Source organism: Methylopila sp. 73B (assembly GCF_000526315.1).
Taxonomy (GTDB): Bacteria; Pseudomonadota; Alphaproteobacteria; order Rhizobiales; family Methylopilaceae; genus Methylopila.
Genome location: NZ_JAFV01000001.1, coordinates 560448 through 671263, shown reverse-complemented (window position 1 = coordinate 671263; position 110816 = coordinate 560448). Strand labels below are relative to the sequence as shown.

General features: G+C 68.7%; 112 protein-coding genes (2 of these 112 cut by a window edge). 52 read left to right on the top strand and 60 right to left on the bottom strand.

What is annotated here, in order from left to right:
* The 14 genes from K244_RS22975 to K244_RS23440 form a co-directional block, all read right to left on the bottom strand.
* On the bottom strand, positions 1–642 hold the 5' portion of the coding sequence (locus K244_RS22975; RefSeq protein ID WP_081761413.1) for a DUF1376 domain-containing protein. Its footprint begins 216 nt before the window's first position; 642 of the gene's 858 nt are visible here — the first part of the coding sequence; the start codon lies at positions 640–642; the stop codon falls past the left edge of the window.
* Between the two features lie 3 nt (positions 643–645).
* On the bottom strand, positions 646–954 hold the full coding sequence (locus tag K244_RS0103235; RefSeq protein ID WP_020184809.1) for a hypothetical protein: 309 nt from the start codon (positions 952–954) through the stop codon (positions 646–648).
* Positions 954–1304, bottom strand: coding sequence for a DUF1064 domain-containing protein (locus K244_RS0103230; RefSeq protein ID WP_020184808.1), 351 nt, complete (start codon positions 1302–1304; stop codon positions 954–956). Before K244_RS0103230 ends, K244_RS0103235 begins: the two co-directional genes overlap by 1 nt.
* Positions 1301–1648, bottom strand: a complete 348-nt coding sequence (locus K244_RS21400; RefSeq protein ID WP_020184807.1) for an HNH endonuclease signature motif containing protein — start codon at positions 1646–1648, stop codon at positions 1301–1303. The genes K244_RS0103230 and K244_RS21400 overlap by 4 nt, the downstream gene beginning before the upstream one ends.
* The gene (locus K244_RS22520; protein ID WP_020184806.1) at positions 1645–2385 is read right to left on the bottom strand and encodes a Rha family transcriptional regulator; all 741 of its coding nucleotides are present in this window, start codon (positions 2383–2385) and stop codon (positions 1645–1647) included. Before K244_RS22520 ends, K244_RS21400 begins: the two co-directional genes overlap by 4 nt.
* Positions 2382–2612: a hypothetical protein gene (locus tag K244_RS0103215; RefSeq protein WP_020184805.1), complete on the bottom strand. Its 231-nt coding sequence runs from the start codon at positions 2610–2612 to the stop codon at positions 2382–2384. Before K244_RS0103215 ends, K244_RS22520 begins: the two co-directional genes overlap by 4 nt.
* On the bottom strand, positions 2609–3118 hold the full coding sequence (locus K244_RS0103210; RefSeq protein ID WP_020184804.1) for a hypothetical protein: 510 nt from the start codon (positions 3116–3118) through the stop codon (positions 2609–2611). The genes K244_RS0103215 and K244_RS0103210 overlap by 4 nt, the downstream gene beginning before the upstream one ends.
* On the bottom strand, positions 3118–3747 hold the full coding sequence (locus K244_RS0103205) for a lambda exonuclease family protein (RefSeq protein WP_020184803.1): 630 nt from the start codon (positions 3745–3747) through the stop codon (positions 3118–3120). Before K244_RS0103205 ends, K244_RS0103210 begins: the two co-directional genes overlap by 1 nt.
* Complete coding sequence (locus K244_RS0103200; protein WP_036306117.1) at positions 3747–4484, bottom strand: ERF family protein; 738 nt, start codon at positions 4482–4484, stop codon at positions 3747–3749. Before K244_RS0103200 ends, K244_RS0103205 begins: the two co-directional genes overlap by 1 nt.
* A 110-nt stretch (positions 4485–4594) precedes the next feature.
* Entirely contained in the window at positions 4595–4852 is a 258-nt protein-coding gene (locus K244_RS0103195) for a DUF2312 domain-containing protein (RefSeq protein ID WP_346430344.1), read from the bottom strand.
* Entirely contained in the window at positions 4849–5358 is a 510-nt protein-coding gene (locus tag K244_RS22970) for an HNH endonuclease signature motif containing protein (protein ID WP_020184800.1), read from the bottom strand. Before K244_RS22970 ends, K244_RS0103195 begins: the two co-directional genes overlap by 4 nt.
* A 209-nt stretch (positions 5359–5567) precedes the next feature.
* Positions 5568–5933 (bottom strand): hypothetical protein, encoded by a 366-nt coding sequence (locus tag K244_RS0103185; RefSeq protein WP_020184799.1) that lies wholly within the window; start codon positions 5931–5933, stop codon positions 5568–5570.
* 353 nt (positions 5934–6286) lie between these two features.
* Entirely contained in the window at positions 6287–6466 is a 180-nt protein-coding gene (locus tag K244_RS0103175; protein ID WP_020184798.1) for a hypothetical protein, read from the bottom strand.
* Between the two features lie 85 nt (positions 6467–6551).
* The gene (locus K244_RS23440; protein WP_155931552.1) at positions 6552–6920 is read right to left on the bottom strand and encodes a hypothetical protein; all 369 of its coding nucleotides are present in this window, start codon (positions 6918–6920) and stop codon (positions 6552–6554) included.
* A gap of 152 nt (positions 6921–7072) precedes the next feature.
* Here K244_RS23440 and K244_RS0103165 point away from each other — a divergent pair, with 152 nt between their 5' ends.
* On the top strand, positions 7073–7939 hold the full coding sequence (locus tag K244_RS0103165) for a S24 family peptidase (protein WP_245259729.1): 867 nt from the start codon (positions 7073–7075) through the stop codon (positions 7937–7939).
* A 36-nt stretch (positions 7940–7975) separates the two neighbouring features.
* Here the strand turns inward: K244_RS0103165 and K244_RS0103160 are convergent, their stop codons facing one another.
* Positions 7976–8176 (bottom strand): hypothetical protein, encoded by a 201-nt coding sequence (locus K244_RS0103160; RefSeq protein ID WP_020184795.1) that lies wholly within the window; start codon positions 8174–8176, stop codon positions 7976–7978.
* A 226-nt stretch (positions 8177–8402) separates the two neighbouring features.
* Positions 8403–8903: a hypothetical protein gene (locus tag K244_RS0103155; RefSeq protein WP_020184794.1), complete on the bottom strand. Its 501-nt coding sequence runs from the start codon at positions 8901–8903 to the stop codon at positions 8403–8405.
* A gap of 204 nt (positions 8904–9107) precedes the next feature.
* On the opposite strand from K244_RS0103155, the gene K244_RS0103150 reads away from it, so the two are divergent.
* From K244_RS0103150 to K244_RS0103090, 15 genes are all read left to right on the top strand, one after another.
* The gene (locus K244_RS0103150) at positions 9108–10454 is read left to right on the top strand and encodes a hypothetical protein (protein ID WP_020184793.1); all 1347 of its coding nucleotides are present in this window, start codon (positions 9108–9110) and stop codon (positions 10452–10454) included.
* Positions 10455–10514: 60 nt separating this feature from the next.
* Entirely contained in the window at positions 10515–10778 is a 264-nt protein-coding gene (locus K244_RS0103145; protein WP_197027138.1) for a hypothetical protein, read from the top strand.
* Between the two features lie 315 nt (positions 10779–11093).
* Complete coding sequence (locus tag K244_RS23435) at positions 11094–11414, top strand: hypothetical protein (RefSeq protein WP_036305437.1); 321 nt, start codon at positions 11094–11096, stop codon at positions 11412–11414.
* Complete coding sequence (locus K244_RS0103135; RefSeq protein ID WP_020184790.1) at positions 11411–11692, top strand: hypothetical protein; 282 nt, start codon at positions 11411–11413, stop codon at positions 11690–11692. Before K244_RS23435 ends, K244_RS0103135 begins: the two co-directional genes overlap by 4 nt.
* Positions 11689–12384 (top strand): DNA cytosine methyltransferase, encoded by a 696-nt coding sequence (locus K244_RS0103130; RefSeq protein WP_020184789.1) that lies wholly within the window; start codon positions 11689–11691, stop codon positions 12382–12384. The genes K244_RS0103135 and K244_RS0103130 overlap by 4 nt, the downstream gene beginning before the upstream one ends.
* Entirely contained in the window at positions 12381–12821 is a 441-nt protein-coding gene (locus tag K244_RS0103125; RefSeq protein ID WP_020184788.1) for a hypothetical protein, read from the top strand. The genes K244_RS0103130 and K244_RS0103125 overlap by 4 nt, the downstream gene beginning before the upstream one ends.
* A gap of 67 nt (positions 12822–12888) precedes the next feature.
* Positions 12889–13593: a hypothetical protein gene (locus K244_RS23430; RefSeq protein WP_155931550.1), complete on the top strand. Its 705-nt coding sequence runs from the start codon at positions 12889–12891 to the stop codon at positions 13591–13593.
* A 331-nt stretch (positions 13594–13924) separates the two neighbouring features.
* Positions 13925–14827 carry a hypothetical protein gene (locus tag K244_RS0103120; protein WP_020184787.1) on the top strand — a complete coding sequence of 301 codons (903 nt, stop codon included), beginning with the start codon at positions 13925–13927 and terminating at the stop codon, positions 14825–14827.
* 84 nt (positions 14828–14911) lie between these two features.
* Positions 14912–15367 (top strand): hypothetical protein, encoded by a 456-nt coding sequence (locus K244_RS23835; protein WP_020184786.1) that lies wholly within the window; start codon positions 14912–14914, stop codon positions 15365–15367.
* Positions 15360–15662, top strand: a complete 303-nt coding sequence (locus K244_RS0103110; RefSeq protein ID WP_020184785.1) for a hypothetical protein — start codon at positions 15360–15362, stop codon at positions 15660–15662. Before K244_RS23835 ends, K244_RS0103110 begins: the two co-directional genes overlap by 8 nt.
* On the top strand, positions 15655–15840 hold the full coding sequence (locus K244_RS23420; protein WP_155931548.1) for a hypothetical protein: 186 nt from the start codon (positions 15655–15657) through the stop codon (positions 15838–15840). Before K244_RS0103110 ends, K244_RS23420 begins: the two co-directional genes overlap by 8 nt.
* On the top strand, positions 15827–16030 hold the full coding sequence (locus tag K244_RS0103105) for a hypothetical protein (RefSeq protein ID WP_024816276.1): 204 nt from the start codon (positions 15827–15829) through the stop codon (positions 16028–16030). The genes K244_RS23420 and K244_RS0103105 overlap by 14 nt, the downstream gene beginning before the upstream one ends.
* Positions 16031–16258: 228 nt before the next feature.
* Positions 16259–17455 (top strand): site-specific integrase, encoded by a 1197-nt coding sequence (locus K244_RS0103100; RefSeq protein ID WP_020184783.1) that lies wholly within the window; start codon positions 16259–16261, stop codon positions 17453–17455.
* Positions 17456–17835: 380 nt separating this feature from the next.
* Positions 17836–18879, top strand: coding sequence for a hypothetical protein (locus tag K244_RS0103095; RefSeq protein WP_155931546.1), 1044 nt, complete (start codon positions 17836–17838; stop codon positions 18877–18879).
* Between the two features lie 108 nt (positions 18880–18987).
* A complete protein-coding gene (locus K244_RS0103090; RefSeq protein WP_155931544.1) occupies positions 18988–20118 on the top strand; it encodes a hypothetical protein in 1131 nt (376 codons plus the stop codon).
* A 125-nt stretch (positions 20119–20243) separates the two neighbouring features.
* Here the strand turns inward: K244_RS0103090 and K244_RS21385 are convergent, their stop codons facing one another.
* Positions 20244–21764: a glycosyltransferase family 61 protein gene (locus K244_RS21385; protein WP_081761412.1), complete on the bottom strand. Its 1521-nt coding sequence runs from the start codon at positions 21762–21764 to the stop codon at positions 20244–20246.
* Between the two features lie 136 nt (positions 21765–21900).
* On the opposite strand from K244_RS21385, the gene K244_RS0103080 reads away from it, so the two are divergent.
* The 3 genes from K244_RS0103080 to K244_RS0103070 all read left to right on the top strand — a co-directional run bounded on the left by K244_RS0103080 (position 21901) and on the right by K244_RS0103070 (position 25100).
* Positions 21901–22662, top strand: a complete 762-nt coding sequence (locus tag K244_RS0103080; RefSeq protein WP_020184779.1) for a DeoR/GlpR family DNA-binding transcription regulator — start codon at positions 21901–21903, stop codon at positions 22660–22662.
* Positions 22663–22749: 87 nt separating this feature from the next.
* On the top strand, positions 22750–23730 hold the full coding sequence (locus K244_RS0103075; protein WP_020184778.1) for a phosphotransferase: 981 nt from the start codon (positions 22750–22752) through the stop codon (positions 23728–23730).
* Between the two features lie 17 nt (positions 23731–23747).
* On the top strand, positions 23748–25100 hold the full coding sequence (locus K244_RS0103070) for an aspartate aminotransferase family protein (RefSeq protein ID WP_020184777.1): 1353 nt from the start codon (positions 23748–23750) through the stop codon (positions 25098–25100).
* Between the two features lie 30 nt (positions 25101–25130).
* On the opposite strand, the gene K244_RS0103065 is transcribed toward K244_RS0103070, so the two are convergent.
* A complete protein-coding gene (locus tag K244_RS0103065) occupies positions 25131–26351 on the bottom strand; it encodes an MFS transporter (protein WP_036306106.1) in 1221 nt (406 codons plus the stop codon).
* Positions 26352–26740: 389 nt separating this feature from the next.
* Here K244_RS0103065 and nadA point away from each other — a divergent pair, with 389 nt between their 5' ends.
* From nadA to nadC, 3 genes are all read left to right on the top strand, one after another.
* The gene (nadA, locus tag K244_RS0103060; RefSeq protein ID WP_020184775.1) at positions 26741–27820 is read left to right on the top strand and encodes a quinolinate synthase NadA; all 1080 of its coding nucleotides are present in this window, start codon (positions 26741–26743) and stop codon (positions 27818–27820) included.
* A gap of 160 nt (positions 27821–27980) precedes the next feature.
* Positions 27981–29576 (top strand): L-aspartate oxidase, encoded by a 1596-nt coding sequence (locus K244_RS0103055; RefSeq protein WP_020184774.1) that lies wholly within the window; start codon positions 27981–27983, stop codon positions 29574–29576.
* Entirely contained in the window at positions 29573–30442 is an 870-nt protein-coding gene (gene nadC / locus K244_RS0103050; RefSeq protein ID WP_020184773.1) for a carboxylating nicotinate-nucleotide diphosphorylase, read from the top strand. Before K244_RS0103055 ends, nadC begins: the two co-directional genes overlap by 4 nt.
* 45 nt (positions 30443–30487) lie before the next feature.
* On the opposite strand, the gene K244_RS0103045 is transcribed toward nadC, so the two are convergent.
* From K244_RS0103045 to K244_RS0103030, 4 genes are all read right to left on the bottom strand, one after another.
* Positions 30488–30889, bottom strand: a complete 402-nt coding sequence (locus K244_RS0103045) for a PIN domain-containing protein (RefSeq protein ID WP_020184772.1) — start codon at positions 30887–30889, stop codon at positions 30488–30490.
* Entirely contained in the window at positions 30879–31109 is a 231-nt protein-coding gene (locus K244_RS0103040) for an AbrB/MazE/SpoVT family DNA-binding domain-containing protein (RefSeq protein ID WP_020184771.1), read from the bottom strand. Before K244_RS0103040 ends, K244_RS0103045 begins: the two co-directional genes overlap by 11 nt.
* Positions 31110–31163: 54 nt before the next feature.
* Positions 31164–32156 carry an agmatinase gene (speB, locus tag K244_RS0103035; protein ID WP_020184770.1) on the bottom strand — a complete coding sequence of 331 codons (993 nt, stop codon included), beginning with the start codon at positions 32154–32156 and terminating at the stop codon, positions 31164–31166.
* Positions 32157–32256: 100 nt separating this feature from the next.
* The gene (locus K244_RS0103030) at positions 32257–32457 is read right to left on the bottom strand and encodes a DUF2842 domain-containing protein (RefSeq protein ID WP_020184769.1); all 201 of its coding nucleotides are present in this window, start codon (positions 32455–32457) and stop codon (positions 32257–32259) included.
* A gap of 121 nt (positions 32458–32578) precedes the next feature.
* Here K244_RS0103030 and K244_RS0103025 point away from each other — a divergent pair, with 121 nt between their 5' ends.
* On the top strand, positions 32579–33688 hold the full coding sequence (locus tag K244_RS0103025; protein ID WP_020184768.1) for a COX15/CtaA family protein: 1110 nt from the start codon (positions 32579–32581) through the stop codon (positions 33686–33688).
* 238 nt (positions 33689–33926) lie between these two features.
* Here the strand turns inward: K244_RS0103025 and K244_RS0103020 are convergent, their stop codons facing one another.
* The 4 genes from K244_RS0103020 to K244_RS0103005 form a co-directional block, all read right to left on the bottom strand.
* A complete protein-coding gene (locus K244_RS0103020) occupies positions 33927–35225 on the bottom strand; it encodes an O-acetylhomoserine aminocarboxypropyltransferase (protein ID WP_020184767.1) in 1299 nt (432 codons plus the stop codon).
* A gap of 49 nt (positions 35226–35274) precedes the next feature.
* Entirely contained in the window at positions 35275–35721 is a 447-nt protein-coding gene (locus K244_RS0103015) for a CoA-binding protein (RefSeq protein WP_020184766.1), read from the bottom strand.
* A 99-nt stretch (positions 35722–35820) separates the two neighbouring features.
* Entirely contained in the window at positions 35821–36882 is a 1062-nt protein-coding gene (locus K244_RS0103010; RefSeq protein WP_020184765.1) for an SDR family oxidoreductase, read from the bottom strand.
* 129 nt (positions 36883–37011) lie between these two features.
* Entirely contained in the window at positions 37012–37680 is a 669-nt protein-coding gene (locus K244_RS0103005) for a hypothetical protein (protein ID WP_020184764.1), read from the bottom strand.
* 196 nt (positions 37681–37876) lie between these two features.
* Between K244_RS0103005 and K244_RS0103000 the strand changes: the two genes are divergently transcribed.
* From K244_RS0103000 to rpsI, 3 genes are all read left to right on the top strand, one after another.
* Positions 37877–38290 carry a PaaI family thioesterase gene (locus K244_RS0103000; RefSeq protein ID WP_020184763.1) on the top strand — a complete coding sequence of 138 codons (414 nt, stop codon included), beginning with the start codon at positions 37877–37879 and terminating at the stop codon, positions 38288–38290.
* A 196-nt stretch (positions 38291–38486) separates the two neighbouring features.
* Positions 38487–38966, top strand: a complete 480-nt coding sequence (rplM, locus tag K244_RS0102995) for a 50S ribosomal protein L13 (RefSeq protein WP_020184762.1) — start codon at positions 38487–38489, stop codon at positions 38964–38966.
* A gap of 3 nt (positions 38967–38969) precedes the next feature.
* Positions 38970–39449, top strand: a complete 480-nt coding sequence (gene rpsI / locus K244_RS0102990) for a 30S ribosomal protein S9 (RefSeq protein WP_020184761.1) — start codon at positions 38970–38972, stop codon at positions 39447–39449.
* A gap of 99 nt (positions 39450–39548) precedes the next feature.
* Here rpsI and K244_RS0102985 read toward each other — a convergent pair whose 3' ends face one another.
* A complete protein-coding gene (locus tag K244_RS0102985; RefSeq protein WP_020184760.1) occupies positions 39549–40595 on the bottom strand; it encodes a polysaccharide deacetylase family protein in 1047 nt (348 codons plus the stop codon).
* A gap of 255 nt (positions 40596–40850) precedes the next feature.
* Here K244_RS0102985 and K244_RS0102980 point away from each other — a divergent pair, with 255 nt between their 5' ends.
* The 4 genes from K244_RS0102980 to K244_RS0102965 all read left to right on the top strand — a co-directional run bounded on the left by K244_RS0102980 (position 40851) and on the right by K244_RS0102965 (position 44735).
* On the top strand, positions 40851–41429 hold the full coding sequence (locus K244_RS0102980; protein ID WP_036305424.1) for a TadE/TadG family type IV pilus assembly protein: 579 nt from the start codon (positions 40851–40853) through the stop codon (positions 41427–41429).
* Entirely contained in the window at positions 41429–42004 is a 576-nt protein-coding gene (locus K244_RS0102975) for a TadE/TadG family type IV pilus assembly protein (protein ID WP_020184758.1), read from the top strand. Before K244_RS0102980 ends, K244_RS0102975 begins: the two co-directional genes overlap by 1 nt.
* 4 nt (positions 42005–42008) lie before the next feature.
* Positions 42009–43421, top strand: a complete 1413-nt coding sequence (locus K244_RS0102970) for a TadE/TadG family type IV pilus assembly protein (protein WP_036305421.1) — start codon at positions 42009–42011, stop codon at positions 43419–43421.
* Positions 43422–43496: 75 nt separating this feature from the next.
* A complete protein-coding gene (locus K244_RS0102965) occupies positions 43497–44735 on the top strand; it encodes a GNAT family N-acetyltransferase (protein ID WP_020184756.1) in 1239 nt (412 codons plus the stop codon).
* A gap of 343 nt (positions 44736–45078) precedes the next feature.
* Here K244_RS0102965 and K244_RS0102955 read toward each other — a convergent pair whose 3' ends face one another.
* Entirely contained in the window at positions 45079–47244 is a 2166-nt protein-coding gene (locus K244_RS0102955; protein WP_020184754.1) for an exopolysaccharide transport family protein, read from the bottom strand.
* A 166-nt stretch (positions 47245–47410) separates the two neighbouring features.
* On the opposite strand from K244_RS0102955, the gene K244_RS0102950 reads away from it, so the two are divergent.
* Positions 47411–47971: a polysaccharide biosynthesis/export family protein gene (locus tag K244_RS0102950; RefSeq protein WP_020184753.1), complete on the top strand. Its 561-nt coding sequence runs from the start codon at positions 47411–47413 to the stop codon at positions 47969–47971.
* A gap of 200 nt (positions 47972–48171) precedes the next feature.
* Here the strand turns inward: K244_RS0102950 and mfd are convergent, their stop codons facing one another.
* Positions 48172–51684 carry a transcription-repair coupling factor gene (gene mfd / locus K244_RS0102945; RefSeq protein ID WP_020184752.1) on the bottom strand — a complete coding sequence of 1171 codons (3513 nt, stop codon included), beginning with the start codon at positions 51682–51684 and terminating at the stop codon, positions 48172–48174.
* A gap of 151 nt (positions 51685–51835) precedes the next feature.
* The gene (locus K244_RS0102940) at positions 51836–52138 is read right to left on the bottom strand and encodes a succinate dehydrogenase assembly factor 2 (RefSeq protein ID WP_020184751.1); all 303 of its coding nucleotides are present in this window, start codon (positions 52136–52138) and stop codon (positions 51836–51838) included.
* A 269-nt stretch (positions 52139–52407) separates the two neighbouring features.
* Between K244_RS0102940 and recG the strand changes: the two genes are divergently transcribed.
* Entirely contained in the window at positions 52408–54510 is a 2103-nt protein-coding gene (gene recG, locus K244_RS0102935; RefSeq protein WP_020184750.1) for an ATP-dependent DNA helicase RecG, read from the top strand.
* Positions 54511–54623: 113 nt separating this feature from the next.
* Here the strand turns inward: recG and K244_RS0102930 are convergent, their stop codons facing one another.
* Entirely contained in the window at positions 54624–55379 is a 756-nt protein-coding gene (locus K244_RS0102930; RefSeq protein ID WP_020184749.1) for a DUF502 domain-containing protein, read from the bottom strand.
* Positions 55380–55469: 90 nt separating this feature from the next.
* Here K244_RS0102930 and K244_RS0102925 point away from each other — a divergent pair, with 90 nt between their 5' ends.
* Positions 55470–55883 (top strand): YbaN family protein, encoded by a 414-nt coding sequence (locus K244_RS0102925; RefSeq protein ID WP_020184748.1) that lies wholly within the window; start codon positions 55470–55472, stop codon positions 55881–55883.
* A gap of 122 nt (positions 55884–56005) precedes the next feature.
* On the opposite strand, the gene K244_RS24070 is transcribed toward K244_RS0102925, so the two are convergent.
* A complete protein-coding gene (locus K244_RS24070) occupies positions 56006–56191 on the bottom strand; it encodes a hypothetical protein (RefSeq protein WP_245259728.1) in 186 nt (61 codons plus the stop codon).
* On the opposite strand from K244_RS24070, the gene K244_RS0102920 reads away from it, so the two are divergent.
* The 10 genes from K244_RS0102920 (at position 56190) to K244_RS0102875 (ending at position 69195) form a co-directional block, all read left to right on the top strand.
* Positions 56190–58004 (top strand): EAL domain-containing protein, encoded by a 1815-nt coding sequence (locus tag K244_RS0102920; protein WP_245259727.1) that lies wholly within the window; start codon positions 56190–56192, stop codon positions 58002–58004. The genes K244_RS24070 and K244_RS0102920 overlap by 2 nt on opposite strands.
* A gap of 136 nt (positions 58005–58140) precedes the next feature.
* Complete coding sequence (locus tag K244_RS0102915; protein WP_020184746.1) at positions 58141–59310, top strand: transporter substrate-binding domain-containing protein; 1170 nt, start codon at positions 58141–58143, stop codon at positions 59308–59310.
* A gap of 4 nt (positions 59311–59314) precedes the next feature.
* A complete protein-coding gene (locus tag K244_RS0102910) occupies positions 59315–59905 on the top strand; it encodes an ANTAR domain-containing protein (protein ID WP_020184745.1) in 591 nt (196 codons plus the stop codon).
* Between the two features lie 185 nt (positions 59906–60090).
* Positions 60091–62148, top strand: a complete 2058-nt coding sequence (locus K244_RS0102905) for a hydantoinase/oxoprolinase family protein (RefSeq protein ID WP_020184744.1) — start codon at positions 60091–60093, stop codon at positions 62146–62148.
* A gap of 35 nt (positions 62149–62183) precedes the next feature.
* Positions 62184–64205: a hydantoinase B/oxoprolinase family protein gene (locus K244_RS0102900; RefSeq protein WP_197027137.1), complete on the top strand. Its 2022-nt coding sequence runs from the start codon at positions 62184–62186 to the stop codon at positions 64203–64205.
* 225 nt (positions 64206–64430) lie between these two features.
* Positions 64431–65675, top strand: coding sequence for an ABC transporter substrate-binding protein (locus K244_RS0102895; protein WP_020184742.1), 1245 nt, complete (start codon positions 64431–64433; stop codon positions 65673–65675).
* Positions 65676–65889: 214 nt separating this feature from the next.
* A complete protein-coding gene (locus tag K244_RS0102890; protein ID WP_020184741.1) occupies positions 65890–66756 on the top strand; it encodes a branched-chain amino acid ABC transporter permease in 867 nt (288 codons plus the stop codon).
* The gene (locus K244_RS0102885) at positions 66753–67805 is read left to right on the top strand and encodes a branched-chain amino acid ABC transporter permease (RefSeq protein ID WP_020184740.1); all 1053 of its coding nucleotides are present in this window, start codon (positions 66753–66755) and stop codon (positions 67803–67805) included. Before K244_RS0102890 ends, K244_RS0102885 begins: the two co-directional genes overlap by 4 nt.
* Positions 67802–68524 carry an ABC transporter ATP-binding protein gene (locus tag K244_RS0102880; protein ID WP_020184739.1) on the top strand — a complete coding sequence of 241 codons (723 nt, stop codon included), beginning with the start codon at positions 67802–67804 and terminating at the stop codon, positions 68522–68524. The genes K244_RS0102885 and K244_RS0102880 overlap by 4 nt, the downstream gene beginning before the upstream one ends.
* Positions 68521–69195, top strand: a complete 675-nt coding sequence (locus K244_RS0102875) for an ABC transporter ATP-binding protein (RefSeq protein WP_020184738.1) — start codon at positions 68521–68523, stop codon at positions 69193–69195. The genes K244_RS0102880 and K244_RS0102875 overlap by 4 nt, the downstream gene beginning before the upstream one ends.
* Before the next feature lie 23 nt (positions 69196–69218).
* On the opposite strand, the gene K244_RS0102870 is transcribed toward K244_RS0102875, so the two are convergent.
* Positions 69219–69605 carry a transposase gene (locus K244_RS0102870; protein ID WP_020184737.1) on the bottom strand — a complete coding sequence of 129 codons (387 nt, stop codon included), beginning with the start codon at positions 69603–69605 and terminating at the stop codon, positions 69219–69221.
* Between the two features lie 375 nt (positions 69606–69980).
* On the opposite strand from K244_RS0102870, the gene K244_RS0102865 reads away from it, so the two are divergent.
* From K244_RS0102865 to K244_RS0102835, 7 genes are all read left to right on the top strand, one after another.
* A complete protein-coding gene (locus K244_RS0102865) occupies positions 69981–71231 on the top strand; it encodes a transporter substrate-binding protein (RefSeq protein WP_020184736.1) in 1251 nt (416 codons plus the stop codon).
* Positions 71232–71245: 14 nt separating this feature from the next.
* Complete coding sequence (urtB, locus tag K244_RS0102860; RefSeq protein ID WP_020184735.1) at positions 71246–72856, top strand: urea ABC transporter permease subunit UrtB; 1611 nt, start codon at positions 71246–71248, stop codon at positions 72854–72856.
* A gap of 220 nt (positions 72857–73076) precedes the next feature.
* A complete protein-coding gene (gene urtC, locus K244_RS0102855; RefSeq protein WP_020184734.1) occupies positions 73077–74177 on the top strand; it encodes an urea ABC transporter permease subunit UrtC in 1101 nt (366 codons plus the stop codon).
* A gap of 10 nt (positions 74178–74187) precedes the next feature.
* On the top strand, positions 74188–74898 hold the full coding sequence (locus K244_RS0102850; protein ID WP_020184733.1) for an ATP-binding cassette domain-containing protein: 711 nt from the start codon (positions 74188–74190) through the stop codon (positions 74896–74898).
* Between the two features lie 6 nt (positions 74899–74904).
* Positions 74905–75597 (top strand): urea ABC transporter ATP-binding subunit UrtE, encoded by a 693-nt coding sequence (urtE, locus tag K244_RS0102845; protein ID WP_020184732.1) that lies wholly within the window; start codon positions 74905–74907, stop codon positions 75595–75597.
* 22 nt (positions 75598–75619) lie between these two features.
* On the top strand, positions 75620–76558 hold the full coding sequence (locus K244_RS0102840) for an acetamidase/formamidase family protein (protein ID WP_020184731.1): 939 nt from the start codon (positions 75620–75622) through the stop codon (positions 76556–76558).
* 10 nt (positions 76559–76568) lie between these two features.
* Complete coding sequence (locus K244_RS0102835) at positions 76569–77330, top strand: SDR family oxidoreductase (RefSeq protein WP_020184730.1); 762 nt, start codon at positions 76569–76571, stop codon at positions 77328–77330.
* Between the two features lie 61 nt (positions 77331–77391).
* Here K244_RS0102835 and K244_RS0102830 read toward each other — a convergent pair whose 3' ends face one another.
* From K244_RS0102830 to K244_RS21375, 14 genes are all read right to left on the bottom strand, one after another.
* Positions 77392–78765: a PepSY domain-containing protein gene (locus K244_RS0102830; protein ID WP_020184729.1), complete on the bottom strand. Its 1374-nt coding sequence runs from the start codon at positions 78763–78765 to the stop codon at positions 77392–77394.
* Between the two features lie 11 nt (positions 78766–78776).
* Entirely contained in the window at positions 78777–81002 is a 2226-nt protein-coding gene (locus K244_RS0102825; RefSeq protein ID WP_020184728.1) for a TonB-dependent siderophore receptor, read from the bottom strand.
* Positions 81003–81149: 147 nt separating this feature from the next.
* Positions 81150–81494, bottom strand: coding sequence for a hypothetical protein (locus K244_RS22515; protein ID WP_020184727.1), 345 nt, complete (start codon positions 81492–81494; stop codon positions 81150–81152).
* A gap of 154 nt (positions 81495–81648) precedes the next feature.
* Entirely contained in the window at positions 81649–82662 is a 1014-nt protein-coding gene (locus tag K244_RS0102815) for a diguanylate cyclase (protein WP_020184726.1), read from the bottom strand.
* Between the two features lie 11 nt (positions 82663–82673).
* Positions 82674–83693: a chemotaxis response regulator protein-glutamate methylesterase gene (locus K244_RS0102810; RefSeq protein WP_020184725.1), complete on the bottom strand. Its 1020-nt coding sequence runs from the start codon at positions 83691–83693 to the stop codon at positions 82674–82676.
* 43 nt (positions 83694–83736) lie between these two features.
* A complete protein-coding gene (locus K244_RS0102805; RefSeq protein WP_020184724.1) occupies positions 83737–85974 on the bottom strand; it encodes a hybrid sensor histidine kinase/response regulator in 2238 nt (745 codons plus the stop codon).
* On the bottom strand, positions 85971–86594 hold the full coding sequence (locus K244_RS0102800; protein WP_020184723.1) for a chemotaxis protein CheW: 624 nt from the start codon (positions 86592–86594) through the stop codon (positions 85971–85973). Before K244_RS0102800 ends, K244_RS0102805 begins: the two co-directional genes overlap by 4 nt.
* The gene (locus tag K244_RS0102795; protein WP_020184722.1) at positions 86591–87859 is read right to left on the bottom strand and encodes a CheR family methyltransferase; all 1269 of its coding nucleotides are present in this window, start codon (positions 87857–87859) and stop codon (positions 86591–86593) included. The genes K244_RS0102800 and K244_RS0102795 overlap by 4 nt, the downstream gene beginning before the upstream one ends.
* On the bottom strand, positions 87856–88320 hold the full coding sequence (locus K244_RS0102790; protein ID WP_020184721.1) for a chemotaxis protein CheW: 465 nt from the start codon (positions 88318–88320) through the stop codon (positions 87856–87858). Before K244_RS0102790 ends, K244_RS0102795 begins: the two co-directional genes overlap by 4 nt.
* A 15-nt stretch (positions 88321–88335) precedes the next feature.
* Positions 88336–89964, bottom strand: a complete 1629-nt coding sequence (locus tag K244_RS0102785) for a methyl-accepting chemotaxis protein (protein ID WP_020184720.1) — start codon at positions 89962–89964, stop codon at positions 88336–88338.
* 199 nt (positions 89965–90163) lie between these two features.
* Positions 90164–91987: a glutamine--fructose-6-phosphate transaminase (isomerizing) gene (glmS, locus tag K244_RS0102780; RefSeq protein WP_020184719.1), complete on the bottom strand. Its 1824-nt coding sequence runs from the start codon at positions 91985–91987 to the stop codon at positions 90164–90166.
* Between the two features lie 218 nt (positions 91988–92205).
* Positions 92206–93570, bottom strand: a complete 1365-nt coding sequence (glmU, locus tag K244_RS0102775; protein WP_036305416.1) for a bifunctional UDP-N-acetylglucosamine diphosphorylase/glucosamine-1-phosphate N-acetyltransferase GlmU — start codon at positions 93568–93570, stop codon at positions 92206–92208.
* Between the two features lie 93 nt (positions 93571–93663).
* Entirely contained in the window at positions 93664–95637 is a 1974-nt protein-coding gene (locus K244_RS0102765) for an ABC transporter ATP-binding protein/permease (RefSeq protein ID WP_020184717.1), read from the bottom strand.
* Between the two features lie 130 nt (positions 95638–95767).
* Positions 95768–97141 carry a LysM peptidoglycan-binding domain-containing protein gene (locus K244_RS21375; RefSeq protein ID WP_155931540.1) on the bottom strand — a complete coding sequence of 458 codons (1374 nt, stop codon included), beginning with the start codon at positions 97139–97141 and terminating at the stop codon, positions 95768–95770.
* Between the two features lie 214 nt (positions 97142–97355).
* On the opposite strand from K244_RS21375, the gene K244_RS0102755 reads away from it, so the two are divergent.
* Positions 97356–97961 (top strand): TIGR00730 family Rossman fold protein, encoded by a 606-nt coding sequence (locus K244_RS0102755; protein WP_020184715.1) that lies wholly within the window; start codon positions 97356–97358, stop codon positions 97959–97961.
* A 236-nt stretch (positions 97962–98197) separates the two neighbouring features.
* On the opposite strand, the gene K244_RS0102750 is transcribed toward K244_RS0102755, so the two are convergent.
* Genes K244_RS0102750 through yajC form a run of 5 tightly spaced genes read right to left on the bottom strand, consistent with a single transcriptional unit; the run spans position 98198 to position 102448 of the window.
* Positions 98198–99061, bottom strand: a complete 864-nt coding sequence (locus K244_RS0102750) for a squalene/phytoene synthase family protein (RefSeq protein WP_020184714.1) — start codon at positions 99059–99061, stop codon at positions 98198–98200.
* A 25-nt stretch (positions 99062–99086) separates the two neighbouring features.
* Positions 99087–99470, bottom strand: coding sequence for an MTH938/NDUFAF3 family protein (locus K244_RS0102745; RefSeq protein ID WP_020184713.1), 384 nt, complete (start codon positions 99468–99470; stop codon positions 99087–99089).
* A gap of 4 nt (positions 99471–99474) precedes the next feature.
* Entirely contained in the window at positions 99475–100431 is a 957-nt protein-coding gene (gene secF / locus K244_RS0102740; protein ID WP_020184712.1) for a protein translocase subunit SecF, read from the bottom strand.
* A gap of 13 nt (positions 100432–100444) precedes the next feature.
* A complete protein-coding gene (gene secD / locus K244_RS0102735) occupies positions 100445–102064 on the bottom strand; it encodes a protein translocase subunit SecD (RefSeq protein ID WP_020184711.1) in 1620 nt (539 codons plus the stop codon).
* Between the two features lie 42 nt (positions 102065–102106).
* Complete coding sequence (gene yajC, locus K244_RS0102730; RefSeq protein ID WP_020184710.1) at positions 102107–102448, bottom strand: preprotein translocase subunit YajC; 342 nt, start codon at positions 102446–102448, stop codon at positions 102107–102109.
* A gap of 293 nt (positions 102449–102741) precedes the next feature.
* Here yajC and K244_RS0102725 point away from each other — a divergent pair, with 293 nt between their 5' ends.
* Positions 102742–103605, top strand: a complete 864-nt coding sequence (locus K244_RS0102725) for an ATP-binding protein (protein ID WP_020184709.1) — start codon at positions 102742–102744, stop codon at positions 103603–103605.
* Between the two features lie 246 nt (positions 103606–103851).
* Here the strand turns inward: K244_RS0102725 and K244_RS0102720 are convergent, their stop codons facing one another.
* The 8 genes from K244_RS0102720 to K244_RS0102685 form a co-directional block, all read right to left on the bottom strand.
* Positions 103852–105393 (bottom strand): peptidoglycan DD-metalloendopeptidase family protein, encoded by a 1542-nt coding sequence (locus K244_RS0102720; protein ID WP_020184708.1) that lies wholly within the window; start codon positions 105391–105393, stop codon positions 103852–103854.
* Between the two features lie 365 nt (positions 105394–105758).
* Complete coding sequence (locus K244_RS0102715; protein ID WP_020184707.1) at positions 105759–106421, bottom strand: protein-L-isoaspartate(D-aspartate) O-methyltransferase; 663 nt, start codon at positions 106419–106421, stop codon at positions 105759–105761.
* 7 nt (positions 106422–106428) lie between these two features.
* Positions 106429–107196: a 5'/3'-nucleotidase SurE gene (gene surE, locus K244_RS0102710; RefSeq protein ID WP_020184706.1), complete on the bottom strand. Its 768-nt coding sequence runs from the start codon at positions 107194–107196 to the stop codon at positions 106429–106431.
* Between the two features lie 43 nt (positions 107197–107239).
* On the bottom strand, positions 107240–108517 hold the full coding sequence (gene serS / locus K244_RS0102705; RefSeq protein WP_020184705.1) for a serine--tRNA ligase: 1278 nt from the start codon (positions 108515–108517) through the stop codon (positions 107240–107242).
* Positions 108518–108590: 73 nt separating this feature from the next.
* A complete protein-coding gene (tatC, locus tag K244_RS0102700; protein WP_020184704.1) occupies positions 108591–109382 on the bottom strand; it encodes a twin-arginine translocase subunit TatC in 792 nt (263 codons plus the stop codon).
* A complete protein-coding gene (gene tatB, locus K244_RS22510; RefSeq protein ID WP_020184703.1) occupies positions 109379–109954 on the bottom strand; it encodes a Sec-independent protein translocase protein TatB in 576 nt (191 codons plus the stop codon). Before tatB ends, tatC begins: the two co-directional genes overlap by 4 nt.
* 105 nt (positions 109955–110059) lie before the next feature.
* A complete protein-coding gene (locus tag K244_RS0102690) occupies positions 110060–110299 on the bottom strand; it encodes a twin-arginine translocase TatA/TatE family subunit (RefSeq protein WP_020184702.1) in 240 nt (79 codons plus the stop codon).
* Positions 110300–110380: 81 nt separating this feature from the next.
* Positions 110381–110816, bottom strand: the end of a protein-coding gene (locus tag K244_RS0102685) for an ABC transporter ATP-binding protein (RefSeq protein WP_020184701.1). The gene runs 653 nt beyond the window's last position; 436 of the gene's 1089 nt are visible here — the last part of the coding sequence; its start codon lies beyond the right edge, outside the window — the gene reads right to left on this strand; the stop codon is at positions 110381–110383.

Below are 110816 nucleotides of genomic sequence, written 5' to 3'. Positions count from 1 at the left end.
GCACCAGTTCGCGAAGAAAGCCTCGTGGTTGACCTTGGCCCCGTTCGCGGCCGAGGCAGACCAGTTGCGAGCCTTGACCAACTCTCGCTCAAGCTCGCCGTCCGAGGCGCGATGCGCCTCCTTGAGCTTCGACCAGGTCTCCGGGCTGGGGCGCCAATCAGGGGCTAGACGAGATGCCCGGCCAGTTTTTGGCTTCGGCGCTCTTGCGCGCTCAACACCAACGTCAGTTGGTGTTCTCTTCTTCTCTGGTTCTGGTTCTGAAGAATGGCATGGCTCAGGCATAGCATTTGCCACACCCAATACCTTATCTTTCAACGCCTTAGCCTGGCCGCCCTTGCTCCCAGCTTCGGCGCGTTTGATCGACTTTTCTTGAGCCTTTTCGAGTTCAGACCCCAGCCGGACGTGACCGATCTCGGCCTCGTGGACCTCAAAAAAGGACAGCACGTCGCCGCGGATCTTCGCCCATCGCGAAGGCGTGCAGCTGGCGAACCTCGCAAGCTTCCGATCATCGTTTGGGAGCCGTCCGCCCGCGGACCACATGCTCATGAGGAGCAGGAGGTACGCGCCATGCTGTTCGGCGGTGAGCCCGCGCGTATCGCGGAGATAGTCGCCGACGTAGAGGGGTAAAAACGGCGCGCTCATGCGTCAGCCCTCCCCGTCGTCAAGGACGGCGTCGAACAGATCATCTTCCACGAGCTTCAGAACGGTCTTCTTGATTAGGGCTCGGACGCTAAGGTCACGCCGCTCGGCGTGGGCGCGTAGTGTCGCCCACCCGCGGTCGTCGAACGTGCGAGAAAGATTGCCACCTTCAAATTTCGGGATGGGCACCCCGCGTTTCCGCATCCGCGACATGGCCGCGCGGACATAGTCCTGGCTCGCACCGAGACGAACGGCAATGTCCTTTGGGCGCATGCCGGCGAGCGCCAGAGGCTCGATTTGGTGAACGAGCGACATCAGAACGCCTCCACGCGCCAACCGCCGCCCTGCTTCTTGGGCAGGGCCTGCGCGGCGATGAACTTGAAGGGGTAGAGGTCAGCGGCGACCTTGATCTTCACGCGAGCGTCGTCGGTCCAGAAGCCCTTGACCTCGTGCATCTCCATCGCCCCGTCCGACGCCATGACGGTGAAGTCGGGCGTGTAGAAGGTGCTGTCCGCCAGGCGCAGCTTGACGCCCTCGAACTTAAACCATGCGACGTCGCCGGCGATCTGGAGCCGCCGCAGGTGATCGGCGTAGGCCTGTTCGGTCTTGTTGAGCACCCCGGCTTTTAGGCGACCAAGCGCCAGCATTCTGTGCTGAGGGGTCATCGGTATTCCCACCCCCCGCCGATCTTCGCCTTCTTGTCGCTGTTCCGCCCATAGGCCCAGCGGTCCGAAGGCTTCTTCACCCCGAGGTGCCGGGCTTCGCGCCGCTTCGCGCGGGCTATGGCCGGGACATCCTCGGTGCGGGTCTTCTGCTCGTGGCAGCCCTTCTTGTGGACGGGAGCCATGTTCGAGAGTTCGTCGTCGCCGCCCATAGCGAGCGGGATGATGTGCTCGACCTCCCAAGCCTCACGGGCGCCGTCGATCTGTCCGAGACAGACGTGGCAGGTGCGCTTGTGGTCAAGGAAGAGCTGCACTCGCTGTGCGGTGGAGAGCTTGCGGCGCTTCATGCCCTACGAGCCTCCATTCGCTGCCGCCTGAGGACAGACGGGCGGATGAACGGCGGACGGCGCGCTGGGCGCGACTGCGCGGTGCCCTGTTCGAGAACAAGATCCGTCAACGCGACAAGATCCGCCTCTAGACGCCTGACCTCGCCAGCCGCCGAAGTAACCGCTTGGCGCTCTCGCTCTTTGGCGATAGCGCCCTCCATGGCGTTGAAGGCTTGGATGTACGCGAGCTTGAAGCGCAGCGCCTTGGACCCGGTAAAGCCCATGGCGATGAGAGCGAAGCCATCGCGAGAGATATGGTAGACGCGGCGTGCGATCCCGGAACCGTCAGCCTCCATCGCAGGCCAGAACATGCCCATGGCGCATTCTGGGGAGTCCATATTTTTCAATAGGTTATCAATGTCTCGGAGCACGTGGTCGTGCCGCTTCTCGAATGCCGACGCCACATCCTTGCTGCTGGCGACCACCTCACCATTCTTCGCCGTCAGGTTCGGCATGAACGCGATGGCGGCGCCCTTGTCTTCTACCGGACGGAGAATGCGGCGAACGTCAGCGCGGCAGTTCAGCCAGGCGCGGCGGTCTGAAGGGCTTGAAGGCACGATGTAGGTCTTGAGCGACCCGGCCTGTTCCCAGACCACTGCGAGATGCTTGCCGCGGAACTCGACCTTCGGCAGGCGGCCTGCGGCCTCGATCTCCTTGACCGCCACGGTGACGCATTCGTTGTTCAGCGGATTGCTCATTCCGCGGCCTCCGCAACAGGCAGAGCCCACTCGCGCGCAGACGCCTTGATCTCGTCGAGTTGGTTCGCGACGACGCTCTCGTGGCGGTGCAGACGGTCTGCGATTTCGTCTGAGCGCTTCCCGTCTCGCCACATGCGGCCGGCGATGATGAGGCCGCCTTCGCCAAGCGGGGCGTAGGCTGTGGGGTTGTCGCGGCGGTGGAGGGCGACGGCTTCGGTGCGGGTCATGCTGCGGCCCTCCCCACCTGCTCAGGCGTCACGCCCAGCATGCCGGCGACCACTTCCATGATCGCGGTCTTGCTGGCCTGAAACTCGGCCTTGTCCATCACGCGGCGGGATTGGCTCTTCGCCGTGCGGATGACCACGATGGGGCCGCGGGTGACGACGTAGGCGAACTCTTCGCGAGCCCGGAATGCCGAGCACACGCGCAGCGCGGCAGCTTGGGTGCCGGCGTCGACGATCTGCTCGTCGTAGAAGTTGGCCTCGATCAGCGCCCGCTTGCGGAGGTGTTCCGGCGTGGGGAAGTCGGCGGCGATGTTCTCGGGCAGGCTAAGCCACGCCTCGCGCAGCCAGCCAAACTCGTGATTGTGCGTCTTGGTCGACCGTTCCTCGTGGACCTCGAGCGGGTAGCTCTCGCCGATGACGAAGTGCTCGTCGCAAAGCTTGGCGAAACGCGGCGCCGGCGCGAACGCCTCGCCATCCCAGACGCAGTGGATCGGGGGCGGCGTCGACATCAGGCGGCCTCGCTGAGGCCGGCGCCGCCGTAGCGGCGGACCTTCTCGACAAGCTCATGAAGCTCGTCGTTGAAGGCGTCGACCGCGTCCGACATGGCCTTGATGTAGGGCTCATCGCGGTAGGCCCGCTTCACGAACAGCGGGAGCCTCGGCCAGTAGACCGCGATGTCGATCCACTCGCGCTCAGCGACCCAAAGCACGCCCTGGCACTGCGCCTTGTGGTCCGCCGGGAACTCGTCGCGGAGCAGCACATCGATCAGCAGGTGCGGGAGCTTGGTCTTGATCTCCAGGGCGCCGACGTCGCCTATCAGGCTGTCCGGGCTTGCTCCCTTCGCCCCGTTGACGATGAAGCCGACGCGCTCCGGCTCGACGTCCGCCACGAAGGAGTAGAGGTCGCGCGCTTCGGGCTCCATCTCGTGCCCACGATCGGTGTGCGAGTTGGAGAAGCCCTCCATCGGGTCGCCGGTCAGGATCTCGCCGGCCAGCTTCAGCATGTAGGTGCGACGCATCTTGCTCGCGCCGCCCTCCTTGCCCTTCGCCATGACGGTCGAGAACTCGGACGCGGTCGGCATTCCGGCGCGCGCGGCGAACCACTCCGGGCTGCCCTGCTCGCAATCGATGATCCGCATCACTTGCGTGCCTCCTTCTGACGGAGCTTCGCCATGGCGTCGTCGAACTTCGCCGCCGGCAGGTTGGGGAGGGCGTCGATGCGGTAGGCGCTGCAGAAGCGGCGAACGTCAGCGTCCGTCTTCGCCACCAGGGCGCGCAGATCCTCAAGCTGCTCATCGGAGATTAGATCCCCGACGCCCGCAGCCTTGCCGTCGTCGTCTTCGCCGCCGGTCGTGATGTTGAGCAGCGCCAGCGCGGTGTAGCGCTTGCCATAGGAGGTCGAGGAGCCGACCGCCTGAACCGGGTTCTTGCTGCCCGACGCATCGGACGGCAGAAACATCGTCGTCTCCTCCGAATGCCCCTCGCGGTGCGTCAGGACGGCCGTGACGCTGATCTTCCCATCGCCCTGTCCAGTGCGAAACGTGAGGGCGAAGCCATGGCGAGCGAGGACCGGACGGATTTTCTCGTTCACGTCCTCCCAAAGGGCATAGCGCTTGTCGTTGTGGCCCTTACCGCGCTCGGCGATGCGCGGGAGATCAGGCTGCATCTCCGCGAGGCCGGCGGAGAAAGCGCGCTTCGCGTTGTCGGCGCGAACCTGACGCTGCATCTCCAGCAGCCGCTCCATCTTGTCGATATCGACCGCCGGGTTTGATGCGGCGCGCTCGATGATGGAGAGGATCGCGGCGCTCTCGCTCGTCGTAGCGACCTCTGTGGACCGCTGCGGCTCGATCTTGCTGATTTCGTTGGCCTGGGCCATCTTCACACCCGTTCTTGCTGAACACGGCCCCGGTGAGCGCCCCAATCGCGAGCCGGGGCCACCTGCTCGCAGCGCAGTCGTCGTGCACCCGCACGCGTGAGGTCCTATCGCTAGGACTGCATCCCCAGAGCGGACAGGTAGAGGTCGAGGAGCGCGTCCATCTCGGCGCGATCGTCGGGGTTCATGCGGCGGATCGAGATCACCCGCTTGAGGACCTTCACGTCGAAGCCATTGCTGCGGGCTTCCGCATAGATTTCCTTCAGATCGTTAGCAGTCGCATCGCGCTGTTCGTTCACACGCTCAATGCGCCCGACGAATGAGGACAACTGCTCTTTCGCAACAGCATCCGGGCTAGGGTCGGTCATCATGCTGCCCTCGCAAATTCGCCAGACAACAGTCGATCGGCGGCGCGATAGGCCGCATCGGCTTCGTCAATGGTCGAGAAATAACCAAGGCTTTTGACAGTGCCGCTTCTGTAGATCCGAGCCTGGAATGGTTTTTTGCGACCCTTGTGGAAGTTTATGCCCTTCACGCCAGTCACGCTGTCAGCATGACGGCGGCAGTTCCACGCATTCTGCAGAGCACTAGCTTCGCGCAAGTTGCACAGGCGGTTGTCGGACCTATCACCGTTGATGTGGTCCAAAAATTCATCAGGCCACTTTCCGTAAACGAAAGCCCAGATTAGTCGGTGGACCATCTGCCTGTTCCCGTCGATCGTCGTGGCCAAGTAGCCGTAACGATTGAGGCTCCCTACAGCCTCGCCGGCTCTTACTCGATTAGTCGTCGAGATACGCCAGGACAGGATCCCGGTAGCTCCGTCATAAGAGAAGACATGTCGAACACGATCAATTGTGATCAGCTTGGGCGTGCTCATGCCCTCGCTCCATCAAGGATCGAGACGCGTGCGACAGACACCGCATAGCCGTCCACGAAACGGGTGACTGAGGGGATGGACGGGGCAAAATTCGGAAGGGCGGCCCTCCGCTCTGCGCGAAGCTTTTCAGCGGATCGGCGCCTCTGCTCGCGCCGACGCTCAATGACCTCTGAATCCGACAGTTTGAACAGACTGGTGCGCTTCATCGGTCATGCCTCCCCGGTGTTCGCGGTTTGCCGATCCGAGCGGCCAGCCGCCTGAACCACAGCCTCAGCCGCAGCCACAGCAGCGCCGTCAGGCCCGGCGATGGCCTTGGTGATTTCGATGTCATGGGCGAGCCGATCGAACTGGCGCTGGCGCTCTGCCCGATAGGCGGCGGCCAGCTTGTTGTAGGCGGACAGGTACAGATCTTTCGGGCGCCGATAGCGAAGCGCCCACAAGGTCGCGTAGGCGACGCCATAGCGGCGCGCGAGACGGCGCAGGGCGTTGTCAGTGTCGCCGGGACCGCGGCTTTCCCACCGCAGAAGATCATCGGCCCAAGACGCGGCCTGATCCAGGCTGGCTCCGTCAGGCATTTGCTTTTTCCGCAAACAGTTTTTGCTCATCGTCAAAACGACCTGTGCTGATCTTGGGATCAGCAGAAGGGAGCTTTGCGATGCAGGAGGTGACAGGGACTACGTGGACGAGCTTGGGAGACGCGGCGGCAAAGGTTTTGGCGAACGTGATGCTGCAGCGTCTCGTGGAAGAAAGGCGGCGGCGCTCAGACGAGCGCGCTCCGGAGGTGGCTGCGGACGGGGAGGCCGCAGCGGGGGAACAAGCAAAACGGGAAATGGCTGAGGCGCTAACCATCACGTACCCCGACGTGAGGTCGCGAAGCCGACGACGATCGTCGCGAACAGCATGAGGTTGCAGAGCCAGACGGAGGTCATCAGCGGACCTCCGCGGGAACTACGCGGTAGACTTTTCCCTGATGCTCAAACCAGCCGCGCTGGACTTTCTCTGTCGTGGGATCTTTGACGATGAACACCACGAACAACAGCAGGGCGACCCAAGCGAAGAACCACCCGGTCGCAAACCATGCGAACCGATCGAAGGGCTGGGTGCTCATGAGCGATCTCCGCTCGCGACGCCGTGCATGCACGCGGTGGGGATGGCGGCGACGATGACGCTGAAGAGGATGAGGGGGAGCGCGGTCATGCTGCCGCTCCCTCAGTCATTGCCAGCTTCATCAGGTGATAGGTCGCGGGTGCGGACCAATGCACAGGGTTCGGAGAGGCCGCGACTTCAGCCTTGAAGACGCTTTCGATCTCCGCCCATCGGGCAACCAGCCCCCGCCAAGCGGGAGACCGTCCCGACATCTCAGGAAGACGATCCCGCCATTCCGGGACAGCATCCAAAAGCTTCATGCAGCGGCTGAAGTCCCCCGGGTCAGCGGGGTTGTCGGCCCATGTACGATTGGAAGTTACGCCACACATGTGCGCCCAAATCGCCGTGGACGAGATGCCGGTTTCGCCGTTGATGATCCAGTTGAGCGCTGCCGCAGGAACCTTGCACTCGCTCATGACGCCGCCCTCTCAAACTCGGGGGCGGGCGAAGACACGAAGAAGTCTTCCGGCTTTGCACCCATCTCCATGAGAGACGCGTGATGCCTGCTCGGAACGAGCCCGCCGGTACCTGTGGGCTTCGGGAGCCTCCAGCGGACGACTGCGGACACATGCAAGCCGAGCCTGTCCGAAACGGCGCTCAGGCCGCCAAGCTTCTCAATCAGGGATTTGGCTGGTTCACATCGCATTTCCCGATTGTGCGCAATTCGCACAGAAAAGCAAGCGCCGCCTATGAGATTTTCTCAATCGACCGTTCGCTCTCGGGTATGCGTAATCCGCGCATGACCAGCGACGGCATAATCGAGTGGCTACGGCAGGGACTTGAGAAGCCTGGCAAAAGCCAGAGTGGCCTTGCTCGCCACCTTGGCGTAGCGCCGGCAGCGATTAATCGGGCGCTCAAAGGGCAGAGGGAGATCAAGGCTCGCGAGCTGGACGCGATAGCCACTTATTTAGGGGAAGCAGCGCCTCTCCCCTCTTCCGGCTCCGAACTGACGCTGTTTGAGGGCGATCTAATCCCCGTGCGCGTGGTCGGCGTTGTCGAGGCCGGCGCCTTCCGCGAGGCGAACGAGTTTGTCGAGGTCGAGCACGTCACGATCTATGAGCCGCGCGATCCCAAGTTCCCGCGAGCCCGGCTCTTCGCGCTGGACGTTGACGGCGACAGCATGAACGACCTTAAGCCGCGGCCGATCCTCGAGGGGGACCGCGTCATCTGCGTCGACTTCGACGACCTTGGCGGCCGTGTTCCGATCCAGAATGGAATGGTCGTGGTCGTGGAGCAGACCCGCGACGGCGGCCACCTGCGAGAGTGGTCGGTCAAGCAGGTGGAGTGGCACGACGACGAAACGTGGTTCTGTCCGCGCTCCACCAATCCCAAGCACAAGCCGATCAAGGTGAAGCGGGACTACGCCGCCGACGACGGGCGCGAGGTGCGCCTTATGGGCCTCGTTCGCGCCGTCCGCAGTGAGATGGCGTGGTAAGTGAAGCCCGGCGGCGACCGCCGAGCCTCGTTTTGATCAGGCCAGCGCAGGGAAGTCAGGCGGCAGGTGAGCCGCGGGCGGGACCTCAGGGCTCATGCGCCCCTTCATCACGTCGGCAATGCGGCCCTGGTTGATCACGAAGTACGCCGCGATCGGCACATAGCCATAACCCATTGAGCGGGCGAGCTTAATCCACGCCACAATGCGCGGATGCAGTTCCTTCTTCTTGCGGGCCATCTGGCCCTCCTTTCGGCGAGGAGCCGAAAGAGCGGTTGACGTTTCTCGCGAAGCAGAACATGTTCGGCTTTGTGATCACAGCACCCGCCCCACCGGCGGTTTCTATCAGCGCCGCGGCTCCCCAAGAGCTGCGGCGTTCTCGTTTGACGCGCCGAATCAGCGCGCCAAACCACATAGTGGGCGAGTCTTTTCCAGCCTGCAACCAAGTTAAGCTTTCGTTAACCCATCACTCCACGCGGAAGTCGGTCAACGCGTGTCGCGGGACCTTCCCGACGTGCAGCAACAGCTCGGGCGTCTCCCAGTCGTCCAGTTCGGGATCGCCTGCTTGAACAGTGGCGAGCGCGCCGCCGAACTTTTCGGCAATCTCCTTAGCGACCCGACGAGCCGCCTCTTCTGAGCGCACCTCGAAAGGCGCGAGCGGCTGAGACCACCTGTCCTGCCGCCGCTCGTAGCCGGCGACAACATAGCGCCTGAGCCGGGGGCGCTCCTTATCCGTTTTGCCGGGGTTGGCTTTACGATAGGCCGTGACGGCCTGGATGCTGCCGCTCGGGCATTCGCAGTCACGGCAGACGAACGACACTTTCTCGAGAAGCCCACTCTCGTTCAGATCGTTGACGGTGGTCGGCGCGCCTGGCGCGTTCCGGACATCGACGTTTTGGGTCTGTATCTTGGAGCAGTTGCCGCACATCAGGTGGAGGGTGAACCTCGCGATGATCCCTTCAGGCATGGTCGTTAACGCCTCGTTTGTTCCTTTTCTGTTCTCATGCTGAACTAGGTTGTCCGGATAGTCGAGTCTGATTCGCGGAAGCCTCATGCGAAAGTTTGTGCGTTTTTCTCATAGATAGCTGTAGACGTCACTGTGCGTTTAGCGCATAGTCTCCATCGAAGCCCAGCGGCCCAGCCGCAGACAGCGGCGGATGGAGCAAGAGCGATGGCTAAGGCCGCAACCAAGAAGAAGCCCGAAGCGAGCGCGGCAGTTGAGCCGGGCGAAGTCGTCGTCGCCTACAAGGCGTTCGAGGCCGATCTGAAGTGCCGGGATTTCCAGTTCGAGGTCGGGAAGACCTACGAGCAGGGCGGCCTGATCGAGGTTTGCCAGAATGGCTTCCACGCCTGCGAGAACCCGTTCGACGTTTTCAACTACTACCCGTTTGGATCGCGCCTCGCAGTCGTCGAGATGTCCGGCGCGATAGCGCGTCAGGACGGCTCCGACAGCGACAGCAAGCTCGCCGCGGCTAGGATCACCATCAAGGCCGAGCTGACCTACGACGCATCCTTCATCAAGAAGGCGGTCGAATGGGTGCTGGCGAAAGCCAAGGGGAACACGGCGACCGGCTACAGAGGCCACGCGGCGGCGACCGGCGACAGCGGCCACGCGGCGGCGACCGGCGACAGCGGCCACGCGGCGGCGACCGGCGACAGCGGCCACGCGGCGGCGACCGGCGACAGCGGCCACGCGGCGGCGACCGGCGACAGCGGCCACGCGGCGGCGACCGGCGACAGCGGCCACGCGGCGGCGACCGGCGACAGCGGCCACGCGGCGGCGACCGGCGACAGCGGCCACGCGGCGGCGACCGGCTACAGAGGCCACGCGGCGGCGACCGGCGACAGCGGCCACGCGGCGGCGACCGGCGACAGCGGCCACGCGGCGGCGACCGGCGACAGCGGCCACGCGGCGGCGACCGGCGACAGCGGCCACGCGGCGGCGACCGGCGACAGCGGCCACGCGGCGGCGACCGGCGACAGCGGCCACGCGGCGGCGACCGGCTACAGAGGCCACGCGGCGGCGACCGGCGACAGCGGCCACGCGGCGGCGACCGGCTACAGAGGCCACGCGGCGGCGACCGGCGACAGCGGCCACGCGGCGGCGACCGGCGACAGCGGCCACGCGGCGGCGACCGGCGACAGCGGCCACGCGGCGGCGACCGGCTACAGAGGCCACGCGGCGGCGACCGGCGACAGCGGCCACGCGGCGGCGACCGGCGACAGCGGCCACGCGGCGGCGACCGGCGACAGCGGCCACGCGGCGGCGACCGGCGACAGCGGCCACGCGGCGGTCAAAGGCCACGCCTCTGTCGCCGCGTCCCTTGGTGTCGGCGGAACCGCAAGGGCTGAAGCCGGCGGCGCGATCTCGCTCGCAGCGCATCGCTGGAACAGCAAGACCGACCGCTATGACCTCGTCTCAGTTCGGTCCTCGCTGGTTGGCGAGAACGGCGTTGAGGCGGGCAAGACCTACCGCCTGACCGAGACCGGCGAGTTCGAAGAGACCTCCTCCACCTGACCCCATCCCCACGCCGGGATGGCTCAGCCCCCGGCGTCTCCCGACAGACGGAGACGACAGATGTCATTCCGAGATCGCATGGACGCCGCTGAGGACGCTGGAGCCGAGCTCCAGACCATCGCGGAAGCCCTTCGCCACCTGAACGAGCGGATCGACGGCATCTTCCGCACCGTGCCGGAAGCGGCTGCGCTGGACAGCGAGGACTTCGACCTCCTCGACGTCGCCGGCCGTGTGTCGAAGCTCGGCTCAAAGCTCATCAGCGATGTCGACAGCGCCCGTGAGGACGCGATGGAGCGTCGCCGCCAGCCTGCCGAGGTTTGGTGATGCGCCTGACGATCCAGCTTCGCGGGCGGGCTCTGGCCTTCCGCCTCGGATGGCGCGGGCTGTCCGTCGACACCGAGTTTCGCGGCTGCAGGCCGCTTGCGGCCTGGGAGCGGTGACGATGACCCCGCTCTGCCCCTTCTGCGGTGCCTATTCGCCCCGCCAGTGCGAGCTTGAAGACGAGATGCCGGGAGCCTCGTGCCCGTGGGAAGACCAACTCTTTGGGGACGAGAACTTCCCGTCAGCGCGCATCCTTGCTCTTCGCGCGGGCATTTCAGCCGCTCTGGCTTCCCAGCAGAACAACACCACGAGGGCGTCATGAGCGCGCACACGCCTACACCTTGGGCCGTCTGTGGGTCTGATGAACACTGGATCGACATTAAGCCCGCCAGAGAGAAGCGGCGGATTTCACTGTCGATCGCCACAGTCGCAACATGCACCGTCGATGCCGAAGCTAACGCAGCCTTCATCGTCCGCGCCTGCAACGCGCATGACGATCTGGTCGCAGCGCTGAAGGCCATGGTTTCTGACGCTGTCGAGTTGGCTGAAAGCGGCGATGCCGGTTTCTGGGACGCGGAGAAAGTGCCCGCTGTCATTGCCGCTCGCGCCGCTCTCGCTCGCGCTGAGGCCTCGTCATGAGCCTCCCCGTCACCACGCCGGTTGACGGCGCCCGCGACGCCCATGTCGACGCTCAGGTCGTTGAACTGGACAGCATGATCGCACGCCGCAACCAGGCTGCATGCCTTCGCGCGGATGCGGATCGATATGCGGCCAGGCGCGAGCACGACGCCGGGCAGCGGCATGAAGCGGCAGCCCGCCTCGCCCTCGGCATGATGGGCCTAGACTTCGACGCCCTCTGTGGCGAGGAGCTTGTCCGCATCGCTCAGTCGCGCCGGATCCAGGAGGCGACGCGATGAAGGTCATCGACGTCTTTTTCTGCATCGGCTTCCACGCGATGGGGCTGCAGCGCTCAGGGTCTTTCGAGATCGTGGCGCTGTGCGAGAGCAACCCTCGGCGCCAGCAAGAGCTTGCGCGCCTTCACCCTGGCGTGCCGCTTCATGACGACATCCGCTGCCTGCCCGCCACCGACGCAGATGTCATTTTTGGCGGACCTCCTTGCCAGCGAACGAGCGTCGCCGCCGCCATCCACGGCTATCGGGACAGCGTATCTCTCTGGCCCTACATGCTGGCGGCCGGGCTCGACGCCGGCGTCGAATGGTTTGTCGTGGAGCAGCCCCCGGGCAACGCGGCGTGGGAAGCCACGGTCGCTCGACATCTTTCGAGAGCTGGCTTCCACGTCGCCCGATTTGAGTTCGGCGCTGAGGACGTTGGTGCGCCTTATCCAAGACGGCGCGTGTACCTCATTGCCTGCACCAGCCTGCCGCGACTGGAGGTCGCCTGGTCGGCGGGACCATCCGCGATTGAGCGCGCCAAGAGGGCAGCAGCTTCCCGAGGTGATTGGGACCCAAGTGCCATCCCCTCTTTCGATCTGGATGCTTGGCGCACCGAGGACGTGCATGAGCGCCGGGAGCGGATCGAAGCTCTAGGCGACAGCAACCCGCCCGCCATGGCTGAGGTCATCGGGCATATGCTCGGAGCCGCAGCATGACCGCGCCCCTTCCCGAGACGATCGCGGAGCTGCGGGAGCTGCTGGCGAAGGCAACGCCGGGGCCTTGGAACAATGACATGCACTACGACGAAATTCGCGGCGACATAGTGCCAGGCCTCGAACGGGTGCTTTGTGACGTTGTCGGAATCCCGGCGCGCATTTCAGCCAATGCCGCCCTGATCGTCGCCGCCGTCAACGCCCTGCCCTCGCTCCTCACCGAGGCAGCGCGTGGTGTGGAGAGCGAGGCGGAGATCGCGGCTCTGAAGGCCGAGAACGAGCGGCTGCGCCGTGTCCTTGAGGAAATCGCGAACGCGCAAATTCAAGACCAGCCGGTCGAAAGCGTCCTGAGCAGTACGGGGTGGGCGAAGATGCACCACATGGATCTTCGCGTTCTCGCCCGCGCCGCTCTCCTCCCGCCCGCAGGTGACCAGTCATGACCCCGCTGTCGAAGGAAGGGCGGGCGGGGCTGGTGGCGGAGATCGCCGAGGTTCTGGGGGCGGGTCGATGAAGCCGTTCTTCAGTTACTACGGGTCTAAATGGACCGGCGCAAAGCATTACGGACCGCCGCGTGCTGATCTGGTCATCGAACCGTTCGCCGGCTCCGCGAGCTATGCGACGAGATGGGACTGCAAGCACGTCAAGCTGTACGATGTGTCGCGCGACATTTGCGATCTTTGGTCGTGGCTGATCGGTTGCACTGCAGATGACATCCGCCGCATCCCAGATACGTTCGAAGATTATGCAGAAGTCCTCGCGCTCGACCGCGGCCCCCAACTGCTCACGCGGTTCTGGGTCTCAAAGGGTCGCGCCGAACCATCAAGCACGTTGTCGCCTTGGTACTTCCAATGGCGCGGTGAAAGCGATTGCCGTGTTTGGGGGCCTGCGGTCAAGCGAAGGCTAATCGAGCAGAAGCCGCTAATCGAGTGCTGGACTATTGCTCGTAAAGCATGGTGGGAAATCGAAGTCGAGCATGCGCACTGGCACATTGACCCGCCGTATAACAACGAGGCTGGTCGCCGATACCCGAACTCATCCCTGAGCTTCTCGTCTCTTGCGGCATGGTGCCGAGGACTGCCCGGCCCTGTGGACGTTTGCGAGAACGTCGGGGCGGACTGGCTTCCGTTCGAGCCGCTTTACGAAGTCGTTACATCTCGCGGTCGCAGGAGCGGGGCCGTGTCCAAAGAAGCAGTCTGGAGGAATGCGGCATGAAGTTCGTGAAACCCCTCCGCGCCCGTCTCGCAGACCTCAAGCGCCGGGAGGCGTCCGATGAGCGGTGAGGTCAAAGGATATCGTAAGGTTCTTCCTCTCGCCGGCCATAGATGCTTGGGCGCGCATCCGTGTGTTGAGGTTAGATGCGAGTGCGGGTGGGTATCCTGCCCGCATTCCGGAGAAGACGCTAGGGCAGAAGCCTACTCTGAGTGGCGCGGGCATCTTGTGTCCCACGGCGCTGAACGTGAACCTATTCAGACTTGGCTTGATCGCTCGGAAAAAGAACGAGCCAAACTCTACGCTAAAATCAAAAAGAACGCGGAGCCCTCCGATGTCTGACCCCCATGCTGCGCCCACGGGCGACCTGCGGCCGGAAGCGCTGCTTGAGCGTGTCTTCGCAGCCTATGACCGTGCCAAGTATGTCCCCGGCGATTGCCCGACCGTCCCTGTCAAGGTCGCCGCGCTGTTGGACACAATCCGGGCCGCCCGCGACGAAGCCCTCGCCTCCGCCCAGCCCGCCGCGGTCGCGGGCGACGCCTTGCGGGAGAAGCTTCTTCGCCTGATCGATTACCACGTCACGGATGATGATGATCGATCCACCCTGCGAAATGCGGTCTCGGCTGCTGTTCCGAAAGGCCTCGCCCTCGTCGCGTCGATCCTGTCGAAGCCGGCGATGGAACCTGTCGTGGGGCCGCTGCTCGACGCCCTGAAGTCCGCCACCCCCGCCCGCACCTACATCGAAGCGGATATGGCCGCAGCCCAACAAGAGATTGAGCGGCTTCAGTCTGAACTAGCCGAGATGGAAGAGCAGCGCGACGTCGCTCGCTCAGACCCGTGGCCGGAGTGGACGACGAGGATCATCGCCACGCTGGAGAGCTTTGGTGTCGAGGTCGTGGACACGAGCATCGGTGAGATCGCCGACTTCGCGGACGCGTTCGACGACTGGTTCCGCGGCGCGCTTGCGAACGAGATTGCCCGCGCTGAAGCCGCCGAAGCCGATATGGCCGCAGCGCGGGCGGAGGAGCCGAAGACCTGCATCGGCTTCGTCAACATGTACGGCGACGACCCGGACGACGCCTTTGTCAGTCCTACGATTTGCGCCAACGAAGCCGCCGCACGGCAGTACGCAGACCGCACGAGACTGAGCCGCCACCTTGGCGTCGCCATGCTCGTGCCCTGCGATCCGCCCCCGGCGGCCGCCGACGTCGCATCGGGACGGGAGGGCGGGCGATGAGCGCGGTCGAGTTCTGCCCGTTCAACGACGAGCGCTACGACGGCCCCGAGCCTTTGTGCGACGAGACCGTACCATGCCCGGTATGTGGCGCCGTCGCGGGCGGAGACGGCCACAAGCCGTGCGTCTACCGCGGCCGACCCAGACAGCTACGAAGCCATCGAGGCCCGCGCCAAAGCCGCGGAAGCGCGCGCCGCCGAACTCGAACGCGAGCGGGATGAGGCGCGGGCGGAAGCGGCCCAAGCCCAACTCGGGCTGGAGCAGAACGCCAGGACAGCTCTAGCCTATCTGGCTAGATCCGAGGCCGAAGAAGAGCGGGGCGAAGACCTCCGGCGCCGGCTATCGGCCGCGGTGGAGGCGCTGGAGCCGTTCGCTCGAACTGGCAAGCTTTTCCTAGACGATGATCCCGTTGTAGCGGCCGGCTACGGGTCTTGCCTCTACAGCCCGGCGGCGGGACCGGCATACAGCATCACAAGCGATCATGTCCGCCGCGCCGCCGCCCTCGTCGAAGCCGAGCGTACCGAGGAAAAGGCCAATGACTGAGGTGGTCGAGATCATGGCGCGGGGTGTGTGGACGCGGCACTGCCAGGATTTAGGGCTGCCGAGCCGTGCGGCGAACTTCCCCCTCGTCGAGGGTCACGCGGAGTACATGGCGAACGCCAAGGCTGCGCTCTCCGCGCTTGAGGTGGAAGGCTGGAGGGTGGTGCCGGCGGAGCCGGATGACGCAATGCGCCTTGCCAGCAAACGCTACAAGCGCGGTGCGAAGATCCCAACGGGACCCGGCTTCTACGCCGCCATGCTCGCATCCGCCCCCAAGCATGGAGGCGACAATGACTGAGAGCGTTCTGCTGATCAATCTTCGGACTGGCGAAACGATGGTCGCCGATGCTTACGCCCTGCGCGAGCGGGGGCTGCCGGAAGGGTGGCACGTCGCAGCAAGCGTTTCCATCGACGAGTGGATTAGTGCTCTGCGCGCCGCTGTTGGCAGGCATGGAGGCGACAATGGCGAAGGGTGAGCTGACGAAGGCGCCGACTGCGGAAGAGATCGAGGCGGCTCTGGAGAGCATCCGAGACTGGGCTGCTGGCGAGCCTCTGGCCAATGACGAGGAGCGGGCGAAGCATGATGATGAACTGGAGATGGTCGAGAACGTGATCGCTCGCCTCCGCGCCGCTCTCTCCGCACAGGAGGACGGACGTGGCGAGTAGGATGGCAGGCGAAGAACTTGATCTTCCTCGTGCCTTGGTCGAGCGCCTTGATGCGGCGTTCACCGAGCACTGGCTGATCTCTCACCCCCAGGCCGCCGCGCTTCTCGGCAAGAGCGAGAAAACACTGAAGGGGCTCGGCGATCAGCACCTCATCAATTACCGGCTTCGCGGCAACACCTGGCGTGTCTACGCTCGCGAAGATATCGAGGCCTACGTGGGAGCCCCGCCGTGTCCGTCTACAGACCGAAGCGCTCAGACGGCTCCTACCGCTCGGAGTTCTGGCACTACGACTTCGTCATCCGCACGCCGTCCGGGGAGCGTCGTCGCTTTCACGGCTCAACGGGCCAGAGAACGCGCACGAAAGCGGAGCGTGTCGAAAACCAGTACCGCGAGCTAGCGGCGACCGGGAAATTCCAGCACGCGCTGACGCTCGACGAAGCCGCCTTCCGCTACCATGGCGAGATCAGCCACCAGGCGAGCGCCGACGACACCGCGACATCACTGGCGCATCTCTGCCGGCTGATCGGCGGAACGACCCCGCTGATCTCGATCGATGCCAACATGATTTCCGACGCCGTCCGCCGACGCTCCGCAGAGCGCGTTTCAATCAAGACCCGCAAGGGCTCAAACGAACACGGGCTTGTCTCGCCGGCGACGGTGAACCGCCAGATCGTTCAGTGCGCCCGGCGCCTGCTGAATCGCGCCCGGCGAGTCTGGAGAGTGCCGGTCGACGTGGACATTCCTTGGAGGGATCTGCTGCTGCCGGAGCGCGAGCGGACGCGCATCCTGACTGACGCCGAGCGCGCGGCCTACATCGGAGCGTTCCGCGAGGACTTGCGGCCCATCGTGAAGGTCTACCTGCTCACCGGCGTGAGGCGCGCTGCGCTCTGCCGCCTGCCCAGATCGGCGGTCGACCGCGAGCGCGGAGGTTTCACGATCACTCTGAAGCGGGCGCGCGGCAAAGCTCCAAAGGAGCATTTCGTCCCCTTTTCGCCCGAGGTGCGCGCGATCTTCGAGGCAGAGATGCTGAAGCATGCGCTGCCGGTCGTGTTCACCTACGAGGTGCAGCAATCGCGGACCACCGGAGACCGTAAGCGGCTCAAGGGCAGCCGGGAGCCAATCGGCTACGACACCCTCACGAAGGCCCATCACGCAGCTCGGAGGGCGGCCGGCGTCCCAGAGTTCCGGTTCCACGACGCCAGACACGACGCCGCGACGCGCGCGCTCCGGGGCTCGAAGAATTTGAAGGGTGTCCAGCGGATGCTCGGACACTCCGACATAGCGTCCACCGCGCGCTACGCGAAGGTGCTGGACGAGGACCTGCGGGACGTCATGTCCTCGTTCGGGTTGTCCCGAAATTATCCCGAAGCGCCGACTGCGGGGGCGTCGGAAAAACTGCCGAAGGTCCAAGAGAATGAGGGCTGAGACCCACGTTACCTTCTAATCAAGGCAGGTGCTCCCAAAGCAGGCGCTCTACCAGGCTGAGCTACGCCCCGAAGTCTCATTTCCGTGGGGTTATGGCCCTCACGACCCTGTTCCGCAAGCGCCAATAACGGAGTGGAGAGCAAGACGACGGCGATTCAGAACCTCAAGTTGTGGGCGGCCTCGGTCACCTTGTCCGTACCGCTCAGTTGCTACGATCTCCTGTCGCCGTCTTGCTCCGCTGGACCACAATGTCCGGGAAACCCTCCCGATCATGAATATCCAAGGTGTAGAGAGCCCGCAGACCGCGCGTGTCGCCGGTTGCGCCTGCAGAGAGAACAGGGCTTACTATCTGGGCTAGAGGCGCCTGGGGGGATCACGCTTTGCAGGTCAAGAGGCTGTACCGTTTAATCAGCGCGACTGATAGGAGTGATATAACCTCCTATGCAGAAACAAGGAGAACGATCAGTGATTTTATATTTAAAGATCGTAACGATGTTGTAACCGCCATTGACCGCTGTATAAAATTTGGTCATATCGATCTCGCAAAATTGCTCTCGCAGAAAATCGATGGACTGCGGTCGAGCGACAGTATTCTGACTGCGGCCGGACTGGGGCTTAGGGAGCATGCGGTTCGCTGGAAGTTGGCGCTTGCTGCCGGGGACACCTTCGAGGCGGTCGGCCTCGCCACCACTCTCAGTCCTCAGGCCCGAAGCATCCGACAACGCGAGATCAGCCGGGCGGACATCCTCGAAGCCGGCAAGCACGCGACGAAAGCGATTCCCCGCATCATCCATCAGGTGTGGATCGGTCCCAAACCCTGCCCCGCAGGCTCTTCGGAGCGCTGGCGCGCATGGTGCTCCAAGTATGGATACGAATATCGTCTTTGGACACAGCCCGACGTCGAGTCTCTCTCGTGCTACGGATCTCATGCATACGACTTTTTCCTGAAACAACGCCGGTATGCCGGCACCGTAGACGTGATCCGCGCGGACATACTGCATGATTTCGGCGGTCTCTACGTCGACATGGACATGTTTCCCGTGGACGTTGGCGCAGACTACCACGACCTGCTTGGCATGACCGGGATGACCTGCATCCCCGCCAAGGGATACCGGCGGCTCAACATGGGGGCGATGTTCCTCACCAATTCGATCCTGGGATCGACTCCCGGCCACCCCATCATGAAGCGCTACAAGGACGCGATGTCGCCGACGGTCGCCGGCTTCGACGGAAATGTGGCCGCGTGGTGGTCGGTCGGCGGCTGCCTGCTGACGTCCGCGCTGGCGTCGTCGGTTAATGTCATCGCTCCGATCCACCTTATTGGATCAGCACCGAGGACTGACGTCGAAGCGATTTACGCGTCGATAGACAAAATCGAAGCGTCCAATTCGCTCACGTTGTTTTACAGCTGCAAGTTCTGGTGAGGGCGGACGCTCCCGCTTCATCTTGGGATGGCTGGTGGCGTGGCTCTGTCTGGCAGGCACGGAAAGCCCCAAGGTAGGACTGACTACTTTCTTGGCTCGGGGGATATCTTGGCTCAGTTGATCGCGTCAGCGGGACCGATAAGCGCGTTCCTGAACGAGGGGGGCGGCGATTACCTCCTCATCACCTTCAACGACGCCGCGGACGCGCTGAAGACCGACGGGCGGTCGTTCTGGGGCCAAGCGCTCGTCGAGAAGAACGGCGTCGCCACGATCGGCGTCGTCACCACTGAGAAGAACTGGTACGCGCCTTCGGCCATGGAGGAGGTGGCCGCCAGGCTGAAGCCGATCCTCGCGCGCTACCCTAAAGTGCTTTGTTACGGCAACAGCATGGGCGGCTATGCCGCCATCCGGTTCAGCAAGTTACTCGGGGCGACGCATGTCCTGGCGATCGTTCCGCAGGCGGGCATCGATCCGTCCGTCGTCACGCCGTTCGACCGCCGGTACACGACCCATTTCGGCAAGGGCGGCGGCGGGATGATCGAGCCGGGCCACGTCGCCGGCAAGGTCTGGATCGTTTACGATCCGCTCTATTCCCATGACAGTGGCCACGCGAAGCTGCTGAAGAAGGCCGCGCCTGACGCCAGGATGATCCGCGTCCCGCTGCGCGGCCACGGCGTCATCCACCTCACCAGGGGCTCGAGAAGCACGCTAAAGCTTTTCGACGCCGTCTTCGCGGATCGTTATCTGGATGTGGTGAGGATGTATCGACGACGGAAACGCGCGAGCTGGGTCTATTATTACACCATGGCCACAGCCATGGTGCGCCGCCGGCCGGCGGAGATCCTGCGGCTTTTGGAGGTCGACAAGAGGTTCGACGTCCCGATCGCCAACCGCACGCAGTTGATCGTGGCCGCGAACGCCAGAATCGGCCGTCGCGACGAGGCGCTGTCCGTTGCGATCGCCTATTCACGCATGCATCCCACGGATCTCAAGACTCCGCTCAAGATCCTGGACTCGATGCTCGCGCACAAGGCGCCGCAGCAGGCTTCAGCCTTCATCGACGTGTTGGACGAGTCAGGGTATCAGCATCCGGCTTTCGGGCGCACCCGTCGTCTCGTCGAACAGGGGCTCAAGCGGGCCGCCGTCGCCGTCAGGATCGCTCCGTTCGCCTTGGCCGTCGAACGGCTCTCGGCTCTCTTCGACGTGCTGAACAGCGAGCTCGCCGCCTCCCTGCTGTGACGCCCCGAGGGCGCTGGGTCGCAGCCAGTCTAACTCAGGCGGCCCACCCAGGGCCGAGCCCTTCTCGCTTTGGTCGCCGTCCGCCAAGACGACGGGGTCGCCGGGAGGGCGACGCCGCCCGGGGCTCACCCGGCGGCGCGCGGCGCGACGTCCAAGAGCTCGTCGAGCTTGGACAAGAAGCCGTCGAGATGGACGCGCCAAGGCGCCTTGGCGGTCGCCTGCGCTTCGGCCCAGGCGTGGTACTCGAGCCCGCGCGCGATGGCGAGATGGGCGTAGGTCAGCCGCAGCGTGTCGGCGCCGTCGCAGATCGGCAGGAGTTCGATCACCTTGGCGCCCGGCTGAGCGACTACGATGTGCGCGAGCCCGGAGCCGTGCGCGCCCACGATCACCTTCGCCCGGCTCATCGCCGCGATCTGCTCCGCCAGCGGCGTCTCGGACAGCACGCAGATCTGGAAGCCGCGGGCGGTCAAGGCGGCCTCCACGGCGGCCTCGTTCTCCATCTTGCGCCGACTGGCGTCGCTGCGGGAGACGTAGATGCGATCGGAGGCGTCGGCCGAGGCTTCCGTCAGGGCGCGGGAGACGATGCGGTCGTAGATCGGTGCGATGCGCTTCCAGCGCGGGAAGGACCGCAGCCCCGCCTTTGCGACTAGGAGCTTTTCGACGAAGACCGGCCGGCTCCCGCGGACGACGTCCGCCACGTCGAGGCCGGCGAGCCGCAGCGTCTCGAGCTCGTAGCCCTGCCCCTTTTCGCCCAGCAGAAGCCGAGGCTTCGGGGCGCCGTCCGCGAGCAGCCAGGACAGCTTCGGCGCCTGCTCGACGAGCCAGGGGTACAGGCCCTTCGCCCGCCCGGAGACATGAAGCGCCAAGGGGATGTGCGCGACGTCGGCCTTCGAGACCTTGGGCACGGCCGCGCCTTGGCTGAGCAGGATGGAGCCGTCTTCGCTCCAGACCTGCCCGCTCCCGTCGACGAAAACGTTTTCATAGACGCCGACGCGCGGCTTGGAGGGCTTTGCCTGCCCGTCGCGAAACTTGGCGAGATCGGCTTCGAGACGCTCGACCTGAGCCGCCGGAACGCCCGGGGCGGCGTGGACCGCCGTCGTTCCCTGGGCGGTCAGGCCGGGGCTCTCGTGGTAGCCGTGCTCGTAATCGGCGGCGGGCGTCGTCTCCCCGCCCGCCTTCCGGATCGCCGCATCCACCTCCGCGAGCAAGCGCGGGTCCGTGAGCTTCTGTTTGATGGTGCGGGCCGACTGCAGGAAGCGGGGATCGGCGACCGTCACGGGATCGGCCGTCAGCACCCGCCACGCCTGTTCGGGCATGTCGGCGGCCGCGAGATCGTGCGCGATGCGCCGCCTCATCACCACGGTCATCGGCAGCCACGCCGCTGCGAGCCCGACCTCCTGGATGACCGCCGTGGACTTGAGCGCCCGCGCGGCGGAAAGGCGGAAGACGAGCAGGCGAACGTCGGCGGCAAGGTCGCGCTTCGAACTGGTGAGTTCGAGAACCTTCGTCCAGTCGCCGGCCGAAAGGCTCGCCTCGGCCTCGGCCCGCAGAAGCGCTTCCCGCGTCTCGCCGGCCGCAGTCACCGCCGGACTGGCTGAACCTCGTCCGGACCTGAGCGCGCCGAAGCGTTTGAGAAGAGCTATCATGACCGTCTTTGAATCAGAGTTTATCGTCGAATAAGGGCGTGTAAGATTTTGCGCTGCGCCGATCGACCGGACAAGTCCGCGAACCGGACCGGGATCCTACGCGACGAAGTATGTATGAGGCGATCGTATCAAGCGAATGAAACTCACCAAGGCCGCCCGGCACGAAGAGATCCTCGCGCAGATCACCCAGCAACCCAGCCTTCGGGTCGCCGATCTCGCGGGCCGGCTGCGGGTCTCCACGGAGACGATCCGACGCGATCTCGACGAATTGACCGACCAGGGGCTCGTCAACCGCACCTATGGCGGCGCGGTGCCGATGCGCGGGGCCGAGCCCTCGGTCGGCGAGCGCCACGGCCTGTTCATCGCGGAGCGCGAACGCATCGCGCGGGCGGCCTCGGCGCGCATCAAGCCGGGCGCTTTGCTCATGATCGGCTCGGGCGCGACGACCACGCACGTCGCCCGCCGCATCGCGGTGGAGCACAAGGGCCTGACCGTCGTCACCCACTCCTTCAGCGTGGCGACCGTGCTGTCGCTCAATCCGACGATCACCGTGCTCATGGCGCCCGGCAACTACCTCGCCAGCGAAGGCGCGACGGTGGGGGTTCACGCCGCGCGCTTTCTCCACGACTTCTCCGCCGACCTCGCCATCCTCGGGGCGAGCGGACTGACCTCGGAAGGCGCGACCGACGCGCGGCTGGAGCCGGCCGCGATCTTCAGCGTGCTCGCCTCGCGGGCCGCCGAGACCTTGGTGGTGGCGGACCGTTCGAAGTTCGACAAGGTCTTCCCCGCCCGCTACGCCAGCTGGCGCGAGCTCGGCGCCCTCGTCTGCGACCAGCCGCCCGAGGGACCGCTGGCGGAGATGCTCCGCCGGCACGGCGTCGACGTGACGGTGGCCTAACCTCCGGCCTGTGGTGATTCAGTCAGCGTTTGTTGCGTTCGCCACATTTCCGTGGAATGTCTGTCGGGAGGCTCCACGAGGCGACGGATGTACGACGACGACTTTCTGGCGCGGCTCACCGCGCGACTGCGGGAAGCGCTGCCGCGCTGGGGCGTCGGGCCGGACGCCGGGCTCCGGCTGCTGACCATCTCCGAGAACGCCACGTTCCTTGCCGACGACGACGGGCGGCGCATCGTCTTCCGCGTCCACCGGCCGGACTATCACACGCTCGAGGAGATCCGCTCCGAGCTCGCCTGGATCGAGGCGCTGCGCGCCGACGGCGTCGCCGCCACGCCGGAGCCGCTGCGGATGCGCGACGGCGAGCTGCTGGGCGCCTTCGAGGACGAGGGCAGCCTTCGCCACGTCGTCGCCTTCGAGCACATGAGCGGCGGCGAGCCGGAGCCGGGGGCGGACATGCCGCACTGGTACCGCACGCTCGGGTCGATCACCGCCGGGCTCCATGGCCACGTCCGCGGTTGGCGGACGCCGGCTGGCTTTCGTCGCAAGCTGTGGGACTTCGACGCCATGCTGGGCGTCCGTCCGCTGTGGGGCGACTGGCGCGACGGGTTCGGCCTCGAGCCTGAAGGCCGCGCCTTGATCGAGCGCGCCTCGGCCGTGCTGCGGCGCGAGGTCGAGGCCTACGGCGCGGCGCCCGAGCGCTTCGGCCTGATCCACGCCGACCTCCGGCCGGCGAACCTGCTGGTCGACGGCGACCGCCTCGGCGTCATCGACTTCGACGACTGCGGCTTCTCCTGGTTCATGTACGACTTCGCCGCGGCCGTGAGCTTCATGGAGCACGAGCCGTTCATTCCGGAGCTGCAGGAGGCTTGGCTCGAGGGCTACGCCGCGGTCGCGCCGGTCTCGCGCGAGGAGCGCGCGATCATGCCGACCTTCCTGCTGCTGCGGCGGATCCTGCTCACCGCCTGGGTCGCCTCGCACGCCGAGACGCCCACCGCCCAGTCCATGGGCGTCCCCTTCACCCACGGCACGCTCGAGCTCGCGGAGCGACATCTGGTCCAGCGCGGCTGAGACCCCGAGGAGACGTCATGACCACGCCCGCGAACATTCGGCCGGCCGACGCCGCGCCGGCGGCGAGCCGCCAAATCCTGGCCCTCAACGCCTTCGACGCCGCGCGCCCGTCGGCCCTCTCGCCGGAGACGGCGGCGCTGGTCGCCCGTCGCCAGCGGTCGTTCGGCCCGACCTCGGTGCTGTTCTACGATCGTCCGCTGCACGTGGTCTCGGGCGACGGCGTCTGGCTGCAGGAGGCGGACGGGACGCGCTACCTCGACGTCTACAACAACGTCCCCTCGGTCGGGCACTGCAACCCGAAGGTCGCTGAGGCGGTGGCGAAGCAGGTCGCGACGCTCAACATCCACACCCGCTATCTCTACGACATCGTTCACACCTACGCCGAACGGCTGCTCGCCACCTTCCCCGAAGGGCTCGACAAGGTCGCCTTCACCTGTACCGGCAGCGAAAGCAACGACCTCGCGCTCCGGATCGCGACGGCGGCGACGGGCAAACGCGGCTTCGTGGTGACCGAGATGGCCTACCACGGCAACACGACCGCCGTGACGGAGGTCTCGCCTTCCTCCCGTCCCGGCCAGCCGCTCGCGCCGCACGTGCGCGCCATCCCCGCGCCCTTCGGCCCGGGCGACGTGGCGGGCCGATTCGCCGCCGATCTTGACGCCGCGATCGCGGATCTGGAGGCGAGCGGGCACGGCTTCGCCGGGCTTCTGGTCGACACCATCTTCTCCAGCGACGGCGTCGCCGCCGACCCTGCGGGCTTCCTGGCGCCGGCGGTCGAGGCGACGCGCCGGGCCGGCGGCCTGTTCATCGCCGACGAGGTGCAGCCGGGCTTCGGCCGCACCGGCGCCGCGATGTGGGGTTTCCAACGTCACGGCGTCACGCCGGACGTCGTCACCATGGGCAAGCCCATGGGCAACGGCATTCCGATCGGCGGCGTGGTGGCGCGGCTCGACCTGATGCAGCGCTTCGCGGCGAGCGTGGGTTACTTCAACACCTTCGGCGGCAACCCCGTCGCCTCCGCCGCGGCGCTCGCCGTGCTGCAGGAGATCGAGGAGCGCGGGCTCATCGCGAACGCGGCGGACGTGGGGGGCTACATGCTGGCGCGGCTGAAGGCGCTGGGACAGCGCCATGGCGCGATCGGCGAGGCGCGCGGCGCGGGACTCTACCTCGGCGTCGAGTTCGTCGCCGACGGCGCCCCGGCGCCGGAGATCGCGAGCTACATCATCAACGCCCTGCGCGAGCGGCGCATCCTGATCGGCGCCGCGGGCCGCTACGGCAACGTCCTGAAGATCCGCCCTCCCCTGATCTTCGAGCGCGCCCACGCCGACATGCTGGTCGAGGCGCTGGACGACGCGCTGGCGAACCGCTGAGGGTCGCGGGCGGCGCGGTTGCGGCCGTCTTCAGGTCGCCGCCGCCAATCGCGCGACGGGAACCTCGCGGATCGGCAGGTTGATGAGCCCCGACATCACGCTGAGCGCGATCGCGATCCACCACACCACGTCGTAGCTCCCCGTACGCTCGTAGAGCAGGCCGCCGAGCCACACCCCGAAGAACGAGCCCACCTGGTGGGAGAAGAACACGAAGCCGTAGAGCATCGTGAGGTAGCGCGTGCCGAACAGGGTGGCGACGATCCCCGATGTCGGCGGGATGGTGGAGAGCCACAGCAGGCCGATCCCAGCGCCGAAGGCGAGCGATGTCGCCGGCGTCACCGGCAGCGTGATGAAGCCGACGATCAGCACGCCGCGGGCGAAGTAGATCGCGGCCAGCAGCACCCGTTTCGGCATCCGCCCCGCCAGCACGCCGGACGACAGCGAGCCTGCGATGTTGAACAGGCCGATCAGGGCGAGCGTCCAGCCTCCGATCGTGGGCGAAACGCCGTGGTCAATGAGGTACGGCGGCAGATGCGCGGTGATGAAGGCGAGATGGAAGCCGCAGGTGAAGAAACCGACGACCAACAGCCAGTAGCTCGGCGTGCGCGCGGCCTCCGCGATCGCCTCGCGGATGGTCTGGTCGAGGACCCGCGGGCCGTCTCCTGGCGCCGCCTTCGGCGCGGCGAGCGCCAGCGACAGCGGGACCACCAGCAGCATCAGCGCCGCGAAGATCAGCACCGTCGCCTGCCAGCCGTAGGCGGTGACCAGCGCCGAGGCGAAGGGCGTGAAGATGAACTGGCCGAAGGACCCTGCGGCCGTGCCGAAGCCGAAGCCGAGCGTCCGCCACTCCGGCGGCAGCAGCTTTCCGAAGGCTCCGATCACCAGCGAAAACGAGGCGCCGGACAGGCCGAAGCCGATCAGCACGCCGGCGGACAGGTGCATCCCGAGCGGATCGCTCGAGAACGGCATCAAGGCGAGGCCGGCGGCGTAGAGGAGACCGCCCAGCATCAGCACCCGCACCGCGCCGAAGCGGTCGGCGACCGCGCCGGCGAAGGGCTGGCCCACGCCCCATAGCAGGTTCTGGATCGCGAACGACATCGCGAACACGTCGCGGCCCCAGCCGTGGCTTTCCGAGATCGGCGTGAGCAGCAGTCCCGCCGCCGACCGCGGCCCGAAGGTGAGCGCCGCGATGGCGCAGCCGCAGAGGATGATGACGAGCGGCGAGCGCACGGCGCGGGCGGCGACGATCATGGCGAGCCTCCTGAACGAGAATCCCGGCGCGAGCTTAGCGGCGCGCTGCGGCGGCGGCTCATGAAACTCCATGATCCGCGGCATCTCGGGAAACGATCGGACGAGCGCCGTGCGCCTCCAACGACCCCCTCGGCCGTCATGGTCCGGCTTGACCGGACCATCCCTTTCCCGGCGAGGCGCTTCAGGTTAGAGGCGGGTCCTCCGGTCGAGGCAAAGGACGACGCGAGAAGGCGGGCCCAACGTCCATCTGCAATGTCGCGGCCTTAAAGGGTCTGGTATGCCACGTGACGTTTTCATGGCGCCGCCCTCTTTTATTCCGGCCTGCGACGCATTATCATAGTTATGCTCTAAATGAGCATATTGGAACGGTTCGATCCTGGGAGGACGCCATGTCCCCGCTCGCCGCCCTTGTCGCCGACGTCGTCCGCCCGCGCCTTAGCGTGGAGCCGCGGCGTTTTCCGCCGGTCGCCATGCCGTCGCTCGCATGGACTCCCGAGGTGGAGGCCGCGACGGCGCATCTCTACGAGCGGGTGAAGGCGGTCATCCCGCCGGTCGAATGGCCGTTCTTCGCGCCCTACGTGAAGGCGATCAACGAGCTCAAGAAGGTCCGCAACGCGGTGATCCTGGCGCACAACTACCAGACGCCGGAGATCTACAACTGCGTGGCGGACGTGGTGGGCGACAGCTTCCAGCTGGCGCGCGAGGCGACGAAGACCGACGCCGACGTCATCGTCCAGTGCGGCGTGCACTTCATGGCCGAGACCTCGAAGATCCTGAACCCGGACAAGACCGTGCTGATCCCGGACTCGCGCGCCGGCTGCTCGCTCGCGACCTCGATCACCGCGGCGGACGTGCGCGAACTGCGCCGGAAGCACCCCGGCGTGCCGGTCGCCGTGTATGTCAACACCACCGCCGAGGTGAAGGCCGAGGCCGACATCTGCCTGACCTCCGGCAACGCGGTCGCGGTGGTGGAATCCCTCGGCGTTCCGGAGGTGATGGTTCTGCCCGACCAGTACCTCGCCGCCTGGATCGCGACCCAGACCAAGGTGAAGATCATCACTTGGAACGGCGCCTGCGAGGTGCACGAGCGCTTCACGGCTGAGGAGCTGCGCGCCTACCGCGAGGCCGATCCGGACGTGACGATCCTCGCGCACCCGGAATGCCCGCCGGAGGTGCTGGCCGAGGCCGACTTCACCGGCTCGACCGCGAAGCTCGCGGACTACGTGAAGAACCGGTCGCCGAAGAAGGTGGTGCTGATCACCGAGTGCTCGATGGCGGACAACATCATGAGCTCGTCTCCGAACACCGAATTCGTGAAGCCGTGCAACCTCTGCCCGCACATGAAGCGCATCACGCTGCCGAAGATCCTCGAGAGCCTGGTGCACATGCGCGAGGAGATCGTGGTCGACCCGGTGATCGCCGACCGCGCCCGCGCGAGCGTCGAGCGCATGGTGAACCTGAAAATCTGAGCGGAGGACGGCCGTCATCCCGGCCGAGGCGGAAGCCGAGAGCCGGGATCGCGCTCAGAATGAAGAGCCCTTTCCGGATTACGATCCCGGCTCTCCGCGGCTCCGCCGCTCCGGCCGGGATGACGGCGCGACCGCGCCGCTTGCGCCGAGAGCCTCCGCCATGACCGACGCCCCCGACCCTCTTGATCCCGACGCGCTCGCGCCCCTCTCCTGGGCCGGCGTCGACGACGTCGTCATCGTCGGGGGCGGGCTCGCGGGGCTGTTCACCGCGCTGAAGCTCAGCCCCCGGCCCGTCACCATCGTCACCGCCGCCCCGCTCGGCGACGGCGCCTCCTCGGCCTGGGCTCAAGGGGGGATCGCCGCCGCGGTGGGCCTGGGCGACAGCGCGGAGTCCCACGCCGCCGACACGGTGGCGGCCGGCGCCGGAATCGTCGACGAGGCCATCGCACGGCTGATGACCAGCGAGGCGCCCGCCCGCATCGCCGACCTGCTCGCCTACGGCGTGCCGTTCGACCGCGATCTGGAAGGCAAGCTGCAACTCTCCCGCGAGGCCGCGCATTCCGAGCGCCGTATCGTGCGCGTCAACGGCGACCTCGCCGGCCGCGCCATCATGGGGGCGCTGGTCGCCGCCGTCCGGCGCACGCCGTCGATCCGGGTGCTGGAAGGCCTGGTCGCCGAGGAGCTCGTCACCGAAGGCCGCTTCGTGGTCGGCGTCACGGCCCGCGCCGCGGGCGCCGCGAAGCCGGTGCGCATCATTGGCCGCGCGGTGGTGCTGGCGTCGGGCGGCGTCGGCCACCTCTACGCCGTCACCACCAACCCGGTGGAGGCGCGCGGCGGCGGGCTCGCCATGGCGGCGGAGGCCGGCGCGACATTGGCCGACCTCGAGTTCGTGCAGTTCCATCCGACCGCGATCGCCGTCGGCCGCGACCCGGCGCCGCTTGCGACCGAAGCGCTGCGCGGCGAGGGCGCGGTGCTGGTCGACCATGCCGGCCGGCGCATCATGGAGAGCGTGCACCCCGACCTCGACCTCGCCCCACGCGACATCGTGGCCCGCGCGGTATTCGAAGCCGTGCGCAACGGAGGCGCTTTCCTCGACGCGCGCGCCAAGGTGGGCGAGCGCTTCCCGAGCCGGTTCCCGACCGTCTACGCCGCCTGCATGGCGGCGGGCGTCGACCCGGTCACGGAGCCGGTCCCCGTCGCGCCCGCCGCGCACTACCACATGGGCGGCGTGCTGGTGGACGCGAACGGCCGCTCCTCGCTCGACGGGCTCTGGGTCTGCGGCGAGACCGCCTCCACCGGCGCCCACGGCGCGAACCGCCTCGCCTCGAACTCGCTGCTGGAGGCCGTCGTCTTCGGCGCGCGCATCTCCGAGGACATTCTGGGCCTCCTCCCCGCCCCGCGCGTCGCCGCGTCCCGCGCGGCGCCGGCCGCGACGTCCGCCGATGGCGCGGCCGTCGCGGAGCTGCGCCGGACCATGGCCGACCATGTCGGCGTGGTGCGGAACGCGGTGGGCCTCGGCCGCGCGGTCGAGACCTTCGCCCGTATCCGCCGGGCCGCGAACGACCCAGACACCCGCAACATGGCGACCACCGCCCTGTTGATCGCGGTCGCCGCGGAACGCCGGCGCGAGAGCCGGGGGGGCCATTTCCGCTCCGACGCGCCCGACGCCGTCCCCGCGCTCGCCCATCGCTCCCTGCTAACGCTCGACGACGCGCTGGAGCGCGCCGAGGCGCCGCTGGCGCGGGCCGCCTCGTGAGCGCCCCGCATCCACTCGGCGGGCTGGACCCGATCGCCGTCCGCCGCGCCGTCGAAGCGACGCTCGCCGAGGACCTCGGTCGCGCAGGCGACATCACCACCGCGGCGACCATTCCAGCCTCCGCGACCGCGCGCCTCGTCATCGCCGCGCGCCAGCCCGGCCGGCTGGCCGGCCTCCAGCTGGCGCAAGCCGCCTTCGCGGCGCTAGACCCGTCGATCGCGTTTGCGGCCGAACTGACCGATGGCGCCGAACTCGCGCCCGGCATGGTCATCGCCCGCATCGAAGGCCCCGCCCGCCCTGCGCTGTCAGCGGAGCGGACCGCGCTCAACTTCCTGGGCCGGCTGTCGGGCGTCGCCACGGCGACTGCGGCCTACGCCGACCTCATCGCCCACACCAAGGCGAAGATCTGCTGCACGCGGAAGACCACGCCGGGCCTGCGTGTGTTCGAGAAGTACGCGGTGCGTTGCGGCGGCGGCGCGAACCACCGCTTCGGCCTCGACGACGCCATCCTGATCAAGGACAACCACATCGCGGTCGCCGGCTCGATCGAAGCCGCGCTCGACGGGGCCAAGGGCTACATCGGCCATCTCGTGAAGATCGAGATCGAGGTCGACACCCTCGATCAGCTCGACCGCGTCATCGCCCACGGCGGCGCAGACGTCGTGCTGCTCGACAACATGGGGCCGGACCTGCTGCGCGAAGCGGTCGCCCGCATCGGCGGCCGGATGGCGGCGGAGGCCTCCGGCAACGTCTCGCTGGAGACGGTGGCGGCGATCGCGGAGACCGGCGTCGACCTGATCTCCGTCGGCCGCATCACCCACTCCGCGCCGACGCTGGACCTCGGGCTGGACGTGGCGGTGGGCTGAGCCTGTCCGCTCATCCTAACTTGGGGCAGGTGATGCAGCTTCGGATCAGCCCCTGAAGGGATCGCGGATCGTGACGCCGTCGAGCGTCGCGCCGTCCTGCATGTCCTCCGACCACAGGGTGGCGCAGCCGGCGAGCCTCGCGGCCGCGACGATCATCGCATCGTAGACCGAGAGCTGGTGACGGCGGGCAAGCGCGACGCCCCGCTCGTGCGTTTCGACCGTGACGGGCACAACGGCGCAAACGGACCTGAGGACCGAGAGGACATCGTCCAGCTCGTCCCAGGACAGCGCCATCTTGCGGCGGGCGACGTTTGCGAACTCGTTCAGCGCCTGCACGCTCACCGTTGCGCCCTCGGCGAGGCGCGCCTTCCCGATCTCCGCCTTTCGACTGTCCTGGCCGAGGAGATAGACGAGAACGTTGGTGTCGACGAAGGCGTTAACGCTCATTCGCTTCAAGGCGATCGAAACGAAAGCCGTCGGGCAACCGTCCGCGGTACTTGTCCAGCCGGGCGAGAAGCTCCGCACGGGAGGGAGCCCGCGCCACTTCGAAGGCTCGCTCGCCGACGACCTGAATATCGATCTGGTCTCCCGCCTTCAGCTTCAGCGCCTCGACGACAGCCGCCGGGAGCCTGACGGCAAGCGCGTTCCCCCATTTTGCGACCTGCATGATCCGCCTCCAATGATATACTCTAAGAAATGTATATCATTGGAGCGCTCTCGGTCATACCCTGATCGACAAGCCCGCCCGTTTCCGCTCGGCAAGCAGCCCGAGATAGATCTGCGCCATGGAGACTCCCGCGAGCGCGGTGATCCCGGCGTGGTCGTAGGGCGGCGAGACCTCGACGATATCAAAACCCTTGAGGTCCAGCGCGCCGAGGCGGCGGAGGCACGAGATCGCCCAGGCGGAGGAGACGCCGCCCGGCACCGGCGTGCCCGTCCCCGGCGCGAAGGCGGGGTCGAGGCAGTCGATGTCGAAGCTGACGTAGACCGGCGTGTCCTCCACGTGGCCGAGGATGCGGCTCGCCACAGCCATCGGACCCATCTCGCCGGCGAGCAGGCCGTCGACGATCGCGATCCCGTAGTCCTTCGGCGCGTGGGTGCGGATGCCGATCTGGATCGAGCGCTCGGGGATGATGAGCCCGTCGCGCACGGCGCGGGTGATCATCGTGCCGTGGTCGATGCGGGAGCCGTCGTCGTCCCAGGTGTCCTGGTGGGCGTCGAACTGCACCAGCGCCACCGGCCGGCCGAGCTGCGCCACCAGCGCCTTGAGCACGGGATAGGTGAGGAAGTGGTCGCCGCCGAGCGTGACGAGGTGCGCGCCGGTGGCGAGCCGCTCCGCCGCCTGCGCTTCGATCGCGGCGGGCATCAGCTCCACCCGGCCGTAGTCCAGCGAGCAGTCGCCAGTGTCCGCCACCGCCATGTCGCCGAAGATGTCGAAGCCGAAGGGATAGGCCGGGTCGCCGACGTTGACCGTCGAGGCCTCGCGGAGCGCGCGGGGCCCGAAACGGGTTCCCGGCCGGTTGGAGACCGAGGTGTCCAGCGCGACGCCCCAGACGGCGACGTCGAAGCCCTCGGCGGAGCGCGCGTAGGGTCGCCGCAGGAACGAGGTCGCGCCGGCGTAGTTCGCCTCAGTGGACTCGCCGTAGCGGCGCGCGGGGTTCAGCGCGTCGTCGACAGGGCGGGGGCGCAGCGGATCGGCGTTCAGCTCAGCCATGGCGGACAGGTCTCCGTGCTGGTCCCGGCGCGAGAGGATCTCGATCGACGTGAGGCTTCCATAGCAGCGCGGCGCGCCGATGACGACGCGCGGCGCGCCGTCAGCCCCGCTCCATCCAGCGGATCAGCAGGCCCGCGGGAATGACCCACAGCAGCCCGAAGAACGCGAAGAACGCGAGCTGGAGCGCGGGGTGCGAACCGGCGAGCTTGAGCTGGCCCACGAACATCACGATCAGCGCGTAGATCGACACGCCGACGACCAGAACGGCCGTGCCGATCAGCTTCTTGGCGCGGGGGCGCATCGCGGGCTCCGTCGAGGGGGTGGGCGAAACGCCGTCTTGTTCGGGGCGCCTCGCGGACTTAAAGCGGTCCCCAAGCTTCCGATCAAGCTCAACCGGCGCCCGAGGAGGCCGCGAGGTCCGCATGTCCGCATCCCCCGTCCCCTCGCCCGCGCCTCCGCGCCGCTTCCTGCGCGGCTGGCTGCTGCTGACACTGGCGCTGGTCGCGCTGATGGTCGTCGTCGGCGGCGCCACGCGCCTGACGGGCTCCGGCCTCTCGATCACCGAGTGGAATCCGATCACGGGCGCGATCCCGCCGCTCGGCGAGGCGCCCTGGGCCGAGGCGTTCCAGAAGTACCGGGCAAGCTCGCAGTACAAGCTGCTGAACGAGGGCATGTCGCTCGGCGAGTTCAAGTTCATCTTCTGGTGGGAGTGGGGCCACCGGCAGCTCGGCCGCTCCATCGGCGTCGTCTTCCTGCTCGGGCTCGGCTTCGCCGCAGCCACGCGGCGCGTGAGCCTGAAGGAGGGCCTCACGCTGTTCGCCATGGGCCTGCTGCTCGGCCTGCAGGGCGCGGTCGGCTGGATCATGGTGGCGTCCGGGCTGCAGGAGGGCATGACCGCCGTCGCGCCGGTGAAACTCACCCTGCACCTCGGACTGGCGCTCGCCTTCTTCGCGACGCTGGTGCTGTTCCTCGTGCATCTCAGGCAGTTCGGCCGCGACGGCGGCCTGCTGCGGCCGGGCCTTCGCGCCGGCGCCTACGCCGTGTTGGCGCTGTCCTTCGTGCAGATCCTGCTCGGCGGACTGGTCGCGGGCTCGAAGGCCGGGTTCTCGTTCAACACCTGGCCGCTAATGGACGGCGGGTTCGCGCCCTCCGCCGCGACGTTGTTCGCGACGACGCCTTGGTGGGAGAACTTCGTCGACAACGTCGCGCTGGTGCAGCTCAACCACCGCATCGGCGCCTACGTGCTGTTCGCGGCGACGCTCGCCTACGCCCTCGCCGTCACCAACGCCAAGCTCTGCCGCAGGGCGTCGAACCGCGCGGTCGCCCTCGCCTTCCTGATGACGCTGCAGGCGGGGCTCGGCGTGCTGACGCTGATCCACGTGGTGCCGCTGGAGCTCGGCCTCGCCCACCAGTTCGGCGCGGTCGTCGTGCTGGGGCTTGCGGTCATGAACGCCGGCCTGCTGCACGAGCGCGCCGCGCGCGAACGGGCGAAGGCGCAGGCGCCGCACGGGCTGGCGCAGCCGGCGGCGTGAGTTGAGGGGTCGATCAGGCTGTCGTCCCAAGAATAAGGCGGGGGCGTCCCTCCCCCGATAGAGGGGAGGGTGGACGGGCGAAGCCCGGCCGAGTGGGGTGGGGCCAGAGAGACGCCGACGTCACGGTCGCGCTCGACGCCCAACACCCCACCCGACCTCGGCTTCGCCGAGGCCGCCCTCCCCGCGCCTGCGGCGCGAGGAGGGAGACGCGCGCCCGCCTCTGAAGCGCCCCGCCGGCTCACACCGCGGCCAGCGCCTGCTCCAGGTCGGCGATGATGTCCTCGGCGTCTTCGATGCCGACCGAGAGCCGCACCACCTCCGGCCCGGCGCCCGCCGCCGCGAGCTTCGCCTCATCGAGCTGGCGATGGGTCGTGGAGGCGGGGTGGATGATCAGCGAGCGCGTGTCGCCGACGTTCGCGAGGTGGGAGAACAGCTTGACTTTCGACACCAGCGCCACGCCCGCCCCGTAGCCGCCCGCGAGGCCGAAGGTGAACACGGCCCCGGCGCCCTTGGGCGCATATTTCTGCGCGCGGGCGTGGTGGGGGTTCGAGGCGAGGCCGGGGTAGTTCACCCAGGCGACCTTTGGATGGCTCTCGAGGTAGCTCGCGACCTTCAGCGCGTTGTCGCAATGGGCGCGCATGCGCAGCGGGAGCGTCTCGATCCCCGTCAGCAGCAGGAACGCGTTGAACGGCGACAGCGCAGGGCCCAGATCGCGCAGCGACAGCGCGCGCATGGCCACCGCGAAGGCGAAGTTGCCGAAGGTCTGGCCCAGCACCACGCCGCCGTACTCCGGCCTCGGCTCGCTCAGGAAGGGGTAGCGTCCGCTCGCGAGCCAGTCGAACGAGCCGCCGTCGACGATCAGCCCGCCGATGGAGTTGCCGTGGCCGCCGAGAAACTTGGTGGCGGAATGCACGACGATGTCCGCGCCGTGCTCGAACGGCTTTACGAGGTACGGCGTCGCCAGCGTGTTGTCGACGATCAGCGGGACGCCCGCGCGCTTCGCGATCTCCGAGATCGCCGCGATGTCGGTGACGGTGCCGCCGGGGTTTGCGATCGACTCGACGAAGATCGCCTTGGTCTTCGGGGTCACCGCGCGCTCGAAGGCCTCCAGGTCGTCCGGATCGGTCCAGGCGACGTTCCAGCCAAAGCTCTTGAACGCGTGGCCGAACTGGTTGATCGACCCGCCGTAGAGCTTCGTGGCGGCGACGAACTCGTCGCCGGGCGTCAGCAGTCCGTGGAACACGAGGAGTTGCGCCGCGTGGCCGGACGCGACGGCGAGCGCCGCCGTGCCGCCCTCGAGCGCCGCGATGCGCTCCTCCAGCACCGCGTTCGTCGGGTTGCCGATGCGGGTGTAGATGTTGCCGAAGGCCTCCAGGCCGAACAGCGCCGCCGCGTGGTCGACGTCGTCGAAGGTGAAGGACGTCGTCTGGTAGATCGGCGTCGCGCGGGCCTTGGTGGTGGGGTCGGGCTGCGCGCCGGCGTGGACGGAGAGCGTCGCGAAACCGGGCGCGCGTGGGCCAGGAGCCTCTTCAGACATAGGTTTCTCTCCCGTGGAGTGCTGACGTATTCGTCAGAAAGTCGCGCCGTCAATCGGATCCGCCGGCGCGGGCGGGTAGTCCCAGCTCCATGATGTCGATCTTCGGGCACCGGTCCTGAACGACCTTCAAGCCGGCGGCCTCGGCGCGCGCGGCGGAAGCGTCGTCGCGCACGCCGAGCTGCGTCCAGAACACCTTCGGCGGCGTCGCGAGCGCCAGCGCCTCGTCCAGCACGCCCGCGACGTGCTCGGAGGCGCGGAACACGTCGACCATGTCGATCGGCTCCTGGACCTCGGCGAGCGAGGCGTAGGTCATGAGGCCCGCGATATCCTTGCCGCCGTGGCCCGGATTGACCGGGAACACGCGGTAGCCGCGGGCGGCCAGGAAGGCGGCGACGATGTGGCTGTCGCGCGAGGGATTGGGGCTCGCCCCGATCACCGCGATGGTGCGGACGGAGCTGAGGATCTGGCGGATGGCGTCGGGTGAAGTCTGGGTCATGCCCACAGACTTAAGGCGTCCGCGCGCTCGGCGCAGCCCCCTGCCCGATGGGCGACGGCGTGGCTTACGATGGCCGGCGCGCCGCGCTGTGGGCGCCGCTTACAGAATGAGCCGGTCGCTCCTCAGCCGCTCGAACAGCGCGTAGAACGCGTCGTCGGTCGGCTGATAGAGCGCAAAACCCATGCGTCGGCTCTTGGACATGTCGGTGACGACCTCGATGGGCCGGCCGAGGTCGGCGTCGGTGTGCCAGGGCGAGGCCAGCCGGCCGAGGTCGGGCTCGGCGAGGCCGCGCCGGGCGGCGATGTCGCGCCAGACGGTCGCGTCGTCCGCCATCTGCTCCTCCAGCGGGCGCACCACGCCGTCGAACGGTTCGGCTTCGAGCTCGAACCACGCCGCGATCCGCTCCCACATCCAGCTCCAGCGGAAGACATCGCCGTTGACGACGTTGAAGTCCTGGTTCGCGGCGGCGGGCGTCTCGGTCGCCCACAGCATGTGGCGGGCGAGCAGACGCGCGTCGGTCATGTCGGTGAGGCTGCGCCATTGCGTCTCGCTTCCGGGGAACCGGAACGGACGCCCCGTCGTCTTGCAGATCGAGGCGTAAACCGCGAGCGTCGTGCCCATGTTCATGGCGTTGCCGACCGCCTTGCCGATGATCGTGTGCGGGCGGTGGACGCTCCAGGCGAACCCGTCGCGGGCCGCGGCGGCGAAGACCTCGTCCTCCTGCGCGTAATAGAAGTTCTCGACGTCGAGCCGCCCCTGGTCCTCGCGGAACGGGGTCTGCGGGAGCGTTCCTTTGCCGTAGCTCTCGAACGGCCCGAGGTAGTGCTTCAGGCCCGTGACCAGCGCCACGTGGCGCACCGATCCCGACGCACGCAGAGCGTCGAACAGGTTGCGCACCATCGCCGCGTTGACGCGGATGTTCTCCGCCTCGGTCTCCTGGCGGAGCCAGGTGGCGATGAAGACATGGGTGGGTGCGGCGCCGGCCAGCGCCTCACGCAGCGACGACGGATCGAGAAGGTCGCCGGCCAGAGCGGCGACGCCCGACTGCGTGGCGGGGCGCCGGGCGAGGCCCAGCACCGGCCATCCCGCCTGGGACAGGACCTCGGCCGTCGCGGCGCCGACGACGCCGCTCGCGCCGACCACCAGGGCTGTGTTCGTCATGATCGCTCCTCTTCAAGACGAGCGATCTAGGCTTCTCGAACGGGCGCATCCAGAGCACGGCCGCACGCGGGCGGGTGCGCGGAAGCAAAGCTGGCGTGTGCCGGAGCCAGCCCGCGACTCCCTCCTCGCTCAGTTCTCGTCTTCGCCGAACAGCGCCTTGATCTTGGCGACGTAGGGCTTCACCGCCTCGACGTTGCCCGGCAGAGGCTGGAAGCTCTCGAGCGCCGCGAACTGCTCGTCAAGGTCCTTCAGGGCCGCCTGCTTCTCGTCTTCGGAGAGCGCCGCGTCGTTCTGGATCTCGGCTTGAACCTTCTTCTTCTCCTCGGCGAGGTCGGTGTCGCCGCCTTCCGGGTCGCTTGCGCCGAAGGCGAGCAGCACCGACTGCGCCACGTCCGCCCAGTCGGAATAGGTCGCGAACTGGTGCTTCTTCAGGATCGCGTCGATCTCGGCCTTGGCCTCGGGCTTGTCGAGATAGCTCGCGAGCGCGCCGATCGGATCTTCGGCCTCGCCCACCTCGGCTTCGTCGCTCTCCGGCTGGTCGGTGCTGTTTTCCTGCGCCTTGGTCTGGGGGTTCTGCGCCGCCAGCTTCTCGCGCAGCTTGTCGAACTCCGGCCACGCGGCGAGGAAGCTCTCGACCAGCTTGCCGTTGAGCGGCACCTGCTTCGGCTCGACGTCGCCGGTCTGCTCGACGGCGGCGCTCGGCTGCTCTTGGGCCCAGGCCGGGGCCACGGAGGCGCCCAGCGTCATGCCGGCGAAAACGGCGGCCCGCAGCAGGCGGCTCGCAGCGACGATGTTCATTTCGGACGTCCTCCGGAAGACGCGGGCGCCTCCTTGGGGTCTTGCGCGCCGCGGCCCGACCGGCGAAAGCCTCGCCTGCCTGGACCTCGACGCGCCCGACATGCGGGCAGGCTTTGTCGATTCGGGACTATGACGGGACAATGGGGACGCCACCATGACGGAAATGCCACGCCCGACGTCCGATCTCGCTCCTCGCATGACAATCGCCGACATGCAGGCGTTCCTGGATGCGGAGTTTCCGCAGATCCGGCTCGGGGTGGACTACGCGATCGAGGCGGTGGGCCACGGCTCCGCGCGCATGCGGCTGATCTACGCCGAACGGCATCTTCGGCCCGGCGGCACGATCTCGGGACCTGCGATGATGGCGCTCGCGGACGTCGCGCTCTACGTCGCGCTGCTCGGCGCGATCGGGCCGGTGAAGCTCGCCGTCACCACCAACTTCTCCGTCAACTTTCTCAAGCGGCCGGACCCTCGCGACCTGATCGCGCACTGCCGCTATCTCAAGATCGGCCGCGGCCTCGCGGTGGGTGAGGCCGAACTGCGCTCCGACGGCGAGGACGAGGCGGTGGCGCATGTGGTCGCGACCTACTCCATCCCGCCGCGCGGATGACCGCCACACGACGGCTGAAACCACTCTCCCTGTACGACCACAGAGGAGGTTATATGATACCCTTTTTGTAAGTACCTGATTTTGACTGGTTTTTCCTCCTACGCGTGAGTTGATTTTTTCCACTGCGTTCGGTATCACCAGCCCGTCGCGCCAGACCCCGTCCGGCGCGCTTTCGTTTTCAATCGAGGTTCACCCCATGCGCCCCCAGCTGGCCCGCTCTTATGTGGCCAAACCGGCCGAGGTCGAGAAGAAGTGGGTCGTGATCGACGCGAAGGGCCTGGTCGTGGGCCGCCTTGCGTCCGTGATCGCGATGCGTCTTCGCGGCAAGCACAAGCCGACCTTCACCCCCCACGTGGACGACGGCGACAACGTCATCGTCATCAACGCCGCCCAGGTGGTGTTCACGGGCAAGAAGCGTCAGGACAAGCCCTACTACTGGCACACCGGCTATCCCGGCGGCATCAAGGAGCGCAAGGCGCACCAGATCCTCGACGGCCGTTTCCCGGAGCGCGTGGTGGAGAAGGCGGTCGAGCGCATGCTCCCGCGTGGTCCCCTCGGCCGCAAGCAGCTCGGCAATCTCCGCGTCTACGGCGGCGAGACCCATCCGCATGAAGCCCAGCAGCCGGCGCCGCTCGACGTCGCGGCCCTGAACAGCAAGAACAGCCGGAGCGCCTGAGTCATGGCCGAGAACATCCAGTCGCTCAGCGACCTCGGCGGCGCGCTCACTGCGTCCGCCCCCGACGCCCCGAAGTACGAGAAGAAGGTCGACCAGTTCGGCCGCGCCTACGCCACTGGCAAGCGCAAGGACGCGGTCGCCCGCGTTTGGATCCGCCCCGGTTCGGGCCGCATCGAGATCAACAAGCGCTCGCTCGAGGTCTACTTCGCCCGCCCGGTGCTGCGCATGATCCTGCAGCAGCCGCTCGACGTGGTGAACCGCAAGGGCCAGTACGACGTCACTGTCACGGTCGCCGGCGGCGGCCTCTCCGGCCAGGCCGGCGCGGTGCGCCACGGCCTGTCGAAGGCCCTCACCTACTTCGAGCCGGAGCTGCGCGGCGCCCTTAAGAAGGGCGGCTTCCTGACCCGCGACAGCCGCGTGGTCGAGCGCAAGAAGTACGGCCGCGCCAAGGCGCGTCGGAGCTTCCAGTTCTCGAAGCGCTGATCGCAGGCCTTCGGTCTCTGCAGATGGAAAAGGCGGGCTCAGGCCCGCCTTTTTTGTGCTCTCCGCCGGACGTCGCGCTGGGGCGGAGCGCCCGCCCGCTCAGCCGCGTCCCAGCGCCCGCAGGCCTAGAAACGGTGTGCCGGCGAGCAGCGCGTCGACCGCGGCGCGCGTCTGGAAATGGCCGTTCAGCGAGACCCGCGGCAGCGCCGTCGGCGTCGCGGCGTGACGCTTGAACAGGTGCCCCGGCCGCGTCGTGACGGCGGTGACGAAGCCGAGGTCGCGCGCGATGTCGTACTCCCGCGGGCCCGCCGCCGAGAGATCTCCGACGGGATAGGCGAAATGCGCCGGCGCTTCGCCGAGCTTGAGCCGGATCGCCTCGCGGCTGTCCGCCATCTCGGCGCGCGCCGCGTCCTCCGGATGCTTCGCCAGCATCGGGTGGGTGACGGTGTGGGCGCCGATCGCGACCAGGGGATTCTTCGCGACCTCCTTCAGTTCGTCCCAGCGCATGCAGAGATCGCGCGCGAAGCCGAACACGTCGACGCCCTGCTCTTCCGCCAGCCGGCGAACCTCGGACCGCAGCCGTTCCTCCGGACCTGAGCGCAGCCGCCAGTAGATCGCGTCCCACGCCGCCGCCTTCTCCTGCGCGGAGAAGGTGGACAGCACCGCCTCGCCCCGCCCGAGATCCACGACGACGCGGCGCGCGCGGACCAGCGCCTCCTCCAGCGCCAGCCACCAGATCTCGGCCTCGCCCTCGGCGAAGGCCGACGCGACATAGAGGGTGGCGGGCGCGCCATGCCGCTCAAGCACCGGCAGCGCGAAGTCGCGCACGTCGCGGTAGCCGTCGTCGAAGGTCACGTGCAGGAAGGGGCGCAGCGAGACGCCGACCGAGACCCGTCGCCACGCCTCGTCGAGCGACACGAAATCGAAGCCCAGCGTGCGCGCGCGGGCGAGCGCGTCGTCGAGGAACTCGGGCGTGACTTCGAGCAGCCGGTTGGGCGCGAAGGCGCGCTCCCGCCACGGGCGCACGTGGTGCAGCGTCAGCACGACGCCTAGCCCCCGCGCGCGCCGCGCCAGCCAGCTGTTGGCGCGGCTCGCGTGAAGCCCGGCGAACGCCGCGCGAAAGGCCGCTGTCCTCACGCCCGCCATGCGTCCCCCTCGAATCGCCCGTGCTGATCTTCGCCCAATTTGGTGAACGGCCGGTTCATACGGCGACCTCCGTCACGGCGATCGTCCGTCGATCTTGCGGCGACCGGCCAATACTCAGCGGACGAAGTACAGTTAACCACATATGAAAATACAAGTTTGGAAATAGATCAAGATTTACACGGTTGTTTTTAGCCGATGTATATATTTGTGCGCGATAACGTCCCTGCAGGTCGTTTCGCCGGGAGTTGCTCGCCCATGCACGCACGCCGTCTCAGGACATGGATCGCCGACTTCCGCCGCGACAGCCGTGGCGTGACCGCGATCGAGTTCGCGATGGTCGGCCCCGTGCTGGTGCTGTTCATCGTCGGCACCATCGAGACCGGCCTGTTGCTCACGGCGCAGCAGGTGCTAGACGACGCCACGTTCGCAGGCGCGCGAACCACGAAGACCGGGTACACGGCCACCAACTCGACGCAGGCCGCAACCATCACCGCTGCGATCAAGAAGGCCGCCGAGTCCTATCTGGACCCGAGTAAGATCGTCGTCACGAGCCTCGCCTACGAAGATCTCAGCAAGATCGGCGTGGCCGAGGACTTCGTCGACACGAACAAGAACGGCAAGTGGGACACGGGCGAAACGTTCACCGATACGAACGGCAACGGAAAGTGGGACGCCGACCGAGGCCGCGCCGGCGCGGGCCAGAGCGGCGAGATCGTCGTGTTCAAGGCGACATACTCCTGGACCGTGCGCACCCCTGTGGTCGCGCGCTGGATGAACGCGAACGCCCCCATCACCCTGACGTCGCGCACCGTCGTGAAGAACGAGCCCTACTGATGCGTTCACGCCTGCTCAGCGCTTTCGGAGCTTTCGCCAAGCGCGTCGGCCGCTCGGAAGATGGCGTGGCCGCCACGGAGGTCGCCCTCGCCGCCCCCGTTCTCCTGTTGCTGCTGCTCGGCGGGTACGACGTAGGGCGCTATGTCCTGATCCACAAGAAAGTGGCGCAGGTCGGCTTCGCCGTCTCGGACGTCACCTCGCAGTACACGGCCTTGACGAAGGACGCCATGACGCTGGTGTTCATGACCACCGGCCAGATCCTTCCGGGCTACGTTTCGGGATCCACCGGCGTCACCATCGTGACGTCCGTCTATCTCAGCGGAACTCAGCCGAAGGTCAGCTGGCAATGCTACAGCACCGCCACCAGCGCCTGGACAAGCAAAATCGGCGTCGCCGGTGGAAACGCCGCCATTTCAGCCGCACTTCTATCGGACACCAAAGATAATCTAATTATAGCAGAAGTATATTATAAATTTTCGCCAATATTCAGCACCTTTTTCAAATCGAGCTCAGACATCTATAGCCAATCCCTGTTCCGGCCGCGCCTTGGCGCGCTTACCACGAAACCATGCTGACGCCATGTCAAATCCCCCTCGCCTGTCGTTCCTCACTCGCTTCCGCCGTTCTGAAGACGGCGCGGCGATGCCGCTCATCGGGCTCTCCGCCTTCGCCATGCTCGGCGCCATGGGGCTTTCGCTCGACGCCGGCCGTGGCGTGGTCGCGCGGGCGCGGCTCGTCAACGCCCTCGACGCCGCCGGCCTTGCGGTCGGCGCCCGCGTCAGCACGTCGGACTACGACGGCGACGCGCTGAAATTTGTCCAGAGCAACTTCGCGGCCGGCTACGACAACGCGACGGTGACCTCCGTCAAGACGACCGTGTCGTCCGACAAATCGCTCGTCACGCTGACGGCGACCGCGTCGCTGCCGACGACCTTCATGCAGCTGTTCGGTACGAAGACGATGAACGTCACCGCCTACACGGAGATCACCCGTGCGGTGACCGGAATCGAACTCGCCCTCGTGCTCGACAACACGGGCTCGATGTCCGGAAGCATAGCGTCGTTGAAGTCGGCGGCAAATGACCTTGTGGACTCCATATTCGCGGGGAAATCAACGACCAACAATATATATGTTGGGCTAGTGCCCTTCTCCCAGACCGTAAATATCGGGACGTCGAATACCAGTTGGCTCAAGACCGGCGCCGTGGCCGCTCTCGACTGGGGGACGACATCCTGGGGGGGCTGCGTGGAAGAGCGCTCGAACGGATATGACCAGACCGACGATGCGCCGAAGACTGCCGCCACCCGCTTCGCACCTTATTACTCGCCAGACGATGACGCAGATCCTCACCTCAATAACTGGATCACGACCAGCAGCAACTGGAAAAACGGCCAATGGGTGACCACCAAATCTTATACCATCAACTCTTCGAAGGGCCCTAACATCAACTGTCCTTCAGAAATCACCCCGATGACCCCCGTAAAGACGACCATAAAAAGCGGCATCAGCAAGATGACCGCGGTGGGCGCGACACACATCAATATGGGCGCGGTCTGGGGCTGGCGGATGCTGTCGCCGAGCTGGCGGGGTACTTGGGCGGGAGACATGGCGACCTATAGCCTGCCGCTCGATTACGGAACGAAGCGAATGACGAAGGCCGCCGTCATTATGACCGACGGCGATAACACGCTCTACGACGGACTCTACACGGCCTACGGCTATCCAAGCGAGGGGCGCCTTGGCGTCACGTCCGCATCCGCCGGCGAGCCCAAGCTTGACGCGCGCCTCACGGCGGTCTGCGGTAAAATGAAAGCTGCCGGAATAACGGTCTTCACCGTCGCCTTCAATAATCCTGCCAGCGCCACCAAGACCTTGATGCAAAACTGCGCCACCAGCACCTCGTACTACTTCGACGCCGGCAACTCGACCTCTCTCGCCAACGCCTTCAAGACCATCGGGGACACGCTGTCCAATCTCCGCGTGAGCAAGTGATGGACCGCGGCGCGCTAGCGCGGCCTTAACTTCGACGTGCGTTCGTCGGAGCGAGAAACTGGATCGGACCCCAGCATGACCAGCGTCGACATGATTGAGGGACGCCCACTGTTTCGCAGCGCGGGCGCTGCCGCCGGCGCTGCTTTCGCGTCGATCGAGATCCACCGCGACGTCGCGGCCGTCGAGCCGCTCTGGACCGATCTGCTTGGCCGCTCCCTCGCCACGCCCTACCAGACCCCCGCGTTCCTCCGAGCGTGGAGCGATCACGCCGCGGAGCATGAGCGGACGGCGCCGCTGATCGCGGTCGCGCGCGACGGGGACGGGGCGGCGGTCGCCCTGCTGCCCTTCGGCCTGCGCCGGTCGTTCGGGGTCACGACCGCTGCGTTCCTCGGCGGCACGCACGTCAACTACAACATGCCCGTCGTCCGCCGCGACCGGCTCGCCGCCTTCGACGCCGGCGAGGTCGCGCGTCTGATCCGCGAGACCGCGCGAGCCGGCGCCGTGGACCTGTTCGTCCTGCGCAACCAGCCGATGGCGTGGAACGGCTTTCCAAACCCCTTCGCGGCGCTGCCCCGCCAGGCGGCGCCGGACGAAGGCTACAGCGGCCCTCTGGCCGAAAGCCTCGAGTTGCACCTCAAGCGCTTCGTCTCCGCCAAGACGCGCTCCGCGCAGCGTCGCAAGATGCGCCGGTTCGAAGAGCAGGGCGTGGTGCGGCTCTACCGCGCCGAAAGCGCCGACGACCGCGAACGCGTGCTCGAGGCCTACTTCCGCCAGAAGGCCCAGCGCCTCGGCGCCCGCGGCGTCGACAATCCCTTCGCCGTGCCGGGCGTCGACCGGTTCATTCGGGCAGCCGCCGGCCTGGACGGCGCCGGGCGCACCGTCGACCTCTACGGCTTCGACCTCGACGAACAGGTCATCGCCACTTTCGCGGTGATCTGCGACGCCGACCGGATGTGCGGCATGTTCAACTCGATCACGAGCGGCGATCCCGCCCGCTACAGCCCCGGCGAGCTGCTGCTGAACTTCATGGTCGAAGACGCGATCACCCGCGGCATGACCCGGTTCGACCTCGGCGTCGGCGCGGCGGCCTACAAGCAGATGTACTGCCCCGACAGCGAACCTCTGTTCGATTCGATCTTCGGCGTCAGCGCTCTGGGACGCGCGGTCGCGGCGGCGGCGGCGGCAAAGACCGCCGCCAAGGCGCGCATCAAGGCGAATCCGACCGCCTACGGTCTGGTCGAGAGGCTCCGCAAACTCCGGGCGAAGCCCGTGGCCGCGACGGAGACCTCCGAGGCCAAGGAGCCCGTCGACTGAACGCGCCGGGCCCTTTCGCGGACGTCAGGCCGCCCTGACCGTCGCAAGGACGCTGTGGACCTCGGACCGCAAGGTCTCCGCCTGGTGGGCGAGCTCGCCGGACGCCAAGAGGAGCTGGGAGGCGCCTGCGCCCCGCCTCGTCCGCCGCCCGCGCGACGTCGCCCACCCCGGACGATACGTCGTTCGCACCGCGCGAAGCTTCGGAAATCGCGACGACGATTTCGCGGGTCGTCGCGTTCTGTTGCTCGACCGCGACCGCGATCGCGCCGGCGATCTCGCTCAGGCCGTGTCCCGGCCGGCCTCGGGTTCGAAGGGCGACAGCTGCCGGTGGCCCGCAGCGCGCTCAGGCGGCGAGGCGCGACCCGTCGTCGGGGCCGATGTCGCGCTTGAGGAGAACCACGACGTCCTCGATGCCCGTCGCCTTCAGCCGGTCGTGAGCGTCGACCGTCGCGACGTCGCCGGCGCCGGTGTTGGAGACCAGGATCGCAGCCTCGCAATGCGGCGTGAAGGCGTCGGCGGCGCCGACTCCACCAGGCGTCGACAGCAGGACGAAATCGTAAGTGAGCGCGAGCGCTTCGAGCACCACGCCGAGGCGCCCCTGGGCGGCCGCGTCGAGCGACGCGTAGGCCGTCCCGCCCCGCGGCACCACGTGCACCCGCGAGCCGCGGTCGCGATGGATCGCCTGGGCGAAGGTCACCGAGCCTTCAAGCAGTTCGGCCAGGCCCGGCCCTGTGGCCTCGTCGCCGAGGCGCGGCGCGCCGCCCCCGGCGTCGACGGCGACGACGCGGCGGCCGGATTCGGACAGGATGCGCGCGAGATTGGTCGCGACGTCGTCGACGGACACGTCGGCGCGCGCGCCGGTCGCGAGGATCCGCAGCGCGCCGCTGGACGTCGGCATGGCCGCGAGCTGCCGGGCGAGCGCCGACACGAGGGCCGCGTCCGCGACCTCGATCGATTCCGCCCGCGAGGGCGTAAGGCCCGGCGGGGGCGGGGCCGCCGCCGGCGCGGCGGCCGTCTCCGTCGGCGTCTGGTAGGCCGCGCCCTGAAGCCGGCCGAACACGGGCGTCTCGCCCACCGCGGGCGGCGGCGGCGCGGCGTCCTCGTCTTCCGGGCGGCGGCCGGCCGCGCTGAACACCTCGGCGGTCGCGGCCGCGAACAGCGCCAGCACGAAGGCGCCGAGGGTCGCGAGCACGATGGTCGGAATCTTCTTGGGGAAGTAGGCCTCGCTTGGCGCCGCGGCCTTCGTGATGATGCGGGCGTCGGCCAGCAGCGCGTCGGGGTTGTCGCGCGCCGAGGTCTCGCGGTAGCGGGTCAGCATCTGCTCCAGCAGGTCGCGCTGGGTCCGCGCCTCGCGATCGAGCGCCCGAAGCTGGACGTCCTGGTCGTTCGCGGTGGCCGCGACCGACTTCTGGTCTTCGAGCCTGCCTTCGAGAGCCGCCACGCGGGCGCCGGCGGACTTGGCTTCGTTCTCGAAGGCGCGGGCAAGCTTCTCCGCCTCGGTGCGGATCGAGACGTCGAGGCCGGTGAGCTGCGCCGCGAGTTCGCGCATCCGCGGGTGCTGCGAGAGCAGCGTGCGGCCCTCGCTCGCGATCTGCGCGGCGAGCTGGGAGCGCTGCTGCACCAGCGAGCGGACGACGTCCGAGTTCGCGATGTCGAGCGCTTCCGCCGGCCGGCCCTGGCGCAGGAGGTCGCGGATGAGGTCGGCCTTCGCGCGGGCCTCGCCCTGCTGGGTGCGCGCCGAACCGAGCTGGGTGTTGATCTCGCCGAGCTGCTGGGCGGTGACGGTCGTGCCGCCGCCGCCGACGAGCAGTCCGGCCTTGGCGCGGAACGCCTCGACCTTGCCCTCGGCCTCGCTGACGCGGTCGCGCATCCGCTCGATCTCTTCGGAGAGATACTGGACGGCCTGGCGGTTCTGGTCGCGCTTCGCGCCGCGCTGGATGTCGAAATAGGCGTCCACGAAGCCGTTCGCGACGTTGGCGGCCCGGTCCGGGTTGGTGGAGACGAACTCGATCCCGATCACGCGGGCGCCGGACACCGGGTAGACGGACAGGTTCTTGGCGACCTTGTCGACCACCTGCTCGCGCACCGGCTGATCGCCGTCCACGTCGCCCAGACCGACCAGCCCGACGAGCTTCTGCAGGAACGAACCGTCGCCGGCGGAAAACTCCTTGTCCCGGCCGAGATCGAGCTTGGCCGCGACCTGGCGCACGAGATCGCGCGACTGGATCAGCTGGACCTGGGTGGCGACCGCCTGCTCGTCGGGCAGCTGGGGCGCCTGCCCGCCGCCGCCGGGCGCGAGCTGGTCGCGGTTCTCGATCAGAACCAGCGCGGTCGCCCGGTAGTAGGGGCTGGTGAGCTCAACGAACAGGAAGGCGAGCACGGCGACGACGAGCGCGGGCCCGAGGATCCAGAACCTGCGGCGCCACAGCCCACGGCCAAGCGCGCGCAGATCGATCTCTCCCCCAACGGGGCGATCGTCCTCCGCCGCGGTGCTCGTTCGGTTGGACATGTCCGTTCCCGATTCCTGATCGAAGGCGTTTGTTGCAGTCAGAAAGCCATCGTTATGGTTGCCGCATGGTTAACTCGCCGCGGGCATGTTCACCGGAAGACAACCGATTGTTAACCCTACTGGGCGTAACGAAGCGTAAACCTTCAACGCGAGGCTCGCTTAGCCGATGTCGACCCGCCTCACGCTCACCCTGTCGTTCGCCGCCGCGCTGCTCGGAGCCTGCTCCAGCCCGCGGGCGGTGCCCCCGCCGCTCGCAGCGGCCTTCGACGAACCCTACGTGCTCGCCACCGGCGACCGGTTGCGCGTCAGCGTCTTCGGCCAGCCCAACCTCTCGAACAGCTACACGGTGGAGGCCGACGGCCAGATCGCTATGCCGCTGGTCGGCCGCTACGCGGTGGTGAACAAGACGCCCGACCAGGTCCGCACCGGGCTCGAAGCCAAGCTCAAGAGCGGATTCCTGCGTGACCCCAGCGTCTCCGTCGAGATCGAGGGCTACCGGCCGTTCTACATCCTCGGCGAGGTCAACAGCGCCGGGCAGTACCCCTACGTCGTCGGAATGACGGCTGAGAACGCGGTCGCGATCGCCAGCGGCTTCTCGCCGCGGGCCGAGAAAAAGAAGGTCGAGCTCACCCGCCGCCACGGCGACCGGGTGTTCAAGGCCGAAGTGCCGCTGACCTACCCCGTGCGCCCGGGCGACACCATCACGGTGGAGGAGCGCTGGTTCTAGTTGCGGTTTGAGGGTTTGAGCCTCAGCCCTCTCTGGCTCTCAGATCAAGTGCGTGCTTCGAGACGCCTCTCTTCAACAGGCTTCTCAGCATGAGGAGGTGCGAGGAAACTTAGTTGTCCTCATGCTGAGGAGCCTCGGCGAAGCCGAGGCGTCTCGAAGCACGCACTGGGATGTCGCGTCGCTCTAAGACGCGGCCCCGCCTACGCCGCCTTCTTCCCCGCCTCGGCAATTTTCACCAAATCGCGCAGCAGCTTGGCGGCGCCCTTCAGGCGCTTCTCGACCGTCGGCCACTCCCGCTTGAACACAATCTTCATGTCCGGCCGGACCTTGGCGTTCGGGCCTTCTTCGATCGCAATGTGGCGGACAAGGCCGTCCGGGTTCGCGAACGAATTCTCACGGAAGGCCAGCACCACGCCCTTCGGCCCGGCGTCGATCTTCTCCACGTTGGCGCGGCGGCAGAGCGCCTTGATGGCGGCGATCTCGAGAAGTTGCTTCACCTCGCTCGGCAGCGGGCCGAAGCGGTCGACCAGTTCGGCCGCGAAGGAATCGAGCCCCTCGTCGGTGTCGATCTCGGCGAGGCGCCGGTAAAGCGAGAGGCGGATCGCGAGGTCGCCGACGAACTCCTCGGGGATCATGACCGGCGCGCCGAGCGTGATCTGCGGCGACCACTGGTCGGCGACGACCTCGGCCCCGCCCTCCTTCAGGCTCTCGACCGCGTCCTCCAGCATCTGCTGGTAGAGTTCGTAGCCGACCTCGCGGATGTGGCCGGACTGCTCCTCGCCCAGCAGGTTGCCCGCCCCGCGGATGTCGAGGTCGTGGCTCGCCAGCTGGAAGCCGGCCCCAAGGCCCTCCAGCGACTGCAGCACCTTGAGCCGGCGTTCCGCGTTCACCGTCGGGGCCTTGTTGGCGGGCACTGTGAACAGCGCGTAGGCGCGCGTCTTAGCGCGGCCCACGCGGCCGCGGAGCTGATAGAGCGCGGCGAGGCCGAACATGTCGGCGCGGTAGACCACCAGCGTGTTGGCGTTCGGGATGTCGAGGCCGGATTCGACGATCGCGGTCGAGAGCAACACGTCGTAGCGGCCCTCATAGAAGTCGGTCATCGCCTGCTCGAGGTCGCCCGCCGCCATCTGGCCGTTGGCCACCACGAACTTCACCTCGGGCACCTGCGATTCGAGGAAGCTGCGGGCGGCGGCGAGGTCTTCGATGTGCGGGCAGACGAAGAATGACTGGCCGCCGCGGTAGCGCTCCCGCAGCAGCGCCTCGCGCACGATCAGCGGATCGAACGGCGCCACGAAGCTGCGCACCGCGAGGCGGTCGACCGGTGGCGTCGCGATCATGGAGAGCTCGCGCACGCCGGTCAGCGCCAGTTGCAGCGTCCGCGGGATCGGCGTGGCGGAGAGCGTCAGCACGTGCACCTCGGCCCTCAGCGTCTTCATCTTCTCCTTGTGACCGACGCCGAAGTGCTGCTCCTCGTCGACGATCACGAGCCCGAGGTCCTTGAACCCTATCCCCTTGCCCAGCAGCGCGTGGGTGCCGACCACGATGTCGACGTCGCCGGAGGCGAGGCCCTTCTTGGTCTCCGTCGTTTCCTTCTGGGACACAAAGCGCGAGGCCTGACGCACCTTCAGCGGCAGCCCGCGGAAGCGCTCGGCGAAGGTCTTGAAGTGCTGGCGGGCGAGCAGCGTGGTCGGCACGATGACCGCCACCTGCCGCCCGGTCATCGCCACCACGAAGGCGGCGCGCAGCGCGACCTCGGTCTTGCCGAAGCCGACGTCGCCGCAGATCAGCCGGTCCATCGGCCGGCCGGCGGCGAGATCGTCCAGCACCGCGTCGATCGCGGCCTGCTGGTCCTCGGTCTCGTCGTAGGGGAACCGCGCGCAGAACTCGTCGTAGAGCCCCTCCGGCGGCACCGCGCGCGGCGCCTCCTTGGTCATGCGCGCCGCGGCGATCTTGATCAGCTCGCCCGCCATCTCCCGGATGCGGTTCTTCAGGCGCGCCTTGCGCGACTGCCATCCCGCGCCGCCGAGCCGGTCGAGCACGGCCTCGGTCTCCTCGGAGCCGTAGCGCGTCAGCAGCTCGATGTTCTCGACGGGGAGGAACAGCTTGTCGTTGTTGGCGTAATGCAGCTCGACGCAGTCGTGCGGCGCGCCCGCGGCCTCGATGGTCTTCAGCCCCGCGAAGCGGCCGATGCCGTGGTCGACGTGCACCACGAGGTCGCCCGCGGCGAGACCGGCCGCTTCGGTGAGATAGTCCTGGGGGCGGCGGCGCTTGGCCTTCGCCCGCACAAGCCGGTCGCCCAGAATGTCCTGCTCGGCGACGACCACGACCTCGTCGGTCTCGAAGCCCTGCTCGAGCCCCAGCACGCCGAGCGCCACGGCGTCCTTCGGCAGCGCCATCGCGTCGCGCCAGCTCGCGACGTTGCGGGTCGCCTTCAGCCCGTGGTCGCCGAGCACGGTGCCGAGCCGGTCGCGCGCGCCTTCGCTCCAGGCGGCGACGACGACCCGCTTGCCGTCCTCCTTCAGCGCGCGGATGTGGGCCGCGACGGCGTCGAAGACGTTGGCGTTTTCGTCAGCGCGCTCGGCGGCGAAGCTGCGGCCGGCGCGGGCCCCGGCGTCGAACACGCGCCCGCCCTGCCCCTCCGGCAGCGAGAACGGCGTCAGCTTCAGCGGCGCCATCTCGTCGAGGCGCGCGCGCCACTCCGCGGGGGCGAGATAGAGCGCGTCGGGCTTCAGCGGCTTGTAGGCGCCGCCGCCCTTGTCCTGCTTCGCCTGCGTGACGCGGGCGTCGTAATAGTCCGCGATCAGCGCGAGACGCTCGCCCGCTGCGTCTTCGGCCAGAGGATCCAGCACGAAGCGGGCGTCGGCCAGATGGTCGAACAGCGTCGCCATGCCGTCGTGGAACAGAGGCGACCAGTGCTCGAGCCCGGCGTAGCGCCGGCCCTCGCTGATCGCGGCGTAGAGCTGGTCGTCGCGGCCCGGCGCCCCGAAGGTCGCGGCGTAGGACTGGCGGAAGCGCCGGATGGTGTCGGAGGTGAGCTGCACCTCGGACATCGGCACGAGGTCGAGCGCGCGGAGCTGGCCGGTGGAGCGCTGCGTCTCGGGATCGAACGGCCGGATCGACTCCAGCGTGTCGCCGAAGAAGTCGAGCCGGATCGGCTCGGCGTGGCCGGCGGGAAACAGATCCACGATGCCGCCGCGGATGGCGTACTCACCGTAGTCACGGACGGTCGAAGACCTAAAAAAGCCATTGATCTCAAGCCATTCGGCGAGAGCCTTAAGGTCGACCATGTTGCCAGGCGCGGCCGAGAAGCTCTGGCGCGCGACGCTTTCCGGGGTCGCGATCCGCTGGAGCGCGGCGTTGACGGTGGTCAGCACCAATCGCGGCGCGTCGCCGCCGCGGGTCCGCGCGAGGCGCGCGAGCGTGGTGGTGCGCTGGGCGACCACCGCCGCGTTCGGCGACACCCGGTCGTAGGGCTGGCAGTCCCAGGCGGGGAACACCAGCAGCTCCACGTCCGGCGCCATGAAGGCCAGCGCCCGTTCCAGCGCCGCAAGCCGCGCCCCGTCGCGCGCCACATGCACCACGCCGGGCGCGTCGTGCCGGCTGCCCCGCGCCGCGCGGGCGAGGTCGGCCAGGATCAGCGCGTCGAACCCGTCCGGCACATTGGTGACGGTGGCGGGGGCGAGGGTCAGCAGGGCGTCGGGCTTCAGGGTCATCGTTCCGGAAACATAAGCGGGGTCTTGTCCCGGCCTTGAGCCGGGACCCATAAACGCGGGACCCTGAAAGAAAAAGCGACGACGGCGGAATCCAATCTGAAACGACAGCGTTTCTGGGTCCCGGCTCGGGGCCGGGACAAGGGAGCGGCCGTCACCCAATGTGCTCGGTCGTCGGGAAGGCCTGGTGAAACGCCAGCAGGCGGCGGTAGACGGTCGTGTCGTAGTTTTTAGGAACAGCTTCGTTGCTCGAAATCCATGCGAACAGGTCACGGTCCGGAACCTCGATCAGCTCCTCGTAGACATCGAGCTCATCGTCGGTGAGCAGGTCGATCTCGGCGTCTGCGAACCGGCCCATCAGCAGGTCCATCTCACGCGTGCCCCGCCGCCAGGAGCGGTAGAGCGCACGGCGGCGGCGCGGGTCGAGACCCTCTCCGGTGCGTGTCGTGCCTGTCATCGCGGCCTCGCGGGTTGCTGGACGATCGTTCGATATATGTCCGCGCGGCCGAGGTCCTAGCAGCCACGGCGCCGCATGTCAGCTTTGAGAACGGCCGCCGGCATCCCGGACGGCCTTAGGCCGATCCGGGATCGTCGTCAGAAGAACGCAACCGCGGAGCTTTTGCCCCCAATGACGGGACGATCCCGGCTCTGCGCTTCGCTTCGGCCGGGATGACGGCGCCGCTGTCCCTTGCCTTCCCCGCCGGGCTCGGCTTTCCCTGAAACCGCATGCGCGATTCCCGGCTCGACCCCCTGTTCGCCGACGTGACCTCGCTGCCCGGCGTCGGGCCGAAGGTGGCGAAGGCGCTGACGCGCCTGCTTGGAAGCTCGGCCGGCGGCGGAGCGCCGCGCGTGGTGGACGCCCTGTTCCATGCGCCGACCGGCGCGATCGATCGCCGGGCGCGGCCCACGATCGCGGAGCTCATCCCCGGCGAGATTGCGACCGTCGAGGTTGTGGTCGAGCGCCACCAACCGGGACGTTCCCCTCGCGCGCCCCACCGCGTGGTGGTGGCGGACGCGACCGGCGCCATGACGCTCGTGTTCTTCAAGGCGCAAGAAGCGTACATCGAGCGCTTGCTGCCCCTCGGCGAAACCCGCTGGGTGTCCGGCAATCCCGAGCTGTTCGACGGAATGGTGCAGATGGTGCACCCCGCCCATGTGCTCGACGCCGAAGGCCTCGCCAAGCTGCCGCCGGTGGAGCCCACTTACCCGCTGGTCGAGGGGCTCAACCACAACCTCGTCGCCCGCATCGCCCGCGCGGCCTTCGACAGGCTCCCGGCGCTGCCCGAGTGGCAGGACGCGGCCTTCCTCACACGCCGCGGCTTCGCAAGCCTCACCGCCAGCCTGAACGCCCTTCATCGCCCGACGACCCCCGGCGACGTCTCCGCGGACGGGCCGGCGCTGACGCGCCTCGCTTACGACGAGGTCTTCGCCAACCAGCTCGCGCTGCAGATGGTGCGCGCGCACATGAAGCGGGCGAGCGGCCGGGCCACCACCGGCGACGGCCGGATCGCGGCGACGATCACCGCCGCCCTGCCCTTCGAGCTGACCGGCGCGCAGGCCCGCGCGCTCGACGCCATTCGCGCGGACCTCGCCGCCCCCATGCGCATGCTGCGGCTGCTGCAGGGCGACGTCGGGTCGGGGAAGACGGTGGTGGCGCTGCTTGCGGCGGCGGCCGCCGTCGAGGCCGGTCGGCAGGCCGCGCTGATGGCGCCCACCGAAATCCTCGCGCGCCAGCACCTGGCGACGCTAGAGCCCCTGGCGGCCGCCGGCGGCATGACGGTGGCGCTGTTGACGGGGCGCGAGAAGGGCCGCGAGCGGGCGGCGCTGCTCGAACGCCTCGCCGCGGGCGAGATCGATCTCCTGGTCGGCACCCATGCGCTGTTCCAGGACGAGGTCGCGTTCCACGATCTCGCGCTCGCGATCGTCGACGAGCAGCACAAGTTCGGCGTCCGTCAGCGGCTGGCGCTCGCCTCCAAGGGCAACGCCGTCGACGTGCTGGTGATGACCGCGACGCCGATCCCACGGACGCTGGTGCTTACCACCTTCGGCGACATGGACCACTCCGCGCTCGACGAGAAGCCGCCGGGACGGACGCCGATCGACACGCGTCTCGTCAGCCTCGACCGGCTGGACGAGACCATCGGCGCGATTGGCCGGGCCATCGACAAGGGCGCGCGGGTCTACTGGGTGTGCCCGCTGGTCGAGCAATCCGAGACGCTGGACGTCGCCGCCGTGGAAGACCGCTTCGCGAGCCTCGCGGAGTTCTTCCCCGGCCGGGTGGGCCTCGTGCACGGCAAGATGAAGGGCGCGGAGAAGGACGCCGCCGTCGCAGCCTTCGTCGAGGGCCGCGCCTCGATCCTGGTTGCGACCACGGTGATCGAGGTCGGCGTCAACGTGCCGGAGGCGACGATCATGGTGATCGAGCACGCCGAGCGCTTCGGCCTCGCGCAGCTCCACCAGCTCCGCGGCCGCGTCGGGCGCGGCGCCGAGCGCTCGACCTGTCTGCTGCTCTGGAAGGGACCGCTCGGCGAGACCGCGAAGTCCCGCCTGGAGACGCTGCGCGACACCGACGACGGCTTCGTCATCGCGGAGAAGGATTTGGAGCTGCGCGGCGAAGGCGAGGTGCTGGGCGCGCGGCAGTCCGGCATGGCCGTGTTCCGCTTCGCCCGCATGGAGCGTCATGCGGAGCTGGTCCGCATCGCCCACGACGACGCAGGGCTGGTGCTGGCGAGGGATCCGAACCTGACGTCCGAACGCGGCGCCGCGCTGCGGCTGCTGCTCCACCTGTTCGAGCGCGACGCCGCGGTGCGGTTGCTCCGGGCGGGATGAGCTGGACGTCATCCCGGACGGCCGAAGGCCGATCCGGGATCGTCAGCCGAATGAAGCGCCCTTCCGGGCCACGATCCCGGCTCGGCGGCTGGCGCCGCCGTCCGGGATGACGCTCAGCCCGCCGCGGGCGCCGCGATCTCGGGTTTCTCCCCGCCCGGCAGGTTCGGCGCGATCATCGGCGGCTCGGGCGGCGGCGCGCCGTTCGGCTGGATGATGCCCATGGACATGATGAGCTTGAAGGCGTCGTCGGTGGAGACGTCGATCTCGGTCACCTTCGAGGCCTCCATCATGACGAGGTAGCCGGTGGTCGGATTCGGGGTGCAGGGCACAAACAGGCAGAGGTGCTCCGGACCCGGAAGCCCCTCCGCCAGCGCGCCGCGCGCGGGCTCGGTGATGAAGCACAGCGACCACATCCCCGGCCCCGGCCATTCGATCAGGCCAACGCGGCGGAAGCTCGTGCCGTCCTGCTTGAACACGGTCTCGAAGATCTGCTTCACGCCCTTGTAGAGCGAGCGCACCACCGGCATGCGGTTCAGCACCTGCTCGCCCGACTGCACCACGGTGCGCCCGACAAGATTTGCGGTCAGGAAGCCGAGGATCGTGAGCCCGAGGAACGCCGCCAGCACGCCGAAGCCGGGCACCGCCACCGGCAGGTAGCTGTCGGGGTTCCAGGCCGGCGGAATCAGCGGCTTCACCCAGCCGTCGATCAGGCCGATCAGCCAGAGCGTGATCCAGATCGTGATCGCCACCGGCCCGGCCACCACCAGTCCGGTCAAGAAGTAGGTGCGAATGCGCGCCGCCCCCTTCGGCTTCGGCGCCGGTTGCGGCTCGGCCAGTGCGGCGAGCGTCGCGTCGAGCTTTTCCTTCATGCGCTCAGGCGCTCCGTGATCCGCGCGCGCTCCGGCTTGCGGCCGGCGCTTTCGCAACGCACAAACAGTCTCATAGCATGTGGAGCGACGATGGGGCGAAACGAGGGAGGAGCGACGGCAGGAAGCCGCTCGGCGCGCGTCCTCTGGCTCGCGCTCGGATTCGCCTTGCTGGGACTTGGGGTCGCAGGGCTCATCCTCCCGGTGATGCCCGGAACGGTCTTCCTCATCCTCGCAGCGGGATGTTTCGCGCGCGGCTCGCCGCGTCTCGAAGCCTGGCTGCTGGCGCATCCCAAACTCGGCCCAACCGTAGTGGCCTGGCGCCGCGACCGCGCGATTCCCCTCAGGGCCAAGCTTTTCGCCTTCGCTGGCATGGGGCTTTCGGTCGTGCTCGTGAGCGTATCCGGCGCGCCGCCGATCGCGATCGTATCGAGTCTGGCGCTCATCGCGGCGGGAGCGATCTACATCGGCACGCGCCCGTCCCGGCCTCGCGCGGGCGAAAGGTGATTTCCCTTTCGCCACGACGACATAGTGTTCTTTCCGCGGCGTTGCGGGGCTATTAACTCGAGCGCAGGATGGTCCTGACGAATGAGTCGTGGGCCGACGGTCCCGGCTCTCGCCGTTGAGGATCATCGCATGGTCGGTGCGGGACGACCTTTATCGCGCGGCGCGAAGGGCGCCGCGACCACCCTCTCGCACTTGATCCGGTCCGACCAGCTAGCTGCCGTCAGGCGCAGCGTGCTTCTGTCGATACCCGTCAACGTGGCGTTGGGAATCGCGTCCTTTTTGGTGGCCTGGAACTCCGGCGAGGCCATGGCCGGTCTGATTTGGTTCGCTGCGTCCTGCGTTCCCAACAGCGTCCGCATGATGCTCTGCCGACTGCCGGAGACGACGGATCCGAGGGCCGTCGATCGACGCTTGCAGCTGCACTCGGCGGCCGCGCTGTTGTCCGGTCTCGTCTGGGCGTTCATCCCGACGTTGTGCGCCGGCTACACCTCGCCCCAGACGCTGTTCTACCTGATCGTCGTGTGCGGGATCACCGCGGGCGCCGTCACGCACGGTTTCGCCTACGCGCGCATCCCGATCGCCTTCATCACGCCGCCGCTTCTGTCGGCGGCGGGTTGCCTGTTCTACGCGGGCGGCTTCGATCGCGTGTGCCTCGGCGCGACCGTCGTTCTCTATCTCGCGGCCCTCATACGGGCCTGCCGGGAAGGCGAAGGCCTCATGCGAGAGACCAGCCGGCTGAAGAACGAGGCGACCTTTCTCGCGAGGTCGCTCGAAGGCGCGCACGAGGCGGCGACCGAGATCGCCGAGGAGATGACCCGTCGCGCCTCGCGCGACGCGCTGACCGGCCTGCTCAACCGCAGCGGCTTCCTGGAGGAGGCGGAACGGCGGGCGGCGATCGCGCAGTCGCCGATGAGCCTGCTGTTGCTCGATCTCGACGGCTTCAAGGCCGTCAACGACACCTACGGCCACAAGGCCGGCGACAACGTGCTCATCGAGGTCGCGCGTCGGCTGCAATTGTCGCTGCCCAACTCCTTCGCGGTGGCGCGCCTCGGCGGCGACGAGTTCGCCGTGCTGTTCGAAATGGGCCTCGTCGACGTCAACCCGACGCTGCTCGCGCACGAGCTGATCGCCGCCATCACGATCCCCTTCGCGGCCTTCGACGCGGGCCGCATCGGCGTCAGCATCGGGGTTCACGTGTCGACGGCGCCGGCGATCGACGAGATGCTGATCTCGGCCGACGCCGCGCTCTATGCGGCGAAGCTCGCCGGCCGAAACCGGTGTTACGTGTTCGACGCGGAGCTCGCGCACCATCTCGCGATGCGCCGCGACATCGAGCGCGACCTCGGAAAGGCGCTGGCGGAGGGCGGCCTCGAGGTCTGGTATCAGCCGGTGATGATCGACGGGGGCGCGCGCTTCGGCGGCTTCGAAGCGCTCGCGCGCTGGCGCCACCCGCGGCACGGCTGGATCGCGCCCCCGGACCTGATCGCCTCGGCCTCGCTCGCAGGCTTCGGCGAGCAGCTGCTGCGCTTCATCCTGAGCGACATCTGCGTCGCCATCCTCGCCATGCGCGAGATCGGCCTCAGCGACGCCCGCGTCGCGATGAACGTCTCGCCCCGCGAGATGTCGCAGATCGCCGTGGACGAACTGGTGCTGAAGGACCTGAAGGCGCGCGGCGTTCCGCCCGCGATGCTCGAGATCGAGATCACGGAGGAGACCGCCCTCGACATTCAGGCCGTGCGCGGCAAGCTCGCCGCCCTGTCGGAGGCCGGCGTCAGCGTGGCGATCGACGACTTCGGCGTGGGTTACTCCTCGCTTGGAGCGCTTCGGCGGCTGCGGGTGGACCGGGTGAAGATCGACCGCATCTTCGTCGAGGGCGTCTCCCGGTCCGCCGAGAACCGCAGTCTGGTGCTGGCGATCCTCAGCCTCGCGGGGCCGCTCGGCTTCGAGGTGGTGGCCGAAGGCATCGAGCAACAGGACGACCTCGAGACCATGCAGGACCTGGGATGCAAGGCGTTTCAGGGCTACCTCATCGCCCGTCCGATGCCGCGCAACGAAGCGCTGCGGTGGGCGAGCGCGCATACGAACGCCGCGCCCGCCCGCCGGGCGCCGCCGCGTCGCTGACGGCGAGCGCCGCTCCCGCCAACTTTCGCGTTGACGACGCGCGGCGCGGCGCCTAGCGTCGGCTCAGGAGCAAAGGGAGCTCCCGCCGGTTCTGCCCGGCGGGAGCTCCTTTTTTTTGTGCTTGAGGCGGAAGAGCATGGCGTTCGACACCACCAAGCCGTTGATCGTCGGGGCGCTGTACTCGGCGACCGGGCCAACGGCCTATCTCGAGCGCACCCAGCTCAACGCGACGCTGCTCGCGATCGAAGAGATCAACGCCGCCGGGGGGGTGGCAGGCCGCGAGGTTGTTCCCGTGACCTACGACGCCCAGTCCGACCCGGCGCGGTTCGCGAGCCTCGCCGAGCGCATGCTGGACGAGGACGGCGCCGGCCTGCTCGTCGGCTGCTACATGACCAACACGCGTCAGGCGGTGGTGCCGATCGTCGAGCGACGCGGCGCGGTGCTGGCCTACGCCGCGCCCTACGAGGGCTTCGAATACTCGCCGAACGTGATCTACGGCGGAGCGGTGCCGAACCAGCATATCCTGCTGCTGGCGCGGCACCTGATCCTCAACGCCGGCAGGAGCTTCTACCTCGTCGGCACCCGCTACACCTTCCCGGTCGAATCCAACCGGGTGATGATGACCCTGGTCGCGGAGCAGAAGGGCCAGACGCTGGCCGAGCGCTACGTGCCGCTCGACGCCTCCCGCCGGGAGCTCGACCAGATCGTCCAGGACATCAAGAAGAAGAAGCCGGACGTCGTGTTCTGCACCGTCGTCGGCGAAGCCGCCGTGCGCTTCTACGAGCTCTGCGCCGAAGCCGGCCTGACCGACACGCTGACGATCGCGAGCCTGACCGTCACCGAGGCCGAGATCGCGTCGATGCCGGCAGGCCTCGCCGTCGGCCACCTCACCGGCGCGACCTACTTCCAGTCGATCGACAGCCCCGAAAACCGCCGCTTCGTGCGGGCCTACCAGTCCCGCTTCGGAGTGCACGAGCGCCTGAACGCGATGGCCGAAACCGCCTACAGCGTGACGCGCATGACGCTCGACGCCGTCGGGCGCGCCCGGTCCGTCGAACCCGGGAACGTCCGGTCGGCGCTCGGCGAGACCAGCTTTCTTGCGCCGCAGGGCGAGATCCGGATCGACGCCGAGAACGGGCACTCCTACCTCTGGCCGCGGATCGGGCGCGTGGAGGCGGATGGCCAGTTCAAGGTGCTCGAGCAGAGCGCGCAGGCGATCAAGCCCGACCCGTACCTGATCCACCACAGCCTAGCGGACTGGGACCACGCGCCGAACCTCGTCACCGCCCGCGTAGCGGGGGGCTGACCGGATGCTGAAGGCCCTCCGCGACCTTCGAAACGTCCGCGTGGTGGTCTACCACCCGAAGGACCGCGAGCGCGACGAACTGGTCGACCAGATCCGCCGCATCGGCTGCAACGTCGAGGCCGTGTGGCCGCCGCGGGACGCGATCCCCTCGGACGCCGACATCGTGTTCATGCTGTTCCGGCAGGACGGCTTCACCCACGTCCTGCTGAAGGCGCTGGCCGAGCGCGACGCGCGGGTGACATTGGTCGCGATCGTGGAGTTCGAAAGCCCGGCGGTGATCGAGGCGGTCGCCCGCGCCGGCGCCGCCGCAATCGTGACGAAGCCGATCCGCGCCTTCGGTCTCCTGACCAGCATCGTCATCGCCCACACAATTTCCTCTAAAGAGAAAATCCTTCTTGACAGAGTTCGCAAGCTTGAGGCACGATTAGAGGGCTTCAGAAAGCTTGAAAAAGCGAAGCAAATACTGATGTCCCGGAAGGGGTTATCTGAACAAGAGGCGTATGAGACCATACGCGCTCGCGCAATGACTGCGCGAATTACAATGGATATCGTCTGCGAGACGATCATCAACGCTGAGGAATTCGTGGGTTTCTGACCCGTCCGGCGCAGAGCGCGCCGACCGGAAACGCCACGTCCACATAAGTCCGCGCGCGCCAGAGATCGTCGCCAGCGGACACCGGCCAAGGGAGCCGTCGCCAGCATCACCGCTGGCGGCGGCTTTTTTCGTTTTCACGGCCTGCGGAGCGCCCGGCGCCCGCGGCCCGCCATGAGGAGCCAGAGATGACTCAAGCGATTGACGTCGAAGACCGCAGGGTCCGCGTCGCCTGCGACGTGGGCGGCACGTTCACCGACATCTGCGTGCTGAGCGAGGCCACCGGCCTGATGCATGTGGCGAAGGTGCCGACCACCCCCGACCCGATCGACGGCGTGTTGGCCGGCATCGACGCCGGCGGCGTGAACCTGAACGACCTGCTGCTGTTCAAGCACGGCACCACGCTCGCCACCAACGCCCTGATCACCCGCCGCTTTCCGCCGGCCGTGATGGTCACCACCAAGGGCTTCCGCGACACCATCGAGATCCGCCGCGGCAACCGCGACGACCTCTGGGACACCTACAAGGAGATGGCGAAGCCCTACATCCGGCGCCGCGACCGCCTCGTGGTGACCGAGCGCACCGACTACTCCGGCGCGATCGTCGCGCCGCTCGACGAAGCGGAGGCCGCCGAGCTCGCCCGCGTGATCAAGAAGCGCGGCGTCAAGACCATCGCGGTCTGCTTCGCGAACTCCTTTATCAACCCGGCCAACGAGCAGCGGATGCGCGACATCCTGGCCGAGGCGATTCCCGACGCGACGATCTCGATCTCCAGCGACATCATGCCGGAGATCTTCGAGCACGAGCGCTTCTCGACCACGGTCGCGAACGCGGTGCTGGCGCCGGTCGTCGGCCAGTACGCCAGCCGTCTCGAGAGCCGCATGAAGGCCGGCGGCTACAAGGAGGACGTGCTGCTGCTGCACTCCGGCGGCGGCGTCATGACCGCGAAGATGGCCGAGCGCTACGCGGCGCGCCTCTCCGCCTCCGGCATCGCGGCGGGTGCGATCGCCAGCCGCTTCGTCGCCGAGCAGGCCGGGTTCAGGAACTCGATCGGCCTCGACATGGGCGGCACCTCCACCGACGTCTCGCTGTGCGACAACGGCGAGATCAACGTCACCAAGGAGTGGTTCGTCGAGTACGGCTACCCGATCTGCTTCCCCTCGATCGAGGTGCTGACGATCGGCGCCGGCGGCGGCTCGCTGGCCTGGATGGACGCCGCCAACTCGCTGCGCAACGGCCCGCAGTCGGCCGGCTCCACGCCCGGACCCGCCTGCTACGGCCGCGGCGGCGAGAACCCGACGAACTGCGACGCCAACGTCGTGCTCGGCCGCCTCAGCGACCGGCTCGCCGGCGGCAAGGTCTCGCTCGAGAAGGGTCTCGCCACGGAGGCGATCCGCAAGGGCGTCGCCGAGCCGCTCGGCATGTCGGTCGAGGAGGCCGCGCTCGCGATCCTGAAGGTCGCGAACGCCAACATGGCGGACGCCGTCCGGCTGCTCTCGATCCGGCGCGGCTACGACCCGCGCGACTTCGCGCTGGTGGCCTTCGGCGGCGCGGGGCCTCTCCACGGCGCCGCGCTCGCCAAGGATCTGGCGATCCCCGTCGTTCTGGTGCCGCCGAACCCCGGCGTCACCTCGGCGCTCGGCTGCCTACTGGTCGACATCCAGCACGACATCTCCCGGATGTACCTCGCGAAGGCCGAGGAGGTGAACGTCGCCGACCTCGAGACGACCTCCCGCGAGCTGGAGATCGAAGGTCGCGAGCGGCTCGTCACCGAGGGCGTGACGCCGGAGAACATGGTGTTCCAGCGCAAGATCGACATGCGCTACCACGGCCAGTGGCGCGCGCTGTCGATCAACATCGCCTCGCCCGTCGTTTCGCTCGACGAGTCGATCGCCTACTTCCACGAGGAGCACGGCCGCGAGCACAACTACTCGCGCCCCGGGGCACCCGTCGAGATCTACCGCGTCAGCGTGATCGCGACCGGCGTCACCTCGAAGGCGAAGTTCGCCGACTTCGACCCCGTCGACGCCGAAGCGACGCCCGTCGGGACCCGTCGCGTCCGCTTCGACGAGTTGCCGGAAACGATCGACGCGCCCGTCTACGACCGCGCGGCGCTCCAGTCCGGGATGAAGGTCGCCGGCCCCGCGGTGATCGACCAGCTCGACTCGACGGTGATCGTGCCGCCCGGCGTCACGGCGGAAGTCGACCGCTCCCTCACCCTCGTCATGCGCATCCCGCTGGCCTGACCGGCCCCGGCCCTCACATCCTAAGGAGCTGAACCATGTCCGCTAACATGGACCACGGCCTCGACCCGGTCACCTTCGAGGTCCTCAAGAACGCCTACGTCAACATCGTCGACCAAATGGCGGAGCAGATCTTCCGCACCTGCTACTCCTTCGTGATCTGGTCCCGCGACTTCTCCTCCGCGCTCTGCGACGCCAATGGCGACACGATCATGCAGGGCTCGGGCGACATCGCGGCCCACGTCGGCACGCTGCACTACACCGCCAAGGCCGTGATCAACGCCTTCAAGGGCGACATCCATCCCGGCGACGTGTTCGTCGTGAACGACGTCTACCAGGGCGGCACACACTTCAACGACACCCGCATCGTGCGGCCGATGTTCTACCGGGGCGAGCTGCTCGGCTTCGCCCAGGCGAACGGCCACTGGGCGGACGTCGGCGGGGCGACGCCGGGGTCGTTCAACGTCAACGCCATCGACCACATGGCCGAAGGGCTGCGCATCACGCCCGTCCGGGTGTGGAGCAAGGGCCAGTGCCTGCACGACGTCTGCAACCTGATCGCCTCCAACACCCGCGCGCCGGCCGACATCATCGGCGACATGGAGGCCCAGGCCGAGGCGACGAAGGTCGCCGAGCAGGAGGTCTGCCGCCTGATCGAGAAGTACGGCCTCGACGTCATCAAGACCTCCTTCGGCGCGGTGCAGGACTACGTCGAGACGCTGACCCGCCAGCGCGTGTCGGCGCTGCCGGACGGCGTCTGGGAGACCGAGGACTACATCGACCTCGACCCGGGCGTCGGCGAAGGCCTGATCCCGATCCGCGTGCGGATGACGATCAAGGACGACACCGTCCATTACGACCTGTCGAAGTCGCACCCGACCAGCATCCGCTGCTTCCTCAACGCCTGCTTCGGCGGCTCCTTCGCCGCGATCGTCGCCGGCACGAAGATGCAGTTCCCGGAGATCCCGCTGAACTCCGGCTTCTACCGGGTCGTCACCGTGGATCTCGGGCCGGAGGGGTCGGTCGTGAACGCCGCCTGGCCGACGCCGGTCGCGGGCTTCTGCTCGGGTCCGTTCGAGAAGATCATGAACTCGATCTTCGAGCTCTGGGCCGAGGTGATGCCGGAGCGGGCGATGGCCTGCACCTTCAACCTCGACTACCTGCTGATCGGCGGCCAGGACAAGCGGGACGCCTCCGGCGGCCACAAGTACTTCATGTGGTACGACTGGATGGTCGGCGGCTGGGGCGCCCGCAACGGCCGCGACGGCTGGGCGGCGACCGGCCCGGTGTTCGGCGTACAGCTCGGCACCCAGCCCTTCGAGGGCCAGGAGCGGCTCGCGCCGGTGCTCACCACTTGCCACGAACTGCGCGTCGACAGCGGCGGCCCCGGCGAATCCCGCGGCGGCATGGGCGTCGACAAGGGCGTCATCCTCACCAAGGTCGACCGCACCGTCGTCTCCTACTGCTGCGACCGCGAACGCTCCATCACCTGGGGGCTGTGGGGCGGGCTGCCCTCGATCCCGCACGGCGTGTGGGTGAACGAGGGGCTCGAGAACGAGCGCTATCTCGGCTCGATGTTTTCGAACGAGTCGCTGTCGCCGGGCGACGTCGTCAGCCGCCCGTCGGCCGGCGGCGGCGGCCTCGGCGACCCGCTGGAGCGCGAGCCGCAGCTCGTCTGCGAGGATGTGGCCGACGGCTACGTCTCGATCGAGCGGGCCGCGATCGACTACGGCGTCGTGGTCAAGGAGGTCGACGCCGACCTCGCCGAATACGTCGTCGACCGCGAGGGCACGCTCGCCAAGCGCGCCTACATCCGCGCCAACCGCGCGAAGTGGCTGGACGAGGACGCCGGGGCGATCGCCGCGAAGTACCGGGCGGGGGAGCTCGGCACGCTCGACCTCATCCGCCAGTACGGCGTGATCGTGAACTGGGGCTCGGGCGAGCTGCTCGAGAAAACCACCCAGCAGTTCCGGGCCATGCTGAAGCGCCGCGCCTCCCCGTACTGGAGCCAGCGCATGCAACCCGGCCAGGACGCCACGGTCTCCCTCAAGGTGGCCTGACGAGGCCGCCGCGGCGGCCCTGTACGACCACCGTACAGGCGCAGGCGCGCGCCAACGGCCACCTTGCATAAATTAGCATATTCAAATATCTCAAAATTGACCTTATCTGTTCGATGACGAGGGTCGGCGGCTACCGTCGACCGGAGGCAAACCATCGGCGGCGCAAGCGAAAGCGAGCGCCGCCGCACCATCCACCGACGAACGGCCTCAGGGGACCGATCCACGATGACGCATCTCAGCCGCAGGACGCTTCTCAAGACCGGCGCCGCGGGAGCGGCGCTGGGCTTCGGACCCGCCTATCTCCGTCTCGCCTCGGCCGCCGAGCCGATCCAGGTGGCCGGCATCCACGACGCCTCGGGCGGCATCGACATCTACGGCCGGCCGATGATCAACAGCCTGACCCTGGCGGTCGAGGAGATCAACGCGGCGGGCGGCGTGCTGGGCCGCCCGATCGCGCTGAAGAATTACGACCCGCAGTCGAACATGCAGCTCTACACCCAGTACGCGACTGAAGCGGCCACGAAGCAGAAGGCCTCGGTGGTGTTCGGCGGGATCATCTCCGCCTCCCGGGAAGCGATGCGCCCGACGCTCCGCCGGTTCCGCACGCCCTATTTCTACAACATGCTCTACGAGGGAGGCGTCTGCGACCGCAACGTGTTCTGCATGGGTTCGACGCCCGCGCAGACGCTTCAGAAGTTCACGCCCTTCGTGATGAAGCGCTTCAACGCGAAGACGATCTACGTGCTGGCGGCCGATTACAACTACGGCCAGATCACCACCAAGTGGATCCGCAAGTTCGCCTCCGAGAACGGCGGCGAGGTCGCGCAGGCGGACTTCTTCCCGCTCGACGTCAACGACTTCGGCCCGACGATCCGCAAGATCCAGGCGGCCAAGCCCGACATGATCATGTCCGTGCTCGTCGGCGCGGCGCACAACTCGTTCTACCGCCAGTGGGTCGCGGCCGGCATGAAGGACAAGATCCCGATGGCTTCGACCACCTTCGGCATCGGCAACGAGCAGGTCCTGACCTCGCCCGACGAGCACAACGGCATCGTGGTGTCCTACGCCTACTTCGACGGCCTCAAGACGCCGGAAAACGAAGCTTTCCTGAAGAAGTACACGGCCCGCTTCGGCGAAAAGGCGGACGCGGTGACCGAGGCCTCGGCGATGACCTACCACGCGGTCAACCTCTGGGCCGCGGCGGCCGCCGAGGCCGGCAGCGTGGACCGTGACAAGGTCATCCTCGCGCTCGAGAGCGGCCTGTCGTTCACGGGACCCGCGGGCAAGACCACGATTGATCCCAGGACCCATCACGACACGCTGGACACCTACATCGCTGAGGTGCGGGACCGCGCCTACCACGTGCTGGAGAGCTTCCCGCAGCAGCCGCCGGCCGACACCGCCGCCGTCTGTGATCTCGCGGCGAACCCGACCGAGACCAAGCAGTTCGTCATCGACGTGAAGAGCTGAGGCGAGGCTGGGGCGGCCGCGACCGTCTGCGTGCTTCGAGACGGCCCTACGGGCCTCCTCAGCATGAGGACCCTTTGGTGATGGAGAGGCCCCTCCCCTCTTCTCATGCTGAGGAGCCTCGCGAACAGCGAGGCGTCTCGAAGCACGCACGAGGGTAACGTCGCTCGCCCCTCTCACTTGCGTCGAAGCTCCCCGCTCTAGCCGAAGACACACCATGGACTATGCGCTCATCGTCCTCCTGCAGCTCGTCGTGACCATCGCCAACCTCGCGCTCATCAGCGCGGGGCTCGCGGTGATCTTCGGCATGATGCGGATCATCAACATGGCCCATGGCGAGTTCCTGATGCTCGGCGGCTACGCGGCGCTGGTCTCGCACCAGGCCGGCCTCAATCTCTGGCTCGCGATCTTCGTGGCGGCGCCAGTCACGGTCGGCCTCATCGGCGCGGTGCTGGAACGCCTCGTCATCCGGCGGCTCTACGGGCGGATGATCGACACCATGCTGGCGACCTGGGGCGTCAGCCTGGCGCTGGTCGGCGTCGTGACGGTAATCTTCGGCAACCGCGTCTCCGGCATCTCGCCGCCGCTCGGCAGCGTCCCGATCGGCGGCTACGCCATCGGCCTCTATGAACTGCTCACCACCGGCGTGACCGCGCTGCTCTTCCTCGGCGGATGGTACGTGCTGCGGCGGACCGCGGTCGGGCTGATCGCCCGCGGCGCCATGCAGAACCGCGACATGGCGGCGGAGCTCGGCGTCGACCCCGCCAAGGTCTACGCCACAACCTTCGTCACGGGCGCCGCCATCTCGGGGCTCGCGGGGGCGCTGATCGCGCCGATCACGGGCGTCGCGCCGTCCATCGGCGCGGTCTACATTGCCAAGGCCTTCATCACCGTGATCTCCGGCGGGACCGCGATCCTGACGGGCGCGCTCAGCGCCTCGGCGCTGCTGGGCTCGGTCAACACCGCCTTCTCCTTCGTCATGACGCCGGTGCTCGGCGAGGTCGCGCTGCTCGCGGCCGCCGTCCTTCTCCTGCGCGTGCTGCCGCAGGGGATCACCGGCCGCTTCTTCCGGAGGTCGCTGTGACCCTTCGCGACGCCCTCGGCTGGCTGCTCGTCGCAGCCGCCGCCCTCTACGCCCTCGTGGCCGTTCCCGCCGGGGGCGAGCTGACGACCATGATCAACGGCTCGATCTACGCGAGCTACGCGATCCTCGCGCTCTCGCTTGCGCTCATCTGGGGCTACGCCGGCATCCTCAGCTTCGGGCAGGCCGCGTTCTTCGGCCTCGCCGGCTACGTCTACGCGGTCGCCGGCCTCAACCTCGAAAGCACGCCGCTCGCGGCCGTGATCGCCGTCGCGGCGGCGGCCGGCTTCGCGGCCCTGCTCGGCTACTTCATGTTCTGGGGCCGGATCTCGGACGTCTACCTCGGCGTGATCACCCTCACCGTGTCGCTGATCCTCTACCGCTTCATCAACCAGACCGCGGGCGAGGAATGGACGATCGGCGCGGCCCCTCTCGGCGGCTTCAACGGCATCCCCTCCACCCCAATCCTCGCGCCGCCGGGCCATCCCGACGAGCCCTTCCTGCCGGAGCAGATCTACATGCTCGCCGTCGGCGCGCTGCTCGCCTGCTACGTCATCTGCAAACTTGCGATGGCGACCCGCTTCGGCCGGGCGGTGATAGCGATCCGCGAAAACGAAAGCCGCGCCGAGCTGCTCGGCTACGACACCCGCCGCTACAAGCTCGGGATCTTCACCCTCGGCGGCGCGATCGCGGGCGCCGGCGGCGTGCTGTTCGCCAACAGCGTCTTCGTCAGCCCCAACATGTTCAGCCTGCAGACTAACGGGCAGGTGATCATCTGGGTGATCGTCGGCGGGCTCGGCACCTTCGCAGGCCCCGTGATCGGCTGTTTCCTGCTGATGGCGCTTTCAACCTGGCTCGGCTCGCTCGACGCGGGGCCGGGCTTCGCCGTCCTCGACCCCAACCTGGTCATGGGCGTCGTGCTGACGCTCTGCGTGCTCGGTCTGCGGCAGGGTCTCCTGCCCACAGCGCTCACGCTCGGAGAGCGCCTGCTTGCAAAGACGCGGGGGCGCGGCGCGGCGGAGCTTGGCCAGCCGGCGGAGGAGCGGCCATGACCGGCGCTCCCCTGCTCGAGGCGGAGAGCCTCGTGATGCGCTTCGGCGGCGTGACCGCCGTCGCCGACGTTGACTTCACGCTTGGCGAAGGCGAACTGCACTGCCTCGTCGGCCCAAACGGCGCCGGTAAGAGCACCTTCTTCAAGATGCTCTGCGGCCAGCTGAAGCCCACCGCCGGCGACGTGCGGCTGCGCGGCCGCAGCATCGCGGGCCTGCCCGCCTCGCGCATCGCCCGGCTCGGCGTGGGCGTGAAGACGCAAGTGCCGAGCCTGTTCGACGGGCTGACGGCGATGGCGAGCGTCCGCGTCGCGACTGACGCCGTGCTGCCGCCGACATTGTCGAAGAGGCGCGCTGAGGAAGCGTTGGAGCGCATGGGCGTGTCCCGCCTCGCCGGCCACGTCGTCGGCCGGCTTGCGCACGGTCAGCGCCAGCTCGTCGAGCTCGCCATGGTGATCGCCCAGAAGCCGGACCTGATCCTGCTCGACGAGCCGGCGGCGGGCATGACCGGCGCCGAGGTCGACCGGCTGGGCGACCTAATCGTGGAGCTCGCGCGCTCAAGCTCGGTCATTGTGGTCGAGCACGACATGACCTTCATCCGCCGCATCGCCCGCACGGTGACGGTGTTCAACCAGGGCCGCGTGCTGGCGCAGGGGCCGGCGGCCGAGGTGCTGGCCGACGCCCGCGTGCGCGACGTCTACCTCGGAAAGGACGCGGCATGAGCCTGCTGACCGTCTCCAACCTCGCCGCCGGCTACGGCCAGATCGGCATTCTCCGCGAGGTCGCCCTCAGCGTCGACAAGGGCGAGATCCTCGGCGTGCTCGGCCACAACGGCATGGGCAAGAGCACGCTGCTCAAGGCGCTGAGCGGCGCGATCCCCGCGACCCGGGGCTCGATCGTGTTCGAGGGCGTCGACGTCGCGCGCGAGCCGCCGTTCCGCCGGGCCAGGCGCGGCCTCGGCTACGTGCCCCAGGGGCGGCAGATCTTCCCCGCGCTGACGGCGCGGGAGAACATGGAGTACGCCGCCCGCGCCGCCGCCCAGCCGCTCGAGATCGTCGACGACATGATCGAGCGGTTTCCGCGCCTGACGTCGATCCTTGACCGCGCCGGCGGTGTGCTCTCGGGCGGCGAGCAGCAGATCCTCGCGCTCGCCCGCTGCCTGTGCGGGCGGCCGTCGCTGATCTTGCTGGACGAGCCGACCGAGGGCATTCAGCCGTCGATCCGCGACGAGATCGTGGAGACGCTCCTGCGGCTTCGCAGGTCGCTGGGCCTGTCGATCCTGCTCGTCGAGCAAAACGTCAAGTTCATGGGCGATCTCGCCGATCGCGTGCTGCACATGGAGAAGGGGCGGCTTTCCGCCGCCGCGACGCCCGAGATCGCGACGACGGCCTGACCACGCGGCCAAGCGGACGGTCGTCAGCGTGCGGTCTTGGCGGAGCCGATCGCGGACACCCTGACGGTCGCGAAGCGGCCGAGCCCGAGGCCATGCATCTCACGGGCTCCCAGGTTGGCCTGCCGGGCGCCCGGCGCGGCCGGTCCGCGCGTGCGCAGGTCGGCGTCGCGGGGGCCGCCGATGATCGCGGACTTCTGCGCCAGCAACCGTCGCAGCTCCTGATTCTCCAGGCTGAGCGCCCTCAACTGCCGCACCCCCGCGGGCGCAAGGCCCGCAAACTTCTGCTTCCAGCGATAGAACGTGCGGACCGAGACGTGGGCGCTCTCGCAGACGGCCTCGAGCGGAGCGCCGTTCTCGACCTCCTGCAACAGTCCCGCGATCTCTTCGTCGGTCAAACGCGAACGGCTCATGGTCTCTAGCCTCCGTTCCGGCGTCTCAGGGCGGCGGCGATGGTCATGCGCAGCCCTTGGGCCTGCTCAACTGAGAGGCAGCATGATCCTGCAGCCCGCGCCGCGCAATCCCGGATCGCATGAGCGCGGCGCCTTTCGAGATCCATTCCCGCAGTACGCAACCTCAGAGAAATGAGACGTCGCCGGAGCGGGAGCCGCGGACGCCCAGCAGGTCCTGCCCCGCCGTCTTATGTCACTTTTGACATCGGCCGCGGGCGACCCCGCCGATGCTCAATTCCGCGGCGAAGACCGTTTTTATTTGATCTTGTCGCTGGTTGCCGGACATCGCCAAATCCACGGCGACCGGATCCATCCCGTCGTCGCGAGGCCCGTCCGATGAGCATCTTCACCCGCCGCACCTTCCTCCAGACCTCCGGCGCGGTCGCCGCGGGCGCGGCGCTGCCGCTCGGCGCCCCCGCGTTCATCCGCTCCGCCAACGCCGCCGACACCGTCAAGCTCGGCTGCCTTTTCTCCTCCTCCGGCACGATGGCGAACCTCGAGGGTCGGCTGAACTACGTGGCCAAGATGGCGGCCGCCGAGATCAACGCCGCCGGCGGCGTGAACGGCAAGACGGTCGAGGTCGTGGCGTCGGACCCCGCCTCCGACTGGCCGCTCTACGCGCAGGTCGGCCGCCAGATGCTGACGGAGACCAAGGTCGCCGCGCTGTTCGGCTGCTGGACCAGCGTGTCCCGCAAGACCGTGCTGCCGGTCGTCGAGCAGAACGACGGCCTGCTGTTCTACCCGCTCCACTTCGAGGGCGACGAGAACTCCAAGAACGTCGTCTACGTGAACTCGCCGCCGGCGAGTTCCGTGCTGCCCGCCGTCGACTACCTCATGAGCCCGGACGGCGTGGAGGCCAAGCGCTTCTTCATGATCGGCTCGGACTACGTCTGGCCGCGCACCATCAACAAGCAGCTCAAGGGCTACTGGAAGTCCAAGGGCATCGAGGAGAGCGCCTGGAAGGAGGAGTACGTCCCGTTCTCCTTCTCGAACTTCCAGACGCTGGTGAACCAGGTTCGCGCCTTCGCCGACGCTCCGGGCGGCAAGTGCGTCGTGGTGCTGACGGTGGTCGGCTCCTCGATCCCGGACTTCCTGCGCGAGTTCGCGAACCAGGGCATCACCGCGACCGACGTGCCGATCCTCGGCCTCGACATGGTGGAGGCCGACCTCGAAGGCCTCGACACCAAGAAGCTCGTCGGGCACCTCAACTGCTGGGCCTACCTCCAGCAGGCGAAGGGCGAGGCCAACGTCAAGTTCCTGTCCGGCTGGAAGGACTTCGTCGCCAAGGAGAAGGTGCCCTTCTCAGCCGACGTCGCCATCGACCCGATGGTCTCGACCTACGACGCCGTCCACCTCTGGGCGATGGCCGCCAAGAAGGCGGGCTCGTTCGACGTGCCGGAGGTGCGCAAGGCCTTCGCAGGGCTCAGCTTCGACTGCCCCTCGGGCTACAAGATCGCGATGACGGCCGAGAACAACTACGTCTCGCGCGGCGTCTTCATCGGCTCGGTCAACGAGGCGCAGGGCTTCGACGTGCTGTGGCAGTCCAAGGACACGCCGAAGCCCGTGCCGATGAGCCCGTTCGGCTGAGCGAGGCCGTCCGCATGCGCATGGGCCGGCGTCTCGGTCTGCTGCTTCTGGCGTTCGCCGCGGCGTGGGGCTCCCCCGCCCTCGCCTACGACCGGGCGCAGATCGCAGCCCAGGCGTGCTTCGGCGCGGCGGGCCTGAGCGAAGCGGCGGCGACCCTCACCGCCGGCGCCGCCTCCGCGACCTCCGAAGACGCCGCCTGGGCGGCGACGCTGACCGGCGCCCTGCTCGACAAGACGATCCGGTGCGGGGCCGGCGCCTCGACGATCGAAAGTCCCTCCGGCTCCGTCGACGCGGCCACGCTCGCCAAGGCCGCCCCGGCGGACGGCCCCGCGCCGGTGCTCAGTCTCAAGAACCGCCCCTTGGTCGAGACCGCCCGCGCCGCGGCGACCCTGTTCGCGGGCGCGACGGCCGGCGAACGGGCGGCCGCGCTGCGCGCCCTCGAACGCCGCGCCGCGAGCCTTCCACCAGACCTGTTCGAGACCGCCGCCGCCCGCGAGCCGGACGCAGGCCTGAAGGAGCAGATCCTCGGCGTCGGCCAGAGCGCGCTGCTCAATTCGCCCGACGTCGCCAAGCGGATCGCCGCGATCGAGCGCATCGCCGCCCAGCCGAGCCGGCGCGCCGAGACGCAGATCGCGGCGCTCAAAAGAGATCCGGCCTACGGGAAGGAGGCCGCGTTCGCCGCGGCGGTCGACGCCGGCCTCACTTCGATCGACCGCTGGCTGCGCGTCTCGTCGGTCGCCAACACGCTCTACAACGGGCTGTCCTTCGCCTCGATCCTGTTCATGGCGGCGGTCGGCCTCGCCATCATCTTCGGGCTCATGGGCGTCATCAACCTCGCCCAGGGCGAGTTCATCATGCTCGGCGCCTACGTCACCTACGCCGTGCAGGAGGCCTTGCGGGCCGTCGCCCCCGGCCTGCTCGAGTGGTACCTGATCCTCGCGATCCCGGTCGTGTTCCTCGTGGTCGCCGCGGTCGGGGTGGCGCTGGAGGCGACGCTTGTGCGGCGGCTCTACACCCGGCCGCTGATGACGCTGCTCGCGACCTGGGCGGTCAGCTTGCTGATCGTGAACCTCGTGCGGGTCGGCGTCGGCACGCAGAACCTGCAGTTCGTCACGCCGAGCTGGCTGGCCGGCGGCAAGCTGCTCGTCGGCGACTTCATCGTCACCTGGAACCGGCTGTTCGCGATCGTCTTCGCGGGCGTCACGCTGGTCGCCACCTGGGCCGTGCTGAAGCGCACGCGGCTCGGCCTCAACATCCGCGCCGTGACCCAAAACCGCGCCATGGCGGGCTGCATCGGCGTGCCGACGCGGCGGGTCGACATGATGGCCTTCGGCCTCGGCTCCGGGCTCGCCGGCCTCGCAGGCCTCGCGCTTTGCCCGATCTACAACGTGAACCCGCAGATGGGCTCCAACTTCGTCATCGACAGTTTCATGGTCGTGGTGCTCGGGGGCGTCGGCACGCTCGCCGGCACTGTGGTGGCGGCGCTGGGCGTCGGCCAGATCAACGTCCTGATCGAGCCGCTCTACGGCGCAGTCGCCGCCAAGGTGATCGTGCTGCTGATGATCGTCGGCTTCCTGCAATGGCGCCCCGAGGGCCTCTACGCCGTGAAGGGACGCCGCAAGTGAGGGCCGGTCGGGCGCTCCTGATCCCTCCTTGCGCGCAGCGTGGGGAGGGTGGCCTCGGCCGAAGGCCGAGGTCGGGTGGGGCCTTGTGTCAGCGTCGCGTCCGATCCGGGACGATCCCCACCCGACCTCGCTGCCGCGAGGCCACCCTCCCCTTTGCAAGGGGAGGGATAAGCAGAACCTCCCCACGGCGCCTCTCGCCCGCGCGCGTCGGAGGCCGCCCATGATGGCCCCCAAGCGAAGCCTCCTCGCGCGGGCGGCCGACGACCGGATGGTCGTCGCCGTGGCGCTGGCGCTCGCGGCGACCGCAGCGGTTGTGGTCGTGGGCGGTCTGTCCGGCTACCGCGTCAACACCATCGGCCAGCTCGCCTGCTTCGCGCTGCTCGCGCTCGCGCTCGACCTGATCTGGGGCTACGCCGGCATCCTGAGCCTGGGCCATGGCCTGTTCTTCGCGGTCGGCGGCTACGTCGTCGGCATGCACCTCCTGGAGCGCTCGGTCGCTGAGACCGGGGTCACGCCCGACATCGTGCAGTTCATGGGCTGGAAGGCGCTGCCCGGCTGGTGGGGGCCGCTCGAGAGCTTTCCCGTCGCGCTGGCCGCGGCGATGGGCGTCAGCTTCGCGGTCGCCTTCGTGTTCGGCTGGGCTTCGTTCCGCTCGCGCGTCAGCGGGGTCTACTTCGCGATCATCACGCAGGCGCTGGTCTACGTCGCCATGCTGCTGATGTTCCGCAACGACACAGGCTTCGGCGGCAACAACGGCATGACCGGCTTCCAGGTCGTGTTCGGGGTTCCAATCCAGGACCCGGCGGTGACGAAGGGCCTCGCAGTCGCCTCCGTGCTCGCCCTGCTCGCGGCGCTGGTCGGGTGCCGGCTGCTGATGATCGGCCGGTTCGGCCGCCTCCTGGTCGCGACGCGCGACGACGAGGTGCGGCTGCGCTCGCTCGGCTACGAGACGCTGCGGCTGAAGCTCAAGGTGTGGTGCCTGTCCGCGGTGCTCGCGGCGCTCGCGGGCCTGCTCTACGTGCCCCAGGTCGGCATCATCAACCCGCGGGTGCTGTCGCCGGAGCTCTCGATCGAGATCGCGGTGTGGTGCGCCATCGGCGGCCGCGGCCGGCTCGCAGGCGCGATCATCGGCGCGGTGCTGGTCAACGCGGTCAAGTTCGCGCTGTCGGCGAGCCTGCCGGAGCTCTGGCCCTTCGTGCTCGCGGCGCTCGTCATCGTCGTCGCGCTGATCTTCCCGAACGGGCTGCTCGACCTTGGCAAATGGAAGCCGACGCTGCTCTCGCGCGCCCGAGCGCTCGAACCGAGGGACGCGACGCCATGAGCATCAAGCCATGACCGTCGCGGTGCTGGTCGAGGGGCTCACCGTCGAGTTCGGGCGCTTCCGCGCGCTGAACGACCTGTCGCTCGCGATCGACTACGGCGAGGTGCGCGGCGTCGTGGGTCCGAACGGCGCGGGCAAGACCACGCTGCTCGACGTGATCTCGGGGGTGAGCCGCGCCAAGGCCGGCCGCGTGCTTTTCGACGAGACCATGGAGTTGACGCGCGCGAGCGAGGCGGAGATCGCCCGCTCCGGCGTCCGGCGCAAATTCCAGAAGCCAAGCGTGTTCGAAGCGCTGACCGTCCGCGACAACGTCGCGATCGGGCTCGGCGCCAAGCCCGGTTCCGACGGACCGGAGAAGGTGGCCCGGATGCTGGAGACGGTGGGGCTCACGGCCGAAGCCGACCGGCTCGCGGGCGAACTCGCCCATGGCCAGAAGCAGTGGCTGGAGATCGCGATGGTGGTCGTCGCCGAGCCTAAGGTGCTGATGCTGGACGAGCCGGTGGCTGGCCTCACAGACGAGGAGACCGAGCGCACCGCGGCGCTGGTGAAGGCGTTGCGGAGCCCCGAGCGCGCGATCATCGTGGTCGAGCACGACATGGACTTCGTCGAGCGGATCTCGGATCGGGTGACGGTGCTGCACGAGGGCCGCACGCTGTTCGAGGGCTCCATGGCCCGCGCGCGCGCCGACGCCGCCGTCGTCGACGTCTATCTGGGGCGCTAGAAGGCCATGAAGCTCACCGTCGCCGGCCTCGACCAGCATTACGGCAGCGCACAGGCGTTGCGGGGCGTCTCCTTCGAGGTGGAGCCGGGCCAGTGCCTCGCGGTGCTCGGGCGCAACGGCGCAGGCAAGTCGACGCTCCTCAAGTGTCTCGCCGGCGTGCTGCCGGTCACGCGGGGGCGCATCGCGCTCGACGGGCTGGACGTGACGCGCGCCGCGAACCATCGCCGCTCGCTCGCGGGCGTCGCCTATGTGCCGCAGGGCCGTGAGATCTTCGCCGAGCTCACGGTGCGGGAGAACGTCCTGGTCGCCGCCCGCGCCCACGGCAAACCGGCGCAGGCCGCCTTCGACGAGATGGTCGCGCTCTTCCCCGTGCTGGGCGAAATGGCCGAGCGGCGCGGAGGCGCCTTGTCCGGCGGCCAGCAGCAGCAACTGGCGCTCGCCCGCGCGCTGGCGACGAAGCCGAAGCTCCTCATCCTCGACGAGCCGACCGAGGGCATCCAGCCCTCGATCGTCCAGCTCATCGAGGACGTTCTGAAGCGCCTCAAGGGCGCGCTCTCGATCCTGCTGGTCGAGCAGTATCTCGATTTCGCCGCCGCCGTCGCCGACGGCTTCGTCGTGCTGTCGCGCGGCCAGGTCGTCGACGAAGGCCCCCAATCCGCGATGAGCCGCGAGCGGCTCTCCCGCTTCATGTCCGTCTGATTTTCAAGCATCCGAGGCACGCATGTCCAAGCACCACGTCATCTCGTCCGCGCCCGAAAACATGGTCTGGGGCTATCTCGACTCGGCGCTGAAGCCTGTCGTGAAGATCGCGTCCGGCGATACGGTGACGCTCACCTCGTTCCCGGCCGGCGGCAAGGAGTGCCTCCCGCCCGACGCCTCGCGCGTGCCGGCCGACTACATGGCGGCGCTCGACACGCTGACCCAGGGCGGCGGACCGCACTTCATCACCGGCCCGGTCTATGTCGAGGGCGCCGAGCCCGGCGACACGCTGCAGGTGGAGATCCTTTCGGCCAAGCCGACGATGGACTGGGGCTTCGTCGCCATCCTTCCGCTGCTCGGAACGCTGCCGGACGAATTCACCGACTACGAGACGATTCACCCGGCGATCGACACGGGGAAGAACGTCTGCACCCTGCCCTGGGGCGTGGACGTGCCGCTCGATCCGTTCTTCGGGATTCTGGGCGTCGCCCCGCCGCCGGCCTGGGGCCGCTGCGGCTCGCCCGTGCCGCGCGCCTTCGGCGGCAACATGGACAACAAGGAGCTGAAGGAGGGCACGACGCTCTACCTGCCCGTCTTCAACGAGGGCGCGCTGTTCTTCGCCGGCGACGGCCACGGCGTGCAGGGCGACGGCGAGGTCTGCATCACGGCGCTCGAGATGGGCATCGAAGGCACGTTCCGGCTCACCGTCCGGAAGGACATGGCGATCGACTTCCCCTTCGCCGAGACCGAGACGCACCTGATGTCGATCGGCCTCGACGAGGACCTGGACGACGCGGCCAAGCAGGCGGTGCGCGAGATGGTGCATCACGTCTGCCTGCGCTCGAACCTGTCCCGCAACCAGGCCTACATGCTGTGTTCGCTGGCCGGAAACCTGCGGGTGACGCAGCTCGTCGACGGCAACAAAGGCATCCACATGATGCTCCCGAAATCCGTCATCTGAGGGCGCGGCCATGGACCTGAAGCTCAAGGGGCTCAACGCCTTGGTCTCCGGCGGGACCAAGGGCATCGGCCGCGCCATCGCCGAGACGCTCGCCGCCGAAGGCGCCAACGTCTCGATCTGCGCGCGCAACGCCGCCGAGGTCGAGACCGCCGCGGCGGAGCTCGCCCGGACGGGCGTGAAGACGCTCGGCCGGGCGCTCGACGTCGCCGACGGCGCGGCGGTCGCGGCCTGGGTGGAGGCGACCGCGGCGGAATTCGGAGGGGTCGACATTGTGGTCGCGAACGTCAGCGCGCTCGCGATCGGGAACGACGAGGCGAGCTGGCAGGCGTCGTTCGCCACCGACATGATGGGAACGGTGCGGCTCGTCGACGCCGCCCTGCCCCATCTGGAGGCCAGCTCGGCCGCGGCGATCGTCACGATTTCGAGCGTCTCGGGCCGCGAGATCGACTTCGCGGCGGGTCCCTACGGGACGTTCAAGGCGGCGCTGATCCACTATACGCAAGGCGTCGCCTACCAGCTCGCGGCCAAGAACATCAGGGCGAACAGCGTCTCGCCGGGCAACACCTACTTCAAGGGCGGCGTCTGGGAGCAGATCGAAACCGGCAACCCGGAGCTGTTCGCGACCGCGCTCGCGCTGAACCCGACCGGCCGGATGGGAACGCCGCAGGAGATGGCGAACGCCGCCGTCTTCCTCGCGAGCCCCGCCGCGAGCTTCATCACCGGATCGAACCTCGTGGTCGACGGCGCGTTGACGCGCGGCGTCCAGTTCTGACGCCGAAACGAGCCGGCGGGTTAACGCCGGGGTAACCGCCGGTTCACGGCGCCGGGCGGGATCAGCCTTCCGCTCGGCGCCTTCCCGCCCAGCGGTCGATCGCCAGCGCCGCCAGCAGCGAGGCGCCCGCCAGCGGGAACGCGACGCCGAGCGCGAGCGTGATGAGCGCGACCGTCCGCGCCCGGGCGGGCGCCAGCGGACGCGGCGCGCCGAGGCCGCCCACCGGCCGGCGGCGCCACCACATCACGGGGCCGGTGATCGACAGCGCGGCCGCGCCGAGGCAGGCGAACAGCATCACGATCTGGTTCGCCCAGCCGAAGTAGTTCCCCATGTGCAACTGGACGCCGAGCTCCACCGCCTTCGCCGCCGACCCGTAGTCCTTGAAGCCGACGTCATTGAGGATGCGGCCGGAGTACTGGTCGATCTGGATCGTGCGCTGCCCCTCCGGCTGGTCGGGGTAGGTGTAGGCGGAGAACACCCCGGCCGGGCCGTTCGGCAGCGACAGCCGATATGGATGCGTCATGCCTGCCGCGGCCAGAACTTCCGCGGCGCGGTCGACGCCGATCGGCTGCGCCTCGGGGTCGGCTGGCGGGGCGTGGGCCGCGCCATGATGGGCGGCGTGGTCGCCGGAGGACGGCATCGGCGCGTTTTCGAGCGTCCAGGGCGCCTCGCCGGTCGCCTGCTTCAAGGTCTGGCCCGAGGCCGGGACGGAGCCGTGGTTGCGGTGGCTGGTGGGATAGCCCACCCCCGCCACTTCGGTCCCGGCCCTGAGCAGCGTGCCCCAGACGTTGGCCCAGGGCAGGCCCGTGAGGATCAGGAACAGGATCAGCCCTGCGGTCCAGACGCCGATCACCGCATGCAGGCTCTTCCAGAACGGTCGCCCCCGCGCGCGGAGCCGCGGCGTCAGCGCCTCCGCGACCCCGCGGACGCCGCGCGGCCACCAGAGGTAGAGCCCGGTGACGATCAGCACGACGCCCCAGCAGGCGGCGAGCTCCACCACGCCGTCTCCGAAGGTCCCCAGCATCAGCGAGCCGTGGAAGCGGTCGGCGAAGCCCACCAGCGTGCGCTCGTAGACGTAAGCGCCGAGCGGGGCGCCGGTCCCCGGATCGACAAAAGCCCGGAGCGCCGTCCCGTCGCCGGCCGTGACGAAGACCTGGGCGCTCCGGTCGGGCGCGCTCCAGGTGTCGATGCGCGTCGCCTTCCCTCCGGAAACGCTCGCTTCAGCGGCGGCGATCAAGCGGCTCAGCGGCAAGGTCTCCCCATGGGGCGCGACGATGCGCTTTTCCGCATGAAGGACGTCGTTGATCTCGTCGTTGAACAGGTAGATCGCGCCCGTCACGCTCAGGATCAGCAGGAACGGGGCGACGATGAGCCCGGCGTAAAAATGCCAGCGCCAGACGGCGCGGTAGGTCGCAGGATTCGAGAGCCAGCCCATCGTCGCCTCCCTCAGAACTTCACGCTGTAGGTGACGTCGAAGCTGCGCGGCGCGCCGACATAGACCTGGGTGGAGCTGTAGCCTGACCACTCCGCGTAGAACTTGTTGGTCAGGTTGCGGCCGCGCAGGGTGAGCGTGCCGCCGACGGGCACGTCGTAGGCGATCGAGGCGTCGAGCAGCGTGCGGCCGTCCACGCGGATGGTGTTGGCGTTGTCGGTGTAGAAGTCGCCGACATAGCGGACGCCCGCGCCGAAGGTGACCGGGACCGACGCCAGCCGGTAGGTGGTCCAGAGGTTGAACGTCTGCTCCGGGACGTTGAGCGGGCGGTTGCCCTTGCGGCTCACGGACTTAAACGTCCCGTCGGGCTGTTCGACCGACTCCCGGAGTTCGGTGAACTCCGCCTGCAGGATCGCGGCGTTGGCGTTGATTTTCCACTGGTCCGTGATCGTCACCGCGACGTCGAATTCGACGCCGCGGGAGCGCTGGCTGCCGCCCTGGATGGTGAGGCTCGAATTGGTCGGGTCACGCGTGAGGATGTTGTCCTGGTCGATCTGATAGACGGAGGCCGTCGCAACGAGCCGCTCGTTCCAGAGCGTCGTCTTCACGCCGGCTTCGACAGAACGGCCTTTTGTGAGCTTGAACTCCGCCCGAGCGGAATTCGAAAGCAGTAGGGCGCTTACAGGGGTAATGGCGGTCGTGTACTGGCCGAACAGGCTGACTTCCGGCGTCAGGTCGTACACCGTGCCAAACCGCCACGTGGTGGGCGAGTAATTGTTGCCAAACGTCGACCTCGTTCCGGCGTTCAGATCGTGGACCTTCCGGTCGAGATCGATCCACTCCCGGCGCAAGCCGCCAACCACGATCCATTCCGGCGTGATGTTCAGCGCGTTTTCGAGGAACACCGCCGTGTTGTCGACCGTGCTGTCAAAGTTCTGGCGTGTCTCAAAGCCCGACGTGTCCGGGAAGCGTCCGCGGTCGAAACTAAACGGATCGACGGGGTCGATCAGTTCGAAGGTGTCGTCGAACCGCCGCTTCGAACCGAACTCGGTCCGCATGTACTCGAAGCCGACCGTGAAGCGGTTCCGCCGTCCGCCGATCTCGCCGTCAAAATTGGCGGATGTCCGATTTGTCCAAGATTGCTGGTTGTGGCTGATGTAGGTCAAACCTCGGTTTAGCTTCTTAGTCGCGGCGTCGTACGTGTAGTCCTCCGAGTTCCGCCACAGCCGGTCGGCGCTGTAGAAGGCGAAATCGTTCTTCAACGTCCACTGGTCGGTGAGCTGGAACGCGGCGCCGGTCCGCGCCCAGATCGCGTCGGACTTCATCACGCCGTCGTCGACGTTGTAGTTTTTCTTCCAGATCGACTTGTCGAGCACGAGACCCTGGTCGCCGCTGGAGACCACGCCGCTCGGATCGCGGGCGACGCCGCGGGGAACCAGCGGGGTGCCGAAGTATGCGGTCGAGAAATCGTCGCGAAAGTAGTCGAAGGCCGCGGTGATCGTCAGGCGGTCGGTCGGCTTCAGCGTGAGGCCGGTGGTGACCTGCACGTTCTCGCTGTCGGCGTCGTTCACGTAGCCGCCGGAGCGGCCGTAGAGCACGCTCGCGCTCGCGGCGGCGTTCTCGGAGACGGCTGCGTTGAACGAGGCGCCGGCGCGGAGGGTGTCGAACGAGCCGTAGCTCAGCAGGGCGTCGGCCTTGGTCACGCCCAGTTCCGGCTTGCGGGTGACGAGGTTGATCGTGCCCGCCAGCGCCCCGGCGCCGCTCACCACCGAGGCCGGCCCCTTCAGGATCTCGATGCGGTCGAAGCTGTAGCTGTCGTAGTTGCGCGAGGCGATCAGCGGGTCGATCGAGCGGACGCCGTCGATCGAGTAGCCCACCGCGCCGCGCGAGAAGCCGCGGATGGCGGTGACGCCGGGCTCGCCCGGCAGGTTGCCGGCGACGACGCCCGGCGCCGACATGTAGGCCTCGATCAGCGAGCGGCTGCCCTGCTCCTGCAGGCGCTCCTGTGTAATGACGTTCACGGTCGCGGGCGTCTCACGCACCGTGAGGCCCAACCGGCTCGCAGCCTCCGTGCTGCGCTTGAGGATCTGGGCAGGCGACCCGTCGTCGACGGCGGAGCCTTCGCCCTGGACGCTGATTTCGTCGAGGGCGATCGTCCCGCCGTCTTCAGCGGAGGCGGCGGAGATCGAGGCCGCGCCGAGGGTGGCGAGCACGACCGCGCGATAGGCGGTCGACGACATGAGGGCGGGTCGCCGCGCGCCGAAAGGCGCCGACGCGGACAGAAAACGAGGCACGGGAAGCTCCACGCGAAGACGGGGCCGCCGACGGTCGGGTCGCGCGGCTGGGCTGACGGCTGGCAGGAGACGCGCGGCCCGGGGCCGCGCGCGTCAGGCCTTGGCCGGTGGGCCTCGCGTGCTGCGTGGAGAGCGTTCGAAGACGGCGGGCGCGGCGGCCTGAGCCTCGGCGGACGCGCGGACGATGTGGTCGTCGCTCGCGATGGGCGTCGCAGGAAACGACGGCGGCGGCGCCATGGCGGCGCCCAGCATCAGGCAGCCGGCGACGCAGCAGCCGGGAAGCGCCGCGTGGCCCTTCCCCGACCCTTCGATGGGTCCGCTATAGGATCCGCAATGGACGTCCGCCAGGGGAGCGGCGACCACGGGCTGAGACCCGAGAGCGAGACCGCCGAGCGCAGCCTGGAGGACGAGCAGATACGCGAGCAGCAGCCCGCGCAACGCATCCCCCGGTCTCCGCCTAGCCGCCACGACTTCGCCCCCTGTCAGCCGTCATCCTGCCCTACCACGAACGCGCGGCGGGGCCAAAGGCGAACGGTTTCCTGCGACGAGGCGCGGCGCCGTCGCGGAGACCAACGCCCGGCGCTGGCGCGTCTCAGGCCGCGATGTGCGGCTCCACCCTGTCCCGCCCCGCCTCCTTGGCGCGGAAAAGCGCGACGTCGGCCGCGTTGACGAGGTCGCGCGCGGATGTGCCGACGCCTGGAACCATGGCGGCGACGCCCACGCTGATTGTGACCACCCCCTCGCCATGAGAAATGCCGAGATCGCGCACGCTTCGAACCAGGCGGTCAGCCACCGCGCCGGCCCCGTCGATCGTCGCCCCGGGCAGGACAACGATGAACTCCTCGCCGCCGAAGCGCGCCGCGAGGTCGCTGGCGCGGCTCGCGCCGGTGTTGATGACCGCGGCGAGCCGCTTCAGGACCTCGTCCCCCGCCAGGTGGCCGTAGGCGTCGTTGTAGCCCTTGAAACGATCGACATCGATCATCAGCACCGCGATCGACGCCTCGCTGCGAAGCGCCCGGCGCCATTCCGCCTGCATGTATTCGTTGAAGTAACGACGGTTGCCGAGGTTGGTCAGGCCGTCGATCTGCGTCAGCCTTTGAAGCTCCAGATTGGCGTTCATCAGCTGGCGCTGGCTCTCGCGCAGCGCGCTGTAGGCCGCGTCGCGCTGGACGTGGTCGAGGTAGGCGCGGGTCTGGTGGCGAATGCGCGCGATCAGCTCGATCCGATCCGGGAGCTTGACGAGATAGTCGTTCGCGCCGGCGCGGAACGCCTCGCTCTTGGTGCTCGCCTCGTCCTTCGCGGACAGGACGATGACCGGAACCGCGTGCAACGACGGCGTCGCCCGGTACGTCCGCAGCAGATCGAGCCCGTCGATTCCCGGCATGACGAGGTCCTGCAGGATCACCGTCGGCTTCAGGTCCTGGGCGGTGCGGACCGCGTCGCGGGAGTTGGTGCAGTAGTGGAGATCCATGTCCGGCTCTTCGGCCAGCGCCCGCCGCACGGCCTCGCAGATCAGCACCTGGTCGTCCACCAGCAGCACCATCGAGAGATAGTTGTCCGCCGCCGGCGGCACGACCATCGCGATGGGATCTTGGTCCTGGGTCATACGGCGGCCTTTCAGGCTTTCAGCGCGCAGGCCGCGACCAGCCGCGGCGCGATCGCGCCAAGCGGCAGGATCTCGACGGCGGCTCCAAGCGCGGCGGCGGCTTTCGGCATGCCGTAGACCGCGCTGGTGGCCTGGTCCTGCGCAATAGTGAGATGATTCTTGTCCCGAAGTGATTTTAGCCCGCGCGCTCCGTCCCGGCCCATCCCGGTAAGCAATACGCCAAACACTTGGCCTTGCCATTTGGTTGCAACGCTTTCGAAGAACACGTCTACAGACGGCCGATATGGGTAATCACGCGGCTCCGAGACGTAGCTTAGTTCGGACGACGACTTGAATACAAGGTGGTCGCTGGTCGCGGCGACGAGCACAGCTCCCACTTTGGGACAATCGCCTTCCCGCGCTGGCCGAACCTCCAGTTTGGTGTGCAGCCCCAGCCAGTCGGCCAGCCCCGAGGCGAACTTCGCGTCGACGTGCTGGACCAGCACCAGAGCGGCAGGAAAATCTTCAGGCAATCCTCCCAAGAGGGTCGCGACGGCGGCCGGGCCGCCGGCGGAGGCGCCGATGACGACGAGCTTGCGCGCCGACCGCGCGGCGGCGGCCTCGTCGTCAGTCCGCCGCCGCGGGCGCAGAGGCTCGCCCGTCAACTTGCCGATCATCGTGATCTTCGCCAGGAGCAGCGAGACCTGCGACCCGAAGGTCTCGCCCGGCCCGACCGACGGCAGGTCGACCGCGTCGAGAGCGCCGTGGCCCATGGCCTCGAACACTCCGGGCACGTTGGCGTCGACGCTCGCGGTGACCAGCAGGATTGGGCACGGCGTCTCCGCCATGATCTGGCGCGTCGCCTCGACGCCGCCCATCTCCGGCATGGTCAGATCCATCAGCACGAGGTCCGGCCGGTCGCGCCGGCAGGCCTCCACCGCCTCGCGTCCGTTGGCCGCGGTCCAGGCGAGCTCATGGCTGGGCGCCGAGACGACGATCCGGCGGAGCAGCTCCACCGCCATCGGCAGGTCGTTGACGACGCCGATCCTCATGCCCTGTTCCCTGAGACTATGGACCCCGTTCCCCGCCGCGCGCTCACCCCGACGCCGGACCGACGAGGTCGACCACGGCGTGGATCAGCGTGTCGTCGTGGAAGCTGCCCTTCGTGAGGTAGTAGTCCGCGCCCGCGTCCAGACCGCGCCGGCGGTCCTCCTCGCGGTCCTTGTAGGAGACGATCATCACGGGCACGCTCCGCAGCCGGGCGTCGCGCTTGATCAGCGTGACGAGTTCGATGCCGTCCATGCGGGGCATGTCGATGTCGGTCACCACCAGATCGAACGGCTCGGACCGCACGACGTTCCAGCCGTCCATGCCGTCGACCGCCACCTCCACTTCGTAGCCGTGGTGGTCGAGGATCTTGCGTTCGAGCTCGCGGACCGTGAGCGAGTCGTCCACGACCAGCACGCGCTTGCGCCGCGCGCGGTCCGCCGCGGCCGACGCGCGCTGCAGCGTGCGGAGCCGGCCCGACGACGCGATCTTCTCGGCCGAGCGGAGCAGGTCGTCGACGTCGATGATCAGCACCGGCGAGCCGTCCTCGATCAGGGCGGCGGCGCTGATGTCCTTCACCTTCGCGAGCCGGGGGTCGAGCGGCCGCACGACGAGCTCCCGCTCGCCGAGGAAGCGGTCCACGATCAGGCCGTAGGAGGTCTCGCCGTCGCCGAGGACCACGACGGACAGCTCGGCCGCGTCCGGCCGCGCGTCGCCGCGGCCGAGGATCTCGTGCGCGGTGATCAGCCCGACCTGCCGCTCGCCGAACCGGAAATGCGGCCGGCCCTCCAGCAGCTCGATGTCCGCGCGGGGGAGCTTCAGCGTGCGGGTGATCCCCGCGAGCGGAAGCGCGTAGGGCTCGTCGGCGATCTCCACAAGCAGGGTCCGGATCACCGAAAGCGTCAGCGGAAGCTGCAGCTGGAACTGGGCGCCCTCGCCGGGGGTGGACGACACCGTGGTCAATCCGCGAACCTGCTTGACCATGCTCTGCACGGCGTCGAGCCCCACGCCGCGGCCGGAGACGTCGCTCACCGTCGTCTTCATCGAGAAGCCCGGCAGGAACAGGAACTCGAGCAGCTCCGCCTCGCCGAGGTCGCCGACCGTCTCTTCCGTCACCAGGCCGTTGGCCAGCACCGCGGCCCGCACCCGCTCGACGTCGACGCCCTGGCCGTCGTCGGCGACGATCACCTGGAGCAGCCCGGCGTGGTGCCGGGCCTCGAGCCGGATCACGCCCTCGCGGGGCTTGCCCGCCGCGACGCGCTCCTCCGGGGTCTCGAGGCCGTGGTCGACGGCGTTGCGCAAGAGGTGGCCGAGGGGCGCGTCGAGCTGGTCGAGGATGTCGCGGTCGATGCCGGCCCCGCCGCCGACGATCTCCAGCCGGGCCTCCTTGCCCAACGACCGCGCGAGGTCGCGCACGGCGCGCGAGAAGTGCCGCACGCCGTCCTCGAACGGCCGCATGCGGCTCGACAGGGTCTCGGTGTAGAGCCGGTTGGCGAGGTCGGTCGCGCGTCGGTCGATGGAGTCGAGCTCGGCGAGGCGCTCGATGAAGAAGTCCTCGCTCTGCGCGAGCTTGTCCTGCACCTCGGCGAGCGCGCGCGCGGCGCGGTCGTCCGGATCGATCGGCCCGAGCGCCGCCCGCAGTCCGTCCACCGCCTTGGCGAGGTCGCGGTGACGCCGTTTCTGACGCACCAGGCGATCGGCGAAGGGGCGCAGACGGCGCGCCTCCATCAGGGATTCGCCCGCAAGCCCCAGCAGCCTAGTCATCGCCTGCGCGGTGATGCGGACCATGCGGTCAGCCCCCGCCGCGCTTTGCGGAGGCTCCAAGGCGGAGAGGGCCGGCGCCATTTGCTCCTGGGGCTCGCTCGAGGGCCTCGCGTCCGCCGCGGCTCCCCTGTTCGAAGCCTGCTCCAGAGCCTGCAGAAACAGAGCGATCTGCGGCTCCGCGCCCGCCCCGCCGGCCGGCGGCTCGGAGGCGGCGACGCCAAGCACGTCGACGCCCTTCAGCAGCGCGTCGATGTGGTCGCGCGTGAGGCCCAGCCGGCCGTGCTGCGCCGCGACGAGGCATTCCTCCATGGCGTGGGCGACGCGGACCGCCGGATCGAGGTCGATGATGCGGGCGGCGCCCTTCAGCGAATGCGCGGCCCGCATGCAGCTTTCGAGATGATCGGGCGCGACGGGGTCGCGCTCGAGGGCGAGCAGCCCGGCCGTCAGCGCCTGAGACTGCGCGTCGAGTTCGGCGCGGAAGAGGTCCAGCATCGAGAACTGGCTGAGGTCCTCGCCGCTCACGACATGCTCCGATCGAGCGTCTCGAGGATCAGCGCGTCGTCCAGCCGACCGATCGCGCGGCCCTTCCACGCGATCATCCCCACGGCATAGGAGGAGACGGCCTTGCCGATCGTCGCCGGCAAGGCGACGACGTCGCGCGCGGAGTAGCGGTGCACGCCGTGGACCTCGTCCACCGGAAAGGCGACGCGGTGGCCGTCGCGTCCGATCACCACGAGCCGCGGCCCCGCCCTGGACCGCTCGCCGGCCTCCGCGGCTCCGGCGGAAATCCCCAACAGGGCGGACAGCGACACGCAGACGAGCAGCTCCCCGCGAACGTTGACGATGCCGAGCACCAGATCGTCCCGCCGGTGCGGAAGCGAGTGCGTGCGCCGCGGCTGCGCGACCTCGTGAAGGTGATCGGTCGGCAGGGCCAGCCACTCATCGCCGATGCGGAACAGCAGCGCCGCGCGGGCGTCGCTCTCGTCCTCCGCGGCGCCCTCGCCTGCGCGTTCGGCGAAATGGCGCGCCCATTCCTCGAGGTATCCCGTCGGCAGCGGGCGCTCGAGCAGCCCGCCCGCGATCTCGCCTCCGGCGGCTGCGGGAGATCCGCCCGGCCTGCCGCCCCCGCTCGCGCCGGTCATTGGTTCCTGCTCCTATCCCCGATGCGGCCGAGGCGATCGGACAGCACCTTCGCTCCCGCCGCGTCGCCCCGGCGCTCCAGCGCCAGCGCGAGGTGCGCCAGCGTCTCGCGGTGGTCCGGCGAAAGATAGAGCGCCTTGCGGTAGTTCTCGATCGCCTCGGCCATCGCCTGGCTGGCGTCGTGGGCGAGCCCAAGGAGGTAGTAGGCGTCGGCGGACGGCCCGAACGCCGCGAGGTGCGCGAGCGCCGCCCGCTTGGCTTCGTCCAGCCGCCCGGCGTCCGCCGCGCGCTGGATCGCCGTCAGGCTCAGCTCGGAGGCGTCCTTCGCCGCAGCGGGCGACGTCGGCTGGACCATCGGCTTCGGACCCGCCTCAAATGGCGCCGCCGGGGCCCGGACGCCGCCTAAGCGGACGCCCGGGGCGGCGACCGGCGCAGACGCGCGCCGCGGTCGCGGCGGGCCGGGGCGCGGCTCGGCGACCGCCGGGTCCTGCTTGTGGAAGGCGAAGGCGAGCGGGGTGCGGGCGGACACGAAGCCATGGAGGGTCGGCAGGCTCGACTCCGCGGGGCCGACCAGCAGGAGCCCGCCGGGAACCAGCATCTGCCGAAGCCGGCCGATCGAGCGCTGCTGCAGCTCGCGGTCGAAATAGATCAGGAGGTTGCGGCAGAAGATGACGTCATAGGCTTCGACCGGCGGCGTCACGGCGGGATCGAACAAGTTCCCGGCCTTGAACTTCACCTGGTTGAGCACGGCGGCGCTTGGCCGGTGGCCGCCCTCGACGGCCTCGAAATGGCGGCTGCGGAACGCGAGGTCGGTCCCGCGAAACGAGTTCCGGCCATAGACCGCGCGGGTCGCCGCGGCGATGTTCCGCGTCGAGATGTCGACGCCGTCGATCGTGAAGTCCGCCGCCGCGAAGCCCGCGTCGAACATCGCCATCGCGAGCGAATAGGGCTCCTCGCCGGTGGAGCAGGGAAGGCTGAGCATGCGCAGAGGCGATCCCGGCCGGCGGCGCGCCCGGGCGTGGCGGACCATGGCGACGAAGGCTTCGCGGTCCCGGAAGAACCAGGTTTCCGGGATGATGACTGCGTTGATCAGCTCCTGCATTTCCTGCCGCGAGCTCGAAAGCCGTTGGAGGTAGTCGAGCGGCTCGGGAAAGCCGCAGGCCGCCATGCGGGTCTTCACGGCGTACTGGACCACCGATCCGCCGACGCTCGCGACGTGCAGGCCGATCTCCTCGCGAAGCAGCCGCCCGACCTCGTCCAGGATCATGCGGGCGCTCCCGCCCGTTGGAACAGGAGGTTGCGGACCTCGTCCGCGAGCAGCGCTTCCACCCGGATCCACTGGATGAAGCCGTCCGCGTCGGAGGCGACCGGCCCGAGGTAGGCGGGCGAGCCGGCCTCGACGCCGGTCGCGACGAAATCAGCGGGGTCGCGGTGGATCGTCTTGATCACCCGCTCGGCGCAGAGCGCCAGCCGGTCATGGCCCTCCCCCCGTCCGGGATAGCGCGCCAGGATGATCCGCGTGCTCATCACGCGCTCTGACGGCCGCCCCAGCGCGAGGCGGCTGAGGTCGATCAAAGGCGTCGGCGCGCCGCGGTAGTTGATGATCCCGACCACCTCCGGAGGCGCGCCGGGCAGGCTCTTCGCCTCCATCAGCGGCAGCACCCGCTCGACCTGCTCGGCGTCGAGGACGAAGCGATCCCGGCCGATGTGGAACATCAGGAACAGCACGGCCGGCCCGGGCGCTCAGGCGCGCAGCTTGAAGCGGACGATCGAGCTGCGAAGCCCGGTCGAGACCAGATTGAGCTCGTCGATCGCGAGCGTGGACTGCTGCAGCGACTCGACCGTCTGCTGCGCCGCCTCCCCGAGCTGCGACAGCGCATCGCTGATCTGGCTCGCGCCGACGGCCTGGGCCTGCATGCCTTCGTTGGCGATTTCGAAGCGCGGCACGAGCCCCTGCACCTGCTGGATGATCTCGGACAGCTGGCCGCCGACCTGCTGCACGTCGAGCATGCCGCGCCGCACCTCCTCCGAGAACTTGTCCATGCCCATCACGCCGCCGGCCACCGCGGACTGGATGTCCTTCACGATCTGCTCGATGTCGTAGGTCGAGGCCGCGGTCTGATCCGCCAGCCTGCGGATCTCGGTCGCGACGACCGCGAAGCCCCGTCCGTGCTGGCCCGCCTTCTCGGCCTCGATCGCCGCGTTCAGCGACAGGAGATTGGTCTGGTCGGCGACCTTGGTGATGGTCGTCACGACCTGGTTGATGTTGCTCGCCTTCTCGCTCAGCGCCGCGAGTTTGGCGTTGATCGCGCCGGCCGCCTCCATGACGTGGCGCATGGTGCCCTCCATGCGCGACAGCCCGGCCTGGCCGCCGCCCGCAAGGGTCGCCGTCTGCTCGGCGACCGCCGAGACCTCGTCCATGGTCCGCACCAGCTCGTTCGAGGTGGCCGAGATCTCCTTCGCGGTCGCGCCGATCTCCGTAGTGGTCGCCGCGATCTCGCTCGCCGTGGCCTGCTGCTCCTTGGACGTGGCGGCGACCTCGGTGATCGAGGTGTTGACCTGGATGCTCGACCGCTGGACCTGGCCGATCAGCGCGGCCAGCTCGTCCGCCATGGCGTTGAAGCCGTCGGCCAGGGTGGTGAACTCGTCCCGGCGGGAGAGCGTCAACCGCTCGCTGAAGTCGCCCTCGCGCATGATCCCGACCATCCGCAGCAGCTTGCCGAGCGGAACCGTGATCGACCGGAAGAGCACGTAGCCGCAGAGGATCGACAGGACGAGCGCGACGAGGAAGCCGACGACGAGGCCGAGCTCCGCGGCGGACACCGCGGACACGATCATCCGCGTCTCATGGTCGGCTTCGCTCTGGTTGAAGCTGATGGTCGTCTCGAGCGCGGCGCGGATCTTTGCCAGCGGAGCCTCCAGCTCCCTCGCGACCAGGGCGCGAAGATCGACCTCCGTGCCGGCGGCCGACGCGCGGGCGAGCGTGGCGTCCTCGAGCTCGAAGAACCGGCCGGTGAGGTCGCGCAGGGCGTCGTAGTTGCGGCGGTCCTGGTCGCTGTCGACCGTCTCCTGATAGGCCGACATCAGGCGCTCGACGCCCGCGCGGTTCTTGAGGATGGCGTCGGCGACGCGGCTTCGCTCCGCCGGCGTCGGCTGCGACGCCAGGTCACGCAGCAGCCCTTGCGCCTCCGTCCACGCGGCCATCATGCGGAGGCTCGAGGTCAGCGCGGGAACGGTGTGCCGTTCGACCGCGGTCGCCTGTCGCTTCGTCTCCTCCAGGCCGACATAGCCGACGGCCGCCATGCAGGTGAGGACCGCCAGCACGGCCAGGAAACTCATAACGATCCGCTGGCGTATGGTCAGGTTCGTCATCGAGCGGTTCCGTCATCAAGAGGCGCGGGTCGGCGCGCGCCGCCGGGAGCGACCCTAAAGGGACGATCGGAGGCGATCCCTGAGACAGATTGGTTTCCGTTTCGTTGAGACATCGATCACGGACAAGATCGCATTTGTGCGATCCGCGGGCTCGATGCAGCCATCGCGCCCGCGCTCGACCGGTCGCGGGCGCCCCGCGTCACTCCACCGTGACGGACTTCGCGAGGTTGCGCGGCTGGTCGACGTCCGTGCCCATGAAGGTCGCGGTGTGATAGGCGAGCAGCTGGATCGGCAGGGCGTAGAGCATCGGGCTGACGAAGGCGTAGGCCTTGGGGCAGACCAGCGTCGCGAAGGTCTCGCCGGCGTGCGCCGCGCCCTCCTCGTCGGTGATCAGCACGATCTTGCCGCCGCGCGCCGCGACCTCCTGCATGTTGGAGGCGGTCTTTTCGAACAGATGGTCGAAGGGCGCGAGCACCACGACCGGCATGTTCTCGTCGACCAGCGCGATCGGCCCGTGCTTCAGCTCGCCCGCGGCGTAGCCCTCGGCGTGGATGTAGGAGATCTCCTTCAGCTTGAGCGCGCCTTCGAGCGCGATCGGGAAGCTGGTGCCGCGGCCGAGGTAGAGCACGTCCTGGGCCTTCGCGAAGGCCGGCGCGAGCCGCTCGATCTCGGGCTCCAGCCTGAGCGCCTCGACCATCAGCCGCGGCAGCTCGACGAGGGACGCCACGAGCTTGCTCTCGTCCTCCTCCGACAGCACGCCGCGGTCGCGCCCCGCCTTGACGACAAGCGCCGCCAGCACGCTGAGCTGGCAGGTGAAGGCCTTGGTGGAGGCGACGCCGACCTCGACGCCGGCGACGGTCGGGAACACCAGGTCCGCCTCGCGGGCGATGGTCGAGGTCGGCACGTTGACGACCGCGCCGATGCGCATGCCCTGCGCGCGGCAGTGCCGCAGCGTGGCCAGCGTGTCCGCCGTCTCGCCGGACTGCGAGATGAGCAGCGCCAGCCCGCCCGGCGACAGCGGCGGCTCGCGGTAGCGGAACTCCGACGCGATGTCGATGTCGACCGGAAGCCGCGCGAACTTCTCGAACCAGTAGCGCGCCACCAGCCCGGCGTAATAGGCGGTGCCGCAGGCCGAGATCGCGAGGCGGTCGAGCCTGGAGAAATCGACGTCAGCGCCCTCGGGAAGCCGGATGCGGCCGTTCGCCATGTCGACGTAGCGGGCGAGCGTGTGGCCGACGACCTCCGGCTGCTCGGCGATCTCCTTCGCCATGAAGTGCCGGTGGTTCCCCTTGTCGACCATGACCGCGGCGGCCGCGGCGCGCGTGCCGGCGCGCACCACCGTCGCGCCGCTCTCGTCGAAGATCTCGACGGCGTTGCGCGTCAGCGCCACCCAGTCGCCGTCCTCGAGATAGGTCACGCTGTCGGTGAAGGGCGCGAGCGCGATGGCGTCGGAGCCGAGGTAGTTCTCGCCCTCGCCATGGCCGATCGCGAGCGGGCTGCCGCGGCGCGCGCCGATGATCAGGTCGTCTTCGCCGGCGAAGATGAAGGCGAGCGCGAAGGCGCCGCGCAGGCGCTTGAGCGTCGCCTGCACCGCGGCGCGGGGCGCCGCGCCGTTCGCGAGTTCGCGCGAGGCGAGATGGGCGACGACCTCGGTGTCGGTCTGGCTCTGGAACACGGCGCCGTCCGCCTCCAGCTCGGCGCGCAGCTCGCGGAAGTTCTCGATGATGCCGTTGTGGACCACGGCGACGCGGTCGGTGGCGTGCGGATGCGCGTTGGCCTCGGTCGGCGCGCCGTGGGTCGCCCAGCGGGTGTGGCCGATGCCGACGCGGCCGGGAAGCGGCGTCGCCGTCAGCTTGGCCTCGAGGTTCCGGAGCTTGCCTTCCGCCCGCGCGCGCACGACCCGGCCGCCGTCCAGCGTCGCGACGCCGGCGCTGTCATAGCCGCGGTATTCGAGCCGCTTGAGGCTGTCGACCAGAAGCGGGGCGACGTCGCCCTTGCCGAGAATTCCGACGATGCCGCACATGCCGTCCGCACGCTCCTTGAAGCCGTCCCGCCGCCCGCTTCTAACAGCTTCTCGTTAGCGGCGGCTGAAGGCCGCGCGAAATCACGGCTGGTTTCGGGATGTGGCGGCGCTCGTCGTCCCGGACGGCCGCAGGCCGAGCCGGGATCGTTCTTCAGGGCGGCCCATGGGGGCGCCTTCGTCGGATGACGATCCCGGCTCTTCGGCCGGGATGACGCGCTTTACGCCCCCGCCTTCCCCTTCTTCGCCTTCTGCAGGGCCCTGAGCTTCGCCCCGCGGCCTTCCTTGGTGACCTGGCGTCCGCGGCCGATGGCGAGAGCGTCGGCCGGCACCTCCTCCACGATCACGCTGCCGGCGCCCACATAGGCGCCGTCGCCGATCGTGACGGGCGCGACCAGCGTCGAGTTCGAGCCGACGAAGGCGTCGGCCCCGATCGTGGTGCGGAACTTGGACACGCCGTCGTAGTTGCAGGTGATCGTGCCCGCCCCGAGGTTGGCGCGCGGGCCGACCTCGGCGTCGCCGACGTAAGCGAGATGGTTGAGCTTGGCGCCCTCGCCGATCGCGGCGTTCTTGACCTCGACGAAGTTGCCGACGCGGGACTTCGCCGCCAGCCGCGCGCCGGGCCGGAGCCGCGCGAAGGGGCCGACCGAGACCCCTGCCCCGACTTCGGCGCCCTCCAGATGGCTGAAGGCGTGGATGACCGCGCCGTCGGCGACCACGACGCCGGGGCCGAACACCACGTTGGGCTCCACCACCACGTCGCGGCCGAGCCGGGTGTCGTGGGCGAAGAACACGGTCTCGGGCGCGATCAGCGTGGCGCCGCCCGCCAGCGCCGCCGCGCGGAGCCGGCGTTGCAACTCGGCCTCCACGGCCGCGAGCTGGGCGCGGTCGTTGACGCCCTGCACCTCGGCCTCCGGCGCCGCCTCGACCGCGACCGCGAGGCCGGCGAGCACCGCGCCCTCCACCACGTCGGTCAGGTAGAACTCGCCCTTGGCGTTGGCGTTTCCAACGCCCTCGAGCAGCGCCAGCGCATAAGCGCCCGAGATCGCCATCAGCCCGCCGTTGGAGAGCTTGATCGCGCGCTCCTCGTCGCTCGCGTCCTTCTCCTCGCGGATGGCCACCAGGTTGCTCCCCTCGGAGATCAGGCGGCCGTAGCCGGTCGGGTCGCCGGCCTCGAAGCCGAGCACAACCACGCCCGCGCCGTGGGCGAGCGGGGCGCGCAGCCGCTTCAGCGTCTCCGCCCGCACCAGCGGCGTGTCGCCGTAGACGATGAGCACGTCGTCGAAGCCGCCCGCCAGCGCCTCGCGCGCCGCGAGCACCGCGTGCGCGGTGCCGCGCCGCTCGGTCTGCACGAACACCGGCGCGCCGGGCGCGAGCGCCGCGACCTCGGTCGCCACGTCCTCGCGGCCGGGCCCCACGACGACCGCGAGCGCATCGGAGCCGGCGGCGAGCGCGGTCGCAAGCACGTGGCCCACCAACGAGCGGCCGGCGACCTTGTGGAGCACCTTGGGGATGTCGGAGCGCATCCGCGTGCCCTCACCGGCGGCGAGGACGATCGTGAGACAGCTACGGGCGGATGCGGTCATGAAAGGGCTCGGTCGGGATTGGCGGTTTGGAATCGCTCGTCGGCGCAGCGCCGGGCAGAGTGGCGGGAAGGCCGCGACGCCGCAACCGGCGGGCTATTCCGCCGCGTCGGGCCGAAGGTCTTCGTCGAGCGCGTCCGCCGCCGGGCGGCGCGGCGCAGGCTCCTCGTCCGGCGCATCTCCGCCGCGCGACGGCCCATCCTCGCCCATCCGCGCCAGCAGCTCGCGGGCCTGGTCGGCCTCGCGCTGGCGGTTCCAGAGGCTGGCGTAAAGCCCGCCTTTCTCCAGCAGCTCCGTATGGGTCCCGCGTTCGGCGACGCGTCCCGCCTCCAGCACCAGGATCTCGTCGGCCGCGACCACGGTCGACAGCCGGTGCGCGATCACCAGCGTGGTGCGCCCGCGGGCGACGCTCTCCAGCGCGTCCTGGATCTCCATCTCGGTCGCGCTGTCGAGCGCCGAGGTGGCCTCGTCGAGGATCAGGATCGGCGGCGCCTTGAGGATCGTGCGGGCGATCGCTACGCGCTGCTTCTCGCCGCCCGAGAGCTTCAGGCCGCGCTCGCCGACTTCGGTTTCGTAGCCCTTGGGCATGGTGCGGATGAAACCGTCGATCTGGGCCAGCCGCGCCGCCTCCTCGACCTCGGCGTCGCTCGCGTCCCAGCGGCCATAGCGGACGTTGTAGCGAACCGTGTCGTTGAACAGCACGGTGTCCTGCGGAACCATGCCGATCGCGCCGCGGAGGCTCTCCTGCGTCACCCGGCGGATGTCCTGGCCGTCGATGGTGATGCGGCCGGAGCCGACGTCGTAGAAGCGGTAGAGCAGCCGCGAGATCGTGGACTTGCCCGCGCCGGAGGGCCCGACGATGGCGATGGTCTTGCCGGCCGGGGCCTCGAACGACACGCCCTTCAGGATCGGCCGCTCGGGGTCGTAGGCGAAGGACACGTTTTCGAAGCGGATCGTGCCGCCGGAGACGGCGAGCGGGCGCGCGTCCGTATCGTCCGCGATCTCAGGGTCTTCGCCGAGCACCCTGAACATCTGCTCGAGGTCGGTGACCGACTGTTTGATCTCACGGTAGATGAACCCCATGAAGTTCAGCGGCACGTAGAGCTGGATCATCATGGCATTGATCAGCGCGAAGTCGCCGACCGTGTTGCGGCCCGCGCGGATGTCGCCGACCGCCATCACCATGCACGCCGTCAGGCCCGCGGTGAAGATCAGCGCTTGGCCGGTGTTCAGCCAGGCGAGCGAGGTGTAGGCGCGGATCGAGGCCGCCTCGTAGCGGCCCATCGCCCGGTCGTAACGGGCGGCCTCGCGCTCCTCGTTGCCGAAGTACTTCACCGTCTCGTAGTTGAGCAGGCTGTCGATCGCCTTGGCGCTCGCGTCGGTGTCGTTCTCGTTCAGCGCGCGGCGGATTCCGAGGCGCCACTCGGTCGCCATGTAGGTGAAGCCGATGTAGACGACGACCATGGCGCCCACGACCGCCGCGTAGACCCAGTCGAACTGGTAGGCGAGCACGCCCAGCACCAGCGCGAGCTCGAGGATCGTCGGGATGACGGTCAGCAGCGCGGTGCGGGTCAGCGTTTCGATGGCGTTGCGGCCGCGGTCGACGATGCGGCTGATCGCGCCGGTGCGGCGGCCGAGATGAAACCGCAGCGACAGGCGGTGGATGTGCCGGAACACGAGCAGCGCAAGCCGGCGGACGGCGTGCATGACGACCGCGCCGGTGATGCCATCGCGGAGCTGCGCGAGGCCGACCATCGACACCCGGCCGAGGCCGTAGGCGACCACCATCACGATCGGCGCGCCGAGCGCGAAGGCCGCGAACCCGTCGCCGACCGGCGCGGCCTCGCCGTTCGCGATCCGCGTCAGCGCGTCGGTCGCCCACTTGAAGCCATAGGGCACGATGACCGTGACGAGCTTCGTCAGCACCAGCAGGACGACCGCGACCGCGATGCGCCGCTTCAGGTCCGGCCGGTCGCCTGGCCACATGAAGGGCTGCAGGGCGCGCATGGTCCGAAAGAAGGCGAAGCCTTCCGCGCGTACCTTCGTCCCGGCCGGATCCAGCCCGCTCATACGAAACGGCCGGAGCGCGACGGCGACCGGGAAAGAGAGGTGTTCACGAAGGTCATGCGAGGCCGGAGTTAGGGAGCGCGACGCCGAACCGCAAGCGGCGGTCCGTCTCGCGGTCAGCGGCCTCCCGCCGTCAGGGACGCGCCGGCGGCGTCTGTCCGTCAGCGGATTCGTTCGGAAGTACGAAGACTTGGCCGGGATAGATCAGGTTGGGATTGCGGATCTGGCCATCGTTCGCCTGGTAGATGACGGTGTAGCGGGCGCCGGCGCCGTAGTTCGAGCGCGAGATGCGCCACAGGCTGTCGCCGCGCTCGACCTTCACCGCGCCGATCGCGCCGACCACAGGGTTCGCCGCGTCGGATGCGGCGGGAGCCGGCGTCGCCGCCGCCGTCTGAGGGGCCGAGGGGGTCGCGGCGCCGGCGGCGCCCGCCGATGGTTGGGCTCCCGAAAGCTGGGTTGCCGAGGGCTGGCCGGCCGGGCCGGCGCTCGCGAGGGGCGCGCCGGCCGCCGGCGACCCGGCGTAGGTGAAGGTCGCTTCGGCGCGCGCGACGACCTGCGCGCTCTTCGGATCGAGCTGGTCGGCGCGGACGACGTAGGACCCCGGCGCAAGACCGCGCTCAACGCGGAGCGACCAGCGGCCGTCGCCGCCGATGGTGGCGGACGCGACCGGCGCATTGTTGAGGTAGAGCCGCAGCCGACCGTCCGCCGGACCGGAGCCCTGCGCGAAGAACCGGCCGTTCTCGGTCTCGACCGCCACGATCGCGAGCTTGCCTCCGGCCGCCGCGCGGGCGCTCTCCGGCGCGGCCGCAGGCGACGCCGCGGCCGGCGCGAAGGCGGGCTGACCGGCGGCGTCGACCGCGCCCGCCACCTTCGGATCGGCCGGCGCCCTGTCCGGGCGCTGCAGGATCTGTGACGGCGCGCCGGGCTTGTTCAGGACCACCACGACGTCCTTCGACGGCGGTTTCGGCACCGACACGGTGAGGGTCTGTTCGGAGACGATGGTCTTTCCGTCCGGCTGCGTCACCGTCAGGCCGATCTGGTAGTCGCCCGGCGCCAGCGGCGCCGGCGTCATCGTGAACTGCCCCTGCGCGTCGGCCTTGGCGCTCTCGTGCGTCTTGCCGTTCGCGGTCAGGGCCACCGCGCAGTTCGCGACGCAGCGGCCGGCCACCACCATCTCGCCCGAGGGCTCCACGCGCACCACGTCGAACGAGGGCTTGGCGGGATCGGCCGGCGCCCGGGCCGCCGGAGCGGCCGGCGACGGGGCGGCGGCGGTCCCGCCGGACGGGGCCGCGAGCGTCGGAACGTCCGGATTCTTAAGTGCGGCGGAGGGCGCGGCGGGCTGCGGCTTCAGCGCCGCGGAGGGCGCGCCCGGCGCGGGCGCGGCGTCCGGAGCGGCCGGAGCCTCGGCCTGGCGGTTCGGAGCGGTCGGGGACGAGGCGCGCTGGCAGCCATAGACGCCGACCGCCGCCGCGACCAACACGAAGCCGGCCGCAAAGCCCCGTTTCACCGCCTGATCCATCGTCCCCACATGTCCCCGAACGTTCCGCGCACGGCCCGATACATGCCGCCGGACCGTCACACAGACTTCAATCGCACTGTCCTACAACGGCTTAGGTCTGCGTGCACGACTCTTTGGTCTCGCTGATCGAGTGACGAAGCAGCGGCCCGATCCTCGCCAGATCGTCTTGACCCCGCCATGGTCCAACCCCCAAATCCAAAGCATGAACCGAATCCAGACTGTCTGCGTCTATTGCGGCTCCAGCCCCGGCGCCCGCCCCGAACACATCGAAAACGCCACGGCGCTCGGCGTCGCGCTCGCCAAGGCCGGCGTCCGGCTGGTCTACGGCGGCGGAAACATCGGCCTGATGGGCGCCGTCGCGCGCGCCACGCTCGCCAACGGCGGCCACGTCACGGGGATCATCCCGCAGTTCCTCGTCGACCGCGAGGTGATGCTGGGGGACGTCCAGGAGCTCGTGGTCACCGCCGACATGCACGAGCGGAAGCGCCTGATGTTCGAGCGCTCCGACGCCTTCGTGGCGCTGCCGGGCGGCGTCGGCACGCTCGAGGAGCTGGTCGAGCAGCTCACCTGGGCGCAGCTCGGCCGCCACGACAAGCCGATCCTGATCGCCGACCTCGACGGCTTCTGGACTCCGCTCCTGACGCTGATCGAGCACATGCAGGCCGAGGGCTTCATCCGCCAGGGCCTCGACGTGCCGTACATCGTCGCGAGCAAGATCGAGGACATCCTACCGATGCTCGAGGCCGCGGTCCCCATTCTCGAAGCGCTCGGGCCGGACGAGGACGAGGAAGCGCTGGAGAGGCTGTGAGGTTTCCAGCCCTCAACGCGACACGGACGCGCCGTCGTTCCGGCTGAAGCGCAGCGGAATTCCTGAACCCATGAGCCCGGCGGCCGAGATCGTGTGCAAGTGGCCGAACTGCGTGCTTCGAGACGGCCGCTTAGGCGGCCTCCTCAGCATGAGGAAACCTGAGCCTGCTCAAAACCTCCTCATGCTGAGGAGCGCCGAAGGCGCGTCTCGAAGCACGCAGCTCCCTCGCCACGGGGTCAGAACGGCCGCGCGCGTTTGCTCGCCCGCCACAGGCGGAGCAGCCTGAGCCAGATCGCCGGCCGCGTGCGGGGCGCGAACGGCTGGTCGGCGCGGCGGTCGAGCGCCTTGAGGTCGCCGTCCAGCAGGGCGAGCGGGAGGAACGCCGGAGCGGCCGCTGGCTCCAGCGTGTCGAAGGCCGCGCGGGCGCTCGCGAGGTGGCCGCGCGCGAGGCCGGACAGCTCCCGAAGCAAAGCTGCGAGGCCCGGACTCGCCTTCCAGGCGATCACGTCCTCCCGCCGCACGCCATGGGCCGCCATGCGGTCGGTCGGCAGCAGCAGCTGTCCGCGCGCGGCCTGCGCCGGCAGCGCCGCCAGCAGCCGCGTGAGGCCGAGCGCCACGCCGCCATGGCCGGCGACGTCGGCGCCGCCGGGGTCCTTGCCGCCGGCGAGGATCAGCGTCGCGAGGCGGAGCGGGACCGAATGGGTCTCGCCGAGCCGGGCGGTCAGTTCGTCGACCGAAGCGATGGGGTCGTCATAGAGGTCGGCGATGCGGGCCTCGGCCAGCCCGTCCAGCGCGGGACGCGGCAGCGCGCCGTGGCGGATGGCGGCCTCCAACGCCCGCATGACGGGGTCCGCCATGGCGTCGGCCCGCTCGGGCTCCGCCAGCGCGTCGCGCCGCCACTGCAGGCGGATTTCGCCCGGCATTGGGTCGGAGACCACATCGCGCACGCGGGCGAGTTCGAGATCGTAGGCGGCGAGCGCGAGCAGATGCGGCCGGGCCGCCGCCGGCGCGAACAGGCTCGCTGCGTAGCGGTCGAAGTCCAGGTCGCGGACGAGGCTTCCCACCGGGTCCTTCGACAGGTCTTGGGACGGCTCGGTCAAAGGCGGCTCTCCGGGCCCGCCCGCGTCAGGCGACGGCGATCAGCGCCGCAGCCACGCGGCGTTTCTCCGCGATCAGGATGTTCCAGGTCCGCGCCGCGGCGCCGGTCGCCATGGTCTCGACCACGAGGCCGGCGGCCCGCAGCGCCTCGCGCACCGGCTTACGCAACGGCGCGATGTCGGCGCCGGTTCCGACGAGCAGCGTGTCGATCGCGTCGGCCTCCGCAAGCACCCGCGCGAAGGCCGCCTCGTCGAGCTCGGACGCGTGGGCCACGGGCCACGCCCACATGCCGGACGGCAGCGCCAGCAGGGAGCCCCGGTGCGACAGGTCGGCGAGGCGGAAGCCGCCGCCGCCGTAGGCGTCGATCAGGTGCGCGCCCGGCAGATGGCGGCCGTCGTCGGGGGCCGCCATCGGATCAGGCGCGAACCTGCGCCGCCTTCGCCTCGGCCTCCGCCTTGGCGTCGGCGGCGGCGCGGGCGGAGGTCTTGACGCCGAGGTAGATCAGCATTGGCGTCGAGACGAAGATCGCGGAGTAGGTGCAGATCACCACGCCGAACAGCATCACGTTGGCGAAGCCCTGGATGGCCTGGCCGCCGAACAGCACCAGCGCGAGCAGCGACAGCGCCGTGGTCGTGGCGGTCATCACGGTGCGCGACATGGTGGAGTTGATCGACAGGTCGAGCAGCTCCTCGGTCGGGATGTTCTTGTACTTCCGCAGCAGCTCGCGCGTGCGGTCGAACACCACCACCGTCTCGTTCAGCGAGTAGCCGACGATGGTCAGGATCGCCGCGATCGAGGTCATGTTGAACTCCTCCCGGGTGATCAGGAAGAAGCCCACCGTGAGCACGATGTCGTGCAGCGTGCCAATGACGGCGCCGAGCGCGAGATTGAACTCGAACCGGAACCAGAGATAGACGAGCACCGAGACGATCGAGAGCACCACGCCGAGCGTGCCGGACTGCACCAGCTCGCCCGAGACGCGCGGGCCGACGGTTTCGACGCGGCGGATCTCGTAGTCGTTCTGGAACGTCGCGCGCGCCTTCGTGACGAGCGCGTCCTGCGCCGCCTGGCCGCCGGGCTGGGTGCGGAAGCGCACGGAGACCTGGCCGCCCTGGCCGAACTCCTGCACCTCGACCTCGCCCGCCTCGAACGAATGCGCGGCGGAGCGCACCGCGGCGAGGTCGGCCTGGCCGGACTTCGCCTGCATCTCCATCAGCGTGCCGCCGGTGAAGTCGATGCCGAAGTTGAGGCCGACGGTCAGGAACAGCACGACCGTGGTGACGGTGATGAAGGCCGAGAACGGGAAGCTCAGCACGCGCCAGCGGACGAAGCGGAACTTGCTGTCGTCGGGGAACAGTCGGATCAAACGCATGATCGGGCGTCCCTCAGAACGGCATCGTGGTGGGACGGGTGCGGCGGTACCACAGCGCGATCATCAGGCGCGTCATGGTGACGGCGGTGATCACGGTCGTGAGGATACCGAGCAGGAACACCACCGCGAAGCCGCGGACGGGGCCCGATCCCAGCAGGAACAGGATGATGGCCGCGATCGCCATGGTGGAGTTCGAGTCCACGATGACCGCGAAAGCGTGCTTGAAGCCGCTCTCGATCGCCGAGACCATGGTGCGGCCGGCGCGGAACTCCTCGCGGATGCGCTCGTAGATCAGCACGTTCGAATCGACCGCCGTGCCGATGGTCAGCACGATGCCCGCGATGCCGGGCAGGGTCAGCGTGGCCCCGAGCAGCGACATCAGCGCGAAGATGAACACCACGTGCACGACGAGCGCGATGTTCGCGAAGAAGCCGAACACGCCGTAGGTCGCGAACATGAACACGATCACGAAGATCGCGGCGACCCAGGTGGCGCGGGTGCCGGCGGTGATCGAGTCCTGCCCGAGGCCGGGGCCGACCGTGCGCTCCTCGACCACGTTGAGCGGGGCCGGCAGCGCGCCCGCGCGCAGCAGCACCGCGAGGTCGTTCGCGCTCTCGACGGTGAAGTTGCCGGAGATCTGACCGGAGCCGCCGGTGATCGGCTCGTTGATCCGCGGCGCGGAGATCACCTTGTCGTCGAGCACGATCGCGAAGGGCCGGCCGACGTTCTCGCGCGTCACCTGGGCGAAGGCCTGGGCGCCGCGGGTGTTGAACTTGAAGGAGACGATCGGCTGGCGGTTGTTCTGGTCGAAGCCCGGCTGGGCGTCGGTCAGGTCCTCGCCGGAGACGATGACCCGGCGCTCGACCACCACGGGGATGCCCGGATTGTCGTTGCTCGCGCCCTCGTACATCAGCTCCGAGCCCGCCGGCAGCGGACCCGACGGCGGCTGGCCGATCGGGAAGTTCGGATCGACGAGCCGGAACTCGAGCTTCGCCGTCTGGCCGAGGATGTCCTTCAGCCGCTGCGGATCCGCGAGGCCTGGCACCTGCACGAGCACGCGGTCGGCGCCCTGGCGCTGGATCGACGGCTCCACCGTGCCGAGCTGGTCGACGCGGCGCCGGATGACCTCGAGCGACTGGTCGACCGCCTGGCGGACGCGGGCCTGCAGCCCCTGCTCGGTCAGCGTCGCGGTCGCGACGTTGGCGTTGCGTTGGCCGACCTCGAGGTCGAGCTGACCCGTCCCCGGCGCGAAGGCGGAAGCGCCGATCGGCTGGGCGAGCGTGCGGAGCCGCTCCTGCGCCTTCGCCAGATCGCTGGGATCGCGCAGCGTGACGGCGACCGTCATGCCGTTGAGGTCGATCCCGGTGGTGCCGATGCGGGCCTCCCGCATCACGCGCCGCGCCTCTTCCTGGAGGCCGACCGCGCGGCTTTTCCTCAGGGCCTCGCCGTCGACTTCCAGAAGCAGTTGCGAGCCGCCCTGCAGGTCGAGGCCGAGCACGATGGTGCGGGCCGGGAACCAGCTGGGGTAGCTGTCGCGGACGGACTGCGGCAGCACGTTCGGCAACGCCAAGATGACGCCGAGCAGACAGAGGGCGCCGATGGCGGCCGTCTTCCAGGTGGAGAAATGGAGCATGCTGTCGCGCGGCCTCGCCGTCTCAAGCCTGATCGATACCGATCAAGCCGCGTCGGTCTTCACGGGTTCGCCCTTGGCGCGGACTTCGGCGATCATCGCGCGGGACAGGCGGACACGCACGTTGTCCGCGATCTCGACCTGCACCTCGGAATCGTCGGTCACCTTGATCACTTTTCCGATCAGCCCGCCGGAGGTCACGATCGTGTCGCCGCGGCGAACGTTCTTGATCATCTCCTGATGCGCCTTCACCCGCTTCTGCTGCGGACGCAGAATCAGGAAGTACATGATCACGAAGATCAGCAGGAACGGCAGGATCTGGATCAGGAAGTCCGTGCCGCCGGGAGCCCCCGAGGCGGCCTGGGCAAAAGCGGGAGTGCTGAACATCTTAGGCTCCGGTGGCGGGGTTTTGCGCCTCGCTCAGGGGAGCCGGCTTCAACCTTCGCGGAAAAGCCGGAGCGCGCGCCCCGGCGAAAGCGCGCGGACTATAGCCACGGGCCTTAACAAATCAAATCACGGCTCGGATGGGACGCGCCTGCGCCCTTCGTCGAACAGGCGGCGCCGGGGGAGCGGCCATGCCCGCGCCGTTGTGGACGCGTCTCCCGCCCCGCGATAACGACGGCCGCAGCTTTGCGCCCCGCAACCCAGAGGCAAGCTCCGTGTCCGACCCGTTCTACTCCATGCCCGCGACCGACACCCGCGACGCGCTGCTGCTGCGCATCGCCGAGGCGCTCGATCGGCTGTCGCCGCCGAAGGCGCAGACCCCGGACTTCGACGCCGCGGACGCCTTCGTGTGGAACGCAGGCGAGACCCGGCTGCAGCCGGTGCCGGCGGTCTCGCGCGTCGATCTCGTGCTGCTGAAGGGGATCGATCGCGTCCGCGACCAGCTGCTCGACAACACCCTGCGCTTCGCGCGTGGGCGGCCGGCGAACAACGCGCTGCTCTGGGGCGCGCGCGGCATGGGCAAGAGCTCGCTGGTGAAGGCCGCGCATGCGACCGTCTCCGCCACGCTGGTCGCGGAGGGCAAGCCGCCGCTGAAGCTCGTCGAGATCCACCGCGAGGACATCGAATCGCTTCCCGTCCTGATGGGCCTGCTGCGGCCGGCGCCCTATCCCTTCCTGCTGTTCTGCGACGACCTGTCGTTCGACGCCGAAGACACCTCGTACAAGTCGCTGAAGGCCGTGCTCGACGGCGGCGTCGAGGGCCGGCCGGCGAACGTGCTGCTCTACGCCACGTCGAACCGCCGCCATCTGCTCGCGCGCGAGATGATCGAGAACGAGCGCTCGACCGCGATCAACCCCGGCGAGGCGGTGGAGGAGAAGGTCTCGCTGTCGGACCGCTTCGGCCTCTGGCTCGGGTTCCACCGCTGCAGCCAGGACGAGTACCTCGCCATGGTGAAGGGCTACGTCGACCACCTCGGGCTGAACGCCGATCCGGAACAGCTCCGCCGCGAGGCGCTGGAATGGTCCACCACCCGCGGCTCCCGCTCCGGCCGCGTCGCGTGGCAGTTCGTGCAGGACCTCGCGGGGCGGCTGGGGGAGTAGCCCAACCGCTCTTCGCCCGCCCTCACCTCCTCGCCCCTCATGCTGAGGAGCGCCGCAGGCGCGTCTCGAAGCACGCACTGCCCATTGCACGCGACGGGAAAGAATTGCGTGCTTCGAGACGCTGGCCTCAAGGCCGGCTCCTCAGCATGAGGGCGTTGAAGGAAGCTCGAGACATCAGCCTTAAAAGCGCGAAACCCGGACGGCCTCTCGGCCGCCCGGGTTCGCATGTCGATCTGGAGCGCGGCGTCAGATGCCGGCGAGGTGCTGCATCGGGTCCACCGCCTGGGCGCCCTTGCGGACTTCGAAGTGCAGCTGGGGCGAGGTCACGTTGCCGGTTGAGCCGGACTTCGCGATGATCTGGCCGCGGCGGATGGTTTCGCCGCGCTTCACCTCGAGCGCGCTGTTGTGCGCGTAGGCCGTGACCCAGCCGTTCGAGTGGCGGATCAGCACGAGGTTGCCGAAGCCCTTCAGCTCGCTGCCGGCGTAGGCCACGACGCCGTCGTCGGAGGCCTTCACGTCGGTGCCTTCGGGCACCGCGAGGTTGATGCCGTCGTTGGTCGCGCCGCTCGCCTTCGAGCCGTAGCCGGAGATCACGCGGCCCCGGACCGGCCAGCGGAAGGACGGGCCGGAGGGCGCCGCCTCAGGGGTGGCGTCGACCTTGATCGAGGCGGTCTTGACCTGCTCGGACGGCTCGGGCGCGGCGCTCGGCTTGGACGGCGCGCCGGCGAAGGCGCGGGCCTGCGGGTCGGCGCCGGGGACGCTCGGCTTCAGCGCCGGAGCGGCCTGGGCCGTGCGGACCGCCGGGGGGGCGACGGGCGCGACCGGGGCGGCGACGGGGGCCGCGCCCTTGGGCTGGGCGCCCTGAACGAACTGCATCTTCGGCTCGCGGCCGTTGACGGCGGCCGGCGGAGCGACCGGCGCGACGGGCTTCACCGCCGCCATCTGCTGGCCGGCGCCCGGCACCGAGAGCTTCTGGCCGCTGCGGACCATGGTCTCCGAGGGGATGTTGTTGGCCTCGGCGAGAGCCGTGCGGCTAACGTTGTACTGGCGGGCGACCGAGGACAGCGTCTCGCCGGGAGCGACCGTGTGCACGCCGCCGCGGGCCGGAGCCTGCGCCGCCGCCATGCGGGGAGCCTCGACGGCCTGAGGGGCCGCGGCGACGCGGGGAGCCTCGATCACCGGGGCCGCGGCGCCCATGCGGGAGCCGCCGCTGGAGTAGACCGGGATCACGACGCGGGAGCCGGGGCCGACGGCGTTGGCGCTCGACAGGCCGTTCGCCTGCATGATGGCGCTCGCCGGCACGCCGTAGCGCTGCGACAGGGTGTGGACGCTCTCGCCCTGGGCGAGCGTGACGGTCGATCCGCCCTCGGCGCTCCAGTTGGAGGACGCCGCGGAGACGGACGGCGCCGGGCGGGCGATCGCCGTGCGGGAGACCGACGGGATGGAGCCGGTGCTCTGCGGCTCATAGGAGCCCGAGCGCGGCTGGTTGGCGCTCTGCTGGCCGCCGAAGCCGCGCATCGGCGCGGACTGGGCGGGGCTCGGCGCGCCAAGCGGCGCGCGCTCGATCCGGCTGGTGGGAGCCGCCCGGACCGTGCCGGTGTAGCGCGGCTCGGCCGGGGCCCGGTAGGTCGGCTCCGACGACGAGGCCGACGCGAACGGGTTGGAGAACGGGGACTCGCCGAAGCGGCTGGAGTCCGAGCTGCAGGCGGCCACGCCGCTGGCGGCGAAGGCGATGAGAGCGGCCCGCGCCAGCAGCTTGGCGCGGAGGCACGGAACGACATTACGCATGTGGGACACTCGCAACGACTTCGACCAACATGAACGTAGTAAAGAGGCGTTGAGGTAAACATACGGTTAGCTTCGAGGCGAAAAGCCACGAAGGCGCCGCAAGTCTTTTCACGAAGGGGCGAGCGGCGGCGGGCGGGTGGCGGGCGGGCGGCGACGCGAGGTTCGGCGATGCCGATCAAAGCGCGCCGTCGCGGCCCCCCTCTCCGCCTGCGGGAGAGGGTTAGGGGTGAGGGGTCGTCTGGGCCGCCCTCGTCGATGTTCAGGATGCCCCAGACGACCCCTCATCCGGCGCTTCGCGCCACCTTCTCCCGCAAGGGGAGAAGGGAAGAACGCGCGCCGGTTTCGCCCGAGCTGGCGGATCGCCCTCAGAGAGCGGCAGCTCGCCCCGGCGTCATGGGGGCCGCGCGGACGAAGCCGATGAGGCTGTCATCGACGTCGCCGTTCGCGCCCTTGCGGAAGCGCGTGAGACGCAGGCGCGCGCCCTGCCCGATCGGCGCGAGCATCACGCCGCCGGGCTTCAGCTGGTTGAGCAGCGCCGACGGCGGCGCGAGCACCGCGCCGGAGATCAGGATGCGGTCGAACGGCGCCTCGGGCGCGCGGCCCTGAAGGCCGTCGGCGGCGACGAAGGCCACGTTCGCCGCGCCCCCAAGCCGCTCGAGGCGTTTCTCCGCCGCCTCGACGAGCCCGCGCCAGCGGTCGATCGCGACGACGCGGCTCGCGAGGCTGGCGAGGATCGCCGTCTGGTAGCCTGTGCCGCAGCCGACCTCGAGCACGACGTCGGCTTCCCCGACGCCCAGCGCCTCCGTCGTCGCGGCGATCTGGAACGGCGATTCGAGCGTCTGCCCGCAGGCGATCGGGAGGGCACGGTCGGCGTAGGCGACCTCGGCGTGCTCGGCGCGCACGAACAGCGTCCGCGGGATCATTTCGATCGCGCGCAGGAGGCGCATGTCGCGGACGCCGCGCGAGCGCAGCTTGAGCACGAGCTCGGCGCGGCGGGTGCGTTCGGCCTCGTCGCGCCCCTCGGTCATCGGGCCCTCAGGCGTCGGCGAAGGCGGCGCGCAGGCCGTCGAAGGTGTCGTGGTCGGTCAGGTCGATCTTCAGCGGAGTCACCGAGATCTTGCGGTCTCGGATCGCGGCGAGGTCCGTGCCCTCCCCGGCCTCCACCGGAGCCCGGCCGAACGCGATCCAGAAATAGGGCTGCCCGCGCCCGTCCTCACGCTGCTCGATCCGCAGAAGCTCCTGGTTACGCTTGCCCTGGGACGAGACGGCGACGCCCTCGACCTCCTCCGGCGCGCAGCCGGGAAAGTTCACGTTGACCAGCCGGTCGGGGGCGAAGCCCGCCTTGATGACGCGGCGGACGACCTCGGCGCCGTGGACCCGCGCGGAGGCGTACATGTCCTCGAGGTCGCGCGTGCGGTCGTAGTTCTGCGACAGCGCGATCGACGGCACGCCGAGCAGCGTGCCCTCGATGGCGCCGGCGATGGTGCCGGAATAGGTGACGTCCTCGGCGACGTTCTGGCCGCGGTTGACGCCCGACAGGATCAGGTCCGGCCGCGCGTCGTAGAGCACGTGGCGCACGCCCATGATCACGCAGTCGCTCGGCGTTCCGCGCACGGCGAAGCGCTTCTCGCCGATCTGGCGCAGCCTGAGCGGATCGCTCAGCGAGATCGAGTGCGAGGCGCCGGACTGGTCGGTCTCGGGCGCGACCACCCAGACGTCGTCCGACAGCTGCAGCGCGATCTGCTCCAGCGCTTCGAGGCCTTCGGCGTGGACGCCGTCGTCGTTGGTGAGGAGAATTCTCATGCGCAGGCGGCTCTCCGGTCGGTGCGTGCTTCGGCGAGCGTCCTCACGCCCGCCCGATCGTCGTCAGCCCGCCCATATAGGGCTTCAGCGCGGCGGGGACGGCGATCGAGCCGTCCGCCTGCTGGTAGTTCTCCAGCACCGCGACCAGCGCGCGGCCGACCGCAACGCCGGAGCCGTTCAGCGTGTGGACGAAGCGCGGGCCCTTGGCGTCCGCCGGTCGGTAGCGCGCGTTCATGCGCCGCGCCTGAAAATCGCCGCAGACCGAGCAGCTCGAAATCTCGCGGTAGGTCTTCTGCGCCGGCAGCCAGACCTCGATGTCGTAGGTCTTGCGCGAGGCGAAGCCCATGTCGCCGGTGCAGAGCGTGATGGTGCGGAACGGGAGCTCCAGACGCTTCAGCACCTGCTCGGCGCAGGCGAGCATGCGCTCGTGCTCCTCGAGGCTCTTCTCCGGCGTCGTGACCGAGACCAGCTCAACCTTGCTGAACTGGTGCTGGCGGATCAGCCCGCGCGTGTCGCGGCCCGCGGCGCCCGCTTCCGCGCGGAAACAAGGCGTGCCGGCGGTCACGCGCAGCGGCAGCTCCTCCTCCGACAGGATCTGCTCGCGCACGAGGTTCGTGAGCGAGACCTCGGCGGTCGGGATCAGCCAGAAATCGAAGCTCGTCCGGAACTGGTCGTCGGCGAACTTCGGCAGCTGCGCGGTGCCGAACATCGCCTCGTCGCGCACCAGCAGCGGCGGCGCGATCTCGGTGTAGCCGTGCTCGGTCGTGTGCAGGTCGAGCATGAACGACATCAGCGCCCGCTCGAGCCGCGCCACCTGACCTTTGAGCACCGCGAAGCGCGCGCCGGACATGCGCGAGGCGGCTTCGAAGTCGATCAGGCCGAGCGCCTCGCCGAGGTCGTAGTGCGCCTTGGCGTCGGGGATCTCGCGCGGGGTCCCGACCCGGTGGCGCTCGACGTTCGCGCTCTCGTCCGGACCATCGGGCACCTCGTCCAGCGGGATGTTCGGGATCTCGGCGAGCGTCGCCTCGAGCTCCTGCTCTATCGCCTTCTGCTCGGCCTCCGCCGCTGGCGCGTCGAGCTTGAGCTTCGCCACCTCCTCGATCAGGGCGGCGGCGCGGGCCTCGTCCTTCTGGGCCTTGGCCTGGCCGACCTCCTTGGAGGCGGCGTTGCGGCGCTCCTGGATCGCCTGCAGGCGGCCGATGACCTCGCGCCGGCGTTCGTCGAGCGCGACGAGCCGGCCGCTCAGAGGCGTCAGCCCGCGCCGCGCGAGCCCCCGGTCGAAGCTCTCGGGATCGTCGCGGATCAGGCGGATGTCGTGCATGGAGAAACGGACCTAAGGGTTTGAAATCTCAACCAACCGGCGTCGTCGCGTCGGAGGCGAGAACGCCCCCGGCCTAGTCCGGCGAACCTTCGGCCTTCTCGGCCTCCGCGCGCTTCTTCTCGACCATTTTCACGACGACGATCGAGGCCTCGTACAAAAGGATCGTCGGCACGGCAAGCGCGACCTGGCTGATGACGTCGGGCGGCGTCAGGACCGCGGCGATCGCGAACACCACCACGATGGCGTAGCGCCGCTTGTCCTTCAGCCACTGCGAGTCGATGAAGCCGGCGCGGGCGAGCAGCGTCAGGATCACCGGCGTCTGGAAGCAGATGCCGAAGGCGAAGATCAGCGTCATGACCAGCGAGAGGTACTCGCTGGTGCGGGCGATCAGTTCGATCGAGGCGTGGCCGTCGCCGCCCGCCTGCTGCATCGACAGGAAGAACCGCATCGCGAGCGGCATCGCGGCGAAATAGACGAAGGCCGCGCCCATCAGGAACAGCACCGGCGTCGCCACCAGATACGGCAGGAAGGCGGAGCGCTCGTTCTTGTAGAGGCCGGGCGCCACGAACTTGTAGATCTGGTTCGCGACGATCGGAAACGAGATGAAGCCCGCGCCGAACATGGCGAGCTTGATCTGCGTGATGAAGTACTCCTGCGGCGCCGTGTACTGCAGCCGGATCGCCTCGGCCGAGCCGGCGGCGATCTCGTAGGGCACGAGCAGCAGGTTGAAGATGTGCCCGGCGACGGCGAAGCAGAGGCCGAAGGCGATCGCGAAGGCGAGGATCGAGCGGATGAGCCGCGAACGCAGCTCGATCAGGTGCTCGATCAGCGGCGCCTTGGTGGAGTCGATGTCGGCTTGGCTCACGAAGCGGCGCTCGAAGAATGAGGAGGTTCGGCGGGCACGGGGGACGGCGCGTGAGCGGGCTCGGCGTCCATGGATCCGGCGTCCATGGGTCCTGCGACGTGGGGCGTAGCGCCGTTCGGCGCGGCGGGGGTCTCGATCCCCGACATGCCGGACGCGACGACGTCCGGCTCGGCCTCGGCGTCGTCCGTGGTCGGGGACGGCGCGAGCGCGGAGGGGATCGGCTGGTCGTCGACCAGGGAGGACGCCGCCGCCTCGCCCGCCAGCGCCGAGGGCGCGGCCGGTTTGGAGTCGACCGCCTTGCGGATCTCGTCGCGGGCGATCTGGAACGGGTTGGGCGAGGACGCGGCCTTGGACGCGATGTCCTTCAGGCCGGTCACCTCGCGCTTGAGGTCGTCCAGCTCGGCTTCGCGCATGGCGTCGTTGAACTGGGTCTGGAACTCGCCGGCCATGCGCCGGACGGTCGCAACCATGCGCCCGACGTTGCGCAGCAGCGCAGGAAGGTCCTTCGGGCCCACGACGACAAGCGCCACGACCGCGACGACCAGAAACTCAGACCAGGCGATGTCGAACATGAGGCTCAGCCCCCGTCAGGGGCGCTCAGCCGAGGCGCCGCGCAGCGGGACGACGCCCGCCGCAGGAGACCTCGACGTCAGGACTTGAACGTCAGCACTCGGACGTCAGGACTTGCTGCCGTCGACGCTGCCGACGCCGGGGCGGACCTGCGCGTCGGCGCGGTGCTCGATCGGCTGCGCCGGCCGGCTCTGGGACATGCCCTCGGCGACGTCGTCGTCCTCGGCGAGGCCCTTCTTGAAGCTCTTGATGCCCTTGGCCATGTCGCCCATGAGCTCGGAAATCTTGCCGCGGCCGAACAGCAGCATCACCAGCACGGCGACGACCAACCAATGCGTGAGACTCATGACATTCCCTTTCGAAGCGGCAGTCAGGACCTCGCCCGCGCGCGAGCGTCCGGCGGCGCGCCGCCTGTCGTGTTCCGGAAACTAGGCGCCGCCCGCCGCGAACACAAGGGTTTCCGATGCGTCCAACGTCACGGCGACGTCAGTCCCGGGGGATGCGTCTCCGCCGGGCCGCACTCGGGCCCTGAGCGGAGACGTTAGACCATCGACTAAGAGCTCGATCTGCTCGGCTTCGCCCAGGAACCGGCGCGCGACGATTCGCGCAGCCGCCCCCGTGCCCCGCGCGCCGATGCGCAGACCCTGCGGCCGCACCGCGACCACCGCCGCGCCGTCCGGCACGCCGGCCGCCGGCAGGTCGCCTAGCGTGCAGTCCGCGCGGCCGGCCCGCACAACCGCGGGCAGTTCGTTGAGCTCCGAGAAGAAGCGCGCGACGAAGAGATCGACTGGAGCCCGGTAGAGCGCCTCGGGGGCGCCGGCCTGCGCCACGCGCCCTCCCCGCATCAGCACGATCTCGTCGGCC

Bases quoted from the DNA above. Each gene is read 5' to 3' on its own strand.
- K244_RS0103235 (WP_020184809.1), bottom strand. From the start codon at position 954: ATGTCGCTCGTTCACCAAATCGAGCCTCTGGCGCTCGCCGGCATGCGC.
- K244_RS0103230 (WP_020184808.1), bottom strand. From the start codon at position 1,304: ATGACCCCTCAGCACAGAATGCTGGCGCTTGGTCGCCTAAAAGCCGGG.
- K244_RS21400 (WP_020184807.1), bottom strand. From the start codon at position 1,648: ATGAAGCGCCGCAAGCTCTCCACCGCACAGCGAGTGCAGCTCTTCCTT.
- K244_RS22520 (WP_020184806.1), bottom strand. From the start codon at position 2,385: ATGAGCAATCCGCTGAACAACGAATGCGTCACCGTGGCGGTCAAGGAG.
- K244_RS0103215 (WP_020184805.1), bottom strand. From the start codon at position 2,612: ATGACCCGCACCGAAGCCGTCGCCCTCCACCGCCGCGACAACCCCACA.
- K244_RS0103210 (WP_020184804.1), bottom strand. From the start codon at position 3,118: ATGTCGACGCCGCCCCCGATCCACTGCGTCTGGGATGGCGAGGCGTTC.
- K244_RS0103205 (WP_020184803.1), bottom strand. From the start codon at position 3,747: ATGCGGATCATCGATTGCGAGCAGGGCAGCCCGGAGTGGTTCGCCGCG.
- K244_RS0103200 (WP_036306117.1), bottom strand. From the start codon at position 4,484: ATGGCCCAGGCCAACGAAATCAGCAAGATCGAGCCGCAGCGGTCCACA.
- K244_RS0103195 (WP_346430344.1), bottom strand. From the start codon at position 4,852: ATGATGACCGACCCTAGCCCGGATGCTGTTGCGAAAGAGCAGTTGTCC.
- K244_RS22970 (WP_020184800.1), bottom strand. From the start codon at position 5,358: ATGAGCACGCCCAAGCTGATCACAATTGATCGTGTTCGACATGTCTTC.
- K244_RS0103185 (WP_020184799.1), bottom strand. From the start codon at position 5,933: ATGCCTGACGGAGCCAGCCTGGATCAGGCCGCGTCTTGGGCCGATGAT.
- K244_RS0103175 (WP_020184798.1), bottom strand. From the start codon at position 6,466: ATGAGCACCCAGCCCTTCGATCGGTTCGCATGGTTTGCGACCGGGTGG.
- K244_RS23440 (WP_155931552.1), bottom strand. From the start codon at position 6,920: ATGAGCGAGTGCAAGGTTCCTGCGGCAGCGCTCAACTGGATCATCAAC.
- K244_RS0103165 (WP_245259729.1), top strand. From the start codon at position 7,073: ATGCAAGCCGAGCCTGTCCGAAACGGCGCTCAGGCCGCCAAGCTTCTC.
- K244_RS0103160 (WP_020184795.1), bottom strand. From the start codon at position 8,176: ATGGCCCGCAAGAAGAAGGAACTGCATCCGCGCATTGTGGCGTGGATT.
- K244_RS0103155 (WP_020184794.1), bottom strand. From the start codon at position 8,903: ATGCCTGAAGGGATCATCGCGAGGTTCACCCTCCACCTGATGTGCGGC.
- K244_RS0103150 (WP_020184793.1), top strand. From the start codon at position 9,108: ATGGCTAAGGCCGCAACCAAGAAGAAGCCCGAAGCGAGCGCGGCAGTT.
- K244_RS0103145 (WP_197027138.1), top strand. From the start codon at position 10,515: ATGTCATTCCGAGATCGCATGGACGCCGCTGAGGACGCTGGAGCCGAG.
- K244_RS23435 (WP_036305437.1), top strand. From the start codon at position 11,094: ATGAGCGCGCACACGCCTACACCTTGGGCCGTCTGTGGGTCTGATGAA.
- K244_RS0103135 (WP_020184790.1), top strand. From the start codon at position 11,411: ATGAGCCTCCCCGTCACCACGCCGGTTGACGGCGCCCGCGACGCCCAT.
- K244_RS0103130 (WP_020184789.1), top strand. From the start codon at position 11,689: ATGAAGGTCATCGACGTCTTTTTCTGCATCGGCTTCCACGCGATGGGG.
- K244_RS0103125 (WP_020184788.1), top strand. From the start codon at position 12,381: ATGACCGCGCCCCTTCCCGAGACGATCGCGGAGCTGCGGGAGCTGCTG.
- K244_RS23430 (WP_155931550.1), top strand. From the start codon at position 12,889: ATGAAGCCGTTCTTCAGTTACTACGGGTCTAAATGGACCGGCGCAAAG.
- K244_RS0103120 (WP_020184787.1), top strand. From the start codon at position 13,925: ATGTCTGACCCCCATGCTGCGCCCACGGGCGACCTGCGGCCGGAAGCG.
- K244_RS0103110 (WP_020184785.1), top strand. From the start codon at position 15,360: ATGACTGAGGTGGTCGAGATCATGGCGCGGGGTGTGTGGACGCGGCAC.
- K244_RS23420 (WP_155931548.1), top strand. From the start codon at position 15,655: ATGACTGAGAGCGTTCTGCTGATCAATCTTCGGACTGGCGAAACGATG.
- K244_RS0103105 (WP_024816276.1), top strand. From the start codon at position 15,827: ATGGCGAAGGGTGAGCTGACGAAGGCGCCGACTGCGGAAGAGATCGAG.
- K244_RS21385 (WP_081761412.1), bottom strand. From the start codon at position 21,764: ATGATAGCTCTTCTCAAACGCTTCGGCGCGCTCAGGTCCGGACGAGGT.
- K244_RS0103080 (WP_020184779.1), top strand. From the start codon at position 21,901: ATGAAACTCACCAAGGCCGCCCGGCACGAAGAGATCCTCGCGCAGATC.
- K244_RS0103075 (WP_020184778.1), top strand. From the start codon at position 22,750: ATGTACGACGACGACTTTCTGGCGCGGCTCACCGCGCGACTGCGGGAA.
- K244_RS0103070 (WP_020184777.1), top strand. From the start codon at position 23,748: ATGACCACGCCCGCGAACATTCGGCCGGCCGACGCCGCGCCGGCGGCG.
- K244_RS0103065 (WP_036306106.1), bottom strand. From the start codon at position 26,351: ATGATCGTCGCCGCCCGCGCCGTGCGCTCGCCGCTCGTCATCATCCTC.
- nadA (WP_020184775.1), top strand. From the start codon at position 26,741: ATGTCCCCGCTCGCCGCCCTTGTCGCCGACGTCGTCCGCCCGCGCCTT.
- K244_RS0103055 (WP_020184774.1), top strand. From the start codon at position 27,981: ATGACCGACGCCCCCGACCCTCTTGATCCCGACGCGCTCGCGCCCCTC.
- K244_RS0103045 (WP_020184772.1), bottom strand. From the start codon at position 30,889: ATGAGCGTTAACGCCTTCGTCGACACCAACGTTCTCGTCTATCTCCTC.
- K244_RS0103040 (WP_020184771.1), bottom strand. From the start codon at position 31,109: ATGCAGGTCGCAAAATGGGGGAACGCGCTTGCCGTCAGGCTCCCGGCG.
- speB (WP_020184770.1), bottom strand. From the start codon at position 32,156: ATGGCTGAGCTGAACGCCGATCCGCTGCGCCCCCGCCCTGTCGACGAC.
- K244_RS0103030 (WP_020184769.1), bottom strand. From the start codon at position 32,457: ATGCGCCCCCGCGCCAAGAAGCTGATCGGCACGGCCGTTCTGGTCGTC.
- K244_RS0103025 (WP_020184768.1), top strand. From the start codon at position 32,579: ATGTCCGCATCCCCCGTCCCCTCGCCCGCGCCTCCGCGCCGCTTCCTG.
- K244_RS0103020 (WP_020184767.1), bottom strand. From the start codon at position 35,225: ATGTCTGAAGAGGCTCCTGGCCCACGCGCGCCCGGTTTCGCGACGCTC.
- K244_RS0103015 (WP_020184766.1), bottom strand. From the start codon at position 35,721: ATGACCCAGACTTCACCCGACGCCATCCGCCAGATCCTCAGCTCCGTC.
- K244_RS0103010 (WP_020184765.1), bottom strand. From the start codon at position 36,882: ATGACGAACACAGCCCTGGTGGTCGGCGCGAGCGGCGTCGTCGGCGCC.
- K244_RS0103005 (WP_020184764.1), bottom strand. From the start codon at position 37,680: ATGAACATCGTCGCTGCGAGCCGCCTGCTGCGGGCCGCCGTTTTCGCC.
- K244_RS0103000 (WP_020184763.1), top strand. From the start codon at position 37,877: ATGACAATCGCCGACATGCAGGCGTTCCTGGATGCGGAGTTTCCGCAG.
- rplM (WP_020184762.1), top strand. From the start codon at position 38,487: ATGCGCCCCCAGCTGGCCCGCTCTTATGTGGCCAAACCGGCCGAGGTC.
- rpsI (WP_020184761.1), top strand. From the start codon at position 38,970: ATGGCCGAGAACATCCAGTCGCTCAGCGACCTCGGCGGCGCGCTCACT.
- K244_RS0102985 (WP_020184760.1), bottom strand. From the start codon at position 40,595: ATGGCGGGCGTGAGGACAGCGGCCTTTCGCGCGGCGTTCGCCGGGCTT.
- K244_RS0102980 (WP_036305424.1), top strand. From the start codon at position 40,851: ATGCACGCACGCCGTCTCAGGACATGGATCGCCGACTTCCGCCGCGAC.
- K244_RS0102975 (WP_020184758.1), top strand. From the start codon at position 41,429: ATGCGTTCACGCCTGCTCAGCGCTTTCGGAGCTTTCGCCAAGCGCGTC.
- K244_RS0102970 (WP_036305421.1), top strand. From the start codon at position 42,009: ATGTCAAATCCCCCTCGCCTGTCGTTCCTCACTCGCTTCCGCCGTTCT.
- K244_RS0102965 (WP_020184756.1), top strand. From the start codon at position 43,497: ATGACCAGCGTCGACATGATTGAGGGACGCCCACTGTTTCGCAGCGCG.
- K244_RS0102955 (WP_020184754.1), bottom strand. From the start codon at position 47,244: ATGTCCAACCGAACGAGCACCGCGGCGGAGGACGATCGCCCCGTTGGG.
- K244_RS0102950 (WP_020184753.1), top strand. From the start codon at position 47,411: ATGTCGACCCGCCTCACGCTCACCCTGTCGTTCGCCGCCGCGCTGCTC.
- mfd (WP_020184752.1), bottom strand. From the start codon at position 51,684: ATGACCCTGAAGCCCGACGCCCTGCTGACCCTCGCCCCCGCCACCGTC.
- K244_RS0102940 (WP_020184751.1), bottom strand. From the start codon at position 52,138: ATGACAGGCACGACACGCACCGGAGAGGGTCTCGACCCGCGCCGCCGC.
- recG (WP_020184750.1), top strand. From the start codon at position 52,408: ATGCGCGATTCCCGGCTCGACCCCCTGTTCGCCGACGTGACCTCGCTG.
- K244_RS0102930 (WP_020184749.1), bottom strand. From the start codon at position 55,379: ATGAAGGAAAAGCTCGACGCGACGCTCGCCGCACTGGCCGAGCCGCAA.
- K244_RS0102925 (WP_020184748.1), top strand. From the start codon at position 55,470: ATGGGGCGAAACGAGGGAGGAGCGACGGCAGGAAGCCGCTCGGCGCGC.
- K244_RS0102920 (WP_245259727.1), top strand. From the start codon at position 56,190: ATGGCCGGTCTGATTTGGTTCGCTGCGTCCTGCGTTCCCAACAGCGTC.
- K244_RS24070 (WP_245259728.1), bottom strand. From the start codon at position 56,191: ATGGCCTCGCCGGAGTTCCAGGCCACCAAAAAGGACGCGATTCCCAAC.
- K244_RS0102915 (WP_020184746.1), top strand. From the start codon at position 58,141: ATGGCGTTCGACACCACCAAGCCGTTGATCGTCGGGGCGCTGTACTCG.
- K244_RS0102910 (WP_020184745.1), top strand. From the start codon at position 59,315: ATGCTGAAGGCCCTCCGCGACCTTCGAAACGTCCGCGTGGTGGTCTAC.
- K244_RS0102905 (WP_020184744.1), top strand. From the start codon at position 60,091: ATGACTCAAGCGATTGACGTCGAAGACCGCAGGGTCCGCGTCGCCTGC.
- K244_RS0102900 (WP_197027137.1), top strand. From the start codon at position 62,184: ATGTCCGCTAACATGGACCACGGCCTCGACCCGGTCACCTTCGAGGTC.
- K244_RS0102895 (WP_020184742.1), top strand. From the start codon at position 64,431: ATGACGCATCTCAGCCGCAGGACGCTTCTCAAGACCGGCGCCGCGGGA.
- K244_RS0102890 (WP_020184741.1), top strand. From the start codon at position 65,890: ATGGACTATGCGCTCATCGTCCTCCTGCAGCTCGTCGTGACCATCGCC.
- K244_RS0102880 (WP_020184739.1), top strand. From the start codon at position 67,802: ATGACCGGCGCTCCCCTGCTCGAGGCGGAGAGCCTCGTGATGCGCTTC.
- K244_RS0102875 (WP_020184738.1), top strand. From the start codon at position 68,521: ATGAGCCTGCTGACCGTCTCCAACCTCGCCGCCGGCTACGGCCAGATC.
- K244_RS0102870 (WP_020184737.1), bottom strand. From the start codon at position 69,605: ATGAGCCGTTCGCGTTTGACCGACGAAGAGATCGCGGGACTGTTGCAG.
- K244_RS0102865 (WP_020184736.1), top strand. From the start codon at position 69,981: ATGAGCATCTTCACCCGCCGCACCTTCCTCCAGACCTCCGGCGCGGTC.
- urtB (WP_020184735.1), top strand. From the start codon at position 71,246: ATGCGCATGGGCCGGCGTCTCGGTCTGCTGCTTCTGGCGTTCGCCGCG.
- urtC (WP_020184734.1), top strand. From the start codon at position 73,077: ATGATGGCCCCCAAGCGAAGCCTCCTCGCGCGGGCGGCCGACGACCGG.
- K244_RS0102850 (WP_020184733.1), top strand. From the start codon at position 74,188: ATGACCGTCGCGGTGCTGGTCGAGGGGCTCACCGTCGAGTTCGGGCGC.
- urtE (WP_020184732.1), top strand. From the start codon at position 74,905: ATGAAGCTCACCGTCGCCGGCCTCGACCAGCATTACGGCAGCGCACAG.
- K244_RS0102840 (WP_020184731.1), top strand. From the start codon at position 75,620: ATGTCCAAGCACCACGTCATCTCGTCCGCGCCCGAAAACATGGTCTGG.
- K244_RS0102835 (WP_020184730.1), top strand. From the start codon at position 76,569: ATGGACCTGAAGCTCAAGGGGCTCAACGCCTTGGTCTCCGGCGGGACC.
- K244_RS0102830 (WP_020184729.1), bottom strand. From the start codon at position 78,765: ATGGGCTGGCTCTCGAATCCTGCGACCTACCGCGCCGTCTGGCGCTGG.
- K244_RS0102825 (WP_020184728.1), bottom strand. From the start codon at position 81,002: ATGTCGTCGACCGCCTATCGCGCGGTCGTGCTCGCCACCCTCGGCGCG.
- K244_RS0102815 (WP_020184726.1), bottom strand. From the start codon at position 82,662: ATGACCCAGGACCAAGATCCCATCGCGATGGTCGTGCCGCCGGCGGCG.
- K244_RS0102810 (WP_020184725.1), bottom strand. From the start codon at position 83,693: ATGAGGATCGGCGTCGTCAACGACCTGCCGATGGCGGTGGAGCTGCTC.
- K244_RS0102800 (WP_020184723.1), bottom strand. From the start codon at position 86,594: ATGACCGGCGCGAGCGGGGGCGGCAGGCCGGGCGGATCTCCCGCAGCC.
- K244_RS0102795 (WP_020184722.1), bottom strand. From the start codon at position 87,859: ATGATCCTGGACGAGGTCGGGCGGCTGCTTCGCGAGGAGATCGGCCTG.
- K244_RS0102785 (WP_020184720.1), bottom strand. From the start codon at position 89,964: ATGACGAACCTGACCATACGCCAGCGGATCGTTATGAGTTTCCTGGCC.
- glmS (WP_020184719.1), bottom strand. From the start codon at position 91,987: ATGTGCGGCATCGTCGGAATTCTCGGCAAGGGCGACGTCGCCCCGCTT.
- glmU (WP_036305416.1), bottom strand. From the start codon at position 93,570: ATGACCGCATCCGCCCGTAGCTGTCTCACGATCGTCCTCGCCGCCGGT.
- K244_RS0102765 (WP_020184717.1), bottom strand. From the start codon at position 95,637: ATGAGCGGGCTGGATCCGGCCGGGACGAAGGTACGCGCGGAAGGCTTC.
- K244_RS0102755 (WP_020184715.1), top strand. From the start codon at position 97,356: ATGAACCGAATCCAGACTGTCTGCGTCTATTGCGGCTCCAGCCCCGGC.
- K244_RS0102745 (WP_020184713.1), bottom strand. From the start codon at position 99,470: ATGGCGGCCCCCGACGACGGCCGCCATCTGCCGGGCGCGCACCTGATC.
- secF (WP_020184712.1), bottom strand. From the start codon at position 100,431: ATGCGTTTGATCCGACTGTTCCCCGACGACAGCAAGTTCCGCTTCGTC.
- secD (WP_020184711.1), bottom strand. From the start codon at position 102,064: ATGCTCCATTTCTCCACCTGGAAGACGGCCGCCATCGGCGCCCTCTGT.
- yajC (WP_020184710.1), bottom strand. From the start codon at position 102,448: ATGTTCAGCACTCCCGCTTTTGCCCAGGCCGCCTCGGGGGCTCCCGGC.
- K244_RS0102725 (WP_020184709.1), top strand. From the start codon at position 102,742: ATGCCCGCGACCGACACCCGCGACGCGCTGCTGCTGCGCATCGCCGAG.
- K244_RS0102720 (WP_020184708.1), bottom strand. From the start codon at position 105,393: ATGCGTAATGTCGTTCCGTGCCTCCGCGCCAAGCTGCTGGCGCGGGCC.
- K244_RS0102715 (WP_020184707.1), bottom strand. From the start codon at position 106,421: ATGACCGAGGGGCGCGACGAGGCCGAACGCACCCGCCGCGCCGAGCTC.
- surE (WP_020184706.1), bottom strand. From the start codon at position 107,196: ATGAGAATTCTCCTCACCAACGACGACGGCGTCCACGCCGAAGGCCTC.
- serS (WP_020184705.1), bottom strand. From the start codon at position 108,517: ATGCACGACATCCGCCTGATCCGCGACGATCCCGAGAGCTTCGACCGG.
- tatB (WP_020184703.1), bottom strand. From the start codon at position 109,954: ATGTTCGACATCGCCTGGTCTGAGTTTCTGGTCGTCGCGGTCGTGGCG.
- K244_RS0102690 (WP_020184702.1), bottom strand. From the start codon at position 110,299: ATGAGTCTCACGCATTGGTTGGTCGTCGCCGTGCTGGTGATGCTGCTG.